General features: G+C 58.4%; 93 protein-coding genes, 4 tRNA genes and 1 rRNA gene (1 of these 98 only partly in view). 70 read left to right on the top strand and 28 right to left on the bottom strand.

Annotated elements, in window-relative coordinates; translation table 11 throughout:
• Window positions 1-149 precede the first annotated feature (149 nt).
• From rrf to bfr, 50 genes are all read left to right on the top strand, one after another.
• Window positions 150-265 (top strand): 5S ribosomal RNA (gene rrf / locus AO240_RS03290).
• A 172-nt stretch (window positions 266-437) separates the two neighbouring features.
• Window positions 438-1,397, top strand: a complete 960-nt coding sequence (gene birA, locus AO240_RS03285) for a bifunctional biotin--[acetyl-CoA-carboxylase] ligase/biotin operon repressor BirA (protein ID WP_099235129.1) — start codon at window positions 438-440, stop codon at window positions 1,395-1,397.
• Window positions 1,387-2,136 carry a pantothenate kinase gene (locus tag AO240_RS03280; RefSeq protein ID WP_099235128.1) on the top strand — a complete coding sequence of 250 codons (750 nt, stop codon included), beginning with the start codon at window positions 1,387-1,389 and terminating at the stop codon, window positions 2,134-2,136. The genes birA and AO240_RS03280 overlap by 11 nt, the downstream gene beginning before the upstream one ends.
• Before the next feature lie 7 nt (window positions 2,137-2,143).
• Window positions 2,144-2,590: a hypothetical protein gene (locus AO240_RS03275; RefSeq protein WP_099235127.1), complete on the top strand. Its 447-nt coding sequence runs from the start codon at window positions 2,144-2,146 to the stop codon at window positions 2,588-2,590.
• Window positions 2,591-2,733: 143 nt separating this feature from the next.
• A tRNA-Tyr gene (locus AO240_RS03270) sits at window positions 2,734-2,818 on the top strand.
• Window positions 2,819-2,842: 24 nt separating this feature from the next.
• Window positions 2,843-2,916 (top strand) — tRNA-Gly (locus tag AO240_RS03265).
• Between the two features lie 26 nt (window positions 2,917-2,942).
• A tRNA-Thr gene (locus tag AO240_RS03260) sits at window positions 2,943-3,018 on the top strand.
• 161 nt (window positions 3,019-3,179) lie between these two features.
• Window positions 3,180-3,255 (top strand) — tRNA-Trp (locus AO240_RS03255).
• Between the two features lie 45 nt (window positions 3,256-3,300).
• Complete coding sequence (secE, locus tag AO240_RS03250; protein WP_058414067.1) at window positions 3,301-3,669, top strand: preprotein translocase subunit SecE; 369 nt, start codon at window positions 3,301-3,303, stop codon at window positions 3,667-3,669.
• Window positions 3,670-3,678: 9 nt separating this feature from the next.
• A complete protein-coding gene (gene nusG, locus AO240_RS03245) occupies window positions 3,679-4,212 on the top strand; it encodes a transcription termination/antitermination protein NusG (RefSeq protein WP_003176436.1) in 534 nt (177 codons plus the stop codon).
• A gap of 117 nt (window positions 4,213-4,329) precedes the next feature.
• On the top strand, window positions 4,330-4,761 hold the full coding sequence (gene rplK / locus AO240_RS03240; RefSeq protein ID WP_003176435.1) for a 50S ribosomal protein L11: 432 nt from the start codon (window positions 4,330-4,332) through the stop codon (window positions 4,759-4,761).
• Window positions 4,761-5,456 carry a 50S ribosomal protein L1 gene (gene rplA, locus AO240_RS03235; protein ID WP_003232403.1) on the top strand — a complete coding sequence of 232 codons (696 nt, stop codon included), beginning with the start codon at window positions 4,761-4,763 and terminating at the stop codon, window positions 5,454-5,456. The genes rplK and rplA overlap by 1 nt, the downstream gene beginning before the upstream one ends.
• Window positions 5,457-5,655: 199 nt before the next feature.
• Window positions 5,656-6,156, top strand: coding sequence for a 50S ribosomal protein L10 (gene rplJ / locus AO240_RS03230; RefSeq protein ID WP_048724894.1), 501 nt, complete (start codon window positions 5,656-5,658; stop codon window positions 6,154-6,156).
• A gap of 78 nt (window positions 6,157-6,234) precedes the next feature.
• A complete protein-coding gene (gene rplL / locus AO240_RS03225) occupies window positions 6,235-6,600 on the top strand; it encodes a 50S ribosomal protein L7/L12 (RefSeq protein ID WP_058414068.1) in 366 nt (121 codons plus the stop codon).
• 220 nt (window positions 6,601-6,820) lie between these two features.
• On the top strand, window positions 6,821-10,894 hold the full coding sequence (gene rpoB / locus AO240_RS03220) for a DNA-directed RNA polymerase subunit beta (RefSeq protein ID WP_058414069.1): 4,074 nt from the start codon (window positions 6,821-6,823) through the stop codon (window positions 10,892-10,894).
• Between the two features lie 64 nt (window positions 10,895-10,958).
• Entirely contained in the window at window positions 10,959-15,158 is a 4,200-nt protein-coding gene (gene rpoC / locus AO240_RS03215) for a DNA-directed RNA polymerase subunit beta' (RefSeq protein ID WP_058414070.1), read from the top strand.
• Between the two features lie 216 nt (window positions 15,159-15,374).
• Window positions 15,375-15,746: a 30S ribosomal protein S12 gene (gene rpsL / locus AO240_RS03210; RefSeq protein WP_002555494.1), complete on the top strand. Its 372-nt coding sequence runs from the start codon at window positions 15,375-15,377 to the stop codon at window positions 15,744-15,746.
• A gap of 118 nt (window positions 15,747-15,864) precedes the next feature.
• Window positions 15,865-16,335: a 30S ribosomal protein S7 gene (gene rpsG / locus AO240_RS03205; protein WP_002555493.1), complete on the top strand. Its 471-nt coding sequence runs from the start codon at window positions 15,865-15,867 to the stop codon at window positions 16,333-16,335.
• A gap of 30 nt (window positions 16,336-16,365) precedes the next feature.
• Window positions 16,366-18,471, top strand: coding sequence for an elongation factor G (gene fusA, locus AO240_RS03200; RefSeq protein WP_015886136.1), 2,106 nt, complete (start codon window positions 16,366-16,368; stop codon window positions 18,469-18,471).
• Window positions 18,472-18,501: 30 nt separating this feature from the next.
• Window positions 18,502-19,695 carry an elongation factor Tu gene (tuf, locus tag AO240_RS03195; RefSeq protein WP_003176426.1) on the top strand — a complete coding sequence of 398 codons (1,194 nt, stop codon included), beginning with the start codon at window positions 18,502-18,504 and terminating at the stop codon, window positions 19,693-19,695.
• Between the two features lie 157 nt (window positions 19,696-19,852).
• The gene (gene rpsJ, locus AO240_RS03190) at window positions 19,853-20,164 is read left to right on the top strand and encodes a 30S ribosomal protein S10 (protein ID WP_003186070.1); all 312 of its coding nucleotides are present in this window, start codon (window positions 19,853-19,855) and stop codon (window positions 20,162-20,164) included.
• 81 nt (window positions 20,165-20,245) lie between these two features.
• On the top strand, window positions 20,246-20,881 hold the full coding sequence (gene rplC / locus AO240_RS03185; protein WP_003194649.1) for a 50S ribosomal protein L3: 636 nt from the start codon (window positions 20,246-20,248) through the stop codon (window positions 20,879-20,881).
• Between the two features lie 12 nt (window positions 20,882-20,893).
• Window positions 20,894-21,496, top strand: coding sequence for a 50S ribosomal protein L4 (gene rplD, locus AO240_RS03180; protein WP_058414071.1), 603 nt, complete (start codon window positions 20,894-20,896; stop codon window positions 21,494-21,496).
• The gene (gene rplW, locus AO240_RS03175; protein ID WP_002555488.1) at window positions 21,493-21,792 is read left to right on the top strand and encodes a 50S ribosomal protein L23; all 300 of its coding nucleotides are present in this window, start codon (window positions 21,493-21,495) and stop codon (window positions 21,790-21,792) included. The genes rplD and rplW overlap by 4 nt, the downstream gene beginning before the upstream one ends.
• Window positions 21,793-21,806: 14 nt before the next feature.
• Window positions 21,807-22,631, top strand: a complete 825-nt coding sequence (gene rplB / locus AO240_RS03170) for a 50S ribosomal protein L2 (RefSeq protein ID WP_003176423.1) — start codon at window positions 21,807-21,809, stop codon at window positions 22,629-22,631.
• A gap of 16 nt (window positions 22,632-22,647) precedes the next feature.
• Window positions 22,648-22,923, top strand: coding sequence for a 30S ribosomal protein S19 (rpsS, locus tag AO240_RS03165; protein ID WP_003232420.1), 276 nt, complete (start codon window positions 22,648-22,650; stop codon window positions 22,921-22,923).
• A gap of 11 nt (window positions 22,924-22,934) precedes the next feature.
• Window positions 22,935-23,267, top strand: coding sequence for a 50S ribosomal protein L22 (rplV, locus tag AO240_RS03160; RefSeq protein WP_003210077.1), 333 nt, complete (start codon window positions 22,935-22,937; stop codon window positions 23,265-23,267).
• Between the two features lie 13 nt (window positions 23,268-23,280).
• Complete coding sequence (rpsC, locus tag AO240_RS03155) at window positions 23,281-23,967, top strand: 30S ribosomal protein S3 (RefSeq protein WP_003176422.1); 687 nt, start codon at window positions 23,281-23,283, stop codon at window positions 23,965-23,967.
• 12 nt (window positions 23,968-23,979) lie between these two features.
• Complete coding sequence (gene rplP, locus AO240_RS03150) at window positions 23,980-24,393, top strand: 50S ribosomal protein L16 (protein ID WP_003232424.1); 414 nt, start codon at window positions 23,980-23,982, stop codon at window positions 24,391-24,393.
• Window positions 24,393-24,584, top strand: a complete 192-nt coding sequence (gene rpmC / locus AO240_RS03145; protein ID WP_002555481.1) for a 50S ribosomal protein L29 — start codon at window positions 24,393-24,395, stop codon at window positions 24,582-24,584. The genes rplP and rpmC overlap by 1 nt, the downstream gene beginning before the upstream one ends.
• A 2-nt stretch (window positions 24,585-24,586) precedes the next feature.
• Entirely contained in the window at window positions 24,587-24,853 is a 267-nt protein-coding gene (gene rpsQ, locus AO240_RS03140; protein ID WP_003176419.1) for a 30S ribosomal protein S17, read from the top strand.
• Between the two features lie 23 nt (window positions 24,854-24,876).
• On the top strand, window positions 24,877-25,245 hold the full coding sequence (gene rplN, locus AO240_RS03135; protein WP_002555479.1) for a 50S ribosomal protein L14: 369 nt from the start codon (window positions 24,877-24,879) through the stop codon (window positions 25,243-25,245).
• An 11-nt stretch (window positions 25,246-25,256) separates the two neighbouring features.
• On the top strand, window positions 25,257-25,571 hold the full coding sequence (rplX, locus tag AO240_RS03130) for a 50S ribosomal protein L24 (protein ID WP_003176416.1): 315 nt from the start codon (window positions 25,257-25,259) through the stop codon (window positions 25,569-25,571).
• Between the two features lie 20 nt (window positions 25,572-25,591).
• Complete coding sequence (gene rplE / locus AO240_RS03125) at window positions 25,592-26,131, top strand: 50S ribosomal protein L5 (protein WP_003176415.1); 540 nt, start codon at window positions 25,592-25,594, stop codon at window positions 26,129-26,131.
• A gap of 13 nt (window positions 26,132-26,144) precedes the next feature.
• A complete protein-coding gene (gene rpsN, locus AO240_RS03120) occupies window positions 26,145-26,450 on the top strand; it encodes a 30S ribosomal protein S14 (protein WP_003176414.1) in 306 nt (101 codons plus the stop codon).
• A 208-nt stretch (window positions 26,451-26,658) separates the two neighbouring features.
• Complete coding sequence (gene rpsH, locus AO240_RS03115; protein ID WP_010566853.1) at window positions 26,659-27,051, top strand: 30S ribosomal protein S8; 393 nt, start codon at window positions 26,659-26,661, stop codon at window positions 27,049-27,051.
• 12 nt (window positions 27,052-27,063) lie between these two features.
• Window positions 27,064-27,597 carry a 50S ribosomal protein L6 gene (gene rplF, locus AO240_RS03110; protein WP_003176412.1) on the top strand — a complete coding sequence of 178 codons (534 nt, stop codon included), beginning with the start codon at window positions 27,064-27,066 and terminating at the stop codon, window positions 27,595-27,597.
• A gap of 10 nt (window positions 27,598-27,607) precedes the next feature.
• Complete coding sequence (gene rplR, locus AO240_RS03105) at window positions 27,608-27,958, top strand: 50S ribosomal protein L18 (protein WP_015886135.1); 351 nt, start codon at window positions 27,608-27,610, stop codon at window positions 27,956-27,958.
• Window positions 27,959-27,961: 3 nt separating this feature from the next.
• Window positions 27,962-28,462 carry a 30S ribosomal protein S5 gene (gene rpsE / locus AO240_RS03100; protein ID WP_003176409.1) on the top strand — a complete coding sequence of 167 codons (501 nt, stop codon included), beginning with the start codon at window positions 27,962-27,964 and terminating at the stop codon, window positions 28,460-28,462.
• 2 nt (window positions 28,463-28,464) lie between these two features.
• Complete coding sequence (gene rpmD, locus AO240_RS03095; RefSeq protein ID WP_003176408.1) at window positions 28,465-28,641, top strand: 50S ribosomal protein L30; 177 nt, start codon at window positions 28,465-28,467, stop codon at window positions 28,639-28,641.
• A 3-nt stretch (window positions 28,642-28,644) separates the two neighbouring features.
• Window positions 28,645-29,082: a 50S ribosomal protein L15 gene (gene rplO, locus AO240_RS03090; RefSeq protein ID WP_003176407.1), complete on the top strand. Its 438-nt coding sequence runs from the start codon at window positions 28,645-28,647 to the stop codon at window positions 29,080-29,082.
• Window positions 29,083-30,411, top strand: a complete 1,329-nt coding sequence (secY, locus tag AO240_RS03085; RefSeq protein ID WP_058414072.1) for a preprotein translocase subunit SecY — start codon at window positions 29,083-29,085, stop codon at window positions 30,409-30,411.
• 27 nt (window positions 30,412-30,438) lie between these two features.
• Window positions 30,439-30,555: a 50S ribosomal protein L36 gene (gene rpmJ / locus AO240_RS03080; protein WP_002555468.1), complete on the top strand. Its 117-nt coding sequence runs from the start codon at window positions 30,439-30,441 to the stop codon at window positions 30,553-30,555.
• Between the two features lie 129 nt (window positions 30,556-30,684).
• A complete protein-coding gene (rpsM, locus tag AO240_RS03075; RefSeq protein WP_003210063.1) occupies window positions 30,685-31,041 on the top strand; it encodes a 30S ribosomal protein S13 in 357 nt (118 codons plus the stop codon).
• Window positions 31,042-31,071: 30 nt separating this feature from the next.
• Window positions 31,072-31,461, top strand: coding sequence for a 30S ribosomal protein S11 (rpsK, locus tag AO240_RS03070; protein WP_002555466.1), 390 nt, complete (start codon window positions 31,072-31,074; stop codon window positions 31,459-31,461).
• An 18-nt stretch (window positions 31,462-31,479) separates the two neighbouring features.
• A complete protein-coding gene (rpsD, locus tag AO240_RS03065; protein WP_003210056.1) occupies window positions 31,480-32,100 on the top strand; it encodes a 30S ribosomal protein S4 in 621 nt (206 codons plus the stop codon).
• Between the two features lie 22 nt (window positions 32,101-32,122).
• Complete coding sequence (rpoA, locus tag AO240_RS03060; RefSeq protein ID WP_003176403.1) at window positions 32,123-33,124, top strand: DNA-directed RNA polymerase subunit alpha; 1,002 nt, start codon at window positions 32,123-32,125, stop codon at window positions 33,122-33,124.
• Window positions 33,125-33,165: 41 nt separating this feature from the next.
• The gene (gene rplQ / locus AO240_RS03055) at window positions 33,166-33,552 is read left to right on the top strand and encodes a 50S ribosomal protein L17 (protein WP_007918448.1); all 387 of its coding nucleotides are present in this window, start codon (window positions 33,166-33,168) and stop codon (window positions 33,550-33,552) included.
• Between the two features lie 245 nt (window positions 33,553-33,797).
• Complete coding sequence (locus tag AO240_RS03050) at window positions 33,798-35,240, top strand: catalase (protein ID WP_371918585.1); 1,443 nt, start codon at window positions 33,798-33,800, stop codon at window positions 35,238-35,240.
• A 155-nt stretch (window positions 35,241-35,395) separates the two neighbouring features.
• On the top strand, window positions 35,396-35,860 hold the full coding sequence (gene bfr, locus AO240_RS03045; protein WP_053258271.1) for a bacterioferritin: 465 nt from the start codon (window positions 35,396-35,398) through the stop codon (window positions 35,858-35,860).
• 65 nt (window positions 35,861-35,925) lie between these two features.
• On the opposite strand, the gene uvrA is transcribed toward bfr, so the two are convergent.
• On the bottom strand, window positions 35,926-38,760 hold the full coding sequence (gene uvrA / locus AO240_RS03040) for an excinuclease ABC subunit UvrA (protein ID WP_058414074.1): 2,835 nt from the start codon (window positions 38,758-38,760) through the stop codon (window positions 35,926-35,928).
• A gap of 178 nt (window positions 38,761-38,938) precedes the next feature.
• Between uvrA and AO240_RS03035 the strand changes: the two genes are divergently transcribed.
• The 3 genes from AO240_RS03035 to tam all read left to right on the top strand — a co-directional run bounded on the left by AO240_RS03035 (window position 38,939) and on the right by tam (window position 41,813).
• The gene (locus tag AO240_RS03035) at window positions 38,939-40,333 is read left to right on the top strand and encodes an MFS transporter (protein WP_099235125.1); all 1,395 of its coding nucleotides are present in this window, start codon (window positions 38,939-38,941) and stop codon (window positions 40,331-40,333) included.
• A 9-nt stretch (window positions 40,334-40,342) separates the two neighbouring features.
• Window positions 40,343-40,870: a single-stranded DNA-binding protein gene (locus tag AO240_RS03030; RefSeq protein ID WP_099235124.1), complete on the top strand. Its 528-nt coding sequence runs from the start codon at window positions 40,343-40,345 to the stop codon at window positions 40,868-40,870.
• A gap of 181 nt (window positions 40,871-41,051) precedes the next feature.
• A complete protein-coding gene (tam, locus tag AO240_RS03025) occupies window positions 41,052-41,813 on the top strand; it encodes a trans-aconitate 2-methyltransferase (RefSeq protein WP_099235123.1) in 762 nt (253 codons plus the stop codon).
• A gap of 20 nt (window positions 41,814-41,833) precedes the next feature.
• Here the strand turns inward: tam and AO240_RS03020 are convergent, their stop codons facing one another.
• The 4 genes from AO240_RS03020 to AO240_RS03005 form a co-directional block, all read right to left on the bottom strand.
• Complete coding sequence (locus AO240_RS03020) at window positions 41,834-42,397, bottom strand: cysteine hydrolase family protein (RefSeq protein ID WP_099235122.1); 564 nt, start codon at window positions 42,395-42,397, stop codon at window positions 41,834-41,836.
• A gap of 73 nt (window positions 42,398-42,470) precedes the next feature.
• A complete protein-coding gene (locus tag AO240_RS03015) occupies window positions 42,471-43,427 on the bottom strand; it encodes a lysylphosphatidylglycerol synthase domain-containing protein (RefSeq protein ID WP_099235121.1) in 957 nt (318 codons plus the stop codon).
• Window positions 43,417-44,679, bottom strand: coding sequence for a cardiolipin synthase ClsB (clsB, locus tag AO240_RS03010; protein WP_099235120.1), 1,263 nt, complete (start codon window positions 44,677-44,679; stop codon window positions 43,417-43,419). Before clsB ends, AO240_RS03015 begins: the two co-directional genes overlap by 11 nt.
• Window positions 44,676-45,455 carry an endonuclease/exonuclease/phosphatase family protein gene (locus tag AO240_RS03005; protein WP_099235119.1) on the bottom strand — a complete coding sequence of 260 codons (780 nt, stop codon included), beginning with the start codon at window positions 45,453-45,455 and terminating at the stop codon, window positions 44,676-44,678. Before AO240_RS03005 ends, clsB begins: the two co-directional genes overlap by 4 nt.
• Before the next feature lie 215 nt (window positions 45,456-45,670).
• Between AO240_RS03005 and AO240_RS03000 the strand changes: the two genes are divergently transcribed.
• Window positions 45,671-47,788 carry a mechanosensitive ion channel family protein gene (locus AO240_RS03000; RefSeq protein WP_099235118.1) on the top strand — a complete coding sequence of 706 codons (2,118 nt, stop codon included), beginning with the start codon at window positions 45,671-45,673 and terminating at the stop codon, window positions 47,786-47,788.
• Window positions 47,789-49,465: 1,677 nt separating this feature from the next.
• On the opposite strand, the gene AO240_RS02995 is transcribed toward AO240_RS03000, so the two are convergent.
• Window positions 49,466-53,713: a DEAD/DEAH box helicase gene (locus tag AO240_RS02995; RefSeq protein WP_099235117.1), complete on the bottom strand. Its 4,248-nt coding sequence runs from the start codon at window positions 53,711-53,713 to the stop codon at window positions 49,466-49,468.
• A gap of 167 nt (window positions 53,714-53,880) precedes the next feature.
• Here AO240_RS02995 and AO240_RS02990 point away from each other — a divergent pair, with 167 nt between their 5' ends.
• Window positions 53,881-54,765 (top strand): sugar nucleotide-binding protein, encoded by an 885-nt coding sequence (locus AO240_RS02990; protein WP_099235116.1) that lies wholly within the window; start codon window positions 53,881-53,883, stop codon window positions 54,763-54,765.
• A gap of 120 nt (window positions 54,766-54,885) precedes the next feature.
• On the opposite strand, the gene AO240_RS02985 is transcribed toward AO240_RS02990, so the two are convergent.
• The 5 genes from AO240_RS02985 to AO240_RS02965 all read right to left on the bottom strand — a co-directional run bounded on the left by AO240_RS02985 (window position 54,886) and on the right by AO240_RS02965 (window position 58,987).
• The gene (locus AO240_RS02985) at window positions 54,886-55,584 is read right to left on the bottom strand and encodes an OmpW family protein (protein WP_099235115.1); all 699 of its coding nucleotides are present in this window, start codon (window positions 55,582-55,584) and stop codon (window positions 54,886-54,888) included.
• 95 nt (window positions 55,585-55,679) lie between these two features.
• A complete protein-coding gene (locus AO240_RS02980; protein WP_099235114.1) occupies window positions 55,680-56,201 on the bottom strand; it encodes a DUF3299 domain-containing protein in 522 nt (173 codons plus the stop codon).
• Window positions 56,202-56,299: 98 nt separating this feature from the next.
• The gene (locus AO240_RS02975) at window positions 56,300-57,565 is read right to left on the bottom strand and encodes an ABC transporter permease (protein ID WP_099235113.1); all 1,266 of its coding nucleotides are present in this window, start codon (window positions 57,563-57,565) and stop codon (window positions 56,300-56,302) included.
• A gap of 1 nt (window position 57,566) precedes the next feature.
• Window positions 57,567-58,277 carry an ABC transporter ATP-binding protein gene (locus AO240_RS02970; RefSeq protein ID WP_099235112.1) on the bottom strand — a complete coding sequence of 237 codons (711 nt, stop codon included), beginning with the start codon at window positions 58,275-58,277 and terminating at the stop codon, window positions 57,567-57,569.
• A 95-nt stretch (window positions 58,278-58,372) separates the two neighbouring features.
• Window positions 58,373-58,987 carry a DUF2796 domain-containing protein gene (locus AO240_RS02965; RefSeq protein WP_099235111.1) on the bottom strand — a complete coding sequence of 205 codons (615 nt, stop codon included), beginning with the start codon at window positions 58,985-58,987 and terminating at the stop codon, window positions 58,373-58,375.
• Window positions 58,988-59,118: 131 nt separating this feature from the next.
• Between AO240_RS02965 and AO240_RS02960 the strand changes: the two genes are divergently transcribed.
• On the top strand, window positions 59,119-59,457 hold the full coding sequence (locus AO240_RS02960) for a hypothetical protein (protein ID WP_099235110.1): 339 nt from the start codon (window positions 59,119-59,121) through the stop codon (window positions 59,455-59,457).
• 29 nt (window positions 59,458-59,486) lie between these two features.
• On the opposite strand, the gene trxA is transcribed toward AO240_RS02960, so the two are convergent.
• From trxA to AO240_RS02945, 3 genes are all read right to left on the bottom strand, one after another.
• A complete protein-coding gene (gene trxA, locus AO240_RS02955) occupies window positions 59,487-60,359 on the bottom strand; it encodes a thioredoxin (RefSeq protein ID WP_099235109.1) in 873 nt (290 codons plus the stop codon).
• Window positions 60,360-60,464: 105 nt separating this feature from the next.
• Window positions 60,465-61,121 carry a methyltransferase gene (locus AO240_RS02950; RefSeq protein ID WP_099235108.1) on the bottom strand — a complete coding sequence of 219 codons (657 nt, stop codon included), beginning with the start codon at window positions 61,119-61,121 and terminating at the stop codon, window positions 60,465-60,467.
• Complete coding sequence (locus AO240_RS02945) at window positions 61,118-61,573, bottom strand: YbaY family lipoprotein (protein WP_099235107.1); 456 nt, start codon at window positions 61,571-61,573, stop codon at window positions 61,118-61,120. The genes AO240_RS02950 and AO240_RS02945 overlap by 4 nt, the downstream gene beginning before the upstream one ends.
• A gap of 139 nt (window positions 61,574-61,712) precedes the next feature.
• On the opposite strand from AO240_RS02945, the gene nrdR reads away from it, so the two are divergent.
• The 10 genes from nrdR to AO240_RS02895 all read left to right on the top strand — a co-directional run bounded on the left by nrdR (window position 61,713) and on the right by AO240_RS02895 (window position 69,131).
• Complete coding sequence (gene nrdR, locus AO240_RS02940) at window positions 61,713-62,183, top strand: transcriptional regulator NrdR (protein ID WP_058412903.1); 471 nt, start codon at window positions 61,713-61,715, stop codon at window positions 62,181-62,183.
• Window positions 62,180-63,310, top strand: a complete 1,131-nt coding sequence (ribD, locus tag AO240_RS02935; protein ID WP_099235106.1) for a bifunctional diaminohydroxyphosphoribosylaminopyrimidine deaminase/5-amino-6-(5-phosphoribosylamino)uracil reductase RibD — start codon at window positions 62,180-62,182, stop codon at window positions 63,308-63,310. The genes nrdR and ribD overlap by 4 nt, the downstream gene beginning before the upstream one ends.
• Window positions 63,311-63,357: 47 nt before the next feature.
• The gene (locus AO240_RS02930; protein ID WP_099235105.1) at window positions 63,358-64,020 is read left to right on the top strand and encodes a riboflavin synthase; all 663 of its coding nucleotides are present in this window, start codon (window positions 63,358-63,360) and stop codon (window positions 64,018-64,020) included.
• A 16-nt stretch (window positions 64,021-64,036) separates the two neighbouring features.
• Complete coding sequence (gene ribBA, locus AO240_RS02925) at window positions 64,037-65,128, top strand: bifunctional 3,4-dihydroxy-2-butanone-4-phosphate synthase/GTP cyclohydrolase II (RefSeq protein WP_099235104.1); 1,092 nt, start codon at window positions 64,037-64,039, stop codon at window positions 65,126-65,128.
• Window positions 65,129-65,216: 88 nt separating this feature from the next.
• A complete protein-coding gene (gene ribE, locus AO240_RS02920; RefSeq protein WP_058412857.1) occupies window positions 65,217-65,693 on the top strand; it encodes a 6,7-dimethyl-8-ribityllumazine synthase in 477 nt (158 codons plus the stop codon).
• Complete coding sequence (gene nusB, locus AO240_RS02915) at window positions 65,690-66,190, top strand: transcription antitermination factor NusB (protein WP_099235103.1); 501 nt, start codon at window positions 65,690-65,692, stop codon at window positions 66,188-66,190. Before ribE ends, nusB begins: the two co-directional genes overlap by 4 nt.
• Before the next feature lie 18 nt (window positions 66,191-66,208).
• Complete coding sequence (gene thiL / locus AO240_RS02910) at window positions 66,209-67,174, top strand: thiamine-phosphate kinase (RefSeq protein ID WP_099235102.1); 966 nt, start codon at window positions 66,209-66,211, stop codon at window positions 67,172-67,174.
• 120 nt (window positions 67,175-67,294) lie between these two features.
• A complete protein-coding gene (ribA, locus tag AO240_RS02905; RefSeq protein WP_058412860.1) occupies window positions 67,295-67,912 on the top strand; it encodes a GTP cyclohydrolase II in 618 nt (205 codons plus the stop codon).
• On the top strand, window positions 67,909-68,328 hold the full coding sequence (locus AO240_RS02900; RefSeq protein ID WP_099235100.1) for a nuclear FMR1 interacting 1 family protein: 420 nt from the start codon (window positions 67,909-67,911) through the stop codon (window positions 68,326-68,328). Before ribA ends, AO240_RS02900 begins: the two co-directional genes overlap by 4 nt.
• Window positions 68,325-69,131, top strand: a complete 807-nt coding sequence (locus tag AO240_RS02895) for a cobalamin-binding protein (protein WP_099235099.1) — start codon at window positions 68,325-68,327, stop codon at window positions 69,129-69,131. Before AO240_RS02900 ends, AO240_RS02895 begins: the two co-directional genes overlap by 4 nt.
• On the opposite strand, the gene AO240_RS02890 is transcribed toward AO240_RS02895, so the two are convergent.
• Complete coding sequence (locus AO240_RS02890; RefSeq protein WP_143505269.1) at window positions 69,101-69,412, bottom strand: transcriptional regulator; 312 nt, start codon at window positions 69,410-69,412, stop codon at window positions 69,101-69,103. The two genes, AO240_RS02895 and AO240_RS02890, sit on opposite strands and share 31 nt — an antisense overlap.
• A 318-nt stretch (window positions 69,413-69,730) precedes the next feature.
• Between AO240_RS02890 and AO240_RS02885 the strand changes: the two genes are divergently transcribed.
• Window positions 69,731-70,093, top strand: coding sequence for a hypothetical protein (locus tag AO240_RS02885; RefSeq protein WP_099235097.1), 363 nt, complete (start codon window positions 69,731-69,733; stop codon window positions 70,091-70,093).
• A 21-nt stretch (window positions 70,094-70,114) separates the two neighbouring features.
• On the opposite strand, the gene AO240_RS02880 is transcribed toward AO240_RS02885, so the two are convergent.
• The 5 genes from AO240_RS02880 to AO240_RS02860 all read right to left on the bottom strand — a co-directional run bounded on the left by AO240_RS02880 (window position 70,115) and on the right by AO240_RS02860 (window position 76,445).
• Complete coding sequence (locus tag AO240_RS02880) at window positions 70,115-72,016, bottom strand: TonB-dependent receptor domain-containing protein (RefSeq protein ID WP_099235096.1); 1,902 nt, start codon at window positions 72,014-72,016, stop codon at window positions 70,115-70,117.
• 79 nt (window positions 72,017-72,095) lie between these two features.
• The gene (dxs, locus tag AO240_RS02875) at window positions 72,096-73,991 is read right to left on the bottom strand and encodes a 1-deoxy-D-xylulose-5-phosphate synthase (RefSeq protein WP_099235095.1); all 1,896 of its coding nucleotides are present in this window, start codon (window positions 73,989-73,991) and stop codon (window positions 72,096-72,098) included.
• A gap of 110 nt (window positions 73,992-74,101) precedes the next feature.
• Entirely contained in the window at window positions 74,102-74,989 is an 888-nt protein-coding gene (gene ispA, locus AO240_RS02870; RefSeq protein ID WP_099235094.1) for a (2E,6E)-farnesyl diphosphate synthase, read from the bottom strand.
• Window positions 74,986-75,228 (bottom strand): exodeoxyribonuclease VII small subunit, encoded by a 243-nt coding sequence (locus AO240_RS02865; protein WP_003176346.1) that lies wholly within the window; start codon window positions 75,226-75,228, stop codon window positions 74,986-74,988. The genes ispA and AO240_RS02865 overlap by 4 nt, the downstream gene beginning before the upstream one ends.
• Window positions 75,229-75,305: 77 nt before the next feature.
• Entirely contained in the window at window positions 75,306-76,445 is a 1,140-nt protein-coding gene (locus AO240_RS02860; protein ID WP_099235093.1) for a Fic family protein, read from the bottom strand.
• 667 nt (window positions 76,446-77,112) lie between these two features.
• On the opposite strand from AO240_RS02860, the gene AO240_RS02855 reads away from it, so the two are divergent.
• Window positions 77,113-77,337 (top strand): hypothetical protein, encoded by a 225-nt coding sequence (locus tag AO240_RS02855; RefSeq protein WP_099235092.1) that lies wholly within the window; start codon window positions 77,113-77,115, stop codon window positions 77,335-77,337.
• A gap of 403 nt (window positions 77,338-77,740) precedes the next feature.
• The gene (locus AO240_RS02850; RefSeq protein ID WP_099235091.1) at window positions 77,741-78,781 is read left to right on the top strand and encodes a virulence RhuM family protein; all 1,041 of its coding nucleotides are present in this window, start codon (window positions 77,741-77,743) and stop codon (window positions 78,779-78,781) included.
• A 272-nt stretch (window positions 78,782-79,053) separates the two neighbouring features.
• On the opposite strand, the gene AO240_RS02840 is transcribed toward AO240_RS02850, so the two are convergent.
• From AO240_RS02840 to AO240_RS02805, 8 genes are all read right to left on the bottom strand, one after another.
• Window positions 79,054-79,824 carry an XRE family transcriptional regulator gene (locus tag AO240_RS02840; protein WP_099235090.1) on the bottom strand — a complete coding sequence of 257 codons (771 nt, stop codon included), beginning with the start codon at window positions 79,822-79,824 and terminating at the stop codon, window positions 79,054-79,056.
• 212 nt (window positions 79,825-80,036) lie between these two features.
• Window positions 80,037-80,564, bottom strand: a complete 528-nt coding sequence (gene ppa / locus AO240_RS02835) for an inorganic diphosphatase (RefSeq protein ID WP_058412870.1) — start codon at window positions 80,562-80,564, stop codon at window positions 80,037-80,039.
• Window positions 80,565-80,657: 93 nt separating this feature from the next.
• Window positions 80,658-81,488 carry a zinc-dependent peptidase gene (locus AO240_RS02830; RefSeq protein WP_099235089.1) on the bottom strand — a complete coding sequence of 277 codons (831 nt, stop codon included), beginning with the start codon at window positions 81,486-81,488 and terminating at the stop codon, window positions 80,658-80,660.
• A 6-nt stretch (window positions 81,489-81,494) separates the two neighbouring features.
• Window positions 81,495-82,151, bottom strand: coding sequence for a DedA family protein (locus AO240_RS02825; protein WP_099235088.1), 657 nt, complete (start codon window positions 82,149-82,151; stop codon window positions 81,495-81,497).
• A gap of 292 nt (window positions 82,152-82,443) precedes the next feature.
• Window positions 82,444-83,280 carry an ethanolamine ammonia-lyase subunit EutC gene (gene eutC, locus AO240_RS02820; RefSeq protein WP_099235087.1) on the bottom strand — a complete coding sequence of 279 codons (837 nt, stop codon included), beginning with the start codon at window positions 83,278-83,280 and terminating at the stop codon, window positions 82,444-82,446.
• Window positions 83,277-84,671 (bottom strand): ethanolamine ammonia-lyase subunit EutB, encoded by a 1,395-nt coding sequence (locus AO240_RS02815; RefSeq protein ID WP_099235086.1) that lies wholly within the window; start codon window positions 84,669-84,671, stop codon window positions 83,277-83,279. Before AO240_RS02815 ends, eutC begins: the two co-directional genes overlap by 4 nt.
• A 65-nt stretch (window positions 84,672-84,736) precedes the next feature.
• Complete coding sequence (eat, locus tag AO240_RS02810) at window positions 84,737-86,170, bottom strand: ethanolamine permease (RefSeq protein WP_099235085.1); 1,434 nt, start codon at window positions 86,168-86,170, stop codon at window positions 84,737-84,739.
• Window positions 86,171-86,383: 213 nt separating this feature from the next.
• Window positions 86,384-87,904 carry an aldehyde dehydrogenase family protein gene (locus AO240_RS02805; protein ID WP_099235084.1) on the bottom strand — a complete coding sequence of 507 codons (1,521 nt, stop codon included), beginning with the start codon at window positions 87,902-87,904 and terminating at the stop codon, window positions 86,384-86,386.
• Between the two features lie 271 nt (window positions 87,905-88,175).
• Between AO240_RS02805 and AO240_RS02800 the strand changes: the two genes are divergently transcribed.
• A protein-coding gene (locus AO240_RS02800; protein WP_099235083.1) for a sigma-54-dependent Fis family transcriptional regulator crosses the window boundary here: on the top strand, window positions 88,176-89,500 show its 5' portion. It continues 583 nt past the right edge of the window; 1,325 of the gene's 1,908 nt are visible here — the first part of the coding sequence; it begins with the start codon at window positions 88,176-88,178; its stop codon lies beyond the right edge, outside the window.

Here is an 89,500-nt window from a genome sequence, read left to right as displayed (position 1 = left end):
CCCAAGCAATTTGCTTGCTCTAACGAGCACCAGATTGCGGTGTGTGAAGACGATAGAACCGAAAGTTCGATCTCGCAAAACACCGAAAGCTGTCACATACCCAATTTGCTGAAGCGAGGCCATCAGGCCACGACTCAGTACCCGAATTTCTTGACGACCATAGAGCATTGGAACCACCTGATCCCATCCCGAACTCAGTAGTGAAACGATGCATCGCCGATGGTAGTGTGGGGTTTCCCCATGTGAGAGTAGGTCATCGTCAAGATTAAATTCCAGAACCCCTGTTTGCTAACGCAAACAGGGGTTTTGTTTTGGGCGGTCGGAAAGTGAATCCAGGCAGGCGCGTCGCAGCTTACTTCAATGCTAAATCCCTGCCTTTCTATGCAATGGCCTTGTGCATGGCTATCATGCGGGCCTCATTGTGAGGCGATACTTGCATGCTGACGTTGTTGAAACTTCTAAAAGACGGCCGATTTCATTCCGGAGAAGCACTGGGTGCCGCATTGGGTGTCAGTCGCAGTGCTGTTTGGAAGCAGCTCCAGCACCTTGAGGCAGAGTTGAATTTACCCATCCATAAAGTCCGTGGCCGTGGGTACCAGTTAGCGTCGCCTCTGACGCTGTTGAATGCTGAAGAAATTGCGCTGCACGCGCCAGGTTTGGGCTGGCCTGTTCATATCTCAGACTCCATTGATTCCACCAATGCCCAAGCGTTGCGCTTGGTTGAGGCTGACTGCGTCGCGCCATTCCTCGTGCTGGCCGAGCAGCAAACAGCGGGCAGAGGGCGACGCGGCCGTCAGTGGGTGAGCCCCTTTGCGCAGAATGTGTATTACAGCCTTGTATTGCGTATTGAAGGTGGTCTGCGCCAACTGGAAGGTCTTAGCCTGGTTGTAGGCTTGGCGGTCATGCAGGCTTTACGGGCGGTGGGTGTGAAGGACGTGGCCCTGAAGTGGCCAAATGACGTGTTGGTCGGGAAGAAAAAAATTGCCGGAATTTTGCTCGAGTTGGTAGGGGATCCTGCTGATATTTGTCACGTAGTGCTCGGAATAGGCATCAATGTAAATATGCAGAAAGCTGCTGAGATTGATCAGCAATGGACGTCGGTCGGCATCGAGACAGGTGCGTCGATTGATCGAAACTATTTGGTGGCGCAGCTCGGGCTGCACCTGAAGGATTACCTGGATAGGCATAAAGCGTTTGGGTTTGCGGCGCTCCATGGGGAGTGGGAGCAAAACCACTTGTGGCAGGGCAAGGCGGTATCCCTGATAGCCGGCGTTCACCAGATAGACGGGATTGTTCTGGGTATCGACCACCAGGGAGCCTTGCGATTGAGTGTTGAGGGTATCGAGAAGATATACAGTGGTGGTGAGTTAAGCCTGAGGCTGCGTGATGATTCTTGAGCTCGACTGTGGGAATAGCTTTATTAAGTGGCGCGTGCTCGATTCAGATAAGGCTGCTGCGTCTGCAGAAGGCGTTGTAGGTTCGGATCTCGCTTTGATTGAGAGTCTGGCGGCCGTTCCGGGCCTGGTGCTGACACGCTGCCGTTTAGTGAGTGTTCGCGCAGCGCAAGAGACCGCTGAATTGGTTGAGGCGTTGCAAGCAGCTTTTGGCGTCACCGTGACCTGCGCTGCCTCGGCCCGAGAAATGGCTGGGGTGCGTAACGGCTATGAGTCATTCGAGCGTCTTGGGCTTGATCGTTGGCTGGCAATGCTCGGCGGGTTCAAGTTGGCCTCGGGTGCTTGCCTGGTGTTGGATTTCGGCACAGCGGCGACGGCGGATTTTATTGCTGCTGACGGTGAGCATCTTGGCGGCTTCATATGCCCGGGTATGCCCCTTATGCGCAGCCAGTTGCGAACCCATACGCGCAAGATTCGATACGATGATGCGGCGGCCGAGCGAGCCTTGGAGCAGCTATCTCCGGGTCGAACCACCGTAGAAGCCGTCGAGCGTGGCTGTACGCTTATGCTTAGAGGGTTTGTATTGACTCAGCTCGAGCTGGCCCGGCGCTATTGGGGAGACGACTTCACTGTTTTCCTCACTGGGGGCGATGCTGACTTGGTCGCGGATGCTGTGCCGCAGGCGCGCGTGGTTCCAGACCTGGTGTTTGTGGGTTTGGCCATGGCGTGCCCATTGTCCTGAGGTGTTTATGCGTTGGTTATTTTTACTTCTGCTTGTTCTTAACGTCTTCTATTACATCTGGCATCACCAGGAAGCGCCCTTGCGCGCCAAAGACGTTACTCCTCTAAGCCTCTACCGTGGCTCGCAGCAGGATATTCGATTGCTGAGTGAATCGTCAGACCCTGTGGTACGGCGAGATCGAGCAAAAGCCCCTGATGCGCAAAATACCTGCTTATACATCGGCGGCTTTGCGGATCAGCGGCAGGCGCAGTCGCTGGAGCAGCGCCTTACGAGTCTGGATATAAAGGTCAAGGTTCAGATGCTCAATACACCTGACGCATCCGGCTATTGGCTGCGTGTCGCGCCTGATAGCAGGCGCTTGGCTGACGATCTGTCCTTTGAAAACCTTGCTAAGGAATTCAATGAGTTAAAACATAAAATAATGTTGTGCGAAGGCGTTGCAACTCTCGGATAGTTTGCATAGAATGGCGCCCGCTTCGCAGTGAAGACCTTTTCGGTCACCACGGTGAGGCGAACGTCAACGCAGCTAACCTCATATTTTTTAATGAGAAAATGCTTGACAGAAGGTCGGCGTGATGTAGAATGCCGGCTCGCTTAGGAGGGGTTCCCGAGCGGCCAAAGGGATCAGACTGTAAATCTGACGTCTACGACTTCGAAGGTTCGAATCCTTCCCCCTCCACCATTTTTAGCGTGAGCTGCAAGCTCCGCGGGTATAGTTTAGTGGTAGAACCTCAGCCTTCCAAGCTGATGATGCGGGTTCGATTCCCGCTACCCGCTCCAAGTTTGCAGGTTGTGCATGGTGTTTTGCTCTTGTAGCTCAGTTGGTAGAGCACACCCTTGGTAAGGGTGAGGTCAGCGGTTCAAATCCGCTCAAGAGCTCCATATAACAAGGCAGATATGAAAATATCTGCCTTTGTTTTAATGACTGCCTCGGCTTGAATTTGTTTTTCCTGGTCGTGTTTCCGGGTGATTTCGTGTCTATTGGGGTTGGTTGTTGTAAAGTCTTTTTCAGGCCTGCATAATGGTCGGCCTGATTTTGTTTTAGGTCAGTAGCTCAATTGGCAGAGCGACGGTCTCCAAAACCGTAGGTTGGGGGTTCGATTCCCTCCTGACCTGCCAGATTCACGTGGTGTGTCTGGCTTTCTTTTCACAGGATCTTCATAGATGACTCCTAAGGCTGAAGCTCAAAGCTCTCGTTTCGATCTGGTCAAGTGGCTCGCTGTAGTCGCGTTGGTGGTCGTAGGCGTTGTTGGCAATCAGTACTACTCTGCTTCGCCGATCCTGTACCGTGTACTTGCTTTGCTTGCCCTTGCTGCTGTGGCTGTTTTTGTAGGTCTGCAGACTGCAAAAGGCAAGTCTTTCGCGGTTCTCGTAAAGGAAGCTCGCACCGAAATTCGTAAAGTCGTTTGGCCGACTCGCCAAGAAACCACGCAGACCACGTTGATTGTAGTGGCTGTTGTTCTGGTTATGGCGTTGCTGTTGTGGGGGCTTGATTCCCTGCTCGGCTGGCTTGTTTCCTTGATTGTTGGCTAAGGGTGTCCCGTGGCTAAGCGTTGGTACGTTGTGCATGCTTACTCCGGTTACGAGAAGCATGTTATGCGCTCTTTGCTGGAGCGCGTAAAGCTTGCAGGCATGGAAGATGGCTTCGGCGAAATTCTGGTTCCCACTGAAGAAGTGGTTGAAATGCGGAATGGCCAGAAGCGCAAGAGCGAACGTAAGTTCTTCCCTGGCTACGTGCTGGTTCAGATGGACATGAATGAAGGTACTTGGCACTTGGTCAAGGACACTCCTCGTGTTATGGGTTTCATCGGCGGTACTGCTGATAAGCCTGCTCCGATCACTGACAAAGAGGCAGAAGCAATTCTGCGTCGCGTTGCTGATGGCAGCGACAAGCCCAAGCCGAAGACGTTGTTCGAGCCGGGTGAGGTTGTTCGTGTCACAGATGGTCCGTTTGCTGATTTTAACGGTACTGTCGAAGAAGTTAACTACGAAAAGAGCCGGATCCAAGTGGCGGTGCTCATTTTCGGTCGCTCTACTCCGGTAGAGTTGGAGTTCAGCCAGGTCGAGAAGGTCTAGCTGAGAAAGCATCCCAACCCCGCAGCCTTAGGCTGTGGGGTTTTGTCGTCACTGGGATAAACGCGCAAGTAACCGGGGAGCCTTTCGAGGCGCTTGAACCCGTAATTGGAGTGCCTCATGGCCAAGAAGATTACCGCTTACATCAAGCTGCAAGTGAAGGCCGCTCAGGCCAACCCAAGTCCACCTGTCGGCCCGGCTTTGGGTCAGCACGGCGTGAACATCATGGAATTCTGCAAGGCCTTCAACGCCCGTACTCAGGGTCTTGAGCCAGGTCTGCCGACTCCAGTGATCATCACTGTATACAGCGACCGTAGCTTCACTTTCGAAACCAAGTCGACCCCGGCTTCGGTTTTGTTGAAGAAGGCTGCAGGTCTGACCAGCGGTTCCGCTCGTCCTAACACCGTTAAGGTTGGCACCGTAACTCGTGCTCAGCTGGAAGAAATCGCGAAAACCAAAAACGCGGATCTGACTGCAGCTGATATGGATGCAGCCGTGCGTACCATCGCCGGTTCTGCTCGTAGCATGGGCCTTAACGTGGAGGGTGTGTAATGGCTAAGCTGACCAAGCGCCAAAAGGCTATCGCCGGCAAAATCGAAGCAGGCAAGGCCTACAACTTTGTAGACGCCGCTGCTTTGCTGACCGAGCTGTCGACTGTCAAGTTCAGCGAGTCTGTTGACGTTGCTGTAAACCTGGGTGTTGACCCACGTAAATCTGACCAGGTCGTTCGTAGCGCTACTGTGCTGCCACACGGTACTGGCAAGACTGTACGTGTTGCTGTCTTCACCCAAGGCCCGGCAGCTGAAGCTGCTCTGGCCGCCGGCGCCGATCGCGTTGGTATGGACGACCTGGCTGCCGAAATGAAAGGCGGCGACCTGAACTATGACGTCGTGATCGCATCCCCGGATGCAATGCGCGTTGTAGGTCAGTTGGGTCAGATCCTCGGTCCACGTGGCCTGATGCCTAACCCTAAAGTCGGCACCGTAACGCCAGACGTAGCCACCGCGGTTAAAAACGCCAAGGCTGGTCAGGTTCGTTATCGCACCGACAAAAACGGCATCATTCACACCTCCGTTGGCAAAGTCGGCTTCGATGCCGTCAAGCTGAAGGAAAACGTTGAAGCCCTGATCGCTGATCTGAAGCGTATCAAGCCAGCTTCCTCGAAAGGTATCTACGTCAAGCGCGTTACCCTGAGCACCACTATGGGCCCAGGTCTGGTCATCGACCAAGGCTCGCTGGACGTATAAGACACACATTGGTGCGAGAAATCGCGCCAATTGAAAAAATTGGGGTCCCTGCCTGGCGGGGGCTATCCAAGACCGTAGGCGGCGCAAGTCTTAAACCTCAAGCCTACGCAGATGGTGCTCCCGGTTCCTTACCGAATCAGACACCAAAACGACATCCGGCTTCGGCCAGATGAAACGGTAACAAGCAGGAGTTAAACCCGTGGCAATTAATCTCGAAGACAAGAAGGCCATCGTCGCTGAAGTCAACGAGGCTGCCAAAGCTGCTCTGTCCGCTGTCGTGGCTGATGCCCGTGGTGTGACAGTAAGCGCTATGACCGGACTCCGTAAAGAGGCTCGTGAAGCTGGCGTATACGTACGTGTTGTACGTAACACCCTGCTCAAGCGCGCTGTTGCTGGCACTGATTACAGTGTTCTCAACGACGTGTTCACAGGCCCGACCCTGATTGCGTTCTCCACCGACCATCCTGGCGCTGCTGCCCGTTTGTTCAAGGAATTCGCCAAGGGTCAGGATAAGTTCGAGATCAAGGCAGCTGCGTTCGAGGGCAAGTTCCTCGCAGCTAACCAAATCGACGTACTGGCAACACTGCCGACCCGTAACGAAGCTATTTCTCAGCTGATGAGCGTGATTCAAGGCGCTACCAGCAAGTTGGCTCGTACTCTGGCCGCAGTTCGCGAGCAAAAAGAAGCTGCCGCAGCCTAAGGCTGAGCATCTCCTTTCGCGTATTTTTGTTTATTTCGATGGCCGCGTAGGCCGTCCCCCAATTCAGGAAATACAGTAATGTCTATCTCCCAAGAAGATATCCTCAACGCCGTAGCTGAAATGTCGGTTCTGCAGGTTGTTGAGCTGATCAAAGCTTTCGAAGAAAAATTCGGCGTTTCCGCTGCCGCTGCTTCTGCTGGCCCAGCTGCTGTTGCCGCTGTTGCTGAAGAGCAAACCGAATTCAACGTTATGCTGTTGGAATCCGGCGAGAAGAAAGTAAACGTGATCAAGGCAGTTCGTGAGCTGACCGGTCTGGGCCTGAAAGAAGCCAAGGCTGTAGTTGACGCTGCTCCTAGCATGGTTCTGGAAGCTGTGTCGAAAGACGCAGGCGACAAAGCCAAGGCTGCTCTGGAAGAAGCAGGCGCTAAAGTCGAGCTGAAATAAGTATCGACTTTGCGTCTCCAGCCCAAGCGTTAAGCTGAAGGCTGATGGCTGGTGGCTCTTGCCACCGGCCTTTTTCCGTTCTTGGCTGTCGACTCGGTCGCCGCCACTAACGCGCTGTAGCCACCCGATGCGGTGGTGCAAACCATGGGGTTTGCGAGATTTTCTGGCTGTTCCCGTCGGGAGGGGCCAAACAAGCAGGTGACCAAGCTGGGGAACGCTGATGGCTTACTCATATACTGAGAAAAAACGTATCCGCAAGGACTTTAGCAAGTTGCCGGACGTCATGGATGTCCCGTACCTTCTGGCTATCCAGCTGGATTCGTATCGTGAATTCTTGCAAGCGGGAGCGACTAAAGATCAGTTCCGCGACGTGGGCCTGCATGCGGCCTTCAAATCCGTTTTCCCGATCATCAGCTACTCCGGCAATGCTGCGCTGGAGTACGTCGGTTATCGCCTGGGCGAACCGGCATTTGATGTCAAAGAATGCGTGCTGCGCGGTGTTACGTACGCCGTACCTTTGCGGGTAAAAGTCCGTCTGATCATTTTCGACAAAGAATCGTCGAACAAAGCGATCAAGGACATCAAAGAGCAAGAAGTCTACATGGGCGAAATCCCGTTGATGACTGAAAACGGTACCTTCGTTATCAATGGTACCGAACGCGTTATCGTTTCCCAGCTGCACCGTTCCCCGGGCGTGTTCTTTGACCACGACCGCGGCAAGACGCACAGCTCCGGTAAGCTGCTGTACTCCGCGCGGATCATTCCGTACCGCGGTTCGTGGTTGGACTTCGAGTTCGACCCGAAAGACTGCGTATTTGTGCGTATCGACCGTCGTCGCAAGCTGCCGGCCTCGGTACTGCTGCGCGCGCTCGGCTATACCACTGAGCAAGTGCTGGATGCTTTCTACACCACCAACGTATTCAGCCTGAAGGATGAAACCCTCAGCCTGGAGCTGATTGCTTCGCGTCTGCGTGGTGAAATTGCCGTCCTGGATATCCAGGATGAAAACGGCAAAGTGATTGTTGAGGCCGGTCGTCGTATTACCGCGCGCCACATCAATCAGATCGAGAAAGCCGGTATCAAGTCGCTGGACGTGCCTTTGGACTACGTCCTCGGCCGCACCACCGCCAAGGTCATCGTTCACCCGGCTACCGGCGAAATCCTGGCTGAGTGCAACACCGAGCTGAACACCGAGATCCTCGCAAAAATCGCCAAGGCTCAGGTTGTTCGCATCGAGACGCTGTACACCAACGACATCGACTGCGGCCCGTTCGTCTCCGACACTCTGAAGATCGACTCCACCAGCAACCAATTGGAAGCGCTGGTCGAGATCTATCGCATGATGCGTCCTGGCGAGCCACCTACCAAAGACGCTGCCGAGACCCTGTTCAACAACCTGTTCTTCAGCCCAGAGCGCTATGACCTGTCTGCGGTCGGCCGGATGAAGTTCAACCGTCGTATCGGTCGCACCGAAATCGAAGGTTCGGGCGTGTTGTGCAAGGAAGACATCGTCGCGGTACTGAAGACGCTGGTCGACATCCGTAACGGTAAAGGCATCGTCGATGACATCGACCACCTGGGTAACCGTCGTGTTCGCTGCGTAGGCGAAATGGCCGAGAACCAGTTCCGCGTTGGCCTGGTACGTGTAGAGCGTGCGGTCAAAGAGCGTCTGTCGATGGCTGAAAGCGAAGGCTTGATGCCGCAAGACCTGATCAACGCCAAGCCAGTGGCTGCCGCGGTGAAAGAGTTCTTCGGTTCCAGCCAGCTCTCGCAGTTTATGGACCAGAACAACCCGCTCTCCGAGATCACCCACAAGCGCCGTGTTTCTGCACTGGGCCCGGGCGGTCTGACGCGTGAGCGTGCAGGCTTTGAAGTTCGTGACGTACACCCTACGCACTACGGTCGTGTTTGCCCGATCGAAACGCCGGAAGGTCCGAACATCGGTCTGATCAACTCCCTGGCCGCATATGCGCGCACCAACCAGTACGGCTTCCTTGAGAGCCCGTACCGCGTGGTGAAAGACGCTCTGGTCACCGACGAGATCGTGTTCCTGTCCGCCATCGAAGAAGCTGATCACGTGATCGCTCAGGCTTCGGCCACGATGAACGACAAGAAAGTCCTGATCGACGAACTGGTAGCTGTTCGTCACTTGAACGAGTTCACCGTCAAGGCGCCGGAAGACGTCACCTTGATGGACGTATCGCCGAAGCAGGTAGTTTCGGTCGCTGCGTCGCTGATCCCGTTCCTGGAACACGATGACGCCAACCGTGCGTTGATGGGTTCCAACATGCAGCGTCAAGCTGTACCGACCCTGCGCGCTGACAAGCCGCTGGTAGGTACCGGCATGGAGCGTAACGTAGCCCGTGACTCCGGCGTTTGCGTCGTGGCTCGCCGTGGCGGCGTGATCGACTCGGTTGATGCCAGCCGTATCGTGGTGCGTGTTGCTGATGACGAAGTTGAAACTGGCGAAGCCGGTGTCGACATCTACAACCTGACCAAATACACCCGCTCCAACCAGAACACCTGCATCAACCAGCGTCCGCTGGTGAGCAAGGGTGATCGGGTTCAGCGCAGCGACATCATGGCTGATGGTCCTTCCACCGATATGGGTGAGCTGGCACTGGGTCAGAACATGCGCATCGCGTTCATGGCCTGGAACGGTTACAACTTCGAAGACTCCATCTGCCTGTCCGAGCGTGTGGTTCAGGAAGATCGATTCACCACGATCCACATTCAGGAACTGACCTGTGTTGCACGTGACACCAAGCTTGGGCCAGAGGAAATCACCGCAGACATCCCGAACGTGGGTGAAGCTGCGCTGAACAAGCTGGACGAAGCCGGTATCGTTTACGTAGGTGCTGAAGTTGGCGCAGGCGACATTCTGGTCGGTAAGGTCACTCCGAAAGGCGAGACCCAACTGACGCCGGAAGAGAAGCTGCTGCGTGCCATCTTCGGTGAAAAAGCCAGCGACGTTAAAGACACTTCCCTGCGTGTACCTACCGGTACCAAGGGCACTGTCATCGACGTACAGGTCTTCACCCGTGACGGCGTTGAGCGTGATGCTCGTGCACTGTCTATCGAGAAGACTCAACTCGACGAGATCCGCAAGGACCTGAACGAAGAGTTCCGTATCGTCGAAGGCGCGACCTTCGAACGTCTGCGTTCCGCTTTGGTAGGCCACAAGGCTGAAGGCGGCGCAGGTCTGAAGAAAGGTCAGGACATCACCGACGAAGTCCTTGACGGTCTTGAGCACGGCCAGTGGTTCAAACTGCGCATGGCTGAAGATGCTCTGAACGAGCAGCTCGAGAAGGCTCAGGCCTACATCGTTGATCGTCGCCGTCTGCTGGACGACAAGTTCGAAGACAAGAAGCGCAAACTGCAGCAGGGCGATGACCTGGCTCCAGGCGTGCTGAAAATCGTCAAGGTTTACCTGGCAATCCGTCGCCGCATCCAGCCGGGCGACAAGATGGCCGGTCGTCACGGTAACAAAGGTGTGGTCTCTGTGATCATGCCGGTTGAAGACATGCCGCACGATGCCAATGGCACCCCGGTCGACGTCGTCCTCAACCCGTTGGGCGTACCTTCGCGTATGAACGTTGGTCAGATCCTTGAAACTCACCTGGGCCTTGCGGCTAAAGGGCTGGGCGAGAAGATCAATCGTATGATCGAAGAGCAGCGCAAGGTTGCTGACCTGCGCAAGTTCCTGCACGAGATCTACAACGAGATCGGCGGTCGCAACGAAGAGCTGGATACCTTCACCGACCAGGAAATCCTGGATTTGGCGAAGAACCTGCGCGGCGGCGTTCCAATGGCTACCCCGGTGTTCGACGGTGCCAAGGAAAGCGAAATCAAGGCCATGCTGAAACTGGCAGACCTGCCAGAAAGCGGCCAGATGCAGTTGTTCGACGGCCGTACCGGCAACAAGTTTGAGCGTCCGGTTACAGTTGGCTACATGTACATGCTGAAGCTGAACCACTTGGTAGACGATAAGATGCACGCTCGTTCTACCGGTTCGTACAGCCTGGTTACCCAGCAGCCGCTGGGTGGTAAGGCTCAGTTCGGTGGTCAGCGTTTCGGGGAGATGGAGGTCTGGGCGCTGGAAGCATACGGTGCTGCTTACACTCTGCAAGAAATGCTCACAGTGAAGTCGGACGATGTGAACGGTCGGACCAAGATGTACAAAAACATCGTGGACGGCGATCACCGTATGGAGCCGGGCATGCCCGAGTCTTTCAACGTGTTGATCAAAGAAATTCGTTCCCTCGGCATCGATATCGATCTGGAAACCGAATAACACGTGACGCGAATCGAGAGCGGGGCTGTTTAGCCCGCTCTCTGCTCCGCCAGGAGGAAAGGCCTTGAAAGACCTACTGAATTTGCTGAAAAACCAGGGTCAAGTCGAAGAGTTCGACGCCATCCGTATTGGGTTGGCATCGCCTGAGATGATCCGTTCGTGGTCGTTCGGTGAAGTTAAAAAGCCGGAAACCATCAACTACCGTACGTTCAAACCTGAGCGTGACGGCCTGTTCTGCGCCAAGATCTTTGGCCCGGTAAAGGATTACGAGTGCCTGTGCGGTAAGTACAAGCGCTTGAAGCACCGTGGTGTGATCTGCGAGAAGTGCGGCGTTGAAGTCGCGCTGGCTAAAGTTCGTCGTGAGCGCATGGCGCACATCGAGCTGGCTTCGCCGGTTGCTCACATCTGGTTCCTGAAATCGCTGCCGTCCCGTATCGGCTTGCTGATGGACATGACCCTGCGCGACATCGAACGTGTTCTCTACTTCGAGAGCTACGTCGTTATCGATCCAGGCATGACCACCCTTGAAAAAGGTCAGCTGCTCAACGACGAGCAGTACTTCGAAGCGCTGGAAGAGTTCGGCGACGACTTTGATGCCCGCATGGGTGCCGAAGCTGTCCGTGAACTGCTGCACGCTATCGACCTGGAACACGAGATTGGCCGTCTGCGTGAAGAAATTCCGCAAACCAACTCCGAAACCAAAATCAAGAAGCTGTCCAAGCGTCTGAAGTTGATGGAAGCCTTCCAGGGTTCCGGCAACTTGCCAGAGTGGATGGTGCTGACCGTTCTGCCGGTTCTGCCGCCAGACTTGCGTCCGCTGGTACCGTTGGATGGCGGTCGCTTCGCGACTTCCGACCTCAACGACCTGTACCGCCGTGTGATCAACCGTAACAACCGCTTGAAGCGCCTGCTTGATCTGTCCGCTCCGGACATCATCGTGCGCAACGAAAAGCGTATGTTGCAAGAAGCCGTCGATGCCTTGCTCGACAACGGCCGTCGTGGCCGCGCTATCACCGGTTCGAACAAGCGTCCTCTGAAATCCTTGGCTGACATGATCAAGGGTAAGCAAGGTCGTTTCCGTCAGAACTTGCTCGGTAAGCGTGTTGACTACTCCGGTCGTTCGGTAATTACCGTAGGCCCGACCCTGCGTCTGCACCAGTGCGGTCTGCCCAAGAAGATGGCGCTTGAGCTGTTCAAGCCGTTCATCTTCGGCAAGCTGGAAATGCGCGGTCTCGCGACCACCATCAAAGCGGCCAAGAAAATGGTCGAGCGCGAACTGCCAGAGGTTTGGGACGTTCTTGCTGAAGTGATTCGCGAACACCCGGTTCTCCTCAACCGTGCACCGACCCTTCACCGTCTGGGTATCCAGGCGTTTGAACCGGTACTGATCGAAGGTAAGGCTATCCAGCTGCACCCTCTGGTCTGTGCTGCGTACAACGCCGACTTCGACGGCGACCAAATGGCCGTGCACGTACCGCTGACACTGGAAGCCCAGTTGGAAGCGCGTGCGTTGATGATGTCGACCAACAACATTCTGTCGCCAGCCAACGGTGAGCCAATCATCGTGCCGTCGCAGGACGTTGTATTGGGTCTGTACTACATGACTCGCGAAGCGATCAACGCCAAAGGCGAAGGCCGCGTATTCGCTGACCTGCAAGAAGTTGACCGTGTGTTCCGTGCCGGCGAAGCCGCACTGCACGCCAAGGTTAAAGTGCGGATCAACGAAACGGTCAATGACCGTGACGGCGGCAGCGTGAGCGGCACCCGTATCGTCGACACTACTGTCGGCCGTGCGCTGCTGTATCAAGTTGTGCCAAAAGGTCTGTCGTACGACGTCGTCAACCTGCCGATGAAGAAAAAGGCGATCTCCAAGCTGATCAACCAGTGCTACCGCGTGGTTGGTTTGAAAGAGACCGTGATCTTCGCTGACCAGTTGATGTACACCGGCTTCGCTTATTCGACCATTTCAGGCGTTTCCATCGGTGTTAACGACTTCGTTATCCCGGATGAAAAAGCTCAGATCATCGGTGCTGCTACTGATGAAGTGAAAGAAATCGAAAGCCAGTACGCCTCCGGCCTGGTAACCCAGGGCGAGAAGTACAACAAAGTGATCGACCTTTGGTCCAAGGCCAACGACGAAGTGTCGAAGGCAATGATGGCTAACCTCTCGAAAGAGAAGGTTATCGACCGTCATGGCGTAGAAGTCGATCAAGAGTCGTTCAACTCGATGTACATGATGGCCGACTCGGGCGCACGGGGTTCTGCTGCGCAGATCCGTCAGCTCGCCGGTATGCGTGGCCTGATGGCCAAGCCGGACGGTTCCATCATCGAAACGCCGATTACTGCGAACTTCCGTGAAGGTTTGAGCGTACTTCAGTACTTCATCTCCACTCACGGTGCTCGTAAAGGTCTGGCGGATACCGCGTTGAAAACCGCTAACTCCGGTTACCTGACGCGTCGTCTGGTGGACGTTGCGCAAGACTTGGTTGTGACTGAAGTTGACTGCGGTACCGAACACGGTCTGCTGATGACTCCGCACATCGAAGGCGGCGACGTGGTTGAGCCGTTGGGTGAGCGCGTACTGGGTCGAGTAATCGCCCGTGACGTATTCAAGCCTGGCACTGAAGAAATCATTGTTCCTGCGGGCACGTTGGTAGACGAAAAGTGGGTCGAGTTCATCGAACTCAACAGCATCGACGAAGTGATTGTTCGCTCGCCGATCAGCTGCGAAACCCGCTATGGCATTTGCGCCAAGTGCTACGGCCGTGACTTGGCTCGTGGTCACCAGGTGAACATCGGTGAAGCGGTCGGCGTTATCGCTGCCCAGTCCATCGGTGAGCCGGGTACCCAGCTGACCATGCGTACGTTCCACATCGGTGGTGCGGCAAGCCGGACCTCCGCAGCCGACAGCGTTCAGGTGAAGAATGGCGGTACTGTCCGTCTGCACAACCTGAAACACGTTGAGCGAGTGGACGGTTGCCTGGTTGCTGTGTCCCGTTCCGGTGAGCTGGCAATCGCTGATGACTACGGTCGTGAGCGTGAGCGCTACAAGCTGCCGTACGGTGCTGTGATTTCGGTTAAAGAAGGTGACAAGGTCGACGCTGGCGCAATCGTGGCCAAGTGGGATCCGCACACTCACCCAATCGTTACCGAAATGAAAGGTACCGTGACCTACGTGGGCATGGAAGAAGGCATCACGATCAAGCGTCAGACTGACGAATTGACCGGTATGACCAACATTGAAGTACTCGACGCGAAAGATCGTCCAGCTGCCGGTAAAGACATCCGTCCTGCCGTGAAGATGGTCGATGACAACGGCAAGGATCTGTTGCTGCCAGGCACTGACGTAATCGCTCAGTACTTCCTGCCAGCCAACGCCCTGGTCGGTGTAGCGGACGGTGCGAAGATCGCGATCGGTGATGTTATCGCGCGTATCCCGCAAGAAACTTCGAAGACCCGTGACATCACCGGTGGTCTGCCGCGTGTTGCCGACTTGTTCGAAGCTCGTCGTCCGAAAGAAGCGTCGATTCTGGCTGAAGTCAGCGGCACCATCGCGTTCGGTAAAGAGACCAAGGGCAAGCGCCGTCTGGTCATTACCCCGAACGACGGTAGCGATCCGTATGAAGAGCTGATTCCGAAGTGGCGTCACCTGAACGTCTTCGAAGGCGAACAGGTAAACCGCGGCGAAGTTATCTCCGACGGCCCGAGCGATCCACATGACATCCTGCGTCTGCTGGGTGTGAGTGCGCTGGCCAAGTACATCGTTAACGAGATCCAGGACGTTTACCGTCTGCAAGGCGTGAAGATCAACGATAAGCACATCGAGACCATCCTGCGTCAGATGCTGCGTAAAGTTGAAATCGCTGAATCCGGCGATTCGAGTTTCATCAAGGGCGACCAGATGGAACTGACTCACGTATTGGTAGAGAACGAGCGTCTGGGCGCGGATGACAAGTTTGTCTCCAAGTTCACTCGTGTTCTGCTGGGTATCACCAAGGCGTCGTTGTCCACTGAGTCGTTCATCTCGGCGGCCTCCTTCCAGGAGACCACTCGCGTACTGACCGAAGCAGCGGTAACCGGCAAGCGCGATTACCTGCGCGGCCTGAAAGAAAACGTAGTTGTGGGTCGTCTGATCCCGGCAGGTACCGGTTTGGCTTACCACAGCGAGCGCAAGCGCCGCCGTGATGCTGACAAGCCGTTGCGCGTAAGCGCCAGTGAAGTGGAAGCTGCACTGACCGAAGCGCTGAACTCAAGCGGTAACTGAGTTCTGCGATAAATGAGTCTGGGCCCTGGCAGCCCCATTCGTCGGATCGAGGCACTATTGCCCCGGTTCGACGCGTGGGGAGGTCGGGGCCTTGCCTTGACTGGGGGCAAGATCCTCTTTAGACTCTTGTACCCCTAAATTTGGCGGGAATTCGTTCCTGCCATTTTGCTTTTCTTGCAAGACAATAGCGTCGCAAGACAACAGTGGAGCTAGTAGATGGCAACTATCAACCAGCTGGTACGTCAGCCGCGTAAGCGTATCGTCGAGAAATCCGACGTGCCTGCGCTGCAGAACTGCCCGCAACGTCGTGGCGTATGCACTCGCGTGTATACCACTACGCCGAAAAAACCTAACTCGGCACTGCGTAAAGTATGCCGTGTGCGCCTGACCAACGGTTTCGAGGTTTCCTCGTACATCGGTGGTGAAGGTCACAACCTGCAAGAGCACAGCGTGGTACTGATCCGCGGCGGTCGTGTAAAAGACTTGCCAGGTGTTCGTTATCACACCGTACGCGGCTCCTTGGATACTTCCGGCGTTAAAGGTCGTAACCAGGGTCGTTCGAAGTACGGTACCAAGAAGCCTAAGTAGTAGCGGCTTTTTGTAAAACTGAATCATCTTATTTTCTGAGTCGATAAGAGTAAGGTCGGAGGCGTCCCGAAAGGGCACCGATTCCGAGCGAACCTGAAGACCGTTTGAGGGCTTATCCATGCCAAGAAGACGCGTAGCAGCCAAGCGCGAAGTGCTTGACGATCCAAAATACGGAAGCCAAATTCTGGCCAAGTTCATGAACCACGTGATGGAAAGCGGCAAGAAAGCCGTTGCCGAGCGTATCGTTTATGGCGCGCTGGAAAAGGTTAAAGAACGCAAGAACAGCGACCCCCTGGAAATCTTCGAGAAAGCTCTCGACGCCATCGCTCCGCTGGTCGAAGTGAAGTCGCGCCGTGTAGGCGGTGCTACTTACCAGGTTCCGGTTGAAGTTCGCCCGTCCCGTCGTAACGCTCTGGCAATGCGCTGGTTGGTAGACTTCGCCCGTAAGCGCGGGGAGAAGTCTATGGCCCTGCGTTTGGCTGGCGAACTGTTGGACGCTGCTGAAGGTAAAGGTGCTGCTGTTAAGAAGCGTGAAGACGTGCACCGTATGGCTGAAGCTAACAAAGCTTTCTCGCACTACCGCTTCTAATTCCAGCTTCACTAATTTTGCGAGGGCTTTATGGCTCGTACTACTCCGATTAGTCGCTACCGTAACATCGGTATCGTCGCTCACGTGGATGCTGGTAAAACCACCACCACCGAGCGCGTCCTTTTTTACACCGGCAAAAGTCACAAGATGGGCGAGGTGCATGACGGCGCCGCGACCACAGACTGGATGGTTCAGGAGCAGGAGCGTGGTATTACCATTACTTCTGCTGCTATTACCGCCTTCTGGAAAGGTTCCGAGAAGCAGTACAAAGACGAGCACCGCTTCAACGTAATCGATACCCCGGGCCACGTAGACTTCACCATTGAAGTTGAACGTTCCCTGCGCGTACTCGACGGCGCTGTCGTTGTGTTCTGCGGTACCTCGGGCGTTGAGCCTCAGTCGGAAACCGTATGGCGTCAAGCCAACAAGTACGGCGTTCCACGTCTTGTTTACGTCAACAAGATGGACCGTGCCGGTGCGAACTTCCTGCGCGTGATCGGTCAGATCAAGCAGCGCTTGGGTCACACCCCGGTGCCAATCCAGTTGGCTATCGGTTCCGAAGACAATTTCCAGGGCCAGATCGATCTGCTGACCATGGAAGCTGTTTACTGGAACGATGCTGACAAAGGTATGGTTCCTGTTCGCAAGCCTATCCCTGCTGAACTGCAGGAACTGGCTGACGAATGGCGCAACAACATGGTTGAAGCTGCGGCCGAAGCCAACGAAGAGCTGATGAACAAGTACCTCGAAGGTGAAGAACTCACCAACGTGGAAATCAAGGCCGCTCTGCGTCAGCGTACTATCGCTGGTGAGATCGTCTTGGCTGTTTGCGGTTCCTCGTTCAAGAACAAGGGCGTTCCCCTGGTTCTCGATGCTGTGATCGACTACCTGCCGGCACCGGTTGATATTCCTGCCATCAAGGGTACTGACCCGGATGACGAGACTATCGAGCTGGAGCGTCATGCAGACGACGCTGAACCGTTCTCCGCTCTGGCATTTAAAATTGCCACTGACCCATTCGTGGGTACCTTGACCTTCGTCCGCGTTTACTCGGGCGTGTTGAACTCCGGCGACGGCGTGATCAACTCGGTTAAAGGCAAGAAAGAGCGTGTGGGTCGTATGGTGCAAATGCACGCAAACGCCCGCGAAGAGATCAAGGAAGTACGCGCTGGCGACATCGCGGCCTTGATCGGCATGAAGGACGTCACCACTGGTGAAACCTTGTGCAACGCTGACAAGCCAATCATCCTGGTTCGTATGGACTTCCCGGAGCCGGTTATTTCGGTTGCCGTTGAGCCCAAGACCAAGGATGACCAGGAAAAAATGGGTATCGCTCTGGGCAAACTTGCTCAGGAAGATCCATCTTTCCGCGTCAAAACTGATGAAGAGACTGGTCAAACGATCATCTCCGGCATGGGCGAGCTGCACCTGGACATCCTGGTTGACCGGATGCGCCGTGAGTTCAACGTCGAAGCCAACATCGGTAAGCCTCAGGTTTCCTATCGTGAGCGCATCACGAAGAACTGTGAAATCGAAGGCAAGTTCGTTCGTCAGTCCGGCGGTCGTGGTCAGTTCGGTCACTGCTGGATCCGTTTTGCTCCTGCTGACGAAGGTCAGGAAGGTCTGCAATTCGTGAACGAAGTAGTGGGTGGTGTGGTTCCTAAGGAATACATCCCTGCTATCCAGAAGGGTATCGAAGAGCAGATGAAGAACGGTGTTGTTGCCGGCTATCCGCTGATCGGCCTGAAAGCAACCGTTTTTGACGGTTCTTACCACGACGTCGACTCCAACGAGATGGCGTTTAAGGTGGCTGCTTCCATGGCAACCAAGCAACTGGCCCAGAAGGGCGGTGGTGAGTTGCTTGAGCCAATCATGGCGGTAGAAGTTGTTACACCTGAAGACTATATGGGTGATGTCATGGGCGACCTTAACCGTCGTCGCGGCATGATCTTGGGTATGGAAGACACGGTTTCCGGCAAAGTGATTCGCGCCGAGGTTCCGTTGGGTGAGATGTTCGGTTATGCGACCGACGTTCGCTCCATGTCCCAGGGTCGCGCAAGCTACTCTATGGAATTCAAAAAATACAACACAGCTCCGGCGCATATCGCTGAAACTGTATCCAAAAAACAAGGCTGATTCAGTCCTTTAGGCAAGGAGTTAATTGTCGTGGCTAAAGAAAAATTTGATCGTTCCCTACCGCACGTCAACGTTGGCACCATCGGTCACGTTGACCACGGTAAAACCACTCTGACTGCTGCTCTGACTCGCGTTTGCTCCGAAGTATTCGGTTCCGCAATCGTTGATTTCGATAAAATCGACAGCGCACCAGAAGAGAAAGCTCGTGGTATCACCATCAACACCGCGCACGTTGAATACAACTCGCTGATCCGTCACTACGCTCACGTTGACTGCCCAGGTCACGCTGACTATGTGAAGAACATGATCACCGGTGCTGCTCAAATGGACGGCGCTATTCTGGTTTGCTCGGCCGCTGATGGTCCGATGCCACAAACCCGTGAGCACATCCTGCTGTCCCGTCAGGTTGGCGTTCCGTACATCGTGGTTTACCTGAACAAGGCTGACCTGGTAGACGACGCTGAGCTGCTGGAACTGGTTGAGATGGAAGTGCGCGATCTGCTGAGCACTTACGACTTCCCAGGTGACGACACTCCGATCATCATCGGTTCTGCTCGTATGGCTCTGGAAGGCAAAGACGATAACGAAATGGGCACCACGTCCGTTCGTAAACTGGTTGAGACTCTGGACAGCTACATCCCAGATCCAGTTCGTGTTATCGACAAGCCGTTCCTGATGCCAATCGAAGACGTATTCTCGATCTCCGGTCGCGGTACTGTTGTAACTGGTCGTATCGAGCGCGGTATCGTCAAGGTTCAAGATCCACTGGAAATCGTTGGTCTGCGTGACACTACCGTCACCACCTGCACCGGTGTTGAAATGTTCCGTAAGCTGCTCGACGAAGGTCGTGCTGGCGAGAACTGCGGCGTTCTGCTGCGTGGTACCAAGCGTGACGACGTTGAGCGTGGCCAGGTTCTGGTCAAGCCAGGTTCGGTTAAGCCGCACACCAAGTTCGAAGCTGAAGTGTACGTGCTGAGCAAAGAAGAAGGCGGTCGTCACACTCCGTTCTTCAAAGGCTACCGTCCACAGTTCTACTTCCGTACTACTGACGTGACTGGTAACTGCGAACTGCCGGAAGGCGTTGAGATGGTAATGCCGGGCGACAACATCAAAATGGTTGTTACCCTGATCAAAACCATCGCAATGGAAGACGGTCTGCGCTTCGCAATTCGCGAAGGCGGCCGTACCGTTGGTGCTGGCGTTGTAGCTAAAATCATCGAGTAAGCTCTTTTTGAGTTAGCTTCGGTGTTTTGAAAAGGCCCCCGCTCAGCGGGGGCCTTTTTTATTGGGTTGACACCTATCAGGGGCGTCTATAGAATTGCGCCTCCTTTTAACGGGCGTATTGCGCTCGCTGGGAATAGCAGCCGGAGTCTGAAATCCAATGCAAAATCAGCAAATCCGTATCAGGTTGAAGGCTTTTGACCATCGCCTGATCGACCAATCCACCCAGGAAATCGTGGAAACCGCGAAACGTACTGGTGCTCAAGTGCGTGGTCCAATTCCACTGCCTACCCGTAAAGAGCGGTTCACCGTTCTGGTCTCCCCGCACGTCAACAAAGACGCGCGTGACCAGTACGAGATCCGCACTCATAAGCGCGTACTGGACATCGTCCAGCCAACGGATAAAACCGTTGATGCACTTATGAAGCTTGATCTGGCGGCCGGTGTGGAAGTACAGATCAGCCTCGGCTAAGACTTGGGTCTTAGTCGTGTAACGCTCTGAAATGGGCGGCCATAGCGGGTGAAAGCCCCGTACACTCATGAGGTTTACAACATGACTATTGGTGTAGTCGGTCGTAAATGCGGTATGACCCGTATTTTCACCGAAGAAGGTGTCTCCATTCCGGTTACGGTCATTGAGATCGAGCCGAATCGCGTCACCCAGTTCAAAACTGAAGAAACCGATGGCTATCGTGCAGTGCAAGTCACTGTCGGCGAGCGTCGTGCTTCGCGCGTGACTGCTGCTCAAGCAGGTCACTTCGCTAAAGCAAACGTTGCAGCTGGTCGTACTGTTATGGAGTTCCGTCTTGAAGATGGCGACTACCAGGCTGGCGATCTGATCAACGCTGAAATCTTCGCCGCTGGTCAACTGGTTGATGTAACCGGTCAGTCCAAGGGTAAAGGCTTCCAGGGTACGATCAAGCGTTGGAATTTCCGTGGTCAAGACAACACTCACGGTAACTCCGTTTCCCACCGCGTCCCGGGCTCTATTGGCCAGTGCCAGACTCCTGGTCGTGTATTCAAGGGCAAAAAAATGTCCGGTCATATGGGCGCTGAGCGCGTGACCGTGCAGTCCCTCGAAGTAGTGCGCGTCGACGCTGAACGCAATCTGTTGTTGGTCAAGGGTGCTGTTCCTGGCGCTACTGGCGGCAACCTGGTTGTACGTCCAGCGGCCAAGGCTCGCGGTTAAGGGGAAGCTGACATGCAATTAAATGTAAATGACGCTCAAGCGATCGAAGTTTCCGAACTGACGTTTGGCGGCGAGTTCAACGAGACGCTGGTTCACCAAGCAGTCGTGGCCTACATGGCCGGCGGCCGTCAAGGTAGCAAGCAGCAAAAGACCCGTTCCGACGTTCGTGGTGGCGGTAAGCGCCCTTGGCGTCAGAAAGGTACTGGCCGTGCTCGTGCCGGTACTATCCGTAGCCCAATCTGGCGTGGCGGCGGTACCACTTTCGCAGCGCGTCCACAGGATCACACTCAGAAGCTCAACAAGAAGATGTACCGCGCAGCACTGCGCTCCATCCTTGCTGAACTCGTGCGTACTGATCGTCTGGTCGTGGTTCAGGACTTCGCTGTTGACGGTCCAAAAACCAAAGATCTGTTGGGCAAGCTGAACAACATGAATCTGACCGACGTTCTGATCGTGTCTGAAGCTGTTGATCAGAACCTGTACCTGGCTGCTCGCAACCTGCCACACGTTGATGTACGTGACGTGCAAGGTTCCGACCCAGTTAGTCTGATCGCATACGACAAGGTGTTGATCACCGTGTCGGCCGTGAAGAAATTCGAGGAGCTGCTGGGATGAACCAGGAACGCGTATTTAAAGTTCTGCTTGGCCCGCACGTTTCCGAAAAGGCTACGGTTCTGGCTGACAAGAAAGGCCAGTTCGTTTTCAAGGTTGCAACTGACGCAACCAAGCTGGAAATCAAGAAGGCCGTCGAAAGCCTGTTCAGCGTGAAAGTAGAGCGTGTTACTACCCTGAATGTTTTGGGTAAGAGCAAGCGCACTGCTCGCGGTCTGGGCAAGCGTAATGACTGGAAGAAGGCAGTTATCTCCCTTCAGCCAGGCCAAGATCTCGATTTCAGCAGCAGTGCTGAGTAAGGAAGGGGTGCATCATGGCAATCGTTAAATGCAAACCGACTTCCCCTGGCCGCCGTTTTGTGGTCAAGGTGGTCAACCAGGAGCTGCATAAAGGCGCTCCTCACGCACCGCTGCTCGAGAAAAAATCGAAGACTGGTGGTCGTAACAACAATGGTCGTATTACCACTCGTCACATCGGTGGTGGCCATAAGCAGCATTATCGTCTGGTCGATTTCCGTCGCAACGACAAAGATGGCATCTCTGCCACTGTCGAGCGTATTGAATACGATCCAAACCGTACTGCTCACATCGCTCTGCTGCTGTACGCAGATGGCGAGCGTCGCTACATCATCGCCCCTAAAGGCGTGAGTGCTGGTGACCAGCTGATCGCAGGTGCTTTGGCACCGATCAAGCCGGGCAACGCTCTGCAACTGCGCAACATTCCAGTTGGTAGCACCGTACACGGCATCGAATTGAAGCCAGGTAAAGGCGCGCAAATCGCTCGTTCCGCTGGTGCTTCGGCTCAGCTGATCGCTCGTGAAGGTGTCTACGTGACCCTGCGTCTGCGTTCTGGTGAGATGCGTAAAGTGCTGGCTGAATGCCGCGCGACCCTGGGTGAAGTCTCGAACTCCGAGCACAGCCTGCGTTCGCTGGGTAAAGCTGGTGCCAAACGCTGGCGTGGCGTTCGCCCAACCGTTCGTGGTGTTGCCATGAACCCGGTTGACCACCCACACGGTGGTGGTGAAGGTCGTACCTCTGGTGGTCGTCATCCGGTATCGCCATGGGGCTTCCCGACTAAGGGCGCGAAGACTCGTGGTAATAAGCGTACCGACAAAATGATCGTCCGTCGTCGCAAGTAAATAGAGGGATACGACAGTGCCACGTTCTCTGAAAAAAGGTCCTTTTATTGATCTTCACCTACTGAAGAAGATCGAAGTGGCGGCGGAAAAGAACGATCGCAAACCAGTGAAAACCTGGTCGCGTCGTTCGATGATCCTGCCACAAATGGTCGGTTTGACCATCGCAGTACACAACGGTCGCCTTCACGTCCCAGTTCTCGTGAACGAAGACATGGTCGGCCACAAACTAGGCGAGTTTGCCGGTACCCGCACTTATCGTGGGCACGTGGCAGACAAGAAAGCCAAGCGTTAAGGGGTTAGGAAATGGAAGTAGCCGCTAAGTTGTCGGGCGCTCGAATCTCCGCCCAGAAAGCCCGCTTGGTCGCCGACCAGATCCGCGGGAAGAAGGTGGGCGAAGCGCTCAACCTGTTGGCTTTCAGCAGTAAGAAAGCCGCCGAGATCATCAAGAAAGTGCTGGAGTCGGCCGTAGCCAACGCCGAGCATAACGAAGGCGCAGACGTTGATGACCTTAAGGTCAGCACCGTTTTCGTCAACGAAGGGCGTTCGCTGAAGCGTATCATGCCGCGTGCCAAAGGCCGTGCTGATCGCATCGTCAAGCGGTCTTGCCATATCACTGTCAAGGTTGCTGACAAGTAACGGAGTCGAAGAGATGGGTCAGAAAGTACATCCCATTGGCATTCGCCTGGGAATCGTCAAGGAGCACACCTCCGTCTGGTACGCAGACGGTCGGACTTATGCGGACTATTTGTTCGCTGATCTGAAGGTGCGTGAGTATCTCCAAGACAAACTAAAAAGCGCGTCCGTAAGCCGTATCGATATTCATCGTCCGGCACAAACTGCACGTATCACCATCCACACCGCTCGTCCAGGTATCGTTATCGGGAAGAAAGGTGAAGATGTTGAGAAACTGCGTCAGGACCTGACCAAGCAAATGGGTGTGCCTGTGCACATCAATATCGAAGAGATCCGTAAGCCGGAGCTCGACGGTATGCTGGTTGCGCAGAGCGTAGCTCAGCAGCTGGAGCGTCGTGTAATGTTCCGTCGCGCTATGAAGCGCGCCGTACAGAACGCCATGCGCATTGGTGCCAAAGGCATCAAAATCCAAGTGAGCGGTCGTCTCGGCGGTGCTGAAATCGCACGTACTGAATGGTATCGCGAAGGTCGTGTGCCACTGCACACCCTGCGTGCCGACATCGACTATGCCAACTACGAAGCTCACACCACATACGGTGTGATCGGTGTAAAGGTTTGGATCTTCAAAGGCGAAGTAATTGGTGGTCGCCAAGAAGAACTGAAACCACAAGCACCAGCGCCTCGTAAAAAAGCTGCTAAGTAAGGGGTACGCCAAATGTTGCAACCAAAGCGTACGAAGTTCCGCAAGCAGATGACAGGTCACAACCGTGGCCTGGCTCAGCGCGGTAGCAAAGTCAGCTTCGGCGAGTTCGCGCTGAAGTCTGTAGCTCGTGGTCGTCTCACCGCTCGTCAGATCGAGTCAGCGCGTCGTGCTCTGACCCGTCACGTTAAACGTGGCGGCAAGATCTGGATCCGTGTATTCCCGGACAAGCCTATCTCCAAAAAGCCCCTCGAAGTTCGGATGGGTAAAGGTAAGGGTAACGTGGAATACTGGGTTGCCCAGATTCAGCCAGGCAAAGTCCTGTATGAAATCGAGGGTGTAACTGAAGAGCTGGCGCGTGAGGCTTTTGCCCTGGCTGCTGCAAAGCTGCCGCTCGCCACCGCCTTTGTTAAACGGACGGTGATGTGATGAAAGCGAATGAACTTCGTGAAAAATCCGCACAGCAGCTGAACGAGCAACTGCTCGGCCTGCTGCGCGACCAGTTCAATCTGCGTATGCAGAAAGCAACTGGCCAGTTGGGGCAGTCTCATCTGCTCTCGCAAGTTAAACGTGACATCGCTCGCGTGAAGACTGTGCTCAACCAGCAGGCAGGTAAGTGATCATGGCTGAAGCCGAAAAGACTGTCCGTACGCTGACTGGCCGTGTTGTCAGCGACAAGATGGACAAAACCATCACCGTTTTGATCGAGCGTCGCGTTAAGCACCCGATCTACGGTAAATATGTTAAGCGTTCGACTAAGCTGCACGCGCACGACGAAACCAACCAGTGCCACATCGGCGACAAAGTCACTATTCGTGAAACTCGTCCGCTGGCCAAGACCAAGTCTTGGGCACTGGTTGATGTTCTCGAACGCGCTGTGGAAGTCTAAGGACTAGGGGTCGGAGAAATTATATGATTCAGACTCAATCCATGCTCGATGTGGCCGATAACAGCGGCGCTCGCCGTGTTATGTGCATCAAGGTGCTGGGTGGCTCCCATCGTCGTTACGCTGGTATCGGTGACATCATCAAAGTTACCGTGAAGGAAGCAATTCCTCGCGGTAAAGTGAAAAAAGGCCAAGTGATGACTGCTGTTGTAGTCCGCACTCGTCACGGCGTACGCCGTGCAGATGGCTCCATTATCCGCTTTGATGGCAACGCTGCTGTTCTTCTGAACAACAAGCAAGAGCCGATCGGCACCCGTATCTTTGGGCCAGTGACCCGTGAACTTCGTACTGAGAAGTTCATGAAGATCGTCTCGCTCGCCCCAGAAGTGCTGTAAGGAGATCCGACATGCAAAAGATTCGTCGTGACGACGAGATCATCGTGATCGCCGGCAAAGACAAAGGTAAGCGCGGTAAGGTGCTTAAGGTTCTCGCTAATAACCGTCTGGTTATCGGTGGTCTGAACCTGGTTAAGCGTCATACCAAGCCTAACCCGATGTCGGGCGTGCAAGGCGGTATCGTCGAAAAAGAAGCTCCACTGGACGCTTCTAACGTCGCCATTTTCAACGGCGAAACCAACAAGGCTGACCGCGTTGGTTTCAAAGTAGAAGATGGCAAGAAAATTCGTGTCTTCAAGTCGACCCAAAAAGCGGTTGATGCTTGAACACTGCTAGGTAGAAGACCATGGCACGACTAAAAGAGATTTACTGGAAAGAAATCGCACCGAAGCTTAAGGAAGAACTTAAGCTTTCGAACGTGATGGAAGTTCCACGCGTTACCAAAATCACCCTGAACATGGGTTTGGGCGAAGCGGTCGGTGATAAAAAAGTCATCGAGCACGCTGTTGCTGACCTGGAAAAGATCACCGGCCAAAAAGTCGTTGTGACCTACGCTCGGAAATCCATCGCTGGCTTTAAAGTCCGTGAAGGTTGGCCGATCGGCGTCAAAGTGACTCTGCGCCGTGAGCGTATGTATGAATTCCTGGATCGTCTGCTGTCGATCTCCCTGCCTCGGGTTCGCGACTTCCGCGGCCTGAATGCCAAGTCCTTCGATGGTCGTGGTAACTACAGCATGGGCGTGAAAGAGCAGATCATTTTCCCGGAAATCGACTACGACAAGATCGATGCTCTCCGCGGTCTGGACATCACCCTGACCACCACTGCCAAGAACGATGATGAAGGTCGCGCCCTGTTGCGTGCTTTCAAATTCCCGTTCCGCAACTGATTGGAGTAGGACCATGGCCAAGATGAGCATGAAAAACCGCGAGCTGAAACGTCAGCTCACGGTTGCCAAGTACGCCAAGAAGCGTGCAGCACTGAAAGCAATCATCGTTGATCTGAACGCAAGTCCAGAAGCGCGTTGGGAAGCTACAGTTGCTCTGCAGAAGCAGCCACGTGACGCAAGCGCTTCGCGCATGCGTAACCGCTGCCGCCTGACCGGTCGTCCACACGGCGTTTACCGCAAGTTCGGCCTCGGCCGTAACAAACTGCGTGAAGCGGCAATGCGTGGTGACGTACCAGGTCTGGTTAAAGCCAGCTGGTAAGTACTTTCAACGTCTCGGTGGGCAGAATCGCAAGATACTGACCGCCGGTGGCCTTGAATCTGAATCAAGCCCCTTTTGGGGCTTGTTTCATTTCTGTAGTGTGTCTAAAATACGCGGCTCGCCTGAGCCCGTGTTTTTTATGCTCGGAGATTCTCGGCGACATATGTAGCCGCAAGGCTAATTTTTTTGTATTAGGAGCGTCTAGCCCATGAGTATGCAGGACCCGTTAGCGGACATGCTAACTCGTATCCGTAATGCCCAGATGGCTGAAAAGTCCGTCGTAAGCATGCCATCTTCCAAGTTGAAGGTAGCTGTTGCCAAAGTCCTGAAAGACGAAGGCTACATTGCGGGTTATCAGATCAGCAGCGAAACCAAGCCACTGCTGTCCATCGAGCTGAAGTACTTCGAAGGCCGTTCGGTCATCGAGGAAGTGAAGCGCGTTAGCCGTCCAGGCCTGCGTCAGTACAAGTCCGCTGAAGATCTGCCGAAAGTTCGTGGCGGTCTCGGTGTGTCTATCGTCTCCACCAATAAAGGTGTGATGACGGATCGTGCTGCGCGCGCTGCCGGTGTCGGCGGCGAAGTTCTTTGCACTGTGTTCTAAGGGGGGATAAGCATGTCTCGCGTCGCTAAGAACCCCGTTAAGCTGCCAGCCGGTGTCGAAGTAAAATTCGCAGGCCAACAGCTTTCGGTGAAGGGTGCCAAGGGCACTCTTGAACTGAACATCCATTCGTCCGTTGAGATCGTTGAAGAAGCTGGTGAGCTGCGTTTCGCTGCTCGCAATGGCGATCAACAAACTCGCGCAATGGCCGGTACCACGCGTGCGTTGGTAAACAACATGGTCCAAGGCGTAAGCCAAGGCTTCGAGCGTAAGCTCCAGCTGGTCGGTGTTGGTTACAAAGCGCAAGCAAAAGGCACGGTTTTGAACCTCGCCCTTGGCTTCTCGCACCCAGTGGATTACGAACTGCCGGAAGGCATCACCGCTGAGACCCCTAGCCAAACCGATATCCTGATCAAGGGTATCGATAAGCAGCTGGTAGGTCAGGTGGCCGCTGAGATCCGCGACTTCCGTCCACCAGAGCCGTACAAAGGCAAAGGTGTGCGCTACGCGGACGAAGTCGTCCGTCGTAAAGAAGCCAAGAAGAAGTAGGGCATAGCAAATGACCGACAAAAAAGTTACTCGACTGCGTCGCGCTCGCAAAGCACGCCTGAAAATGCACGAACTCGAAGTCGTGCGTCTCTGCGTGTATCGCTCGTCGCAGCACATCTACGCCCAGGTCATCTCGGCCGACGGCAACAAAGTCCTGGCAAGCGCCTCGACTTTGGATAAAGAACTGCGTGATGGTGCCACTGGCAACATCGACGCGGCCACTAAGGTTGGCCAGCTGGTCGCTACGCGTGCTAAGGCCGCCGGCGTCTCGCAAGTGGCTTTCGACCGCTCTGGCTTCAAGTACCACGGCCGCGTTAAAGCGCTGGCTGATGCTGCTCGTGAAGCTGGGCTGGAGTTCTAAGTTATGTCAAATAACGACCAAAAGCGCGACGAAGGCTACATTGAGAAGCTGGTTCAAGTTAACCGCGTAGCCAAAACCGTTAAAGGCGGCCGTATCTTCACTTTCACCGCGTTGACCGTGGTGGGTGATGGTAAAGGGCGTGTTGGCTTCGGCCGTGGCAAGTCACGTGAAGTGCCTGCCGCGATCCAGAAGGCAATGGAAGCTGCTCGTCGCAACATGATCCAAGTTGATCTGAACGGCACCACGCTGCAGTACGCAATGAAGTCCGCCCATGGCGCTTCGAAGGTGTACATGCAGCCTGCTTCTGAAGGTACCGGTATCATCGCTGGCGGCGCTATGCGTGCTGTCCTCGAAGTTGCTGGCGTTCAGAACGTTCTGGCCAAGTGCTACGGCTCGACTAACCCGGTAAACGTGGTTCACGCCACTTTCAAAGGTTTGAAAGCTATGCAATCTCCTGAGTCCATTGCTGCCAAGCGCGGCTTGACTGTCAAGGAGATCTTCTGATCATGGCTACCGTTAAAGTAACGCTGATCAAAAGCATGACCGGTCGCATCCCTAACCACAAATTGTGCGTTAAGGGTTTGGGTCTGCGTCGCATCGGTCACACTGTAGAAGTCCAGGATACTCCCGAGAATCGCGGGATGATCAACAAGGCTTACTACATGCTGCGTGTCGAGGGTTAATCGATGAAACTCAATGATCTGAGTCCAGCGCCGGGTTCCCGTCGCGAAAAGCATCGTCCGGGCCGTGGTATCGGTAGCGGTTTGGGTAAGACTGGTGGCCGTGGCCACAAAGGTCAAACCTCCCGCTCCGGTGGCACCATTGCTCCAGGCTTTGAAGGCGGTCAACAGCCGCTGCATCGTCGCCTGCCTAAGTTCGGTTTCGTATCCCTGAAAGCCATGGACCGCGCAGAAGTGCGTCTGTCCGAGCTGGCTAAAGTGGAAGGCGACATCGTTACTGTGCAGACCCTGAAAGATGCCAACGTGATCAACGTCAACGTACAGCGTGTGAAAATCATGCTGTCCGGTGAAGTGACTCGCGCTGTCACTATCGGCAAGGGAATCGGCGCCACCAAAGGTGCGCGTTCGGCTATCGAAGCAGCTGGCGGCAAGTTCGAGGAATAAATGGCTAAGCAAGGTGCTCTCTCAGCGCTCGGCAAAGGCGGTATGTCTGAACTTTGGGCTCGTCTGCGTTTTCTGTTCCTGGCGATTATCGTCTACCGAATAGGCGCACACATCCCGGTTCCAGGTATCAACCCGGACCGACTCGCAGACCTGTTTCGACAGAATGAGGGGACCATTCTTAGCTTGTTCAACATGTTTTCCGGCGGCGCGCTGGAACGGATGAGCATCTTTGCACTGGGGATCATGCCGTACATTTCGGCATCGATCATCATGCAACTGATGACCGCCGTCAGCCCGCAGCTGGAGCAGTTGAAGAAGGAAGGTGAAGCTGGCCGTCGCAAGATTAGCCAGTACACCCGCTACGGCACCGTCATCCTCGCTCTGGTTCAAGCTATCGGCATGTCCGTTGGCTTGGCCGGGCAGGGGATAGCGTTCACTGCTGACTTTGGCTTCTATTTCGTTGCGGTATCCACGTTTGTGGCTGGCGCGATGTTCATGATGTGGCTGGGTGAGCAGATTACTGAACGTGGTGTTGGTAACGGTATCTCGATGTTGATTTTCGCAGGTATCGTCGCCGGTCTTCCGAGAGCAATCGGGCAGTCTTTCGAGTCTGCACGTCAGGGTGATATCAACATCTTCGCCTTGGTTGCTATCGGTTTGCTGGCAGTAGCGATTATCGGTTTTGTGGTGTTCATTGAGCGTGGCCAGCGTCGTATTGCTGTTCACTACGCCAAGCGTCAGCAGGGCCGTAAGGTCTTCGCTGCGCAGACCAGCCACTTGCCGCTGAAAGTGAATATGGCCGGTGTTATTCCGGCAATTTTCGCGAGCAGCATTTTGCTGTTTCCGGCTTCGTTGGGTACCTGGTTTGGTCAGTCTGAAAATATGGGCTGGCTGCAGGACCTCTCTCAGTCGATCGCTCCTGGTCAGCCGTTGAATATTCTGCTGTTTAGTGCAGGGATTATTTTCTTCTGCTTCTTCTATACGGCGTTGATGTTCAATCCGAAAGACGTAGCGGAAAACCTGAAGAAGTCCGGTGCCTTTATTCCGGGTATCCGTCCGGGTGAGCAGTCGGCACGCTACATTGATGGCGTTCTGACTCGTTTGACCCTGTTCGGTGCTCTATATATGACGGCCGTGTGCTTGCTTCCCCAGTTCCTGGTGGTTGCAGCAAACGTTCCGTTCTACCTTGGCGGGACCTCGTTGCTGATCGTGGTCGTGGTTGTGATGGACTTCATGTCCCAAGTACAATCGCACCTCGTTTCGCACCAGTACGAATCCCTGATGAAGAAAGCCAACCTGAAGGGTTACGGCAGCGGCATGTTGCGCTGAGTACCCATAAGGTTCGAGGAGTTGGTGATGAAAGTTCGTGCATCGGTGAAAAAGCTGTGCCGTAACTGCAAAATTATTCGCCGCGAAGGTGTTGTTCGAGTAATTTGCAGCGCGGAACCGCGTCACAAACAGCGCCAAGGCTGAGTGTGATCCGCTTGAAGCCCGGCAGCTAGTGCGCTGCCGGGTTGATTATTTGTTATTACAGCGATATTATCTCGCGCCCTATTTCTTGGCTTCCGGGGCGTAGGTAGCTGTCAATTGGAGTCCCACTGAATGGCCCGTATTGCAGGCGTTAACATTCCAGATAACAAGCACACTGTTATCTCGCTGACCTACATCTATGGTGTTGGTCGCACTACTGCGCAGAAAATTTGCGCAGATACTGGGGTAAACCCAGCCGCAAAGATTAAAGATCTGAGCGACGAGCAGATTGAGCTGTTGCGTGGCGAAGTGGCGAAGTTCACCACTGAAGGTGACCTGCGCCGCGAAATCAACATGAAAATCAAGCGTTTGATGGACCTCGGTTGCTACCGTGGTCTGCGTCATCGTCGTGGTCTTCCAGTGCGCGGTCAGCGTACCAAGACTAACGCGCGTACCCGTAAAGGTCCGCGTAAGCCGATCCGCAAGTAATCGCCCACGCGAATCGACAGGAAATTAATCATGGCAAAACCTGCTGCTCGTCCTCGTAAAAAAGTTAAAAAGACAGTGGTTGATGGCATCGCCCACATCCATGCTTCTTTTAACAACACAATCGTGACCATCACCGACCGTCAAGGTAACGCGCTGTCTTGGGCTACCTCTGGTGGTTCGGGTTTCCGCGGTTCCCGCAAGTCCACCCCGTTTGCTGCTCAAGTAGCTGCTGAACGTGCTGGTCAAGCTGCGCTGGAATACGGCCTGAAAAACCTCGACGTCAATGTCAAAGGTCCAGGTCCAGGTCGTGAGTCTGCTGTCCGTGCTTTGAACGGCTGTGGCTATAAGATCGCCAGCATCACCGACGTGACGCCAATCCCGCACAACGGGTGCCGTCCGCCGAAGAAGCGCCGCGTGTAATCCAGGAGATTGTAAAGAATGGCTCGTTACATTGGTCCAAAATGCAAACTCGCTCGTCGCGAAGGCACCGATCTCTTCCTGAAGAGCGGCGTGCGCGCGATCGAATCGAAGTGCAACATTGAAGCAGCACCTGGTATCCACGGCCAACGCCGCGGTCGCCAGTCCGATTACGGCACCCAACTGCGTGAAAAGCAGAAGGTCCGTCGTATTTACGGCGTTCTCGAGCGTCAGTTCAGCGGCTACTACAAAGAAGCTGCTGGCAAGAAAGGTGCAACCGGTGAAAACCTGCTGCAACTTCTCGAATGCCGTCTGGACAACGTTGTATACCGTATGGGCTTTGGTTCGACTCGTGCCGAATCCCGTCAGCTGGTATCGCACAAGTCCGTCAGCGTAAACGGCCAAACCGTTAACGTACCGTCTTACCAGGTTCGTGCTGGTGACGTGGTCGCGATTCGCGAGAAAGCAAAAAACCAACTTCGCATTGTCCAAGCTCTCGATCTGTGTGCCCAACGTGGCCGCGTAGAATGGGTAGAAGTAGACACTGAGAAGAAGTCGGGCGTTTTCAAGAACGTTCCTGCTCGCAGTGATCTGTCCGCCGACATCAACGAAAGCCTGATTGTCGAGCTCTACTCCAAGTAAGGGCTAGAAAATAGGTGCATCCATGCAGATTTCGGTAAATGAGTTCCTGACACCCCGCCACATTGATGTGCAGGTTGTCAGTCCAACCCGCGCCAAGATCACTCTCGAGCCTCTCGAGCGTGGTTTTGGCCACACCCTGGGCAACGCGCTGCGCCGCATCCTGTTGTCCTCAATGCCCGGCTGTGCAGTAGTCGAGGCCGAGATTGACGGTGTGCTCCACGAGTACAGCGCCATCGAAGGTGTACAGGAAGACGTAATTGAAATCCTGTTGAACCTTAAAGGTCTGGCTATCAAGCTACACGGCCGTGACGAAGTTACGCTGACCTTGTCGAAGAAGGGTTCGGGGGTGGTTACCGCTGCCGATATTCAGCTGGATCATGATGTCGAGATCGTTAACCCCGATCACGTAATCGCTAACCTGGCGTCTAACGGCGCCCTGAACATGAAGCTCACCGTAGCTCGTGGTCGTGGTTATGAACCGGCCGACTCGCGTCAGAGCGATGAAGACGAAAGCCGCAGCATTGGTCGCTTGCAGCTTGACTCTTCGTTCAGCCCGGTTCGCCGTATCGCATACGTGGTGGAAAACGCCCGTGTCGAGCAGCGTACTAACCTGGACAAGCTGGTTATTGATCTGGAAACCAACGGTACTCTGGATCCTGAAGAGGCTATCCGCCGCGCTGCAACCATTCTGCAACAGCAGTTGGCTGCGTTCGTCGACCTCAAAGGTGACAGCGAACCAGTGGTAATCGAGCAGGAAGACGAGATCGATCCGATCCTGCTTCGCCCGGTTGACGATCTGGAACTGACTGTACGTTCGGCTAACTGCCTTAAGGCGGAAAACATTTACTACATCGGCGACCTGATTCAGCGTACCGAAGTAGAACTGTTGAAGACTCCGAACCTGGGCAAGAAATCCTTGACTGAAATCAAGGACGTTCTGGCCTCCCGCGGTCTGTCCCTCGGCATGCGCCTCGACAACTGGCCGCCTGCAAGTCTTAAGAAGGACGACAAGGCGACTGCCTGATCGTCGTAATCACCGAACGTGAGTTTGGTAAGGAATGAACCATGCGTCATCGTAAAAGTGGTCGTCACCTGAGCCGTACCAGCTCGCACCGCAAGGCCATGTTTCAAAACATGGCGGTGTCGCTGTTCGAGCACGAGCTGATCAAAACTACACTGCCGAAAGCTAAAGAACTGCGTCGCGTTGCTGAGCCGCTGATCACTTTGGCCAAGACAGACAGCCTGGCTAACCGCCGTCTGGCTTTCGACCGTACTCGCTCGAAAGCTATCGTTGGTAAGCTCTTCAACGACCTGGGCAAGCGTTATGCTACCCGTGAGGGTGGCTACCTGCGCATCCTCAAGTGCGGTTTCCGCACTGGCGACAACGCGCCTATGGCGTACGTCGAGTTGGTTGATCGTGCTACTGCCGGCGAAGCTGTAAGCGCCGAGTAAAACGACAGTCTGTAACGAAGAACCGGACCTAGTGTCCGGTTTTTTGTGGGCGTAAGGAAAGCCGTCTATATTCCATACGCCACTGCTCATTCTTATTAAACCAACAGCTGAGTGCGTGAGTGGCAAATTAGTTATTTTCTATCAAAGTCCATGAATCAATGCATTTGATGGTGCCATCTTGATGGTCAATACTCCCTCCAGCCGATTAGCCGGCAGTTTTATGATTCACCTGAGGAAGTTTGAACATGAGCACAATCCTTACCACCGCCAGCGGCGCACCTGTTGCCGATAATCAGAATTCGCGTACCGCCGGCCCTCGCGGTCCATTGCTGCTTGATGACTTTCATCTGCTCGAAAAGCTTGCGCACTTCAATCGGGAAAACATTCCGGAGCGTCGCGTGCACGCCAAAGGTTCAGGTGCCCACGGCACATTCACTGTTACCCGCGACATTACCGAGTACTCCAGCGCCAAGCTGTTCGAGTCCATTGGCAAGAAAACCGCGACCTTCCTGCGATTCTCCACTGTGGGTGGTGAGCGCGGCTCAGCGGACACTGCGCGTGACCCGCGTGGTTTTGCACTGAAGTTCTACACCGAGGAAGGCAACTGGGACATTGTTGGCAACAACACGCCAGTGTTCTTCATCCGCGATCCGCTGAAGTTTCCGGACTTTATTCACACCCAGAAGCGCCTGCCACAAACGAACCTTAAAAGCGCTCAGGCGATCTGGGACTTCTGGTCGCTGTCGCCAGAGTCATTGCACCAAGTAACCATTTTGTTCTCGGACCGTGGCACGCCGGACGGCTTCCGCCATATGCACGGCTTCGGCAGCCATACCTATAGCCTGATCAACGCCCGAGGCGAGCGGCACTGGGTGAAATGGCATTACAAAACCAAGCAAGGTATCAAGAACCTGACGCCTGAAGAGGCAACCCGTCTTGCCGGCACCGATCCTGATTACGCTCAACGCGACCTGTTCACCGCGATTGAAAGCGGTGACTTTCCCAAGTGGAGCGTCAATATTCAGGTCATGACCGAAGCTCAGGCTGCGGCTCACTACGAAAACCCGTTCGACGTGACCAAGACCTGGTCGCAGTCAGAGTTTCCGTTGATCGAGATCGGCGAGCTGGAGCTGAACCGTAACCCGCTCAACTACTTTGCCGAGGTCGAGCAAGCTACTTTTGGCCCGAGCAACATGGTCCCTGGTGTCGGCCTGTCGCCTGACCGTATGCTTCAAGGTCGCGTATTCGCTTACGCGGATGCCCACCGCTATCGTGTGGGCACCAATCACCAGCAGTTGCCAATCAACGCGCCATTACAACCGGCCAATCACTACCAGCGTGACGGCTCGATGGCGTTCGGTTTCAATGGTGGTGCGTCTCCCAACTATGAACCCAACAGTGCCGTGGGTACGCCGCAACAAGCGCCACAGTATGCTGAGCCGCCTTTGGCGCTTCGGGGCGCGGCAGATCGTTACGATCAGCGTGAAGACACTGACTACTATAGCCACGCCGGCGCGTTGTTCCGCCTGCAGACCGATGCTCAGAAGGCGCTGCTGATCAACAACATCGCCGGCTCGATGGCGGGCGTTAGCAGCAATGTGGTCCAGCTCCAGCTCCAGCATTTTTTCAAAGCCGACCCTGCTTACGCACAAGGTGTTGCAGACGCGCTGGGTGTAACGATGAACTGACTCTAAACGAGAAGCAGAACCGCCCTCATTTGGGCGGTTTTTGCGTTATTTCAGCTACTTTTCGCGGTAAATCTTCACTTTTCTGCCGTTTGTCTCGTGACCTGCAGGTCATCATGGTTCAAACTACAGCCTTTCAAGTAGGGAGATGTAGGGCGATGCAAGGTCACCCCGACGTAATCGATTACCTCAACACGTTGCTGACGGGCGAACTGGCAGCTCGTGACCAATATTTCATCCATTCGCGTATGTACGAAGACTGGGGCTTTACCGAGCTCTACGAACGTATCAACCACGAAATGGAAGAAGAGGCACAGCACGCCGACGCACTGATGCGCCGTATCCTGATGCTCGAAGGCACGCCACGCATGCGTCCCGACGACCTGGATGTGGGCACCACGGTACCTGACATGCTCGCAGCCGACCTTCGCCTTGAGTACAAGGTTCGCGCTGCGCTCTGCAAGGGCATCGAGCTCTGCGAGCAGCACAGCGACTATGTCACTCGCGAAATTCTCCGCGTGCAGTTGAATGACACCGAAGAAGATCACACGTACTGGCTGGAAAAGCAGTTGGGCCTGATCAAGCTGGTTGGTCTGGAGAATTACCTGCAATCGCAGTTCTGATTTCCGGCTACAAAAAAGCCCCTGTCACCGCAAAGTGACAGGGGCTTTTTCATGAGCCCGATAAATCAAGCTTTGTCGCGTGCCAGTAACGGTTTCAAGTAATAACCCGTGTGTGATTGCGGCATTTCGGAGACCTGCTCCGGCGTACCTACCGCGATGATCTGGCCGCCCTTGGAACCACCTTCCGGGCCCAGGTCGACCAGCCAGTCGGCAGTCTTGATCACATCAAGGTTGTGCTCGATCACTACCACGGTATTGCCATGGTCCCGCAGGCGGTGCAGCACATCCAGCAGTTGCTGAATATCGGCGAAGTGCAGGCCGGTAGTCGGCTCATCAAGGATGTACAAGGTCTTGCCGGTATCTCGCTTGGACAGCTCGCGGGACAGCTTGACCCGCTGCGCTTCACCACCCGACAGCGTGGTCGCCGATTGGCCCAGCTTGATATACGACAGGCCCACATCCATCAATGTTTGCAGCTTGCGCGCCAACGCTGGAACCGCGTCGAAGAACACCCGCGCTTCCTCGATGGTCATCTCCAGGGTTTCGTGGATGTTCTTGCCCTTGTATTTGATCTCAAGGGTTTCGCGGTTGTAGCGTTTGCTCTTGCACACGTCGCACGGCACGTAGATGTCCGGCAGAAAGTGCATCTCCACCTTGATCAAGCCATCGCCTTGGCACGCTTCGCAGCGCCCGCCCTTGACGTTGAACGAGAACCGCCCAGGCCCGTAGCCGCGTGAGCGGGATTCGGGAACCCCGGCGAACAGCTCACGAATCGGCGTAAACAGCCCGGTGTAGGTGGCAGGGTTGGAGCGCGGCGTGCGGCCAATCGGGCTTTGGTCGATGTCGACCACTTTGTCCAAAAGGTCGAGGCCTTTAATGCTGTCGTGTGCAGCTGCTTCCAGGGTAGTCGCGCCATTAAGGGCGGTCGCACTCAACGGGAACAACGTGTTGTTGATCAGCGTCGATTTGCCTGACCCGGACACGCCCGTCACACAAGTCAGCAGGCCCAGAGGAATTTCCAGGTCGACATTGCGCAAGTTGTTGCCGCGCGCGCCCTTGAGGTGCAACGCCGCCTTTTTGTTACGCGGCGTACGTTTGGCCGGGACTTCAATTTTCACGCGGCCCGACAAGTACTTGCCCGTTAGCGAGTCAGGATGAGCCATCACCTCGGCCGGCGTACCTTGCGCAACAATATGCCCGCCATGCACACCCGCACCGGGGCCAATATCGACCACGTAATCCGCCAGGCGAATCGCATCTTCGTCGTGTTCGACCACGATCACCGTATTACCGATGTCCCGCAGGTGCTTCAGCGTTCCCAGCAGGCGATCATTGTCGCGCTGGTGCAAACCAATCGATGGTTCGTCGAGGATGTACAGCACGCCCACGAGGCCTGCGCCAATCTGGCTTGCCAAACGAATCCGCTGGGCTTCACCGCCCGATAGCGTATCGGCGCTGCGATCAAGTGACAGGTAATCCAGGCCCACGTTAACCAGGAACTGCAGGCGCTCACGGATCTCCTTGAGGATCTTGTCGGCAATTTCCCCGCGACGCCCGGTCAGCTTGAGCACGCCGAAGTATTCACAGGCATCACCGATCGGCAGGCTGGTCACCGCAGGCAGCGTCTTTTCGCCCACCCACACGTGCCGCGCTTCGCGGCGCAGGCGAGTGCCCCGGCAATCCGGGCAAGGCTGAGTGCTGAGGAATTTTGCCAACTCTTCGCGCACACTTGCCGACTCGGTTTCGCGGTAGCGACGCTCCAGGTTCGGCACGATACCTTCGAACGGGTGCGAGCGTTTAACGATGTCACCGCGGTCGTTCAAGTACTTGAAGTCGACGTTCTGCGAGCCGCTGCCGTGCAGAATGACTTTTTGCTGGTCTGCCGGCAGTTGGTTAAACGGCACTTCCAGGCTGAATTTGTAGTGGGACGCTAATGACCCGAGCATCTGGAAGTAGTAGACGTTACGCCTGTCCCAGCCGCGTATCGCGCCCTCCGCCAGGGTCAGGTCGCCGTTGACCAGGCGCTTGATGTCAAAGAACTGCTTCACCCCAAGGCCATCACACGTCGGGCAGGCGCCCGCCGGGTTGTTGAAGGAAAACAGCTTGGGCTCCAGCTCGCTGATCGCGTGGCCACAGATGGGGCACGCGAAGCGCGCCGAGAAGATGATCTCTTCGCCCGGCTCGTCGTCCATCGGCGCGACCAGGGCAATGCCGTCCGCCAGCTTCAATGCGGTTTCGAAGGACTCCGCCAAACGCTGCTGCAAGTCGGCGCGCACTTTGAAGCGGTCGACCACGACATCAATCGAGTGCTTCTTTTGCTTGTCGAGCTTCGGCGCTTCATCCAGCTCATACAGCTTGCCGTTGATGCGTGCACGCACAAAACCCTGCGCACGCAGCTCTTCGAAAACCGAAAGGTGTTCACCCTTGCGCTCACGAATCACCGGCGCCAGCAGCATCAGCTTGGCGCCTTCGGGCTGGGCCAGCACCAGGTCAACCATTTGGCTGACGGTCTGGGCTTCCAGCGGAATATCGTGATCCGGGCAGCGCGGAATACCCACCCGCGCGTACAGCAGACGCAGGTAGTCATAGATTTCGGTAATGGTGCCCACGGTCGAACGCGGGTTGTGGGAGGTCGACTTCTGCTCGATGGAAATCGCAGGCGACAGCCCTTCAATGGTGTCAACGTCGGGCTTTTCCATCATCGACAGGAATTGCCGGGCGTAGGCCGACAGCGATTCCACGTAACGACGCTGGCCTTCGGCATACAGCGTGTCAAACGCCAGCGATGATTTGCCGGACCCGGACAAACCGGTGATGACGATCAGTTTGTCCCGAGGCAGGGTCAGGTCGATGTTCTTCAGGTTGTGGGTTCTAGCCCCACGAATCAGGATCTTGTCCAAGATGGCCTCGCACGGCGGGCGTAAATAATGCCGGAGTATACGGCTAAAGACTGGATGAATATACACTGTCAAAGTGCCGGGTGCAGCCTTACATGAAAGCTGCGCGGCAAAGCGCCGCATATACCCTCTCAATCGATGGGACTGGTAGAATCGCCGGCGGTTCACACGAGGTTTTTCCATGCACGATCCCCACAGCGAACGCATGAGTAGCGGCGAGACCCGAGCGGCAAGCGGTCTGGCCCTGGTGTTCGCCTTCCGTATGCTGGGCATGTTTATGGTGTTGCCGGTGCTGGCGACCTATGGGATGGATCTCGCAGGCGCAACCCCCGCCCTGATCGGCCTGGCGATTGGCGCCTATGGCCTGACCCAGGCGATTTTTCAAATTCCGTTCGGGATCATTTCCGACCGCATTGGCCGCCGCCCGGTGATTTACCTCGGGCTGATCGTGTTCGCACTCGGCAGTGTGCTCGCGGCCCAGTCCGACTCGATCTGGGGCGTGATTGCCGGGCGCATCCTGCAAGGTGCCGGGGCGATTTCCGCTGCGGTCATGGCGCTGCTCTCGGATTTAACCCGCGAACAACACCGCACCAAGGCCATGGCCATGATCGGCATGACCATCGGGCTGTCATTCGCCGTGGCGATGGTGGTCGGCCCCTTGCTGACGCGCGCCTTTGGTTTGCACGGGTTGTTCCTCGCCACCGGCGGGATGGCGTTGTTCGGTATCGTGATCGTGGCCTTTATGGTCCCGCATTCCACCGGCACCTTGCAGCACCGTGAATCGGGCGTTGCGCGCAAGGCGCTATTGCCGACGCTCAAGCATCCAGACCTGCTGCGCCTGGATTTAGGTATCTTCGTGTTGCACGCGATGCTGATGTGCAGCTTCGTCGCACTGCCCCTGGCACTGGTCGAAAAAGCCGGCCTGCCCAAGGAACAGCACTGGTGGGTGTACCTCACGGCACTGCTGATTTCGTTCTTCGCCATGATCCCGTTCATCATCTACGGCGAGAAGAAACGCAAAATGAAACGAGTTTTACTCGGCGCCGTCGCGACGCTGATGCTCACTGAGCTATTCTTCTGGAAGTTCGGCGACAGCCTGCGGGCACTGGTAACGGGCACGGTGGTGTTTTTCACCGCGTTCAACCTGCTGGAGGCGTCGTTGCCTTCGCTGATCAGCAAAGTTTCACCGGCCGGTGGCAAGGGCACGGCGATGGGGGTTTATTCCACCAGCCAGTTCCTCGGCTCTGCACTGGGCGGCATCATGGGTGGCTGGATGTTCCAGCATGGCGGTTTGTCAGTTGTGTTCCTCGGATGCGCAGGTCTGGCTGCCCTCTGGCTAACCTTTGCTGTTACCATGCGCGAACCTCCCTATGTGACGAGCCTGCGTTTGCCGTTATCGCCAGAAGCGATCCGCGAAGTCGGTCTGGTTGAGCGCCTTAAGGCTGTCGCAGGGGTTACGGATGCCGTGGTTATTGCTGAAGAAGCCGCCATCTACATCAAATTGGACACCGAATTATTGGATCGCGCGACGCTTGAGCAACTGGTCAACCCAGTGCCGACAGCGCGCCCAGCTTAGGAGAACGTTATGGCCCGTGGGGTTAACAAAGTCATATTGGTCGGTACATGCGGCCAGGATCCCGAAGTTCGCTACTTGCCTAACGGTAACGCCGTGACCAACCTGAGTCTGGCGACCAGCGAACAGTGGACCGACAAGCAAACCGGCCAGAAGGTCGAGAAAACCGAATGGCACCGCGTGTCGATGTTCGGCAAGGTGGCAGAGATCGCCGGTGAATACCTGCGCAAAGGTTCGCAGGTGTACATCGAAGGCAAACTGCAAACCCGCGAGTGGGAAAAAGACGGTATCAAGCGTTACACCACTGAAATCGTGGTCGACATGCAAGGCACCATGCAACTGCTGGGCGGCCGTCCACAGGGCGACCAACAGGGCCAGGGCGGCATGTCCAACTCGGCACCGCGCCCACAGCAGTCGCGTCCGCAACCAAGCCAACAGCCAAGCCAGCAGCCACAGCGTGAGTCGCGCCCAGCGCCACAGCAGGCCGCGCCGCAACCGGCTCCGGATTTCGACAGCTTTGATGACGATATTCCGTTCTAGGGTCTAAGCCCCAGGAACGAACAAAACCCCCGCAGGCGAAAGCCTCGGGGGTTTTTTATTGCGCCCGGTCAAGCGTCCACCTCGCCTGGCCAAGCGCCGGCACCAGGTCTGTGCAGCATTTGTACTCATGCCTCACAAGATTTAGGCTGTCGCCAACCTCAAAAAACAAAGGAGAGCCGTGATGACCTGGTCAGCCAAGCAGTACACGATGTTTGAGCAGCAGCGCACACGCCCGGTGCGTGATCTGGTCGCGGCCATTGCGAATACCGACGTGCGCACTGCCGTCGACCTGGGTTGTGGCCCCGGTAATTCCACCGAAGTGTTGGCCGAGCGCTTCCCGCAGGCGCATATCACCGGCCTCGACAGTTCCGATGACATGCTGGTCGACGCGCGTGAACGCTTGCCGGCGCTGAACTTCGAACTGGCGGACATTGGTGCGTGGAAGCCTGCGCAAACATTCGATGTGATCCTCGCCAACGCGTCCCTGCAATGGCTGCCCAACCACGCCACGCTCTATCCGCACCTGGTTAACCAACTGAGGCCTGGTGGTACGCTGGCGGTGCAAACCCCGGACAACCTTGACGAACCTGCCCACCGGCTGGCGCGTGAAGTGGCTGCCGATGGCCCATGGTCTGCAAAGATTGGTGCGGTTAAACACAATGAGCGGCACACCGCGAGTTACTACTACGAATTGCTGAGCAAGCAGTGCAGTACGGTTGATGTGTGGCGCACTACGTACCTGCACCCGTTGGTGGGGCCTGCAGCGGTGGTGGAATGGTTCAAGGCTTCGGCATTGCGGCCATTTCTTGCACCGCTGTCCAATAGCGAGAAGGCCGCATTCCTGGAGGATTACCAGGCGCGGATTACTCAGGCTTATCCGGCCTTGGCCGACGGAACCGTGCTGCTGCCTTTCCCGCGGCTGTTTATCATCGCGACCCGCTGAACCGGGCAATCAGGTGGCGGTTATGCGGCCGCCGCTTGCGCCTTCAGGTAGTCATCGGCCGAGACCACACTCGCGTAGCCAAAGCCCAGCGATGCCATGTAAGCACCGTGCACCTGCGCGGCCGGGATGACTTCGCCATTGAATTGCTGATCGCAGGTTGCGCACGCGTCGTGGATCACCGTGACCGTGTAGCCCAAATCTGCGGCGGCGCGAACCACGGCGTCGATACACATGTGGCTCATGCTGCCGACCACCACCACGTCGGTGATGCTGCGTTTTTCCAGCAGCGCACGCAGCTCGGTGCCGCGAAACGCGTTCACGAAATGTTTAAGCACCACCGGTTCGTCGCCTTCGTTCAGCACCTTGGCATGCAAGTGCGCGCCCGCGGACGCTGGCGTGAAGAACGGCGCGTCTTCGGCAGTGAACTCATGGCGCACGTGAATCACTGCATCACCGGCCTGACGGAAGGCGTTGAGTATTTGCGCCGCCTTGTCTGCCGCGGCTTCTACGCCATCAAGCGGCCACTTCCCTTGGGGAAAGTAGTCGTTCTGAATATCGATCAGGATGAGCGCTTGCTTGGCCATACGTGTTGCCTCGTGATGGGTGACAGGGTCAATATTAGCGTGCGCCGAGGCCAGGCGCGCCAGCTTAAAGCGCTCACGCGGGGGTTTTTTTGACCCGCAACGTTTTAGCCTTGGCCTCGACGGCGAGGTACATCACCAGCGCGATCAGCAGCGGCAAAATAAAATAAATCGCCCGGTACGCAATCAAGCCCGCCAACAAGCTGCCGCGTGACGCCTCATGCTGCAACAGTGCAATAAACACCGCCTCCAGCACGCCCAGGCCCGCCGGGATATGCGTAACCACTCCAGCAATCGCGCTGATCAGCAACACGCCCAGCACCAGCGGGTAATCCAGCTTGGCCGGCAACAGGGTAAAAATCACCGCTGCCATCAACGACCAGTTCAACGCGCCCATGGCTAACTGCAAACACGCCATGCGCAGCGACGGCAGGTTGATCTCGATGCCCTTGATCGACCACGCGCGTTTTTTCGAAAACTGGCAGGCCGCCAGATACCCAAGGCTGACCAGCACCAACAACGCGCCGATGCCTTGCAAGGCGCCGCTGCTGACCTTCCAGCCCGGCGGCATGGTCACCAACCCACTGCTGAACACCACGCCCGCCAAGGCCATATAGCCGAACCAGTTGGTGGCCAGGCTCAGGCCGAGGATCTTGGCGATATTGCTGGTGCTCACGCCAAGCCGCGAATACAGCCGATAACGCATGGCGATGCCGCCGACCCACGCGCTCAGGTTGAGGTTGAACGCATAGCTGATGATGCCCACCGGCAAAATCTGCTTCCAGCGCAGCGGTTGGCGAATGTAGGTGCGGCCGATCAGGTCAAAGCTTGCGTACACCAGAAAGCTGCACAGCGTCAGCGCGCCGGCGATCAGCAAGGTGCGCAGCTTGAAGTCGCCGAGCGTCTGCAGCACTTCGCTCCAGTCGATGCGCCGCGCGAGCAGGGTGAACAGCACGATCAGCAGCAGGAAGAAGGCGATGGTCAGCGGTTTCTTCCAACGCGTGAACCGTGAGCCGCTGGCTTCAGAGGTCATTGGCCGAGTTCTCGAAGGGTTTCAAGCGCGGTTTATGCGCGGGTAACCAGCCTGTCAGCGCGGGGAAGTGGCGCATGACGTGGAACACCAGAAAGCCGACCGTCAAGCGCCATAACCATAAGCGCGGTTTGCGGTTTTCCGGCATGGTCTGGCAATGGTTTTTGGCGAGTAGTTCCAGGCTTTCATAGAGTTCCTGATTGAATGCACGGTCACGAATCAGCACGTTCGCTTCAAGGTTCAGCGACAGGCTCAGCGGGTCGAGATTGCTTGAGCCCACGGTGCTCCAGTCGTCATCCACCAGCGCGACTTTGCCGTGCAGTGGGCGCTGGCAGTACTCGTGAATCACCACGCCATCCTTGAGCAAATAGTCATACAGCATGCGCGCTGCCAGCTTGGCCAGCAGCACGTCGGGCTGGCCCTGCATGATCAGTTGCACGTGCACGCCACGCCGCGCGGCATTGCGAATTTCGCGCAGCAGGCGGTAGCCGGGGAAGAAGTAAGCGTTGGCAATCACCGCGCGCCGTTGGGCTTTGCTCAAGGCGTGGATATACGCCTCCTCAATGTCATCGCGGTGTTGCACGTTGTCGCGGTAAATCAAGCGCACCAGGCCGCTGTCGCCCTCCGTCGACCACGGCGACGGGCGTTGCTGGCGCCGTCGCCAGCCACGCCGCGTGCGCACTTGGCGGCCACTTTGTGCGAGGGCGAAGTGGTGCAGGTCCGCCACCGCCGGGCCGATCACTTGCACCGCGTAATCCTGCTTGGCCTCGGGGCCGAAATCGCCCAGGTGATCGGCAGAAAAATTGATCCCGCCGATAAACGCCACCTCGGCGTCGACGACGACTATCTTGCGGTGCAGGCGGCGAAACCAGTTGGTGCGAAACCCGAGCGTCTTCGACGCCGGATCAAACATTTGCACCGTCACCCCGGCTTGCGCCAACTCGCCGAGAAACGACGGCGACAGCTCACCACAACCAAAACCGTCGAGGCTGGCCACAACCTTGACACCGCGTTGCGCCGCCTCGATCAGAATGCCTTGCAGCTCATGGCCAACCTTGTCTTCGAACAAGATAAAGGTCTCCAGCAGGATCTCCCGCCGCGCCTCGCGCATGGCCGCGAACACAGCCGGGAAGTACGCCTCGCCATTTTCCAGCAGCTCAATGCGGTTGCCCGCCTGCCAGCCGTAATCCAGGTCGCGGGCCTTGGCGTCATCCGGCGGCTGGTCGGTGGCGATGTGCTCTACCGCAATGTTCATAGTTCGATCTCCACCGACAGCGGCACGTGGTCTGACAGATGGGACCAGGGCCGCGTCGTCAGCACCCTGGGGTTGTGGGCCTTCAAGTTGCGCACATAAATGCGGTCCAACGGCAGCAAGGGCAGGCGCGCGGGGAAGGTTCGCGCGGGTTTGCCGTGGGCCTGCACGAACACTTCCTTAAGGCCGCTTTGGCTGAGGTCGGCCTTTTGGCGCCAGTCGTTGAAATCACCGGCAACAATCAGCGGTGCATCTGCTGGTATCTCGCTGATGCGCTGCTCCAGCAAGCGCAATTGCTGCTGGCGATGCACCTCGCGCAGGCCCAGGTGCATGCAGATCGCGTGCACCTCTTGCCCGCTGCCCGGCAAGCGCAGTACGCAATGCAGCAGGCCACGGTTTTCATGGCCGCTTTGCGAGATGTCGAGATTATCGTGGTGGATGATCTGAAATTTCGACAGCAGCGCGTTGCCGTGGTCGCCATGTGGGTAAACCGCGTTGCGCCCATAGGCGAATTGCGGCCAGATGCTATCGGCCAAAAACTCGTACTGCGGCATGTTCGGCCAGTCGCTGTAGTGCTGCGGGTGGTGCTTATGGGTGCCGTGAATTTCTTGCAGGAACACCATGTCGGCGCCCACGCTGCGCACTGCTTCACGCAGTTCGGGCAGGATGAAACGTCGATTCAGGGCCGTGAAGCCCTTGTGGATATTAACCGTCAGCACCGTGAAGCGAGTGATGGCGACGCTGGGCGTAACGGGCACCCAGTCGGGAATCGCAGCCATGATTGCTCCTGTGAAAAAAAGAGTGGGGGCCTGGCCCCCGTGTATGGCTGACTGCGATTTTTGCGTGAAAGTTTCCAACGTCCTACAGACGGCATATCACGCGGTATGACGCACCATGCAGAGCGTGCGAGGCGCAATTCCTTCAGCGTGCTTGGGAACGATCAGCGGCAAACCCCGTCAGTTCCTTACAGACCCTGCTGAAGGAGCCCGGTGTTTTGCTGAATTCAAAGACTGCATTACTGCTTGGTGCGCTGCTGTTGTGTGGCAGTGGCGCGCTGCAAGCCGCTGCCGCTGCTCCGGCCGCCGCCCCCGCCGAACCAGCCGCAGCCGCTGCGCCGGCCAAGCCCGAGTTGCTGGTGGAGGGCGGTTTGCTTGGCGCCATCAGTTCAAGCATCGACGACGTGCAGGACAAGCTCGACCTCAATCAAAACCTTATCGACGCCTGGCGCCTGCGCGCAGACCGTGCGGCAGACGAAGTAGGGCGCCTGGTCGATCAGACCAACCAGCGTTCGCCGTGGAGCATCGCCGGGGACTTTTTGCTGCTGTCCGGCGTGTGGGTCGGTGCTTTCGCCGTATTGACGTTGCTGGGGCACTTGATTGTGCAGCGCCTGAGTCGACGGCACTTCGTTGAACAGCGCGGGCGCCTGCAAGCCGTGCTTGGGTATGTGTTGCCGTACACGCTTCCGGCGGTGGCGTGTTTGCCGCTGACCTTGTATGTCAGCCACTTTTTACCCTCCTCGGTAGGCCGCGCGCTGGCGTTGTGCTTCGCTTACGCGACCAGCAGTGGCATCTTTTCCACGTCGATGCTGTTGTGCGTCATCGTCATGTTCAACGTGGGGCACAAACGGCCAGCCGTGCAGATTATTCGTAATTATTGCCCTAAACCGTTGTTCCTGATCGGCTTCCTCGCGGCCCTCAGCGACGCCCTGACCAGCCCGCAAATTGCGCGTCAATTGGGCGGCAATATCACCAGCAGCATCGCGGTGTTTACCGGCTTGTTCGCCGCTGTGATTTTTGGCGTGCTGGTGATCCGTTTGCGCCGCCCGGTGGCGCACTTGATCCGTAATCGGCCGTTGGCCCAGCGCATCAAGCACCCGGCGCTCCAGCAATCGTTGCGCATATTTTCGGGGTTGTGGTACTGGCCGATTCTGTTGATGGTGCTGGTCTCGGCGATCAACCTGATCGGCGCCGGCGACGACAACCAGAAGGCCCTGCGTTGCGCGCTGTTCACCACGATTCTGTTGATCGGCACGGTGTTTCTGAGCACCGTTTTACAGCACCTGTTCAAGTCTCGCAGCCAAGTGGCGATTCAACGTAGCAGCGCCTACAAGGAGCGTTTTCTCAGCCTGTTGCACGCGATTTTACGCATCGCCATGGCCATCGCCTTTATCGAAATGCTCGGGCGCATCTGGGGCATCTCGCTGTTTGAATTTGCTCAGCGCAACTCGGTGGGCCGCGCAATCAGCGACTCCCTTAGCAGCATCGGTTTGATCCTGCTGATGACGTGGCTGTTCTGGGTGGTACTCGACACTGCGATTCAGGAAGCGCTGAAACCACCAGTGAACAAACGCTCCAATCGCCAGCCGAGCACGCGGGTCAAAACCATCCTGCCGCTGTTGCGCAACGCGGTGAAAATCATCCTGGTGGTGATCTGTGCGATCACTACCATGGCCAACCTCGGCATCAACGTCGCGCCGCTGCTGGCCGGTGCCGGTGTGGTCGGCCTGGCCATCGGTTTCGGTTCCCAGCAGTTGGTGCAGGACGTGATCACCGGCCTGTTCATCATCATTGAAGACACGCTGTCGATTGGCGACTGGGTGGTGCTCGACTCCGGCCACGCCGGCACCGTCGAAGGCCTGACCATCCGCACGCTGCGCCTGCGCGACGGCAAGGGTTTTGTGCACTCGGTGCCGTTCGGGCAAATCAAGGCGGTTACCAACCAGTCGCGGCAATTTGCCTACGCGTTCTTTTCGGTGCAATTCACGTATGACACGGATGTGGACAAGGCCGTTGAGCTGATCAATGAGGCCGGGCAGTCGATACGCGACGATGTGTTCCTCAAGTACAACCTGCAAGGGCCGCTGGAGGTATTTGGTGTGGACAAAATGGACCTCAACGGCGTGGTCCTCACCGCACAGTTCCGCACGGTGTCGGGTGGGCAATATGCGGTCAGTCGCGCCTTCAACCAGCGCTTGAAAAAGCTTGTGGATAACTGTGATGAAGTGCACTTCGCGCAAACTTATCCACAGCAGGTTTTGCTGCCCAAGCGAACGCCGCAAGTGGATGAGCCGGAGGCTCCGGTGGTGCTGACAGAACAACCGCGCACCCAGTAGTTTTGTAGCGCCAAAGCCGGCCTCATCGGGAGCAAGCCCCCTCCCACAGTTGAGTGTGTGAACCCATTTGATTGGGTTCTCACACCAACTGGGCTGACCCATTGATAGGGTTCCCACATTTGCCTGGGCTCACTGATTGATAGGGTTCCCACATTTGCCTGGGCTCACTGATTGATAGGGTTCCCACATTTGCCTGGGCTCACTGATTGATAAGGTTCCCACATTTGACTGGGCTCACTGATTGATAGGTTTCCCACATTTGCCTGGGCTGACCCATTGATAGGGTTCCCACATTTGCCTGGGCTCACCGATTGATAGGGTTCCCACATTTGCCTGGGCTCACTGATTGATAGGGTTCCCCCATTTGCCTGGGCTCACCGATTGATAGGGTTCCCCCATTTGCCTGGGCTCACCGATTGATAGGGTTCCCACATTTACCTGGGCTCACTGATTGATAGGGTTCCCACATTTGCCTGGGCTCACTGATTGATAGGGTTCCCACATTTGACTGGGCTGACCCATTGATAGGTTTCCCGCATTTGCCTGGGCTCACTGATTGATAAGGTTCCCACATTTGCCTGTGCTCACTGATTGATAGGGTTCCCACATTTGGCTGGGTTCACCCATTGATAGGGTTCCCACATTTGCCTGGGCTCACTGATTGATAGGGTTCCCACATTTGCCTGGGCTCACTGATTGATAGGGTTCCCACATTTGCCTGGGCTCACTGATTGATAGGGTTCCCACATTTGACTGGGCTCACCCATTGATAGGGTTCCCACATTTGCCTGGGTTCACTGATTGATAGGGTTCCCACATTTGCCTGGGCTCACCGATTGATAGGGTTCCCACATTTGCCTGGGCTCACCGATTGATAGGGTTCCCACATTTGCCTGGGCTCACTGATTGATAGGGTTCCCACATTTGCCTGGGCTCACTGATTGATAGGGTTCCCACATTTGCCTGGGTTCACTGATTGATAGGGTTCCCACATTTGCCTGGACTCACTGATTGATAAGGTTCCCACATTAGCATGGGCTCACTGATTGATAGGGTTCCCACATTTGCCTGGGCTCACTGATTGATAGGGTTCCCACATTTGCCTGGGCTCACTGATTGATAGGGTTCCCACATTTGCCTGGGCTCACTGATTGATAGGGTTCCCACATTAGCCTGGGCCCACTGATTGATAGGGTACCCACATTTGCCTGGGCTCACTGATTGATAGGTTTCCCACATTTGACTGGGCTGACCCATTGATAGGTTTCCCACACTTGCCTGGGCTGACCCATTGATAGGGTTCCCACATTTGCCTGGGCTCACTGATTGATAGGGTTCCCACATTTGCCTGGGCTCACTGATTGATAGGGTTCCCACATTTGCCTGGGCTCACTGATTGATAGGTTTCCCACATTTGACTGGGTTCACTGATTGATAGGGTTCTCACATTTGCCTGGGCTCACTGATTGATAGGTTTCCTACATTTGCCTGGGTTCACTGATTGATAGGTTTCCCACATTTGCCCGGGGTCACTGATTGATAGGGTTCCCACATTTGACTGGGCTCATCCATTGACTGGGTTCCCGACATTTTATTGGACTCACACATTGACTGGCCTCACACAGTCAACTGTGGGAGGGGGCTTGCTCCCGATGAGGCCCTCAAAGGCACCAGCCCTCAATGCCTGATCAATTTCTCTTGCACCGCCTGATGGTCCTCCTCCACAAACATCTGCTGCTTGCCGCCGACCATCACCGCAGCCAGCAAACCGTCGCGGTATACAATTCGATTGCCACTCACTGCCGGCACTTTACTGCCCGGCAACAGCGTGCCCACCAGGTTCAGCGGGTCAGCCCCGCACACGGCGATCAAGCTGCCGTCATGCGGCCTGCGCCTGACCTCACGCAGCAACGGAATCGCTTCCGGCAGCGCGAACTGCTCACCGGCCAAGCCGCTGACAAACCGCCCGCCGCGAATTTCCCCGCGCGCCTCCAGGCGGTGGAAGGTGCGCAGCAACTCGCGCCAACTCGGCAACCAGTCCGCCTCGCGTTCCAGCAAGCGCCAGAACACTACGCCATAGCGGCGCAGCAGGGTCATCGCCACATGCTCCAGGGTCTCGGCCGAGTGTGGGCTGGCGGCGGTTGGCGAGCGGCGCACCAAGGCCCAGCGCCCGGCATCGTCCATGCCGCCGATAAACGCCCCGCGCCCGCGCCGGCTGCTACGCGCCTGGCGCTTGCTGGCGGGTGTGGTCAGGGCGCGCAGCCCGGCAAAGCTGTCGGCATTCACCAGGCCTGCGCCCACCAGTTCCTGCAGGGCGGTTTCCAGTTCGCTGCGCAATAGATGCGCTTCGTGCACCAGCTCATCGAAAAACAGCGCGCCTTGCTCGCGCAGGGCCACGTGCACTTTTTGCGCTTTGGGCGACAGCGTGGCGCTGTCGGTCAACTCGGTCAGCCCGCTCCACAACGCCACCTGGCTGCGCGGCAACAGCACCACCGGCGTACTGCGCAATGCCATGGCGCCGGCCTTGTTGCTCAGGCGCGTCCACACCAGTTTGCCGCTGCGGCATAGCTCGTCCAGCCAAGTAGATGAGTAATCCTTGAGCCGCGTGCTGAGCAAGTCACTGTCCCAGGCCGAGGTCGCGGCGGCGTAACCTTCGAACTGGCCGACGATTTGCCCGAGCATCGCGCTGCCCTGGCCGCGTGTGCCGTCGGACACGTGCTGCCAATCGAACAAAAAGCGCATGAAGTCCTGCAACGCCACCGGCTCGATTTCGCGGCGCAGGCGCTTGACCGTGTAGCGGTGAATACGCGCCAGCAAATGCCGCTCGCACCATTGCTCGGCGCTGGCGCCGGGGCTGAAGTGGCCGCGCATCACGTAGCCTTCCTGCTCCAGTCGCGCGAGCGCCTGGCTGACGTCGGCCACGCGCAAGCCCAGCGGCGCTGCTATTTCGATCAGCGTCAGCGGACCGAAGCCACCGAGGCGCGCGCGCAGCACTTCGACCAGCGCCTCGTCCACGCTCCACGGCGCATCGAAACCCGGCAGCAGTGGCAAGCCGTTGGGGTAAATCGCCTGCAAGCAAGCCAAGCGCTCCACCGCCACCCACAACCCATTGTGCAATTGATACGCGCGCCCGGCCTTGGCCAGCGCGTGCAGCCATGCCGCCCATTGCGGCGTGACCTCGGCGGCAGCGACACACGCCAAACTCATCAGCGCCTCGTGCATTTCATCCGGGCCATGCGGCGCGGGCCAGGCTTCCTCGCGCACACCGGCGATGGCGTCGAGGTCCAGCGCGCCGAGGTCGTCGGTGCTGTGTGGGTCGCTCCAGCGCCGGTTGAGCACGGCCTGTGTGCGGCGCTCCTCCAGCGGCGCGTCATCCAGAAAGGTATACGGGCGTGCGCTGAGAATTTCGGCCGCCATGGGCGAGGGCGCCGGCAGGTCACGGCTGATCAGGCGCACCTCGCCGCGCTCCATGCGCCGCAGCAGGGCCAGCCAGCCGCTGCTGTCCATGGCTTCGTGCAGGCAGTCATCGAGCGTTTGTTCCACCAGCGGGTGTTCGGGCACTTCGCGTTCGCCGGCGAGGTTTTCCAGGCAGGCAATCTGGTCGGGAAACACGCTGGCGATCAGGTCTTCGCTTTTCATGCGCTGGATCTGCGGTGCCACCTTGCGCCCGCCGGTAAAACGCGGCAACGCCAGCGCTACACCGGCGTTCCAGCGCCAGCGCACGCCGAACAGCGGCGCCTCCAGCACGGCCTGAATCAAAATGTGTTCGGCGCTGTGGCTATTCAGGTAACGCCACACTTCATCCAGCTCAAAGCTGTGGCTGGTCGACAGCGACAGCACGATTGCATTCTCACTGGCCGCCGCCTGCAACTCGAAATTGAACGTACGGCAAAAGCGCTTGCGCAACGCCAAGCCCCAGGCGCGGTTGAGGCGGCTGCCGAACGGCGTATGGATGATCAACTGAGTGCCGCCGGACGCGTCGAAAAACCGCTCCATGATCAACGTGTCTTGCGACGGCAAGGCGCTGAGGGCCAAACGTGTGCGTGCCAGGTAGTCGAGGATTTGCTCGGCGCTCGCGTGGTTCAGGCCCAACGTGCCGGTGAGCCACTCGAGCGCCGGTTGCAGGTCACCGGGGCTGGCGCCGAGCAGGGCATCCAACTGCCCCTGAAAACGCGCCACCGCGGCCGACAATTCATTGCTGCGCCCCGGCGCCTCACCGAGCCAAAAAGGAATGGTCGGCGGCTGGCCATGCGCATCCTCGACGCGCACTTTGCCGGCCTCTACGCGCAAAATTCGGTAGGAGGTATTGCCGAGCTGGAAGATGTCCCCGGCGATACTTTCCACCGCAAAGTCTTCGTTGACGCTGCCGATGTTCAGGCTCTGAGGTTCCAGCAACACGCTGTAGTCGGCGTTGTCGGGGATGGTGCCGCCGCTGGTCACGGCGGTCAGCTTGGCGCCACGCCTGCCGCGCAGGGTGTGGTTCACGGCGTCGCGGTGCAGGTAGGCGCTGCGGATGCCTTGGCGACCGTTGTAGCCGTCTGAAAGCATTCGCAGCAAGGCCTGATAGTGGCGTTCATCCAGCGCGGCGTAGGGCGCGGCGCGGCGGATCAAGTCGAGCAGCGCCTGTTCCGACCATTCGCACGCGCTGACTTCGGCGATGATCTGCTGTGCGAGTACATCCAGCGGCGCCACCGGGATGTGCAAGGTGTCCAGTTCACCACGGCGCACGCAGTCGAGCAGGGCGGCGCATTCGATCAGGTCATCACGGGTGGTGGCGAACAGGCGGCCCTTGGGCGTGCCGCCGACCTGGTGACCAGAGCGGCCGACCCTTTGCAAAAAGCCGTTGATGGAACCCGGCGAGCCGATCTGGCAGACCAAGTCCACATCGCCAATATCAATCCCCAATTCCAGCGACGCGGTGGCGATCAGCACTTGCAGCTCACCGGCCTTCAGCCGTTGCTCGGCGTCCAGGCGCATTTCCTTGGCCAGGCTGCCGTGGTGCGCGGCCACCGCGGTTTTGCCCAGGCGCTCGCTCAAGTGGCGGGCCAAGCGTTCGGCGAGGCGGCGGGTGTTGACGAAAATCAGCGTGGTGCGGTGTTCGCGGGCGAGTGCGGCGAGGCGGTCGTAGACCAATTCCCACACGTCATTGGCCATTACCGCCGACAGCGGCACCGGCGGCACTTCTATTGCCAGGTCGCGCGGGCGGGCGTGGCCGATGTCGACAATCGCGCACGGCCGGTCGCGGCCGACCAAAAAGCGCGACACCGCTTCGATGGGCTTTTGCGTGGCCGACAGACCGATGCGCGTCAGCGGCGTGCTGCACAAGGCTTGCAGGCGCTCGAGGCTCAAGGCCAGGTGGCTGCCGCGTTTGCCGGCGGCGATGGCGTGAATTTCGTCGATGATCACCGTGCGCGTACTGCTGAGCATTTGTCGGCCGGAGTCCGAGCCCAACAGCACATACAGCGATTCCGGCGTGGTGACGAGGATGTGCGGTGGGCGCTTGCGCATCAGCGCGCGGTCTTTTTGCGGGGTGTCACCGGTGCGCACGGCGGTACGGATCTTAAGCGGCGCCAGGCCCATGCGCAGCAAGTGCTCGGTGATGCCGGCCAGCGGGTTTTGCAGGTTGATCTGAATGTCGTTGGACAGCGCCTTGAGCGGCGAGACATACACCACCAGCGTCTCGTCCGGCAGCTCGCCGCCGTTGGCCAGGCCTTGGTGAACCACGTCATCCAGCACCGCCAGGAACGCGGTGAGGGTTTTGCCGGAGCCGGTGGGCGCGGCGATCAGCGTGGAGCGGCGCTGGCGAATCAGCGGCCACGCCTGCGCCTGTGCGCCGGTCACCGAGGGGAAGGTGCTGCAAAACCAGGCGCTGACGGCGGGGTGAAAGCCGTGCAGTGCCGTGACGGTGGATTCAGGAAGGTTCATCTATTGATTGATAGCGCCTGCTCCAACAAGTTGCAATTGCGCACTTTATCCGTGACGGTTGCGCTACAAACCCGCAAAATGCAACGATTCTGGTTTAGACCTGCGGCATGGCTCACACGGCCGCCGACAATAACCATCGTTCCAAACAGACTGGGCCTGCACACTCTATGCGAATGCGCCTTATGTTACTGGGCGGCGGGAATGCCCTCGGGCAGGCGCTGATTCGCCTCGGTGCAGAGGAAAATATTGGTTTCCTCGCACCCAAACCGCCCCAAGACGGCTGGGATGCCGCGAGCCTCACCCAATTGCTCGACGACACTCGTCCCGATGCGTTGATCAACCTCGCCTACTATTTCGACTGGTTCCAGGCCGAAGCGGTCAGCGAAGCTCGTTTGGCTTCTCAGGAATTCGCTATCGAACGCCTGGCCGAACTGTGTCAGCACCACACCATCACCTTGCTGCAACCGTCCAGCTACCGCGTGTTCGATGGCTCGCGCGCCACCGCCTACAGCGAAAAAGACGAGCCGGTGCCGCTGGGCCTGCGCGGTCAGGCGTTATGGCGCATCGAACAAAGCGTGCGCGCGACGTGCCCGCAACACGTGCTGTTGCGTTTTGGCTGGCTGCTCGATGACAGCGTTGACGGCACGCTCGGGCGCTTCCTGGCCCGCGCCGAGACGCCCGACGAGTTACTGATGGCGGACGACCGGCGCGGCAACCCGACACCGGTGGACGACGCGGCGCGGGTGATCATTTCGGTGCTCAAGCAGCTTGATTGCGCGGCGCCGCTGTGGGGCACCTATCACTACGCCGGCCAGGAGGCGACCACGCCGTTGGCGCTGGGCCAGGCTATCCTCACCGAAGCGCGCCACTTCCACCCGCTGGCGGTTGAAGCGCCCACGGCCCAGGCACACGCCGCGCGGCCGGATGCGGCCGATGAGCCGCAACACGCGGTGCTCGCGTGCAAGAAAATCCTGCATACCTTCGGCATCAAGCCTCGGGCGTGGCGGGCGGGGTTACCGGCGTTGCTTGACCGGTTTTACCGGCACAGTTGAATGTGAGAGGGGGCTTGCTCCCGAGGGCAGTGTTTCAGTCAATTTATCAGGTGACTGTTACACCGCCATCGGGAGCAAGCCCCCTCCCACATTGGTTAGCTGGCGTTGCTTAAATCCAGATTAGAACTTGTAGCCGATGCCCACCATGTAAACCATCGGGTCGACGTCTACATTGACCTTGGCGCGAGTGCCTTGGCCCAGCGCGTTGTTGTCGACGGTGGCCTTGGTGCTGATGTCGATGTAGCGCGCCTGGGCGTTGATCATCCACTTGTCGTTGATCATGTAGTCGGCGCCGATCTGCGCAGCCCAACCCCACGAATTCTCAGCCTTGAAGTTGCTGAAACCGGCTTGTTCGGCGCGGCTGCCGACGTGCTCGTCGTAGATCCAGGTGTAGTTGATGCCGGCGCCCACGTACGGCTGGAAAGCCGACGTGTTGTCCAGCGGGTAGTACACGACGCTCAAGGTCGGCGGCAGGTGTTTGAGCGTGCCGAGCTTGCCGTTGGCGGCGCCGAGGGCGGTGTTCTTGATCTTCACGTCATGCTCGAACGGCGTGGCCGCCAACAGCTCGATGCCGACGTGGTTGGTCAGCATGTAGGCGAAGTTCAGGCCCAGTTGGGTGTCGCTGCTCATGGTCGCCTTACCGCTGAGGTTGGCGCCGGCCAATGGGCCCTGGTCAACCTTGACGCTGCTGCTGTCGGCCTTCGGATTCACGGTGATTGCACCGGCGCGAATCAGAATATCGCCGGCTTCGTGAGCGTAGGCGGCAGGGGCGGCGAGGGCGAGCGCGAAGACGGACGCGCCGAGCAGAGACTTGTTCATGGGAGCTCCAAAAGGACGTTAAAAGGTGTACGTCCAATGGTAAAGATCGTTCCCATCGATCTTTTGACTCAGCTCAATGAAAGGGCGATCAAGCGCTATTCCTGCAGTTCGTAGACGTAAATCTTTTCGGCATCCATTTGATAACCGGCGTCCGCCAATTCGCTGGACGACGGCTTGACTTGCATCGCGCCTTCGATCCAGTACGGCTGATACAGCTCATCAAGCTTCACCCCGAGTTCGCTTTTTACATGCACGATCTGGTTCGACGGCGGCGGCGGCACATGGATACACGCGCCGAAATACGGCACCAGCAAAAACTCGGTGGTGCGGCCCTCTTCGCTGACTTCCAGCGGCACGATATACCCCGGTAAACGAATGTGCTGGCCATCAAGGCTCTGCACCACCGGCGCGTTGGGCAGGTCCTGCCTGGCCGCTGGCGCCGCCTCCACCGACAACGCATCGGCCATGTTCGACAGGTCGTGCAGCGGTTTCATATTCGGAACTTCCGGCGGCGCGTCCGGCGGAATCATCTCTTGCCACGACAAGTCCTTGGGCTGTTCGGCGGCCCAGACAGGCACCGACACCAACAGCAGCAACGCAAACATCGCACCACGCATGAAACATCCTCAAAAAATGAATACGAGCGCCAAGCTGCAAGTAGAAGCCGATTCGCGTTTAGCTTGTAGCTTATAACTTGCCGCTTGCCGCTGCGCTTCTACAGCCGTATGGACAGGCCATCGGCCAAAGATTGTCGATAGGCGCGCCACGCGGGCACGCTGCCCATCAACAGTGCTGCGGCCAGAATACCGGCGAGCAACGTCCATTCATATTCGCTCGGCCACGACATCGGCAGGTCCAGGCCGTAATTGGCCTGCAAATAGCCGCGTGATGCGCCGATGCACACGTACAGCAAGGCGGTGCCTGCGACCACGCCGGACAGCGCCAGGGCGAAGGCTTCGAAGACCAGTAACGTCGCAATGTGCCAAGGGCGCGCGCCCACCGAACGCAAGATCGCCATTTCGCGGCGGCGCTCGTTGAGGCTGGTCAGGATAGCGGTGAGCATACCGATCAAGCCTGTCAGCACCACGAACAGCGAGATCACGAACAGCGCTTTTTCGGCAGTGCCCATCATGCTCCACAGCTCTTGCAGCGCCACGCCCGGCAAGATCGCGAGCATCGGCTCGCCACGGAACTCATTGATCTCGCGTTGCAGGGCGAAGGTCGAAATCTTGTTGTTCAGGCCCAGCATAAACGCGGTGATCGCCTGCGGGGTGAGGTCCATGTTGCGTGCCTGATCGGCACTGATGCGGCCTTTGCCCTGGGCCGGCACACCGTTGTGCCAGTCTATATGAATCGCTTCCATGCCGCCGAGGCTGATGTGCAGCGTGCGGTCTACCGGCGTGCCGGTGCGTTTGAGAATGCCGACCACGGTGAAAGGTTTGTCATCGTGTTTCACCAGGCTGACCACCGCCACGCCGTGGGCCAGCACCAGCGTGTCGCCCAGTTTGTAATGCAGTGCGTCGGCCACTTCGGCGCCGAGCACCACTTCAAACGGGTCGGTGGCGAAGGCGCGACCGCTGGCCAGTTCGAGGTTCTGCTTGCGACCGTACTGGTAGTGCTCGAAGTACGACGCGTTGGTGCCCATCACCCGGTAGCCGCGGTGCGAGTCGCCGAGGGAAATCGGGATCGCCCATTTCACCTGCGGGTTGGCTGCGAAGTGCTGGTAGCTGTCCCAGCGAATATTGTTGGTGGCGTTGCCGATACGAAATACCGAATACAGCAGCAGGTTGACCGAACCCGAGCGCGCGCCGACGATCAGGTCGGTGCCGCTGATAGTGCTGGCGAAACTGTTGCGCGCCTCAACGCGCACGCGCTCTACCGCCAGCAGCAGGCACACCGACAGGGCGATGGCGAAGGCGGTGAGTATCGCGGTAAAGCGGCGGTTAGCCAGGCTGGCCATGGCTAGACGGAACAGATACATCTCAAACCTCTGCGGGCGTGGCGGCGCGATTGAGTTCGGCCAGCGACAGGTTGCGGTCGAACAGCGGCGCCAGGCTCTGGTCATGGCTGACAAATAACAGGCTGGCACCGGCCTCGCGGCATTCTGCGAACAACAGTTGGAGGAAGGCTTCGCGGGCGTCGTAATCCAGCGCCGAGGTGGGCTCGTCGGCGATCACCAATTCCGGCTGGCCAATCAGCGCGCGGGCGGCGGCGACGCGTTGTTGCTGGCCGATGGACAGCGAATCGGCGCGGCGCTCGAGCAAATCCTTATCCTTCAAACCCAAGTGCGCGAGCAAGGTCGCGGCGGCCTGATCGACACTGCCGTGGCGTTGCTTGGCGCGTTGCGCACGCAATTTGGAAAAGTGGCAAGGCAACTCGACGTTCTCGCGCACCGACAGAAACGGCAGCAAGTTGAACTGCTGGAAGATGTAGCCGGTGTGGTCAACGCGAAAGCGGTCGCGGGCGCCGGCCGAGAGCTCGGTCAACTCCTGGCCAAGCAGGCGAATGCTGCCCTGGCTGGGCTTCTGCACGCCGCCGAGCAGGCCGAGCAAAGTGGTTTTGCCGCTGCCGCTCGGGCCTTTTAGAAACAGGGTTTCGCCAGGTTCCAGGCGGAACGCGGGAATGTCCAGCAACTGCGGGTGGCCGGGCCAGTTAAAGCCCAGGTCAGACAGTTCGATAAGTGCTTGGGTCATGTGAAATCAGTATCGCCTGCTGGCAAGGTTTTAAAAGTGGCGCCGATCCACCGTGGGAGCAGGCACGCCAGTGCCCACAGTGGCCGGGTTTCAAATCAGAACTTCAAGGTGGCTGCGGTGGCGGCGGCTTCAACGCCTTGCTGGCCGCTTGGGCCGATCAGTTGTACCTGAATTTTGCGGGTGGCGGGGAAGGTCTTGAACACTTGGCTCAGGTCCAGATTGCTCAGCGCTGTCGGCGTGGCGCAGGTGAGCTGGTAGCGCGCGTGAATTTCGCTGTGGTCGTGATGATGCTCGTGGGCGGCCGCGCCTTTGCCGTCGGTGGCGTGGTCGTCATCGCCATCATCGTCGTCGTCATGATCGGCTTCAGGTTTGTCGCCGAACAACGGGCTGTTGAGTTCCTGAGTGCTGACCACGCAGCCGGCAGCTTTTGGCAGGCTGAACAAGGCCAGCGGGTTCTCCAACTGCTTGCGCGCTGCGGCGACCTTGGCTTTGTCAGCGGCCGTGGTGGCGAGGTGTTCGAAACCCACCAGGTTCATCGCCGGGCTGTCCAGCTCAAGCTCCAGGGTCTGGCCGTCGAGCACTGCATTGAGGCGGCCCACGCCGTGTTCGTGGGCGCCAAGGCTGCCGTGCTCGTGTTCGTGCTCATCGTGAGCATGGGCAACTGCCAGTGGCAGCAGGGCAAACGGCAAAGCGAGCAGCAAACGGCGCATGAGAAGGCTCCAAAAAGATGAAAGTTTTGTTATGTGATCTTATAACAATAATTCCGGAGTTTGACCGCCCGCTTGGCGTTGCGCAAGCCGCGTGGGAGCATGCGGGTCAGAAAAATGCAGGAGTAAGGACGATGTTGCGAATTCGTGGAACCGTGGGCGACTTGCCGGTGGACTTGACCCTGGAACTCGACGACGGCGATTGGGCAAAGCTCGGCGCCCACTTGCAGGCGAGCCCGGTCGCCAGCGAACCGCCGGCGGCGCCGGTCAAACAGACGGATGACGTGTGGCAGAAGGCTCAGGACCTGTTGCGCAAGGCCGGGCAGCTCAGCGGGTTGGAGCTGCTTGATCAGTTGGAAGGTTTGGCCGGCGATGCCGCGTCAGGCAAGCGCTTGCTGGTGCGCTTGCGTCACAGCGCCAAGGTGAAAGTGATCAGCGGCGGTGATACGCCGCTGTACACCTGGGTTGAATAACCCTTGCAGGTTCGTGCCTGCAGGGGCAATTAGTACAGCGCGGCGAACAACTTACGGCGGTACACCGTGACCAACGGGTGCTCATTGCCGAGCAATTCGAACACTTGCAGCAAGGTCTTGTGCGGCAGGCCGTCGCTGTAACTGCGGTTACGGATAAACAGCTTGAGCAGGCCTTCCAGCGCGGCGTCGTATTGCTGGCGCGCCAGTTGTTGAATCGCCAACTGATAGGCGGCTTCATCGTCCAGCGGGTTTTGCGCCAAGCGGCTTTTCAGCTCGGCGGCGTCCGGCAAGTCGGCAGCCTGGCGCAGGAAGGTGATTTGCGCCTTGGCCCCCGCGAGCGCGGCTTTGTGGTCGTCGCTTTTCACCGCGTCGAGCACGGCTTGGGCTTCGCCCAACTCACCGCGTTCGGCCAGGCAGCGCGCGTACAGAATCAGCGCGCCGGCGTTGCTGTTGTCTTCGCCCAACAGTGCAACCAGCACCGCTTCGGCATCGCTGATACGGCCTTCGGCAAACAGTGCCTGCGCCTGCTCGAGCGGATCGGCCGCCGCCGGTGGCGGCATCTGCACATGTGGCTCGAGCATCGCGCGTATCGCCGACTCCGGCTGCGCGCCGGCAAACCCGTCCACCGGCTGGCCATCCTTGAACAGCACCACCGTCGGCAGGCTTTGAATGCCAAAGCGCGCAACGATGTCTTGCTCGGCCTCGCAATCGACCTTGGCCAGCAGCAACTCGCCCTGATAACTCTCGGCAATCTTCGCCAGCAACGGCATCAGCGCCTTGCACGGCGCGCACCACTCGGCCCAGAAATCCACAAGCACGGGTTGTTCAAAGGAGTTCTGAATCACCGCCTGCTCGAACGTGGCAGTGGTTGCGTCGAAGATGTACGGCGTGGGCTCACTCATGGGGCGTCTCGAATAAAGCGGGAATGGGGCAACTATAAGGGCTGGCGAGGTTGACCGGAAGCAGCAGGGTACTCAACTGTGGGAGCGGGCTTGCTCGCGATGGCCTCAAGGACGCCGCGAATGGTACAGGCTCACCTTGCGAAACTCCCAAGGCTCGGCCAGGTCTGGCAACGTCAAGCCATCAAGAATCTCCAGGCGCTGATAAGCCGGGTGCTGGAAGTCCCTCACGCGTGAATCCGCCACCAGCGTTTCGCGGCCACGGCTGAGGAACTGGTCGAGCAACGGCAGGTTGGCGCGGTCGTAAAGCACGTCGGCCACCAGGATCAGGTCGAAACGGTCGGCTTCGGCGAAAAAATCGGCTGAATACTCCAACTCAACCGCGTTGAGTTGGGCATTCGCGCGGCAGGCCGCTAACGCCAGCGGGTCAAGGTCGCAGGCCACCACTTCGAGCGCGCCGGCTTTAACCGCGGCAATCGCCGCCACACCGGAGCCTGCGCCAAAATCCAGCACGCGCTTGCCGGCGACCCACTCAGGGTTGGCCGCCAAGTAACGCGCCAGCGCCAAACCACTGGCCCAGCAAAAGCTCCAGTAGGGCGGCTCGTGCAGGATGCGCCGGGTTTCGTCGGGGCTGAAGGCGCGCTGCATATTGCCCGCATCCAGTAGCCATAAGCGCAGCTCGGTGCCCGGCAATGCGCAGGGCACCAGTTGCGCGTCGCCGATCAGTTCGCTCAGCGCGTGTTGCAGGCCCAGCGGTGGCGTCATGGCGCTTTGACGAGTTGCAGCGGGCCGGTGGTCTGCGTGATCGCTTGGGTGATGTGTACGGCGGGCAGGTGCAGGATGAGCTGCCCGGACTGGCTGGCGCGGCCGCGCAACTCCACTCGCGCACCGGCCGGGAAGGCTTCTGGGTTAAAGCGCAGGCGGAAGGCGAGTGGCTTGCCGTTGCCGCTCAGTACGCTGCTGGCGAGCAGCTGTTGCGGGCGGTTGCGCTCGTCGATCACCAGCAGCGCCAGTTCGACTTCGGCGCCGGCCGGCACACCGTTGAGGGTGCCGTTGATTTCACGCTGGTACGCAGGCAAAGGGCCGAGGTCTTCAATGCCCGGGACTTTTTTCTCTTGTGCAGGTGTCGGTTGCGGGGCGGCAGGCTTTGGGGCTTCGGTGCTGCAGGCGACCAAAAAACTGAACACGGTGAGTAAAACAAGTGGTCGTAACTGCATGTACGGCTCCAGAAAGGACAAAATCCGTGGTGTGAACATTAATAAACATATAAGCCTGCCTATATACCGTAAAGGCTATGGCTTGTCTTGCCACAGGGATGCGCTACCATGGCCCTCCCTTTTTTTGTTGCCTGCCACCATGCACTGTCCCTTCTGCGGTGCCAACGACACCAAGGTCATTGACTCACGTCTGGTCGCCGAGGGCGATCAGGTACGTCGCCGGCGCGAATGCCTGGCCTCTGGCTGCGGTGAACGTTTCACCACCTTCGAAACCGCCGAACTGGTGTTGCCACGTCTGATCAAGTCCGACGGCAGCCGCCAGCCTTTCGACGAAGACAAACTGCGCGCCGGTATGCAGCGCGCCCTGCAAAAACGCCCGGTGAGTATCGAGCGGCTGGAAGCGGCGCTGGTGCACATCAAGCACAAACTGCGCGCGACCGGCGAGCGCGAGGTCAAGAGCCTGGTGGTTGGAGAGCTGGTGATGGGCGAGCTGCAAAAGCTCGACGAAGTCGCCTATATCCGTTTCGCCTCGGTGTATCGACGCTTCCAGGACCTCAACGAGTTCCGCGAAGAGATCGATCGCCTGGCCCGTGAGCCGATCAAAGAATGAATTCACCGTCTGCTGAGCAAACTGTCCTCGACGCCCATTACATGGCCCGCGCCCTCGAATTGGCGCGCAATGGCCTGTACACCACCCACCCCAACCCACGGGTTGGCTGCGTGATAGTGCGCGATGGGCAGATTGTCGGCGAAGGCTGGCATCAGCGCACCGGCGAACCGCACGCAGAGCCTAACGCCCTGCGCGCCGCCGGGGCCAAGGCGCGTGGCGCTACGGTCTACGTGACGCTGGAACCGTGCAGCCACCATGGGCATACGCCGCCGTGCGCCGATGCGCTGGTGAGTGCCGGTGTTGCGCGGGTTGTGGCCGGGATGCAGGACCCGAACCCCGAAGTGGCCGGTCGCGGCATGCAGCGCCTGGCGCAAGCCGGTATCGAAATCCGCAGCGGCGTGCTCGAAAGCCAGGCGCGTGCGCTGAACCCGGGGTTTCTCAAACGCATGGAACACGGCCTGCCGTTTGTGCGGGTCAAGCTGGCGATGAGCCTGGACGGCCGCACCGCGATGGCCAGCGGCGAAAGCCAGTGGATCACCGGCCCTGCCGCCCGCGCCGCCGTGCAGCGTTTGCGCGCTGAAGCCAGTGTGGTGTTGACCGGTGCCGATACGGTACTGGCCGACGGCGCGCGCCTGACCGTGCGCGCCGCTGAACTCGGCCTGGATGACGCCACCACCGCCCTGGCCATGTCGCGCCCGCCGTTGCGCGTGCTGATCGACGGCCGCCTGCGCGTGCCGCTCAACGCACCGTTCTTCAAGGCTGGCCCGGCACTGGTGATCACCTGCGTGACCCCGGAAAACCAATTCCCGCGTGGCCCCGAATGCCTGGTGGTGCCGGGCGTGGAGGGCCAGGTCGACCTGCGCTCGGCGCTGGTCGCCCTGGCCGCGCGCGGCGTCAACGAAGTATTGGTGGAAGCTGGCCCGAGCCTTGCCGGCGCGTTTGCCCAGCAGGGCCTGGTCGACGAGTACGTGATATTCGTCGCCGGCAAGTTCTTGGGTTCCGCCGCGCGGCCGTTGCTCGACTGGCCGCTTGAGAAGCTCGGCGACGCCCCCCAACTCAAGATCACTGAGATGCGCGCTGTAGGCGACGATTGGCGAATCACTGCAATCCCCTTGGCGCGCGTATAATTCTGACCGGGCGCTCAAGTGCCCGCTGTGTTTTCCAGGAGGACTCCATGTTCACCGGCATTATCGAATCCATCGGCAGCATCCGCGCGATGACCCCTAAAGGCGGCGACATTCGCCTGCTGGTTGAAACCGGCAAGCTCGACCTGGGCGATGTCAAACTGGGCGACAGCATTGCCGTCAGCGGCGTGTGCCTGACCGTTATTGAGCTGCCTGGCAACGGCTTTGCCGCCGACGTCAGCCGCGAAACCCTCGACTGCACCGCGATGAGCGACCTGGCGGCCGGCAGCCCGGTCAACCTGGAAAAAGCCCTGACCCCGACCACCCGCCTCGGCGGCCACCTGGTCAGCGGCCACGTCGATGGCGTTGGTGAAGTGGTGGCGCGCAGCGAAAACGCGCGTGCCGTGGAGTTTCGCATCCGCGCGCCCAAAGAACTGGCCAAGTACATCGCCCATAAAGGCTCGATTACCGTCGACGGCACCAGCCTGACGGTAAACGCCGTGAACGGCGCCGAATTTGAACTGACCATCATTCCCCACACCCTCAGCGAAACCATCATGGCGTCTTACCAGCCAGGTCGCCGGGTGAACCTGGAAGTTGACTTGCTTGCCCGTTACCTGGAGCGTCTGCTGATGGGCGATAAGGCCGCAGAGCCTGCAACGGGGAACATCACTGAAAGTTTTCTGGCCGCTAATGGCTACCTGAAATCCTGACCCAAGGGGGTGCCTCGTGGCGCTCAACAGCATCGAAGAACTGGTTGAAGACATCCGCCAAGGCAAGATGGTCATCCTGATGGATGACGAAGACCGCGAAAACGAAGGCGACATCATCATGGCCGCCGAAGCGTGCCTGCCTGAGCACATCAACTTCATGGCCAAGCACGCCCGTGGGCTGATCTGCATGCCCATGAGCCGTGAGCGCTGCGAATTGCTCAAGCTGCCGTTGATGGCGCCGCGCAACGGGTCGGGTTTTGGCACCAAGTTCACCGTATCGATTGAAGCGACCACCGGCGTCACCACCGGCATTTCCGCCGCAGACCGCGCGCGTACTGTGCAAGCCGCCGCCGCGAAAGACGCCAAGGCTGAAGACATCGTCAGCCCTGGCCACATCTTCCCGCTGATGGCCCAACCGGGCGGCACGCTCGCTCGCGCCGGCCACACCGAAGCGGCGTGCGACCTGGCGCGCATGGCCGGTTTCGAGCCGAGCGGGGTGATTTGCGAAGTGATGAATGACGACGGCACCATGGCCCGTCGCGCTGAACTTGAAGCGTTTGCCGCCGAGCACAACCTCAAGGTCGGCACCATTGCCGACCTGATTCACTACCGCATGATCCACGAGCGTACCGTTCAGCGGATTGCCGAGCAGCCGCTGGACAGCGAACTGGGCCACTTCACCTTGGTGACCTACCGTGATTCAGTCGAAGGCGACGTGCACATGGCGTTGACCCTGGGCACGATCAGCGCCGACGAGCCGACGCTGGTACGTGTGCACAACATGGACCCGCTGCGCGACCTGCTGATGGTCAAGCAACCGGGCCGCTGGAGCCTGCGCGCCGCCATGGCTGCGGTGTCTGAGGCCGGCAGCGGTGTCGTGCTGTTGTTGGGCAACCCGGTGGATGGCGACGTGTTGCTCGCGCATATTCGTGATACCGCCGAGCACGCGCAGATCAAAACACCGACTACCTACAGCATCGTCGGTGCCGGTTCGCAGATCCTTCGCGACCTCGGCGTGCGCAAAATGCGCCTGATGAGCGCACCGATGAAATTTAATGCCATATCCGGTTTCGATCTGGAAGTTGTAGAATACGTGCCCTCCGAATAAAGGCTGGCGATTTTTGCCCCTTGTTCGCGGTTAAATCATCACTGAGGGACGCACTTTTCGCGTCCCGGCTCTTTAAGAGATTTGTCGAATGACCCTGAAGACCATCGAAGGTACCTTCATCGCACCCCAAGGCCGCTACGCCCTGGTGGTTGGCCGCTTCAACAGCTTCGTGGTTGAAAGCCTGGTAAGCGGTGCTGTGGACGCCCTGGTTCGCCATGGTGTGAGCGAAAGCGACATCACCCTCATCCGTGCGCCTGGCGCCTTCGAAATTCCACTGGTTGCGCAAAAAGTTGCTCAACAGGGTGAATACGCGGCGATTATCGCCTTGGGCGCGGTCATTCGTGGCGGCACTCCGCACTTCGAATACGTGGCTGGCGAATGCACCAAGGGCTTGGCCCAGGTGTCCATGGAGTTCGGCGTGCCGGTTGCTTTTGGCGTGCTGACCGTAGACTCCATCGAGCAAGCCATCGAGCGTTCCGGCACCAAAGCCGGTAACAAGGGCGCTGAAGCTGCCTTGTCCGCCCTCGAAATGGTCAGCCTGCTGTCGCAGTTGGAGGCCAAGTGATTTCCGACGAGAGCGATCGTTTCAACCCACGCGATGAGCGCCCGGCCGACGCCGGCAAGCCTTCGAAAAGCGAAAAGCGCCGTGCTGCGCGTCAGCTCGCCACCCAGGCGTTGTACCAGCGCCACATGGCCGGCACCTCGCTGAACGAAATCGAAGCGCAATTTCGCGTCGATAACGATTTCACCTTTGCCGATCAGAGCTACTTCCACGACATCCTGCACGGTGTGCCAGCCAACCTGACCGAGATCGACGCTGCGCTCGCGCCTTGCCTGGACCTGACCATCGAAGAGCTCGACCCGGTGGAACTGGCGGTATTGCGCCTGTCCACCTGGGAACTGCTCAAGCGCGTCGACGTGCCGTACCGCGTGGTGATCAACGAAGGCATCGAGCTGGCGAAAGTCTACGGTTCGACCGACGGCCACAAGTTCGTCAACGGCGTGCTCGACAAAATGGCACCGCGCTTGCGCGAAGCCGAAGTGAAGGAACACAAGCGCTAAACCGCGCTTGAGTCCTGAATGGGTGAGTTTGAGCTGATTCGCACCTACTTCGCCGCCGCGCCCTGTGCGCAAGGCGGTGAAGGTATTGCCTTGGGGATCGGCGACGACTGCGCCTTGCTGTCGCTGCCCGCCGGGGAGCAACTGGCAATTTCCACCGATACATTAGTGGCCGGCGTGCACTTTGCCGACCCGTGTGACCCGTTCCTGCTCGGCCAGCGCTCGCTGGCCGTGGCAGTCAGCGACCTGGCCGCCATGGGCGCCCATCCGCTTGCTTTTACCCTTGCCCTTACCACCCCGACGGTCGATGCCGATTGGCTGCAACGCTATGCCCAAGGCTTGAACGCCATGGCGCAACGTTGCGGCGTCGGCCTGGTGGGCGGCGACACCACGCGCGGGCCGCTGAGCCTGACGCTCAGCGTGTTCGGCCGTGTGCCCGCCGGGCAGGCGTTGACGCGCAGCGGTGCGCGGCCGGGCGACTTATTGTGTGTTGGCGGTGAGCTGGGCGACGCCGCTGGCGCCTTGCCGTTGGTGCTCGGTCAGCGTACGGCTGACGCCTTGATCGCTGAACCGCTGCTCGCGCATTATTGGTCGCCTCAACCGCAGTTGGCGCTCGGCCTGGCGCTGCGGGGCAAGGCGACGGCGGCGATGGATATCTCGGACGGGCTGTTGGCCGATTGCGGGCACATCGCCAAGGCGTCGGCGGTGAGCCTGTTAATTGAACGTGAGCAACTGCCATTATCCAAGGCCTTGCTGGCGTTTGTCGGCGATGACGAGGCGCGTATAGCCGCGTTGAGCGGCGGCGACGACTACGTGCTGGCGTTCACGCTGCCGCCTGCCGAACTTGCGCCGTTGCTGGCCGGCGGATGGCCGATTCACGTGATCGGTCGGGTCGAGGCCGGGCAGGGCGTCACGCTGCTGGATGCCAGCGGGCAAGACATCACGCCTGCCGTGCGTGGCTATCAGCATTTTCGGGCAGTTACATAGAACCCACTTAAAGGCCAATCAAACCGATTGATCTTTATCAGCGATAATTCAGCTTAAGCGTCGGTTATAACCTGCTGTTACAATGCACGCCTCTGTGAAATCTGAAATCAGGAGCACATGGTGCCCGTCGTTTTCGTCGCCGCTTCCAAGCTGCCTACCCCTTTTGCCACATTCACCATGAACGGCTTTCTCGAAGAAGCCACGGGGCGAGAGCACGTCGTGCTCAGCCTGGGTGAGATCGCCGACGGTGCGCCGGTGCTTGGCCGCGTGCACTCCGAGTGCCTGACGGGTGACGCGCTGTTCAGCCAGCGCTGCGACTGTGGTTCGCAACTGGAAGCCGCCATGCAAGCCATTGCCCGCGAAGGGCGTGGCGTGTTGCTGTACTTGCGTCAGGAAGGCCGTGGCATTGGCCTGATGAACAAGATTCGCGCCTACGAGCTGCAAGACGGCGGCGCCGACACCGTGGAAGCCAACGAGCGCCTGGGCTTTGCCGCCGACCAGCGTGACTACGCGATTTGCCTGCCGATGCTTGAGCATTTGGGCGTGAAGTCCCTGCGTTTGATGACCAACAACCCGCGCAAGGTCAAAGCCTTGACCGAGATGGGCATCACCGTGGCCGAGCGCGTGCCGTTGCACACCGGGCAAAACCCGCACAACAAACTCTACCTGGCGACCAAAGCCAGCAAGCTCGACCACATGATGGGCAACGAGCATCAGGGCGAGGTCGACCGCGCGTGACCCGTGGCCAGGTGAAACGGCGGCTGTCCTTCAACTGGTGGCAGTACCTGGCGCTGGCGTTGCTGCCGTTGTTTGTGATCAACCTGGTGTTCGGCCACGCGCAATCCCTGCTTCCCGTGCTGGCCATACCGTTGTTCATTGCCGGTGTGGCCTCGATGTTTCTGAGCCTGCGTTATTTTCATGGCTATAAACACGCACTGATCGCCACGTCCAAAGCCCTCGATACGCCCGAAGAGCCGGCTGCCTGGTTAACCCTCGCGGCGCGTCGGCGCACGGCGCTGCTGGTGGCCGCCATACCGGCCTGGATCGGTGCGTTGGCGGTGTTCGTCGGCCTTGAGGCGGTGCCGCTGTTTCTGCTGGCACTGTCGACCCTGGTGCTGTTTTACCTCTATCGCATCCCCCGTCAACTGGGATGAAACGCTATTGGCTGGCGCTCATGCTGCTGGCATTCGGTGCACAGGCCTTGGCGGCCCAGCGTGTCGTCAGCCTGGCGCCATCGCTGTCTGAAATCGTGGCCGAACTGGGCGCTGCCGACGTGCTGGTGGGCCTGCTCGACGGCGGCGATCGGCCGGCAGCCTTGGCCGCGGTGCCGTCAGTGGGGCATTACGGGCAGTTGAATATGGAGCGCCTGCTCAGCCTTAAGCCCGACCTGATCCTGCTCTGGCCCGGCAGCGTCGGCCCCGCCCAGCGCGAGCAGCTGCAGCGCCTGAATATTCCGGTTTATGTGGCCGAACCGCATAACCTTGAGCAACTTGCCACGCAAATCCAGGCCATTGCCGAGCAATTGGGCCGCGATGAGGCCGGTCGCCAATTAGCCACGCAGGTGCGCCAACGCCTGGCCGAATTGCGCCAGCGCTATCAGCGCGCCGAGCCGTTGCGGGTGTTTTATCAAGTGTGGAACCCGCCGTTGTACACCGTGGGCGGCGGGCAGATCATCAGCGATGCGCTGACGCTGTGCGGGGCGCGCAACGTATTCGACGACCTCAAGCTGCCTGCGCCGCAGGTCAGTATCGAGTCGGTGTTGCAGCGCAATCCGCAGGTAATTCTGGCCGCCGACCAGGCGCAACTGGACGCCTGGAAGGCCTGGCCGCAGCTAATGGCAGTTGCCGAAAACCGCTTGTACCGAGTGCCGGACAAAGGGCTGGAGCGACCGAGCGCGCAGATGGTTGAGGCAGTTGCCAAGCTCTGTCAGGTCTTGGCGCATTTCGAAAAGCCATAAGCGCTCACGCCTGCAGTCTCGGTGAACGCCACATAGAAGCTTCGCGTTTTGCTCTTGTTTCGCAATGTGTAGTCAAAGCACTGCGAGGCGCCACCGCCAGCAGGCGTGACGCGGTCAGGCTGCTGAATGGCCAAAAGGTCTTGTTGAATTGACGCCGCCTCGGCGGCTTTGACGTAAACGGGGTGATCGCCGAAGGCCATCAACGTGGCAACCCTTTCGATGACGCTGCACCCGGTCAGCACCAGCAATAGCGTGCCAACGCAAGCAATCAGAAGACGCATGGTGAGCCCTGTAGGAGTGGCGTACGAAAGGGTGCTTGCGCCCTGTACACCACCAAACGCAAGTTCGAACAGGTTGAACGGGCTAGGCGGTCATTGTCTGTCGGGCATTTCGCGTTCACTGGGTCGAATCAGTGCAAAGCACACTAAGCGCATGCCGCAAGCGCGAGGCATCGGCTGCGATGCGCTCACGCAACGTTGGCGTTTTTTAGCGCGATTCGTCTGTCAAACCCGTCAGACTTTGCATCGGGAGTTGCCCGGCCATGTGTGCTAGTTTCGCGGCTCCCCGTAAGGGCTGACCCAGCAGCATAAGGACACATCATGCGGTATTTTCTGACGTTGACCGGTGCCGCGCTTGCACTGGCGCTAAGCGGTTGCGAGATCACGCAAACCATCTCGCAGCTCAGAACATTCGGGCATCACCCGGTGGTGGCCAGGACGGCCACGCTGGACAGCACCCAGCAAGACCTCCTGAATATTCAGGCGCCCACCAAAATAACCTCAATTCGGGGCGGCACCTCGCAGTGCTTTGACTACGCGTTGGAGCGTGATGGGAAAACAGCTGATTATTTTGTTTCGTTCACCTCGGATGGGTGGGCCAATGCCTGGGGCTACTCAACCTGCAGCAAAGTGTTGGCCGCAGGCAGCCTGGCGTCCAATGCGCGGGTCGACCGCAAACACTGACACGCAGCGCGGCGGCTTGGGTTACAGCGGCGGCGTCCAGGTCAGCCCAAACATCCAGACCCGACCTTCTTCCCGGTAATGTTGATTGTTCTGGAAGTTCGGGTCTTGATAGTTGTACATCGCCCGGGCGTAAGTTTTGTCCAGCACGTTATCGACCTTGGCCGACAACACCACGTCGCGATTTAACGCCCAACTGCTGCGCAGCCCCAGCAAGGCATAACCGCCCAGGCGATTACGATTGTCTTCGGCGTCATAGCTGCGGCTGATCGCCTGCCAGCTTGCCCCCACACCGAACCTGTCGAATTGCCGGTCCAGATCCACGCTCAACGTGCGGCGCGCACGACGGGCCAGGGTGTGGCCGGTATCGCGGTCGCGCGGGTCGATGAATGAAACGCCCACGTTACCCTGCCAGCCGAACAGCTCCTGCTTGAGCGCGGCTTCAAAGCCGTTGATGCGTGCCGACGCCACGTTTTGCGGTTTGCTGGTGCTGTCGAGGATGATCGCGTTGCTTAAATCAGTGCGATACAGCGACGCTTCCAGGCGCGTGCTGTCACTCAACTGGCTGCGCCATTGCAGCTCGTAACTCTTTGAAGTTTCAGGCTGCAGGTTCGGGTTGCTGTAATTCGTGTCAGGGTAATAAAGGTCGTTGAAGGTCGGCGCGCGAAAGCCCTCGCTGTAGCGCAGCAACAGGTCATTGTCGGGGTTGACGGGCACGGTGAGGGTGCCGCTCCAGCTGTTTTGGCTGCCGAACTGTTGATTCTGATCACGCCGCAGGCCCAGCTCCGTAGAGAACCATTCGCTGTGGAAGCGGTGCTGCACAAAGGCTGCACGGTTCCAGCGGGTGTTTTCGGTGAACGCGGTGGAACCGTGGAAGCGATCTTCGTACCAGTCACCGCCGAGTATCAGGCTGTTCTGATCATCCAGCGTCAGGTCGTTTTGCCAGTTGAGCGAGTCGCGGTAGGTGTTGAATACGCTGAAATCATCACTGAGCGTGTCGCGCTTGGTGTCGCGGTTCTCGCTGTGGCCCAGTTCCAGGCGCGACTGCCAGCGCTGATTGAACGTGGCGTCGACATAGCCGCTGGCGCTGCTCACGGTGTAGTCGGTGTAGGGTTTTTGCCCGACACTTTGCCCGGTGGCGGCGTCGTAGCGGCCGAAGCTGTTGTCGTATTCCGACTTGCCGTGGTTATCCAACAGGTTGAACCCCACGTCCAGTTCATCGCTGAAGGAATGGCTGAGGTTCAGGCTGATCGATTGATTGCGGTAGGCATCATGGTCGCCATCGCTGGGGAACGACGCGTGCGTTGAATTAATACCGGCGGTGTCATCCAGGCTCGCCCCCAGGTTAAAACGCGTGTGCTCATCGCCACCGGAGAGGCCAAGGCTGCGTTCCCACGTCTGGCGGCTGCCAAACCCCACTTTCAAGCGCGGCTGCAGGCCTTTTTCGGCATTGCGGCGGGTGAATATCTGAATCACACCGCCGATCGCATCACTGCCGTAGATCACCGAGCGTGAGCCGCGCAGCACTTCGACGCGCTCAATTTGGTCGACGTTCAGGTATTGCAGCCCGCTGTCACCGGAAGTGGTATTAGCGATGCGCTGGCCATCTACCAGCACCAGGCTTTGCGCGGCTTTGGTGCCACGGATGAAGATGCCCGGCAAACTGCCGCGCCCGCCGGTAGGCGCCACTTGCACGCCGGGCACGCGGCTGAGCAGGTCGGTCACGCTGGTCGGTTGCAGGCGGTCAATGTCATCGCGGGTGAACACGCTGTTGGCCGCGCTGCTGTCGTTGCGTGCCTGCACCTGACGGTTGGCGCTGATGACCACGTTGGGCAGTTTCAGGGCGTTGTCGCGTTCGAAGGCCTCGGCGAGCAGGTCAGTGGCGGGGAGCAACAGCAAGGGCAGGGCGTAGCGAAGGCGATTCATGGGCTGTCCGTAGCGTTTTGAAAATGCCGCCCATCAACGCTGGGAGAGGGCTTGCCCCTCCCACATTGAGTGGCGGTTTCTACAGGCCTTGCAGTGCCATGCGCGCGCGCACCGAAGCCTCGATGCCGGCCTCGTCCAACCCGCATTCGGCGAGCATCTGCGCCGGCTTGGCGTGTTCGACGTACCTGTCCGGCAAGCCCAGGTGCAGCACCGACTTGAGGATATTCTCCCGCGCCAGGAACTCACTGACCGCCGCACCGGCGCCGCCCATGATGGCGTTCTCTTCGACGGTCACCAACAGTTCGTGGCTGCCGGCGATTTCGCGGACAAGGGCTTCGTCCAGCGGTTTGACGAAGCGCATGTCGACCACGGTGGCATCGATCTTCTCGGCGACTTTCAAGGCTTCGGCCAATTGCACGCCGAACACCAGGAACGCGGTTTTGCTGCCTTGGCGACGCAGAATGCCTTTGCCAATCTCGATCGGCTCCAGGCCTTCATCGATCAACGCATTTGGCCCATTACCGCGCGGGTAACGCACGGCGGCGGGGCCGTTGTACTGGTAGCCGGTGCTGAGCATTTTGCGCAGTTCGTTTTCGTCGCTCGGCGTCATCACCAGCATGCCGGGGATGCAGCGCAGGTATGACAAGTCGAAACTGCCCGCGTGAGTCGGGCCGTCTTCACCGACCAAACCGGCGCGGTCGATGGCGAACAGTACGTCGAGGTTCTGCACCGCCACGTCGTGCACAAGCTGGTCGTAGCCGCGTTGCAGGAACGTGGAATAGATCGCCACCACCGGCTTGGCGCCTTCGCAGGCCATGCCGGCGGCGAACGTCACCGCGTGCTGCTCGGCAATTGCCACATCGAAATAGCGCAGCGGGAAACGCTCGCTGAACGCCACCAGGTCGGAGCCTTCCTTCATCGCCGGGGTAATGCCCACCAGGCGCGGGTCAGCAGCGGCCATGTCACACAGCCATTCGCCAAACACACCGGAATACTTCGGCCCGCTGGCCTTTTTCGGCGCGGCGGGAGCATCCAGTGGTTCGAGCTTGGTGATTGCGTGGTAACCAATCGGGTCGACTTCCGCCGGGGCGAAGCCTTTGCCTTTTTTGGTGACGATATGCAGGAACTGCGGGCCTTTGAGGTCACGCATGTTGCGCAGCGTGGCGATCAGTGTCGGCAGGTCATGGCCGTCGATTGGGCCGATATAGTTCCAGCCCAGTTCTTCGAACAAGGTGCCGGGTACCAACATGCCCTTGGCGTATTCTTCGGTACGCCGGGCAATTTCCCACGCGCCGGGCAGACGCGAGAGCACCTTCTTGCTGCCTTCGCGCATGCTGGCGTAGGTGCGGCTGGAAAGAATTTTTGCAAGATAATTCGAAAGGCCACCGACATTGCGCGAAATCGACATGTCGTTGTCGTTAAGGATCACCAACATGTTGGCGTCGACTTCTGGCGCGTGGTTCAGCGCCTCGAAGGCCATACCGGCGGTCAGCGCGCCGTCACCAATCACCGCAATCGCCTTGCGCTCGCTGCCCTGCAGGCGGGCGGCAATTGCCATGCCCAGCGCTGCACTGATAGAGGTGCTGGAGTGGCCGACGCCAAAGGTGTCGTACTCGCTTTCGGCGCGCCGCGGGAAAGCGGCCAGGCCTTCCTTCTGGCGCAGGCTGGCCATGCGCTCGCGACGGCCGGTAAGGATTTTATGCGGATACGCCTGGTGGCCCACGTCCCACACCAGCCGGTCGTCCGGGGTGTCGAACACGTAATGCAGGGCGATGGTCAGCTCGATCACGCCCAGCCCTGCGCCAAAATGCCCACCGGTCTGACCGACCGTGTAGAGCAATTCCAGGCGCAACTCATCGGCCAGGGTTTCCAGCTCGGCTTCACCCAGTCTGCGCAGGCCGTCCGGCGTGGCAGCACGGTCGAGCAGTGGCGTGGACGGGCGCTTGCGGGGAATCTCTTGAAACGTCGTGGGCATCAGGCGAATCGTTATAGGTATAGAAGAGGCGGCAGTTTACCTCAAGCGGTGCAAACTGCCCACGCAGAGCGCGGAAGTTGGCCGATATGCGGCCGCAATGCGCGCCGTTATCAGTGGCGGCGTTCGACGATATACCGCGCCAGGTCGCGCAGTGGCTCGGCTGCAGCGTCGAAAGGTCGCAGGGCCTGCAAGGCTTGATCGCGCAGTTCGAGGGCATAAGCCTTCGCCGCTTCAAGCCCGAGCAGCGCAGGATATGTCGGTTTATCCCGTGCGATATCCGCACCCTGGCGTTTGCCGAGCGTGGCGGTGTCACTTTCTACGTCGAGAATGTCGTCCTGCACCTGGAACGCCAGGCCGACCGCCTGGGCATAGGTGTGCAAAGCCGCCAATTGCGCAGGTTCCGCGCGACCACTGGCCAAGGCGCCCAGTTGCACGGCGGCCTCAATCAGCGCGCCGGTCTTGTGGCGATGCATATGTTCAAGCGCTTTTTGGTCGAGCTTGAGGCTGACCGAGCCCATATCGATCGCTTGCCCGCCGACCATACCGGCAGGGCCTGCGGCCAACGCCAGCGTCGTCACCATACGCAAGCTGACCTCGGCCGTGGCGCGGCTCAAACGCGGGTCCAGCAACGCGCTGAACGCCAGGCTTTGCAAGCCATCACCGGCCAGAATTGCATACGCCTCATCAAAGGCCTTGTGCGTGGTGGGCTGGCCGCGACGTAAATCGTCATCGTCCATCGCTGGCAAATCGTCATGCACCAAGGAGTAAGCGTGAATCAGCTCCACCGCACACGCCGCGCCATTCGCCTGCTCGGCAGGCGCGCCCAAGGCTTCACACGCCGCATACGCCAGCAACGGGCGCACGCGTTTGCCACCATTCATCACGCTGTAGCGCATGGCGTCATAAAGGCGCTGCATTTGCGGGCTTGGCGCAACAAACAAGGGTTCGAGCGCCGCATTCACACGGGCTTGGCTGCTGGCCTGATACGCATCGATCATTCAGGCTGTTCCGCGTCGAAAGGTTCTTCGGCCAACTCCCCATCCCGCTCCAGCAGCACCTGCACCTTCTGCTCCGCCTGCGCCAGCGCGCTCTGGCAGTCACGGGTCAGGCCGATACCTTGCTCAAAGGCTGTCAGCGAGTCCTCCAGCGACAACTCGCCGTTCTCCAGACGCTCGACCAGAGTTTGCAGGTCGGCGAGAGATTGTTCGAAATCGAGTGCAACTTTTTTGCGGGCCATGGCGGCTATTCCGGTAGACGGTAAACCGGCGCGACACTAGCAGACATGGGGAATTGGGGCAAATGAGCGGGGGTGGTTCAATCGGCCTCGCCGTTGATTTGATAGCGCGTACTACGGCCTCCGCCGGGCAACCGAACCAGGCAGTTTTTTTCCAGTAAATCGGCCAGGTGCCGGGTTGCCGTCGCTTTGGACACCTTCGCCACTGCCTGATATTGCGCGGCGCTGATACCGTCCTCAAAGCCCTTTTCGCCGCCGTCGAGCAGGCGATTGAGCACCTTTATCTGCTCGGCAGATAACGCAAGGTCCGCGTAGCGCTGCCAGAACCGGCTCTTGTCCAACACCCGATCAATCCGCGCCATGGCCTGCTGCACGCTGCGCAACAGGGTTTTGAGGAACCATTGCAGCCAATCGGTGATATCCAGCGTGGCCCTTTGGGCGGACTCCAGCGCTTGGTAATAACCGGCGCGGTCTTCCAGAATGCTTGCCGACACCGCATAAAAGCGAATGGCCTGATGCTCGCCCTGAGCCAGTGCCAGATCCGTGATCGCGCGCGTCAGGCGGCCATTACCGTCATCGAACGGATGCAGCGTGACAAACCAAAAATGCGCGACACCGGCGCGCACCAGCGGGTCCAGCGCTGGCTGATCGCGGCTGGTTTCGAACCATTCAAGAAAATCATCCAGCGCCAGATCCAGCCCCGCGCGCGGCGGCGCTTCAAAATGCAGGGTCGGCTTGTCAAGTCGCCCCGAGACCACCTGCATCGGCTCGTCTCCCCGCAACGCACCCACATTCAGCGCGCGCGCAGCAAAGCCTGCCTCCGGAACAGGGAATAGCCAGTGGTGCCAATTCAATAAACGCGCGAGGGTAAACGGCTCGGTGTAGTGCTCGGTGGCATCCATCATCAGCTCGGCGAGGCCTTCGCTACGCGGGCTCACCTTGCCGTCTTCCATCGCCTCCAAACCCAAGCGCCGCGCCAGAGAGGAACGCACTGAGCCGACATTCAGCTGCTCATCTTCGATTGCCGACGAAGCCAGGACATTCTGCAGCTGCGCATCCAGTTCATTCTTCGCACTGACAGGCCCGCTGACGGAGCCGAGCATGCCCAGCAGCTTGCCTTGCGCTTGCCCGCACTCACGCAACAAGGCAGCCAGGCGTGCGGGTTGCCAGTAAAAATGGGGCCAGTCGGTGTGTTGCCAGATCCAGCGCGGATCAACCATGGAGGTAGGCCTGGGCGTGTGAGCCGAATAAGGGATTTATTCGGCTCATTTGGTGAGCCGATTGTGTAGTTTATTCGGCTCATCGTCTACTCGAGTGATGATTTTTCAAGATGTCCAGGCAATGAATGTTTTTTACTAGCGGCCGCGAATACCAGGCGCCCATCTGCTGGCGATACCCCACCAGGCTCTGATGAAAGCCATCCAGCTCATGTTCGATAAAGGTGATGTGGGAAGCGGCGGGCATTCGTGACGGCTCGGCAAACGGCAAGGCGTCGGAGAATGCCGCAGCAAAAGGCGGCTGGATGAGCGGTTGGAAAATTTAGAATGGACTCTGCTGTGATTTTCAAAGGCCAGCAGTACCGATCCCTTTCATTTGCAGGACGTTTCCTAGAGAATCCCAGCCGCTTGCGCTAGCAAAATCCTGCGACTAGGCTGCGGTCCTTCACTGTCTTTCAGTGATCGGGTTTAGTCGCCCGGATTCCGCTAGGCGCACGCGCCATCTCTAAGCCAGGTGCTTCCTCACCTGAACTTTATGGTGGCTGTGCGCAGGGCACCTTCGGGTGCGCCGGAGCCTAGCGGCCGGTCGACTAACCTGCGTACAGCCGCCACCTCTACTCGTTTAGTCGCGAAAGAACGGTGGTATTCATTTACTGCTAGGAGTTTTGCTATGAGTAACGATGTTTCGGATACCGCGACCCACCCCTTTACCGTCAATGAAGAGCTGAGCTTCGAAGATGCCTGGCTGCGCGTTGCTGAGTTGCTGCAATGCGCGGTGACGACGTCGCAAGCGCTCGGCGAACCGCTGGGGGCGCCGCATAAGGCGGTGATGCATTTGGTGGCGATGGCGAAGCTGGTGGCGGATCGGGCTGTGGAGTGTTTGCAGCTAAAGTAATAACGCCACGATTTTGCACCCGGTAATAACCCTTTGGTCAGCAAGGCGCTGACCAAAGGCCAAAACACTAATGACTCGTCGTCAAAGCAATCGCGATCCAGTGCCGTATCCGTTAGCTTCCAGTAGCCCCGCTTGGGCAGCTTGAAAGCCCCGTACATTTGAGGCGGTCATGCGCCACTTTCATCGCGTCATAAAACAATTAATAAGGTGCAGATTGACCGAGCGCCCGAGCTGGGTTCTGAGGCAATTGAAGTACACTTGCGCCAGCTCCAGCCTGCTGGCGGCGCAGGTTACCCGAAGAGCTGCTCAAGATGCTTTCGAGTAAGGGACGAACCCGCACCAGCCTTCTCAAAGGCAACGAACACGAGCTGAAAGACCTGCTGATCGAGGAAAAAGTTGAGCTATGAGCACGGATAACGTCCACAGCAACACGTCGCAGTTCATCATCTACCAGAGCGAAGACGGGCAAACGCGGTTGGATGTGCGGTTTGTCGACGAGTCTGTATGGCTGACGCAGGCGCTGATGGCGGAGCTGTTCAGCACCACGCCAGAGAATGTGCTGATGCACCTGAAGAATATCTTCAGCGAGGGCGAGCTTGATCAAAATGCAACCACTAAGGATTTCTTAGTAGTTCGCCTAGAAGGCACACGGCAGGTAAAGCGCAGCCTCAAGCACTACAACCTGGACGCAATCATTTCCGTTGGGTATCGCGTACAGAGCCATACAGCAACCCGCTTCCGGCAATGGGCTACACGGCAGCTTCGTGAATACATCGTCAAAGGGTTTGTGCTTGATGATGAGCGTCTGAAAAATCCTGACCAGCCTTTCGACTACTTCGAAGAGCTGACGCGGCGCATTCAGGATATTCGCACCAGCGAAAAGCGCTTCTACCAGAAAATTACCGACATCTACGCCACCAGCGTGGACTACGATCCAACGCAAGACGCCAGCATCGGCTTCTTCAAAACCGTGCAAAATAAAGTGCACTGGGCGATCACTGGGCAAACTGCTGCGGAGCTAATTCATCACCGTGCCGACAGCAGCAAACCGCATATGGGCCTGACCAACTGGCGCGGCGCCAAGGTACGCAAACAGGATATTGTCAACGCCAAGAACTACCTGACCACAGACGAATTAAGCGCTCTGAACAATCTTGTCGAGCAATATCTGGTGTTTGCTGAAGGCCAGGCTATGCGTCGTATTCCCATGTCCATGGTCGACTGGGTAAAAAAACTTGATGGGTTCCTGACTTTGAACGACCGCGACATTCTCAACAATGCCGGCAAGATCTCCCACGACATGGCCAAACAGTACGCCGAGTCGCAGTACGAAAACTTTGACCAACAGCGCCAATATGCAGATGCTGCGGGTGCGGACAAGCGCCTTGCCGACTTGAGCCAGCGTGCTCATCAGCTATCGGGCAAAACGCGTAAGCATGACTGAGCATTAGAAAAAACAAGCACTCCATTTCGGCATGCAAGCTGTAGGCCGAGTACTTTCTAATCAGGCATTAAAAAGCCGGCTTGTGGCCGGCTTCTCGGGGACTGCTTCAGCTTGTTTTTGACAAACCTCAACAGCCTTCAAATCGCTCAGCCAACATCGCGTCTGGCTGAATAGTCAGGGCATCAGCAGAAACTGTTCCGCGTCGCCGAGCAGGGTGAATGGCGCACAGCCAACCCCTGCCAAATGTGCGACGCATAATACCCATGTTCACCTCAATTGCCCACCTCCGGGTCCGATTTAGAGCCTTCCCAGCCCAGCAGTTGTTCATCCAGCGGCACCGGCCTGCGGTTATTCAGGGTGGACCACCAGAATACCCAGCCCACTATCATGAAGTTCTGTTCGAAGCGTTGTTCGTAGGTCAGGTATTCGTCCGGGTGTTCGCCAGCGTTGTGGCTGCGCATGCGCAGGCCTCCGCCTGGGCGGTTGTAGAGGTATTTGATGCGCAGCATGCCGTCGTGTTCGACGGCGTAGATTTCGCCGTCGATGATTTGGCTGCGGCCGCGGTCGATGGCGAGGGTGGCGCCTTGTTGGATGATGTCGATCATGCTGTTGTCGACCATGTAGGCGCCCAGTGCGCGGTCGGAGTTTACGTTTAGGGTTTGTAGGGTGTGCACGGAGACGCGGATGCGTTCGGTTGAGGTGAATGTGGGGTGGAGGGGGATCTCCACGTCGATTTTTTCCGGCATGCAGATCGGGCCTGTGAGGTACTTGCCGCTTTCCTCGCGGGTCGGAAGTCCTTTTGGTGTGTCCGGGCCGGCCAGCAGGAAGTGCGCCGGTGGGTGTTTGGGGCCTTCGCCGGTGCGTAGCCAACGGCTGGAGACGCAGAGCAGGTCTGCGATCTCGTTGAGTCGGCCCATGGGCACGCCGCGTTTGAACCAGTTGTTCACGTGTTGCGGCGTGACGTTACGGTTCTTGGCGAAGTCGGAGGCGGAAAGATGAACTTCCCGCAGTAGTGCTTTTAGTCGATCACCTGATGTATTCATAAACGCAGAGTTTACTGACGGGGGAAACACATCAAATAAACCATGCGTTGAATTACCTGTGTAGGCATTTACTTAGTTGTAGTCTGATATTTCTATCTATTTAACCCGTTCAACGTTGTGTATTAATAATTGAACTTGGTGTTTATTTTTCCCACAAAAAAAGCCCCGGATAACCGGGGCTTTTTTGATTGCCTGAGCAATGGGAGCGGGTATCAGCCTTTGTAGGCAGCGACCGACTTCATGATCTCGGCGCGCGCGGCGTCTGCGTCGCCCCAGCCTTCAATCTTCACCCATTTGCCTTTTTCGAGGTCTTTGTAGTTCTCGAAGAAGTGTTTGATCTGCTCCAGCAACAGTGGCGGCAGGTCGGTGTATTCCTTCACGTCCACGTACAGTTGGGACAACTTGTCGTGGGGCACCGCGATAACTTTGGCATCGCCGCCGCCGTCGTCGGTCATGTGCAGGATGCCGACTGGGCGCGCGCGGATAACCGAGCCTGGGGTAACCGGGTAAGGAGTTACAACCAGCACGTCGAGGGGGTCGCCGTCGTCCGCCAGGGTGTTAGGGATGAAACCGTAGTTGGCCGGGTAGAACATCGGGGTGGCCATGAAACGGTCAACGAACAGGCAGTCGCTGTCTTTGTCGATTTCGTATTTGATCGGCGCGTGGTTGGCCGGAATTTCGATGGCGACGTAGATGTCGTTCGGCAGGTCTTTGCCAGCCGGAATCTTGCTGTAGCTCATTGGGCGTTGCCCCCGTAGTTGGCCATGAAGCATGGCCGGATTGGCCTAAAAGTGGCGGCGATTATAGGCATATTCTGACGCCGATGCCATGCGTCAGACGTCGTAGGGCGCGTGGCGTTCCGTCTGGTATCGCACGTCGCTGGCCTGCAGTTGGGTCAGACGGGCTAAGGGGTCCTGGCGATAAAAGCGGGTTAGCTGCGCATACACCTGTGGATAAGTGCTGGCCAGTAAATCCGGGGCACTGAAAAAATATTCACTGGTGACCGCAAAGAACTCCGCCGGGTTTTCGGCGGCATAGGGGTCGATCTCGGTTTCGGCGTCCGGGTTGGCGTCCAGTTGGCGATTGAGGTCGTCAAACGCGCTTTGCATCACGCTGGCCCATTCCTGCACGCGCATGTCTTGGTGCAGCGGCGGCAGGCCGTTGGCGTCGCCGTTGAGCATGTCGAGCTTGTGCGCCAACTCGTGGATGACCAGGTTGTAGCCTTCCCAATTGCCGCTGGCGAGTACGCCGGGCCAGGCAAGAATCACCGGGCCTTGCTGCCAGGCTTCGCCGCTGTGTTCGCCGTCCCACTCGTGTTCGACGCCGCTGGCATCGCGGTGGCGTTGCGGGCTCACGAAGTCGTCGGGGTACAGCACGATTTCGTGAAAACCCTGATACCAGTCGAGGTCGCCGAGGTTCATCAGCGGCAGTTGCGCCTGGGCGGCGAGCAGCAGGCGTTGCTCCTGATGCAGGTCGACGCCGGGCAGGGCGGTGAGGTGTTTTTCGGCAAGAAACATCACGCAGGCGTCGCGTAACCACTGGTCTTGCTCGGCGCTGATACCGTCAAGAAAGCTCAGGTGGTGGCGCACCCGTTGCCAGGTGTCATCGGCAATCGGGTGCTTGGCCAGCAGGCGCCGGCGACGCCAGGCGCTGAGGGACCACATTGCGGGTTACTGCGACTTGGCTTCGGAAGATGTGCGGCCAAAGCGGCTGCGGAACACGCCGATGATCATCGGCACCAGCGACAGCAGGATGATGAACACGACCAGCAGCGAGAGGTTTTTCTTGATAAACGGCACGTTGCCGAAGAAGTAGCCCAAGGTCACCAGGCCGCCGACCCACAGGATGGTGCCGAACACGCTGAAGCCGAAGAAGCGCGGGTAAGGCATTCTGGCGATGCCCGCGACGAACGGCGCAAAGGTTCGCAGGATCGGCAGGAAGCGCGCCAGCGTCACGGTTTTGCCGCCGTGTTTGTCGTAGAAGTCGTGGGTTTTTTGCAGGTAGTCGCGGCGGAAGATCTTCGAGTTCGGGTTGCTGAACAAGCGCTCTCCGGCTGTTCGCCCAATCACGTAATTGGTGCTGTCGCCGAGGATCGCCGCCAGCATCAACAGGCCACCGAGCAGCACCGGATCCATGCCGCCGCCGGCCGCGATGGCGCCCGCAATAAACAGCAATGAATCACCCGGCAGAAACGGCATGACCACCAGGCCGGTTTCGCAAAAAATCACCAGAAACAGAATGGCGTAGATCCACGGACCGTAGTTGGTTACCAGCATGTCGAGGTACACGTCGAGATGCAGGATAAGGTCGAGCGGGTTGAAATCCATGGATGGCACCTGTGTGAATGGCCCTACTCAGTAGGCCTGTGCGGAAGCTCGGGTAAGTAAGGCTACAAAGAAATGCCGTATTTCTTACAACCCTGAAAGGCCCGCATTATACGTATTGCGAGATGAAAAGCGTGTTGGTTTTGTAGCGAGGGATGTCGCGTAAATCAAGGGCGTGCAGCCTCTTAAGGTTACTTGGCTCTAAACAGGCCTCAGCTATCCGAAATAGGCTTTGACCACACACGCGGCCGTGACTGGATGCTGCCTAATGGCGAAATAAAGTGCAATCGTGCCGCTATCGGTCATCCGGCGGGCTGAGCAGGAAGTTGCCTTTCATCAGGTCAGGATCGTCCGACTCCAGGGTCTGCACCTGCGCTTCGTCCTTGAGATTGACGCCCGACAACTGTCGGCGACACGCCTCCCGCATCAAGTAAAGCAGGCGATGCGCCGCCATGCCGTAACTCAAGCCTTCCAGGCGCACATTGGAGATGCAATTGCGGTAGGCGTCGGTCAGGCCGACCTTGGGGTTGTAGGTGAAATACAGGCCCAAGCTGTCCGGCGAACTGAGCCCTGGCCGTTCGCCGATCAGGATCACCACCATTTTGGCGCCCAGCAACTGGCCGATTTCATCCGCCACCGCCACGCGGCCCTGTTCTACCAGAATCACCGGCGACAATGACCACCCTTCGGCGTGGGTCTGTTCCTCCATGCGTGTAAGAAACGCCAGCGTATGTTTATGCACCGCCAGCGCCGACAGGCCATCGGCCACGACCACCGCGAGGTCTACACCGCCGGGGTTGGCGGCGGCGTAATCACGCAGGCGCTGCGCCGACTCATCACTTAAGCGCCGCCCCAGGTCCGGGCGTTGCAGGTAGCTGTGCCGGTCGAGCGCGGCGCTGCGCAGCAACAGGCTGTCGCGCCCGCGCTCAGCCAATTGGCTGCCAAGCCCGGTCGCGTCGAAGGGCAGGTGCACCGCGTCGCGCGCCTGGGCGTGGGCGAACTGGAAGTCCAGTTGCGCGCTGGTCGGAATGCTCGTGCCGGTGCGGCCCAGCGCAATGCGCGCAGGCGTCAGGCGGCGCAGTTGCAGCCACGGGTTTTCGGGTAGGTCGACGTGCACGGGCGGCTCCTTCATCCCAGTTGCGCCAAGGCGTGGCGAAATGCCGGTGGCAGGCTGTTGCCGAAATGCACTTTGCCGTCGGCTTGCGTGAAGATGCCCATTTTCGCCAGCCACTGTTCAAACTCCGGCGCCGGTTTTAAACCCAGTGTTTGGCGGGCGTATAAGGCGTCGTGAAACGAGGTGGTCTGGTAGTTGAGCATGATGTCGTCGGAGCCGGGGATGCCCATGATGAAGTTGATCCCGGCCACGCCCAAAAGCGTCAGCAGGGTGTCCATGTCGTCCTGGTCGGCTTCGGCGTGGTTGGTGTAGCAGATGTCGCAGCCCATCGGCACGCCGAGCAACTTGCCGCAGAAGTGATCTTCAAGCCCGGCGCGGATGATTTGCTTGCCGTTGTACAAGTACTCCGGGCCGATAAAGCCGACCACCGTGTTGACGAGAAACGGTTTGAAATGCCGCGCCACGGCATAGGCGCGGGTTTCACAGGTTTGCTGGTCGACGCCAAAATGCGCGTTGGCCGACAACGCGCTGCCCTGGCCGGTTTCGAAATACATCAGGTTCTGGCCCAGGGTGCCGCGATTCAGGCTCAACCCCGCTTCGTAACCTTCCTGCAGCAGGCTCAAGCTGATGCCGAAACTGGCATTGGCGGCTTCGGTGCCGGCAATCGACTGAAACACCAGGTCCAGCGGCACGCCACGGTTGATGGCCTCGATGGAGGTGGTGACGTGGGTCAGCACGCAGGCTTGGGTGGGGATTTCGTAGCGCTGGATGATCGCGTCGAGCATCTCGAGCATGGCGCAGATCGAGGCGGTGCTGTCGGTGGCCGGGTTGATGCCGATCATCGCGTCGCCGTTGCCATAAAGCAGGCCATCGAGAATGCTCGCGGCGATGCCCGCCGGTTCGTCCGTCGGGTGGTTGGGCTGCAGGCGGGTCGACAGGCGCCCGCGCAGGCCCAGGGTGCCGCGAAACCGGGTGACCACGCGGATCTTCTGCGCGACCAGTACCAGGTCCTGCACGCGCATGATTTTCGACACGGCGGCGGCCATTTCCGGGGTCAGCCCGGGCGCCAGGGCGCGCAGGGCGTGTTCGTCGGCCGCGTCGCTGAGCAGCCAGTCACGCAGGCCGCCGACGGTCAGGTGGCTGACCACGCTAAACGCCTGTTTATCGTGGGTGTCGACAATCAGCCGAGTGACTTCGTCGCTTTCATAGGGGATCAGCACTTCTTGCAGGAAGTGTTTCAACGGGATATTCGCCAGCGCCATCTGCGCCGCGACCCGCTCGCCGTCGTTTTGCGCGGCCACGCCAGCGAGAAAGTCCCCGGAACGCGCGGGGCTGGCCTTGGCCATCACGTCCTTGAGGCTGTCGAAGCGGTAAGTCTGTGCGCCCACCGCGTGAGAAAAGCTTGCCATACAGTGTCTCCTTGGCGGCGCGGGCAGGCTGTGAGTAAAGCGCCCGCGTCGAGGTTTATGGCTCATCAGTGCAAGGCGGCCTCTGCGGCCTGGATCGCCGCAAATTCTTCTTCCGGCGTGCCTGCTACCAAGTGATGCCGGCTGTAGAAAGCAAAGTAAGCAATTAATACTCCATAGATGATCGCGGCGCCAATAACCACCCGTGGATCGACCAGAAAGCCCGCCACCACGGCCACACAGGCGAGTACCAAGGCTACGCCGGAGGTAAAAATACCGCCCGGTGTGCGGTACGGGCGGTCCATTTTGGGGCGACGGATGCGCAAGGTGATGTGCGCGGCCATCATCAGTACGTAGGAAATGGTCGCGCCAAACACCGCCACCAGAATCAACAAATCACCCTGGCCGGTCAGCGACAGGCCAAAACCGATAATGCCGGGGATCACCAGCGCCAGCACCGGCGCCTTGCTTTTGTTGGTCTGCGAGAGTTTGCGCGGCAGGTAACCGGCACGCGACAAAGCGAAGATCTGCCGCGAATACGCGTAGATAATCGAGAAAAAACTCGCGATCAGCCCGGCAAGCCCCACCAGGTTGACGAAACCGCCCATCCAGGTCGAGCCGCCGTAGGCAAGCGCCAAGGCTTCCACCAGCGGGTTGCCCGATTTGATCAGCGCGTACGTGCCGGCGCCGCCGGGTGCGATGACCAGAATCAACAGGGCGAAACTGGTCAGCACCACAATGGCGCCGATCAAGCCGCGTGGCAGGTCGCGTTTGGGGTTCTTGGTTTCTTCGGCGGCCAGCGGCACGCCCTCAACCGCGAGGAAAAACCAAATCGCATACGGGATGGCCGCCCATACGCCGACGTAGCCGAAGGGCAGGAAGCTGCTGGCGCCCTTGGCGTCGGTCACCGGCACGTCCAGCAAGTTGGCCACGTTGAAGTGCGGCACCATCGACACCAGGAACACACCCAAGGCGATGGCCGCGATGGCGGTGATCACAAACATCAGTTTCAGGGCTTCGCCGACGCCGAAGATGTGGATGCCGATAAACAGGATGTAGAACGCCAGGTAGATCATCCAGCCGCCGATGCCGAATAACGATTCGCAGTAGGCGCCGATAAACACCGCGATAGCCGCGGGGGCGATGGCGTACTCGATCAAGATGGCAGTGCCGGTAAGAAACCCGCCCCATGGGCCAAACGCGCTGCGGGCAAAGCCGTAGCCGCCGCCGGCGGTGGGGATCATGGAGGACAGTTCGGCCAGCGAAAAACACATGCACAGGTACATGGTGGCCATCAGCAAAGTGGCGAGGAACATGCCGCCCCAGCCACCTTGCGCCAGGCCGAAGTTCCAGCCGGCGTAGTCGCCGGAAATCACGTAGGCAACGCCGAGGCCGACCAACAGCACCCAGCCGGCGGCGCCTTTTTTCAGTTCGCGTTGTTGGAAGTAGTCGGTGTCGACTTTTTCGAAGTCGACGGAAGAGCCAGTGGGTTCGCTAGGCATGGAAAGTACCTTTCGTTGTTATTGTTTTAACTCGGCGTATGAATGCCGAATGCAAGTCGCAAGTACTTGTGGAGATCCAATGTGGGAGCGGGCTTGCTCGCGGAAGCGGTGTTTCAGTAAACGATGAAGTGACTGATACACCGCTTTCGGGAGCAAGCCCCCTCCCACATTTAATTGTATTTTTAACGCGGGAGTGGGGCGGCTGTTGAAGGGTTAGAAAAAGCCCAGCGGGTTAATGTCGTAGCTCACCAGCAAGTTCTTGGTCTGCTGGTAATGATCCAACATCATCTTGTGCGTCTCGCGGCCCACACCGGACTTTTTGTAACCGCCGAACGCGGCATGCGCCGGGTACAGGTGGTAGCAGTTGGTCCACACGCGGCCCGCCTTGATCGCGCGGCCCATGCGGTAGGCGCGGTTGATGTCGCGGGTCCACACGCCTGCGCCGAGGCCAAACTCGGTGTCGTTGGCAATCGCCAGCGCCTCGGCTTCGTCCTTGAAGGTGGTGATGCTTACCACCGGGCCGAAGATTTCTTCCTGGAACACGCGCATTTCGTTGGTGCCCTTGAGCAGGGTCGGCTGGATGTAATAGCCGCCGGCCATGTCGCCGCTGAGCTTCTCGACCTTGCCGCCGGTCAGCAACTGCGCGCCTTCGCCCTTGGCAATTTCCAGGTAAGACAGGATTTTGTCGAATTGCTGCTCGGACGCTTGGGCGCCGACCATGGTGTCGGTGTCCAGCGGGTCGCCGCGTTTAATCTGCTCGACTTTTTTCATCACCACTTTCATGAAATCGTCGTAGATCGACTCTTCCACCAGCGCGCGCGACGGGCAGGTGCACACTTCGCCCTGGTTGAAGAACGCCAGCACCAGGCCTTCGGCGGCTTTCTCGATAAACGACGGTTCGGCGTTCATGATGTCGGCGAAGAAGATGTTCGGCGACTTGCCGCCCAGTTCAACGGTGGACGGAATAATGTTCTCGGCGGCGGCGTGCATGATGTGCGAGCCCACTGGCGTGGAGCCGGTGAAGGCGATTTTAGCGATGCGCTTGCTGGTGGCCAGGGCTTCGCCGGCTTCCTTGCCGTAACCGTGCACCACGTTCAGCACGCCCGGTGGCAGCAAGTCGCCGATCAGCTCCATCAATACGTTGATGCCCAGCGGGGTTTGCTCGGCCGGTTTGAGCACCACGCAGTTACCGGCGGCCAGGGCCGGGGCGAGTTTCCACGCGGCCATCAGCAGCGGGAAGTTCCACGGGATAATCTGGCCGACCACGCCCAACGGCTCATGGAAGTGATACGACGCGGTGAGTTCGTTGATCTCGGCGCTGGTGCCTTCCTGAGCGCGGATGCAACCGGCGAAATAGCGGAAGTGGTCGGCCGCCAATGGGATGTCGGCGTTAAGGGTTTCACGCACGGCCTTGCCGTTGTCCCAGGTTTCGGTGACGGCCAGCAGTTCGAGGTTCTGTTCGATGCGGTCGGCGATTTTCAGCAGTACCAGCGAGCGGTCCTGAGCCGAGGTCTTGCCCCAGGCGTCAGCGGCAGCGTGGGCAGCGTCGAGGGCTTTGTCGATGTCTTTGGCCGTCGAGCGCGGGAATTCGGCGATGGGCTTGCCGTTGACCGGCGAGGTGTTGGTGAAATAGTTGCCATCCACCGGCGCGACAAATTCGCCGCCGATGAAGTTGCCGTACTTGGCCTTGAACGAAACGATCGAGCCTTCAGTACCGGGATGTGCGTAACGCATGGGGGGTATCTCCTGACTTTTATGTTTATTGGAGTACAACGGTGTTGCGCCTTATAAAGCGTAGAGCAAAGGTTGGGCCAGCGCTGCAAGCGCCCGTAAACCGGGGGGTTGGAGTTTTTTACAAGGCGTTGCTGTGACACGGCTGATACAGCGAGAGTGACAGTTTGTGCCATAAACGGTACAGCCTGTGACCGGTGAGTCCGCGCGCGATTGCAATGGTCTTATGGCTGGGGGATGCTGGCTGTTCTCACGCAGCGAGAATAATAAGATCATGCAAAACGATCATTTCAGTCGCCATGCCCAGCAAGTCTTGACCGCCACGCGCGGGCAAGACCTCACCCAAGGCCCCGGCAGCGATCCGTCCATCGCCCGTTCCTGGCTGCGTTGTCTTGAGGACTATCACCTCGACCCGGCGCTGAGTATCGCGCCTACCGTGCTCGAACACGGCCGCCTGCTGGAGAGCCGCGAGCGCCTGCAACAGGTGCTGCACATCGCCGGCAGCGAGATGAACAGCCTGCATCAACAGCTCTCTGGCGCCGGCCATGCGGTACTGCTCACCGACGCGCGCGGGGTGATTCTCAACTGTGTCACCGCGCCGTCCGAGCGCAAGATCTTCGAACGCGCCGGCCTGTGGTTGGGCGCCGACTGGAGCGAGGCCTGCGAGGGCACCAACGGTATCGGCACCTGCCTGGTGGAGCGCCAGTCCCTGACGATTCACCGCGATGAGCACTTTCGCGGCCGCCACACCGGCCTGACCTGTTCGGCGAGCCCGGTGTTCGACCCGCATGGCGAACTGCTGGCGGTGCTGGACGTGTCCTCGGCGCGTGAGGCCGTGTCGCGTCAGAGCCAGTTCCACACCATGGCGCTGGTGAATCTGTCGGCGAAGATGATCGAAAGCTGTTACTTCCTGCGCCATTTCGAGAAGCACTGGCTGCTGCGTTTTCACCTGCAGGCTGAGTCGGTGGGCCTGTTCAGTGAAGGGCTGCTGGCGTTTGACGGGGAAGGGCGCATCTGCGCGGTCAATCAGAGCGCGTTGAATCTGCTGGGCCAGGTTCGCGGCGGTTTGCTGGGGCAGCCGGTGGAGGCGTTTTTTGACTGTTCGCTGGATGAGTTGCTCGGTCGCGCCAGCGCGAATGCCACGGCCAGTTGGCCGTTGAAAACCCGTGATGGCCGGCAGTTATTCGCTGCATTGCGCGGTCAGCCGCGCAGTATGCCCGCGCCGAATGCCAAGCCCGAGTCGCCCTGCCTGCCAAGCATGTATTTGGGTGACCCTGCGCTGCGGACGGATTTTCGCAGGGCGCTAAAAGTATTCGAGCGCGACGTGCCGCTGCTGATTAAAGGCGAAACCGGCTGCGGTAAAGAAGCCTTCGCCAAAACTGTGCACCAGGCCAGCCAGCGAGCGGACAAGGCTTTTGTTGCCCTCAACTGCGCGGCCATCCCGGAAAACCTGATCGAAAGCGAGCTGTTCGGCTACCGCGGCGGCAGTTTTACCGGCGCACTCAAGGAAGGCATGCGCGGCAAGTTACAGCAGGCCGACGGCGGTACGTTATTTCTCGACGAGATCGGTGATATGCCGTTTGCGTTGCAAACCCGACT

The organism is Pseudomonas sp. ICMP 460 (assembly GCF_002723595.1).
GTDB lineage: Bacteria > Pseudomonadota > Gammaproteobacteria > Pseudomonadales > Pseudomonadaceae > Aquipseudomonas > Aquipseudomonas kitaguniensis.
The sequence above is the reverse complement of the archived record's forward strand: the minus strand, read 5'-3'. Positions and strand labels throughout refer to the sequence as shown.

Bases quoted from the DNA above. Each gene is read 5' to 3' on its own strand.
- fusA (WP_015886136.1), top strand. From the start codon at position 16,366: ATGGCTCGTACTACTCCGATTAGTCGCTACCGTAACATCGGTATCGTC.
- thiL (WP_099235102.1), top strand. From the start codon at position 66,209: ATGGGTGAGTTTGAGCTGATTCGCACCTACTTCGCCGCCGCGCCCTGT.
- clsB (WP_099235120.1), bottom strand. From the start codon at position 44,679: ATGAACATTGCGGTAGAGCACATCGCCACCGACCAGCCGCCGGATGAC.
- dxs (WP_099235095.1), bottom strand. From the start codon at position 73,991: ATGCCCACGACGTTTCAAGAGATTCCCCGCAAGCGCCCGTCCACGCCA.
- AO240_RS02815 (WP_099235086.1), bottom strand. From the start codon at position 84,671: ATGGCAAGCTTTTCTCACGCGGTGGGCGCACAGACTTACCGCTTCGAC.
- tam (WP_099235123.1), top strand. From the start codon at position 41,052: ATGACCTGGTCAGCCAAGCAGTACACGATGTTTGAGCAGCAGCGCACA.
- rplA (WP_003232403.1), top strand. From the start codon at position 4,761: ATGGCTAAGCTGACCAAGCGCCAAAAGGCTATCGCCGGCAAAATCGAA.
- rplW (WP_002555488.1), top strand. From the start codon at position 21,493: ATGAACCAGGAACGCGTATTTAAAGTTCTGCTTGGCCCGCACGTTTCC.
- AO240_RS02985 (WP_099235115.1), bottom strand. From the start codon at position 55,584: ATGAACAAGTCTCTGCTCGGCGCGTCCGTCTTCGCGCTCGCCCTCGCC.
- rpsG (WP_002555493.1), top strand. From the start codon at position 15,865: ATGCCAAGAAGACGCGTAGCAGCCAAGCGCGAAGTGCTTGACGATCCA.
- rpsJ (WP_003186070.1), top strand. From the start codon at position 19,853: ATGCAAAATCAGCAAATCCGTATCAGGTTGAAGGCTTTTGACCATCGC.
- AO240_RS02865 (WP_003176346.1), bottom strand. From the start codon at position 75,228: ATGGCCCGCAAAAAAGTTGCACTCGATTTCGAACAATCTCTCGCCGAC.
- rplE (WP_003176415.1), top strand. From the start codon at position 25,592: ATGGCACGACTAAAAGAGATTTACTGGAAAGAAATCGCACCGAAGCTT.
- AO240_RS02980 (WP_099235114.1), bottom strand. From the start codon at position 56,201: ATGCGTGGTGCGATGTTTGCGTTGCTGCTGTTGGTGTCGGTGCCTGTC.
- AO240_RS02895 (WP_099235099.1), top strand. From the start codon at position 68,325: ATGAAACGCTATTGGCTGGCGCTCATGCTGCTGGCATTCGGTGCACAG.
- rpoB (WP_058414069.1), top strand. From the start codon at position 6,821: ATGGCTTACTCATATACTGAGAAAAAACGTATCCGCAAGGACTTTAGC.
- AO240_RS02995 (WP_099235117.1), bottom strand. From the start codon at position 53,713: ATGAACCTTCCTGAATCCACCGTCACGGCACTGCACGGCTTTCACCCC.
- rpsM (WP_003210063.1), top strand. From the start codon at position 30,685: ATGGCCCGTATTGCAGGCGTTAACATTCCAGATAACAAGCACACTGTT.
- AO240_RS02855 (WP_099235092.1), top strand. From the start codon at position 77,113: ATGAGTAACGATGTTTCGGATACCGCGACCCACCCCTTTACCGTCAAT.
- AO240_RS02805 (WP_099235084.1), bottom strand. From the start codon at position 87,904: ATGCGTTACGCACATCCCGGTACTGAAGGCTCGATCGTTTCGTTCAAG.
- AO240_RS02945 (WP_099235107.1), bottom strand. From the start codon at position 61,573: ATGCAGTTACGACCACTTGTTTTACTCACCGTGTTCAGTTTTTTGGTC.
- AO240_RS02825 (WP_099235088.1), bottom strand. From the start codon at position 82,151: ATGGATTTCAACCCGCTCGACCTTATCCTGCATCTCGACGTGTACCTC.
- ribE (WP_058412857.1), top strand. From the start codon at position 65,217: ATGACCCTGAAGACCATCGAAGGTACCTTCATCGCACCCCAAGGCCGC.
- rplR (WP_015886135.1), top strand. From the start codon at position 27,608: ATGACCGACAAAAAAGTTACTCGACTGCGTCGCGCTCGCAAAGCACGC.
- nrdR (WP_058412903.1), top strand. From the start codon at position 61,713: ATGCACTGTCCCTTCTGCGGTGCCAACGACACCAAGGTCATTGACTCA.
- AO240_RS02965 (WP_099235111.1), bottom strand. From the start codon at position 58,987: ATGCGCCGTTTGCTGCTCGCTTTGCCGTTTGCCCTGCTGCCACTGGCA.
- eat (WP_099235085.1), bottom strand. From the start codon at position 86,170: ATGCCTAGCGAACCCACTGGCTCTTCCGTCGACTTCGAAAAAGTCGAC.
- eutC (WP_099235087.1), bottom strand. From the start codon at position 83,280: ATGAAGGAGCCGCCCGTGCACGTCGACCTACCCGAAAACCCGTGGCTG.
- secE (WP_058414067.1), top strand. From the start codon at position 3,301: ATGACTCCTAAGGCTGAAGCTCAAAGCTCTCGTTTCGATCTGGTCAAG.
- rplO (WP_003176407.1), top strand. From the start codon at position 28,645: ATGAAACTCAATGATCTGAGTCCAGCGCCGGGTTCCCGTCGCGAAAAG.
- AO240_RS02840 (WP_099235090.1), bottom strand. From the start codon at position 79,824: ATGAATACATCAGGTGATCGACTAAAAGCACTACTGCGGGAAGTTCAT.
- rpoA (WP_003176403.1), top strand. From the start codon at position 32,123: ATGCAGATTTCGGTAAATGAGTTCCTGACACCCCGCCACATTGATGTG.
- rplF (WP_003176412.1), top strand. From the start codon at position 27,064: ATGTCTCGCGTCGCTAAGAACCCCGTTAAGCTGCCAGCCGGTGTCGAA.
- rpsE (WP_003176409.1), top strand. From the start codon at position 27,962: ATGTCAAATAACGACCAAAAGCGCGACGAAGGCTACATTGAGAAGCTG.
- rplP (WP_003232424.1), top strand. From the start codon at position 23,980: ATGTTGCAACCAAAGCGTACGAAGTTCCGCAAGCAGATGACAGGTCAC.
- rplB (WP_003176423.1), top strand. From the start codon at position 21,807: ATGGCAATCGTTAAATGCAAACCGACTTCCCCTGGCCGCCGTTTTGTG.
- rplV (WP_003210077.1), top strand. From the start codon at position 22,935: ATGGAAGTAGCCGCTAAGTTGTCGGGCGCTCGAATCTCCGCCCAGAAA.
- AO240_RS02930 (WP_099235105.1), top strand. From the start codon at position 63,358: ATGTTCACCGGCATTATCGAATCCATCGGCAGCATCCGCGCGATGACC.
- ribD (WP_099235106.1), top strand. From the start codon at position 62,180: ATGAATTCACCGTCTGCTGAGCAAACTGTCCTCGACGCCCATTACATG.
- rplL (WP_058414068.1), top strand. From the start codon at position 6,235: ATGTCTATCTCCCAAGAAGATATCCTCAACGCCGTAGCTGAAATGTCG.
- AO240_RS02975 (WP_099235113.1), bottom strand. From the start codon at position 57,565: ATGTATCTGTTCCGTCTAGCCATGGCCAGCCTGGCTAACCGCCGCTTT.
- secY (WP_058414072.1), top strand. From the start codon at position 29,083: ATGGCTAAGCAAGGTGCTCTCTCAGCGCTCGGCAAAGGCGGTATGTCT.
- rpmC (WP_002555481.1), top strand. From the start codon at position 24,393: ATGAAAGCGAATGAACTTCGTGAAAAATCCGCACAGCAGCTGAACGAG.
- AO240_RS02860 (WP_099235093.1), bottom strand. From the start codon at position 76,445: ATGGTTGATCCGCGCTGGATCTGGCAACACACCGACTGGCCCCATTTT.
- AO240_RS03280 (WP_099235128.1), top strand. From the start codon at position 1,387: ATGATTCTTGAGCTCGACTGTGGGAATAGCTTTATTAAGTGGCGCGTG.
- rpsK (WP_002555466.1), top strand. From the start codon at position 31,072: ATGGCAAAACCTGCTGCTCGTCCTCGTAAAAAAGTTAAAAAGACAGTG.
- AO240_RS02830 (WP_099235089.1), bottom strand. From the start codon at position 81,488: ATGTGGTCCCTCAGCGCCTGGCGTCGCCGGCGCCTGCTGGCCAAGCAC.
- AO240_RS02885 (WP_099235097.1), top strand. From the start codon at position 69,731: ATGCGGTATTTTCTGACGTTGACCGGTGCCGCGCTTGCACTGGCGCTA.
- AO240_RS03005 (WP_099235119.1), bottom strand. From the start codon at position 45,455: ATGGCTGCGATTCCCGACTGGGTGCCCGTTACGCCCAGCGTCGCCATC.
- AO240_RS02850 (WP_099235091.1), top strand. From the start codon at position 77,741: ATGAGCACGGATAACGTCCACAGCAACACGTCGCAGTTCATCATCTAC.
- AO240_RS03035 (WP_099235125.1), top strand. From the start codon at position 38,939: ATGCACGATCCCCACAGCGAACGCATGAGTAGCGGCGAGACCCGAGCG.
- rpsQ (WP_003176419.1), top strand. From the start codon at position 24,587: ATGGCTGAAGCCGAAAAGACTGTCCGTACGCTGACTGGCCGTGTTGTC.
- rpsH (WP_010566853.1), top strand. From the start codon at position 26,659: ATGAGTATGCAGGACCCGTTAGCGGACATGCTAACTCGTATCCGTAAT.
- AO240_RS02880 (WP_099235096.1), bottom strand. From the start codon at position 72,016: ATGAATCGCCTTCGCTACGCCCTGCCCTTGCTGTTGCTCCCCGCCACT.
- rplN (WP_002555479.1), top strand. From the start codon at position 24,877: ATGATTCAGACTCAATCCATGCTCGATGTGGCCGATAACAGCGGCGCT.
- rpsC (WP_003176422.1), top strand. From the start codon at position 23,281: ATGGGTCAGAAAGTACATCCCATTGGCATTCGCCTGGGAATCGTCAAG.
- rpmJ (WP_002555468.1), top strand. From the start codon at position 30,439: ATGAAAGTTCGTGCATCGGTGAAAAAGCTGTGCCGTAACTGCAAAATT.
- rplK (WP_003176435.1), top strand. From the start codon at position 4,330: ATGGCCAAGAAGATTACCGCTTACATCAAGCTGCAAGTGAAGGCCGCT.
- AO240_RS03030 (WP_099235124.1), top strand. From the start codon at position 40,343: ATGGCCCGTGGGGTTAACAAAGTCATATTGGTCGGTACATGCGGCCAG.
- AO240_RS03050 (WP_371918585.1), top strand. From the start codon at position 33,798: ATGAGCACAATCCTTACCACCGCCAGCGGCGCACCTGTTGCCGATAAT.
- AO240_RS02970 (WP_099235112.1), bottom strand. From the start codon at position 58,277: ATGACCCAAGCACTTATCGAACTGTCTGACCTGGGCTTTAACTGGCCC.
- AO240_RS03020 (WP_099235122.1), bottom strand. From the start codon at position 42,397: ATGGCCAAGCAAGCGCTCATCCTGATCGATATTCAGAACGACTACTTT.
- rplC (WP_003194649.1), top strand. From the start codon at position 20,246: ATGACTATTGGTGTAGTCGGTCGTAAATGCGGTATGACCCGTATTTTC.
- trxA (WP_099235109.1), bottom strand. From the start codon at position 60,359: ATGAGTGAGCCCACGCCGTACATCTTCGACGCAACCACTGCCACGTTC.
- rpsD (WP_003210056.1), top strand. From the start codon at position 31,480: ATGGCTCGTTACATTGGTCCAAAATGCAAACTCGCTCGTCGCGAAGGC.
- AO240_RS02960 (WP_099235110.1), top strand. From the start codon at position 59,119: ATGTTGCGAATTCGTGGAACCGTGGGCGACTTGCCGGTGGACTTGACC.
- AO240_RS03015 (WP_099235121.1), bottom strand. From the start codon at position 43,427: ATGACCTCTGAAGCCAGCGGCTCACGGTTCACGCGTTGGAAGAAACCG.
- rplX (WP_003176416.1), top strand. From the start codon at position 25,257: ATGCAAAAGATTCGTCGTGACGACGAGATCATCGTGATCGCCGGCAAA.
- ppa (WP_058412870.1), bottom strand. From the start codon at position 80,564: ATGAGCTACAGCAAGATTCCGGCTGGCAAAGACCTGCCGAACGACATC.
- rplQ (WP_007918448.1), top strand. From the start codon at position 33,166: ATGCGTCATCGTAAAAGTGGTCGTCACCTGAGCCGTACCAGCTCGCAC.
- rpsN (WP_003176414.1), top strand. From the start codon at position 26,145: ATGGCCAAGATGAGCATGAAAAACCGCGAGCTGAAACGTCAGCTCACG.
- ispA (WP_099235094.1), bottom strand. From the start codon at position 74,989: ATGATCGATGCGTATCAGGCCAGCAGCCAAGCCCGTGTGAATGCGGCG.
- bfr (WP_053258271.1), top strand. From the start codon at position 35,396: ATGCAAGGTCACCCCGACGTAATCGATTACCTCAACACGTTGCTGACG.
- rpsL (WP_002555494.1), top strand. From the start codon at position 15,375: ATGGCAACTATCAACCAGCTGGTACGTCAGCCGCGTAAGCGTATCGTC.
- rpmD (WP_003176408.1), top strand. From the start codon at position 28,465: ATGGCTACCGTTAAAGTAACGCTGATCAAAAGCATGACCGGTCGCATC.
- AO240_RS03275 (WP_099235127.1), top strand. From the start codon at position 2,144: ATGCGTTGGTTATTTTTACTTCTGCTTGTTCTTAACGTCTTCTATTAC.
- AO240_RS02890 (WP_143505269.1), bottom strand. From the start codon at position 69,412: ATGCGTCTTCTGATTGCTTGCGTTGGCACGCTATTGCTGGTGCTGACC.
- AO240_RS02990 (WP_099235116.1), top strand. From the start codon at position 53,881: ATGCGAATGCGCCTTATGTTACTGGGCGGCGGGAATGCCCTCGGGCAG.
- rplD (WP_058414071.1), top strand. From the start codon at position 20,894: ATGCAATTAAATGTAAATGACGCTCAAGCGATCGAAGTTTCCGAACTG.
- birA (WP_099235129.1), top strand. From the start codon at position 438: ATGCTGACGTTGTTGAAACTTCTAAAAGACGGCCGATTTCATTCCGGA.
- AO240_RS02950 (WP_099235108.1), bottom strand. From the start codon at position 61,121: ATGACGCCACCGCTGGGCCTGCAACACGCGCTGAGCGAACTGATCGGC.